General features: G+C 65.3%; 103 protein-coding genes, 2 tRNA genes and 3 pseudogenes (1 of these 108 running past the window's edge). 65 read left to right on the top strand and 43 right to left on the bottom strand.

The genetic code is table 11. From position 1 onward, the window contains the following. A protein-coding gene (locus N2605_RS35545) for an AraC family transcriptional regulator (protein WP_260345328.1) crosses the window boundary here: on the bottom strand, positions 1-185 show its start. It extends 709 nt beyond the left edge of the window; 185 of the gene's 894 nt are visible here — the first part of the coding sequence; its start codon is at positions 183-185; the stop codon falls past the left edge of the window. Between the two features lie 207 nt (positions 186-392). Here N2605_RS35545 and N2605_RS35540 point away from each other — a divergent pair, with 207 nt between their 5' ends. Beyond that, positions 393-1,148: an SDR family NAD(P)-dependent oxidoreductase gene (locus tag N2605_RS35540; protein WP_260345326.1), complete on the top strand. Its 756-nt coding sequence runs from the start codon at positions 393-395 to the stop codon at positions 1,146-1,148. 378 nt (positions 1,149-1,526) lie between these two features. Beyond that, a complete protein-coding gene (locus N2605_RS35535; protein ID WP_036024531.1) occupies positions 1,527-2,339 on the top strand; it encodes a Crp/Fnr family transcriptional regulator in 813 nt (270 codons plus the stop codon). Between the two features lie 41 nt (positions 2,340-2,380). Here N2605_RS35535 and N2605_RS35530 read toward each other — a convergent pair whose 3' ends face one another. Beyond that, positions 2,381-3,262: an HpcH/HpaI aldolase/citrate lyase family protein gene (locus tag N2605_RS35530; protein ID WP_036008938.1), complete on the bottom strand. Its 882-nt coding sequence runs from the start codon at positions 3,260-3,262 to the stop codon at positions 2,381-2,383. Between the two features lie 101 nt (positions 3,263-3,363). Here N2605_RS35530 and N2605_RS35525 point away from each other — a divergent pair, with 101 nt between their 5' ends. The 13 genes from N2605_RS35525 to trmB all read left to right on the top strand — a co-directional run bounded on the left by N2605_RS35525 (position 3,364) and on the right by trmB (position 15,380). Further along, positions 3,364-4,005, top strand: a complete 642-nt coding sequence (locus N2605_RS35525; RefSeq protein WP_036008941.1) for a carbonic anhydrase — start codon at positions 3,364-3,366, stop codon at positions 4,003-4,005. Positions 4,006-4,343: 338 nt separating this feature from the next. Next, complete coding sequence (gene tsaB, locus N2605_RS35520) at positions 4,344-5,039, top strand: tRNA (adenosine(37)-N6)-threonylcarbamoyltransferase complex dimerization subunit type 1 TsaB (RefSeq protein ID WP_260345320.1); 696 nt, start codon at positions 4,344-4,346, stop codon at positions 5,037-5,039. Then, positions 5,036-5,521, top strand: coding sequence for a ribosomal protein S18-alanine N-acetyltransferase (gene rimI, locus N2605_RS35515; protein WP_036008947.1), 486 nt, complete (start codon positions 5,036-5,038; stop codon positions 5,519-5,521). Before tsaB ends, rimI begins: the two co-directional genes overlap by 4 nt. A 39-nt stretch (positions 5,522-5,560) precedes the next feature. After that, positions 5,561-6,016: a Fur family transcriptional regulator gene (locus tag N2605_RS35510; RefSeq protein ID WP_225148322.1), complete on the top strand. Its 456-nt coding sequence runs from the start codon at positions 5,561-5,563 to the stop codon at positions 6,014-6,016. Between the two features lie 154 nt (positions 6,017-6,170). Next, complete coding sequence (locus N2605_RS35505) at positions 6,171-6,851, top strand: HAD family hydrolase (RefSeq protein ID WP_036024524.1); 681 nt, start codon at positions 6,171-6,173, stop codon at positions 6,849-6,851. Between the two features lie 189 nt (positions 6,852-7,040). Then, complete coding sequence (miaB, locus tag N2605_RS35500) at positions 7,041-8,435, top strand: tRNA (N6-isopentenyl adenosine(37)-C2)-methylthiotransferase MiaB (protein ID WP_260345316.1); 1,395 nt, start codon at positions 7,041-7,043, stop codon at positions 8,433-8,435. 64 nt (positions 8,436-8,499) lie between these two features. Beyond that, positions 8,500-9,495: a PhoH family protein gene (locus N2605_RS35495; protein ID WP_036008958.1), complete on the top strand. Its 996-nt coding sequence runs from the start codon at positions 8,500-8,502 to the stop codon at positions 9,493-9,495. 59 nt (positions 9,496-9,554) lie between these two features. Further along, a complete protein-coding gene (ybeY, locus tag N2605_RS35490) occupies positions 9,555-10,064 on the top strand; it encodes an rRNA maturation RNase YbeY (RefSeq protein WP_260345315.1) in 510 nt (169 codons plus the stop codon). 1 nt (position 10,065) lies between these two features. Then, positions 10,066-11,184 carry a hemolysin family protein gene (locus N2605_RS35485; RefSeq protein WP_036008986.1) on the top strand — a complete coding sequence of 373 codons (1,119 nt, stop codon included), beginning with the start codon at positions 10,066-10,068 and terminating at the stop codon, positions 11,182-11,184. Next, positions 11,181-12,794, top strand: coding sequence for an apolipoprotein N-acyltransferase (gene lnt, locus N2605_RS35480; RefSeq protein ID WP_225142386.1), 1,614 nt, complete (start codon positions 11,181-11,183; stop codon positions 12,792-12,794). Before N2605_RS35485 ends, lnt begins: the two co-directional genes overlap by 4 nt. A 219-nt stretch (positions 12,795-13,013) precedes the next feature. After that, positions 13,014-13,427 (top strand): helix-turn-helix domain-containing protein, encoded by a 414-nt coding sequence (locus N2605_RS35475; RefSeq protein ID WP_018319423.1) that lies wholly within the window; start codon positions 13,014-13,016, stop codon positions 13,425-13,427. 85 nt (positions 13,428-13,512) lie between these two features. After that, positions 13,513-14,670, top strand: coding sequence for a M20 family metallopeptidase (locus N2605_RS35470; protein ID WP_260345314.1), 1,158 nt, complete (start codon positions 13,513-13,515; stop codon positions 14,668-14,670). Then, entirely contained in the window at positions 14,667-15,380 is a 714-nt protein-coding gene (gene trmB / locus N2605_RS35465; protein WP_109141849.1) for a tRNA (guanosine(46)-N7)-methyltransferase TrmB, read from the top strand. The genes N2605_RS35470 and trmB overlap by 4 nt, the downstream gene beginning before the upstream one ends. A gap of 125 nt (positions 15,381-15,505) precedes the next feature. Here trmB and N2605_RS35460 read toward each other — a convergent pair whose 3' ends face one another. Further along, positions 15,506-16,588, bottom strand: a complete 1,083-nt coding sequence (locus tag N2605_RS35460) for a DUF2336 domain-containing protein (RefSeq protein WP_260345311.1) — start codon at positions 16,586-16,588, stop codon at positions 15,506-15,508. Positions 16,589-16,944: 356 nt separating this feature from the next. Here N2605_RS35460 and rimP point away from each other — a divergent pair, with 356 nt between their 5' ends. From rimP to N2605_RS35415, 9 genes and pseudogenes are all read left to right on the top strand, one after another. Beyond that, on the top strand, positions 16,945-17,700 hold the full coding sequence (gene rimP / locus N2605_RS35455) for a ribosome maturation factor RimP (RefSeq protein ID WP_225113789.1): 756 nt from the start codon (positions 16,945-16,947) through the stop codon (positions 17,698-17,700). Positions 17,701-17,702: 2 nt separating this feature from the next. Continuing rightward, positions 17,703-19,313, top strand: a complete 1,611-nt coding sequence (nusA, locus tag N2605_RS35450) for a transcription termination factor NusA (protein ID WP_036024506.1) — start codon at positions 17,703-17,705, stop codon at positions 19,311-19,313. A 23-nt stretch (positions 19,314-19,336) separates the two neighbouring features. Continuing rightward, the gene (locus N2605_RS35445) at positions 19,337-20,020 is read left to right on the top strand and encodes an RNA-binding protein (RefSeq protein ID WP_025032907.1); all 684 of its coding nucleotides are present in this window, start codon (positions 19,337-19,339) and stop codon (positions 20,018-20,020) included. Between the two features lie 70 nt (positions 20,021-20,090). After that, entirely contained in the window at positions 20,091-22,799 is a 2,709-nt protein-coding gene (gene infB / locus N2605_RS35440) for a translation initiation factor IF-2 (RefSeq protein WP_225148329.1), read from the top strand. A 157-nt stretch (positions 22,800-22,956) separates the two neighbouring features. Then, positions 22,957-23,388, top strand: coding sequence for a 30S ribosome-binding factor RbfA (gene rbfA / locus N2605_RS35435; RefSeq protein WP_036008998.1), 432 nt, complete (start codon positions 22,957-22,959; stop codon positions 23,386-23,388). Then, positions 23,385-24,503: a tRNA pseudouridine(55) synthase TruB gene (gene truB, locus N2605_RS35430; protein WP_260345310.1), complete on the top strand. Its 1,119-nt coding sequence runs from the start codon at positions 23,385-23,387 to the stop codon at positions 24,501-24,503. Before rbfA ends, truB begins: the two co-directional genes overlap by 4 nt. Positions 24,504-24,505: 2 nt before the next feature. Further along, positions 24,506-24,775, top strand: a complete 270-nt coding sequence (gene rpsO, locus N2605_RS35425) for a 30S ribosomal protein S15 (protein ID WP_008540131.1) — start codon at positions 24,506-24,508, stop codon at positions 24,773-24,775. Between the two features lie 376 nt (positions 24,776-25,151). After that, on the top strand, positions 25,152-27,314 hold the full coding sequence (pnp, locus tag N2605_RS35420; RefSeq protein ID WP_260345308.1) for a polyribonucleotide nucleotidyltransferase: 2,163 nt from the start codon (positions 25,152-25,154) through the stop codon (positions 27,312-27,314). A 205-nt stretch (positions 27,315-27,519) separates the two neighbouring features. Then, a pseudogene (locus N2605_RS35415) lies at positions 27,520-28,252 on the top strand (superoxide dismutase). A 64-nt stretch (positions 28,253-28,316) separates the two neighbouring features. Here the strand turns inward: N2605_RS35415 and katG are convergent. Next, complete coding sequence (gene katG, locus N2605_RS35410) at positions 28,317-30,491, bottom strand: catalase/peroxidase HPI (protein ID WP_036009010.1); 2,175 nt, start codon at positions 30,489-30,491, stop codon at positions 28,317-28,319. Between the two features lie 114 nt (positions 30,492-30,605). Here katG and N2605_RS35405 point away from each other — a divergent pair, with 114 nt between their 5' ends. From N2605_RS35405 to N2605_RS35390, 4 genes are read left to right on the top strand one after another with little or no spacing between them, the layout of a single operon-like run. Then, a complete protein-coding gene (locus N2605_RS35405; protein WP_036009013.1) occupies positions 30,606-31,532 on the top strand; it encodes a hydrogen peroxide-inducible genes activator in 927 nt (308 codons plus the stop codon). 7 nt (positions 31,533-31,539) lie between these two features. After that, positions 31,540-32,007 carry a GNAT family N-acetyltransferase gene (locus N2605_RS35400; protein ID WP_036009017.1) on the top strand — a complete coding sequence of 156 codons (468 nt, stop codon included), beginning with the start codon at positions 31,540-31,542 and terminating at the stop codon, positions 32,005-32,007. Positions 32,008-32,054: 47 nt separating this feature from the next. After that, positions 32,055-32,918, top strand: a complete 864-nt coding sequence (locus tag N2605_RS35395) for a hypothetical protein (RefSeq protein WP_146207651.1) — start codon at positions 32,055-32,057, stop codon at positions 32,916-32,918. 11 nt (positions 32,919-32,929) lie between these two features. After that, the gene (locus N2605_RS35390; protein WP_057027867.1) at positions 32,930-33,526 is read left to right on the top strand and encodes a glutathione S-transferase family protein; all 597 of its coding nucleotides are present in this window, start codon (positions 32,930-32,932) and stop codon (positions 33,524-33,526) included. Positions 33,527-33,656: 130 nt separating this feature from the next. Here the strand turns inward: N2605_RS35390 and fabI are convergent, their stop codons facing one another. From fabI to fabA, 3 genes are all read right to left on the bottom strand, one after another. Beyond that, a complete protein-coding gene (gene fabI, locus N2605_RS35385; RefSeq protein ID WP_260345306.1) occupies positions 33,657-34,457 on the bottom strand; it encodes an enoyl-ACP reductase FabI in 801 nt (266 codons plus the stop codon). A gap of 136 nt (positions 34,458-34,593) precedes the next feature. Beyond that, entirely contained in the window at positions 34,594-35,817 is a 1,224-nt protein-coding gene (gene fabB, locus N2605_RS35380; protein WP_260345305.1) for a beta-ketoacyl-ACP synthase I, read from the bottom strand. A 39-nt stretch (positions 35,818-35,856) separates the two neighbouring features. After that, complete coding sequence (gene fabA, locus N2605_RS35375; RefSeq protein WP_036009034.1) at positions 35,857-36,378, bottom strand: bifunctional 3-hydroxydecanoyl-ACP dehydratase/trans-2-decenoyl-ACP isomerase; 522 nt, start codon at positions 36,376-36,378, stop codon at positions 35,857-35,859. A gap of 348 nt (positions 36,379-36,726) precedes the next feature. On the opposite strand from fabA, the gene irrA reads away from it, so the two are divergent. Beyond that, positions 36,727-37,215 (top strand): iron response transcriptional regulator IrrA, encoded by a 489-nt coding sequence (gene irrA, locus N2605_RS35370; protein ID WP_036009037.1) that lies wholly within the window; start codon positions 36,727-36,729, stop codon positions 37,213-37,215. Positions 37,216-37,397: 182 nt separating this feature from the next. Here the strand turns inward: irrA and N2605_RS35365 are convergent, their stop codons facing one another. Further along, positions 37,398-37,928 carry an SH3 domain-containing protein gene (locus tag N2605_RS35365; RefSeq protein ID WP_036009040.1) on the bottom strand — a complete coding sequence of 177 codons (531 nt, stop codon included), beginning with the start codon at positions 37,926-37,928 and terminating at the stop codon, positions 37,398-37,400. Positions 37,929-38,250: 322 nt separating this feature from the next. Here N2605_RS35365 and N2605_RS35360 point away from each other — a divergent pair, with 322 nt between their 5' ends. Next, a complete protein-coding gene (locus N2605_RS35360; RefSeq protein ID WP_036009043.1) occupies positions 38,251-39,252 on the top strand; it encodes a 2-hydroxyacid dehydrogenase in 1,002 nt (333 codons plus the stop codon). 3 nt (positions 39,253-39,255) lie between these two features. Here N2605_RS35360 and N2605_RS35355 read toward each other — a convergent pair whose 3' ends face one another. Further along, positions 39,256-40,167 carry a LysR family transcriptional regulator gene (locus N2605_RS35355; RefSeq protein WP_036040912.1) on the bottom strand — a complete coding sequence of 304 codons (912 nt, stop codon included), beginning with the start codon at positions 40,165-40,167 and terminating at the stop codon, positions 39,256-39,258. Positions 40,168-40,279: 112 nt separating this feature from the next. Between N2605_RS35355 and N2605_RS35350 the strand changes: the two genes are divergently transcribed. After that, a complete protein-coding gene (locus tag N2605_RS35350; protein WP_260345303.1) occupies positions 40,280-41,287 on the top strand; it encodes an aldo/keto reductase in 1,008 nt (335 codons plus the stop codon). Between the two features lie 9 nt (positions 41,288-41,296). Here the strand turns inward: N2605_RS35350 and N2605_RS35345 are convergent, their stop codons facing one another. Then, positions 41,297-42,100: a HesA/MoeB/ThiF family protein gene (locus N2605_RS35345; RefSeq protein ID WP_225157647.1), complete on the bottom strand. Its 804-nt coding sequence runs from the start codon at positions 42,098-42,100 to the stop codon at positions 41,297-41,299. A gap of 106 nt (positions 42,101-42,206) precedes the next feature. On the opposite strand from N2605_RS35345, the gene N2605_RS35340 reads away from it, so the two are divergent. Both N2605_RS35340 and N2605_RS35335 read left to right on the top strand, forming a co-directional pair. Beyond that, positions 42,207-43,565 carry a serine protease gene (locus N2605_RS35340; protein WP_225128063.1) on the top strand — a complete coding sequence of 453 codons (1,359 nt, stop codon included), beginning with the start codon at positions 42,207-42,209 and terminating at the stop codon, positions 43,563-43,565. Between the two features lie 273 nt (positions 43,566-43,838). Beyond that, positions 43,839-44,582: a ParA family protein gene (locus N2605_RS35335; RefSeq protein ID WP_260345302.1), complete on the top strand. Its 744-nt coding sequence runs from the start codon at positions 43,839-43,841 to the stop codon at positions 44,580-44,582. Positions 44,583-44,816: 234 nt separating this feature from the next. Here N2605_RS35335 and mutM read toward each other — a convergent pair whose 3' ends face one another. Beyond that, entirely contained in the window at positions 44,817-45,698 is an 882-nt protein-coding gene (mutM, locus tag N2605_RS35330; protein WP_260345301.1) for a bifunctional DNA-formamidopyrimidine glycosylase/DNA-(apurinic or apyrimidinic site) lyase, read from the bottom strand. 81 nt (positions 45,699-45,779) lie between these two features. Between mutM and ubiE the strand changes: the two genes are divergently transcribed. The 12 genes from ubiE to N2605_RS35270 all read left to right on the top strand — a co-directional run bounded on the left by ubiE (position 45,780) and on the right by N2605_RS35270 (position 63,933). Further along, positions 45,780-46,541 (top strand): bifunctional demethylmenaquinone methyltransferase/2-methoxy-6-polyprenyl-1,4-benzoquinol methylase UbiE, encoded by a 762-nt coding sequence (gene ubiE, locus N2605_RS35325; RefSeq protein ID WP_036009053.1) that lies wholly within the window; start codon positions 45,780-45,782, stop codon positions 46,539-46,541. Then, positions 46,538-48,112, top strand: a complete 1,575-nt coding sequence (gene ubiB / locus N2605_RS35320; RefSeq protein WP_225142412.1) for a 2-polyprenylphenol 6-hydroxylase — start codon at positions 46,538-46,540, stop codon at positions 48,110-48,112. The genes ubiE and ubiB overlap by 4 nt, the downstream gene beginning before the upstream one ends. Positions 48,113-48,168: 56 nt before the next feature. Next, complete coding sequence (coaBC, locus tag N2605_RS35315) at positions 48,169-49,611, top strand: bifunctional phosphopantothenoylcysteine decarboxylase/phosphopantothenate--cysteine ligase CoaBC (protein WP_225157650.1); 1,443 nt, start codon at positions 48,169-48,171, stop codon at positions 49,609-49,611. Further along, complete coding sequence (dut, locus tag N2605_RS35310) at positions 49,608-50,066, top strand: dUTP diphosphatase (protein WP_225157651.1); 459 nt, start codon at positions 49,608-49,610, stop codon at positions 50,064-50,066. Before coaBC ends, dut begins: the two co-directional genes overlap by 4 nt. Positions 50,067-50,271: 205 nt before the next feature. Then, positions 50,272-52,776 carry a sensor histidine kinase gene (locus N2605_RS35305; RefSeq protein ID WP_225183841.1) on the top strand — a complete coding sequence of 835 codons (2,505 nt, stop codon included), beginning with the start codon at positions 50,272-50,274 and terminating at the stop codon, positions 52,774-52,776. Beyond that, complete coding sequence (tsaE, locus tag N2605_RS35300; protein WP_260345298.1) at positions 52,773-54,290, top strand: tRNA (adenosine(37)-N6)-threonylcarbamoyltransferase complex ATPase subunit type 1 TsaE; 1,518 nt, start codon at positions 52,773-52,775, stop codon at positions 54,288-54,290. Before N2605_RS35305 ends, tsaE begins: the two co-directional genes overlap by 4 nt. An 87-nt stretch (positions 54,291-54,377) precedes the next feature. Next, positions 54,378-54,692: a PilZ domain-containing protein gene (locus tag N2605_RS35295; RefSeq protein ID WP_260345297.1), complete on the top strand. Its 315-nt coding sequence runs from the start codon at positions 54,378-54,380 to the stop codon at positions 54,690-54,692. Between the two features lie 115 nt (positions 54,693-54,807). After that, on the top strand, positions 54,808-55,530 hold the full coding sequence (locus tag N2605_RS35290; protein WP_225151978.1) for a nucleotidyltransferase family protein: 723 nt from the start codon (positions 54,808-54,810) through the stop codon (positions 55,528-55,530). Positions 55,531-55,727: 197 nt separating this feature from the next. Then, a complete protein-coding gene (gene addB, locus N2605_RS35285; RefSeq protein WP_260345296.1) occupies positions 55,728-58,874 on the top strand; it encodes a double-strand break repair protein AddB in 3,147 nt (1,048 codons plus the stop codon). Continuing rightward, a complete protein-coding gene (gene addA, locus N2605_RS35280; protein WP_260345295.1) occupies positions 58,868-62,377 on the top strand; it encodes a double-strand break repair helicase AddA in 3,510 nt (1,169 codons plus the stop codon). Before addB ends, addA begins: the two co-directional genes overlap by 7 nt. A gap of 70 nt (positions 62,378-62,447) precedes the next feature. After that, positions 62,448-62,768 (top strand): thioredoxin, encoded by a 321-nt coding sequence (gene trxA, locus N2605_RS35275; protein WP_008540017.1) that lies wholly within the window; start codon positions 62,448-62,450, stop codon positions 62,766-62,768. A 157-nt stretch (positions 62,769-62,925) separates the two neighbouring features. Further along, positions 62,926-63,933, top strand: coding sequence for an ATP-dependent DNA ligase (locus tag N2605_RS35270; RefSeq protein WP_260347537.1), 1,008 nt, complete (start codon positions 62,926-62,928; stop codon positions 63,931-63,933). Positions 63,934-64,032: 99 nt separating this feature from the next. Here N2605_RS35270 and N2605_RS35265 read toward each other — a convergent pair whose 3' ends face one another. The 12 genes from N2605_RS35265 to aroA form a co-directional block, all read right to left on the bottom strand. After that, positions 64,033-64,773, bottom strand: a complete 741-nt coding sequence (locus tag N2605_RS35265) for a metallophosphoesterase family protein (RefSeq protein ID WP_260345293.1) — start codon at positions 64,771-64,773, stop codon at positions 64,033-64,035. A 104-nt stretch (positions 64,774-64,877) separates the two neighbouring features. Continuing rightward, positions 64,878-66,221 carry a bifunctional folylpolyglutamate synthase/dihydrofolate synthase gene (locus N2605_RS35260; protein WP_260345291.1) on the bottom strand — a complete coding sequence of 448 codons (1,344 nt, stop codon included), beginning with the start codon at positions 66,219-66,221 and terminating at the stop codon, positions 64,878-64,880. Beyond that, the gene (gene accD / locus N2605_RS35255) at positions 66,218-67,159 is read right to left on the bottom strand and encodes an acetyl-CoA carboxylase, carboxyltransferase subunit beta (protein WP_036009106.1); all 942 of its coding nucleotides are present in this window, start codon (positions 67,157-67,159) and stop codon (positions 66,218-66,220) included. The genes N2605_RS35260 and accD overlap by 4 nt, the downstream gene beginning before the upstream one ends. Positions 67,160-67,330: 171 nt before the next feature. After that, positions 67,331-68,167, bottom strand: coding sequence for a tryptophan synthase subunit alpha (trpA, locus tag N2605_RS35250; protein ID WP_036024448.1), 837 nt, complete (start codon positions 68,165-68,167; stop codon positions 67,331-67,333). Further along, positions 68,164-69,378: a tryptophan synthase subunit beta gene (gene trpB / locus N2605_RS35245; RefSeq protein WP_036009112.1), complete on the bottom strand. Its 1,215-nt coding sequence runs from the start codon at positions 69,376-69,378 to the stop codon at positions 68,164-68,166. The genes trpA and trpB overlap by 4 nt, the downstream gene beginning before the upstream one ends. Beyond that, a complete protein-coding gene (locus N2605_RS35240) occupies positions 69,375-70,034 on the bottom strand; it encodes a phosphoribosylanthranilate isomerase (RefSeq protein ID WP_260345289.1) in 660 nt (219 codons plus the stop codon). Before N2605_RS35240 ends, trpB begins: the two co-directional genes overlap by 4 nt. Positions 70,035-70,101: 67 nt before the next feature. Then, a complete protein-coding gene (locus N2605_RS35235) occupies positions 70,102-70,494 on the bottom strand; it encodes a lipopolysaccharide assembly protein LapA domain-containing protein (protein WP_260345288.1) in 393 nt (130 codons plus the stop codon). A gap of 82 nt (positions 70,495-70,576) precedes the next feature. After that, complete coding sequence (locus tag N2605_RS35230; RefSeq protein ID WP_025032949.1) at positions 70,577-70,882, bottom strand: integration host factor subunit beta; 306 nt, start codon at positions 70,880-70,882, stop codon at positions 70,577-70,579. 172 nt (positions 70,883-71,054) lie between these two features. Further along, entirely contained in the window at positions 71,055-72,035 is a 981-nt protein-coding gene (gene sppA, locus N2605_RS35225; protein ID WP_036024439.1) for a signal peptide peptidase SppA, read from the bottom strand. A gap of 377 nt (positions 72,036-72,412) precedes the next feature. Further along, positions 72,413-74,119, bottom strand: a complete 1,707-nt coding sequence (rpsA, locus tag N2605_RS35220) for a 30S ribosomal protein S1 (protein ID WP_036009120.1) — start codon at positions 74,117-74,119, stop codon at positions 72,413-72,415. 267 nt (positions 74,120-74,386) lie between these two features. Then, positions 74,387-75,025, bottom strand: coding sequence for a (d)CMP kinase (gene cmk, locus N2605_RS35215; RefSeq protein WP_225142423.1), 639 nt, complete (start codon positions 75,023-75,025; stop codon positions 74,387-74,389). Next, the gene (gene aroA / locus N2605_RS35210; protein WP_260345287.1) at positions 75,022-76,359 is read right to left on the bottom strand and encodes a 3-phosphoshikimate 1-carboxyvinyltransferase; all 1,338 of its coding nucleotides are present in this window, start codon (positions 76,357-76,359) and stop codon (positions 75,022-75,024) included. The genes cmk and aroA overlap by 4 nt, the downstream gene beginning before the upstream one ends. A 158-nt stretch (positions 76,360-76,517) precedes the next feature. Between aroA and N2605_RS35205 the strand changes: the two genes are divergently transcribed. The 3 genes and pseudogenes from N2605_RS35205 to N2605_RS36620 form a co-directional block, all read left to right on the top strand. Beyond that, complete coding sequence (locus N2605_RS35205; protein ID WP_036009126.1) at positions 76,518-76,925, top strand: TIGR02300 family protein; 408 nt, start codon at positions 76,518-76,520, stop codon at positions 76,923-76,925. Between the two features lie 97 nt (positions 76,926-77,022). Then, a tRNA-Ala gene (locus N2605_RS35200) sits at positions 77,023-77,098 on the top strand. Continuing rightward, positions 77,059-77,409: pseudogene (locus N2605_RS36620) on the top strand (GIY-YIG nuclease family protein); the annotation flags it as partial. The gene N2605_RS35200 and the pseudogene N2605_RS36620, both read left to right, overlap by 40 nt. Before the next feature lie 87 nt (positions 77,410-77,496). Here the strand turns inward: N2605_RS36620 and N2605_RS35195 are convergent. Next, positions 77,497-77,955: a MarR family winged helix-turn-helix transcriptional regulator gene (locus N2605_RS35195; RefSeq protein ID WP_074447577.1), complete on the bottom strand. Its 459-nt coding sequence runs from the start codon at positions 77,953-77,955 to the stop codon at positions 77,497-77,499. A gap of 155 nt (positions 77,956-78,110) precedes the next feature. Between N2605_RS35195 and N2605_RS35190 the strand changes: the two genes are divergently transcribed. From N2605_RS35190 to N2605_RS35140, 11 genes are all read left to right on the top strand, one after another. Beyond that, positions 78,111-78,536 carry an organic hydroperoxide resistance protein gene (locus N2605_RS35190; protein ID WP_036009140.1) on the top strand — a complete coding sequence of 142 codons (426 nt, stop codon included), beginning with the start codon at positions 78,111-78,113 and terminating at the stop codon, positions 78,534-78,536. A gap of 167 nt (positions 78,537-78,703) precedes the next feature. After that, positions 78,704-79,906 (top strand): CaiB/BaiF CoA transferase family protein, encoded by a 1,203-nt coding sequence (locus tag N2605_RS35185; RefSeq protein ID WP_260345284.1) that lies wholly within the window; start codon positions 78,704-78,706, stop codon positions 79,904-79,906. Between the two features lie 282 nt (positions 79,907-80,188). Further along, complete coding sequence (gene ugpB / locus N2605_RS35180) at positions 80,189-81,505, top strand: sn-glycerol-3-phosphate ABC transporter substrate-binding protein UgpB (protein ID WP_036009146.1); 1,317 nt, start codon at positions 80,189-80,191, stop codon at positions 81,503-81,505. A 46-nt stretch (positions 81,506-81,551) separates the two neighbouring features. Continuing rightward, entirely contained in the window at positions 81,552-82,433 is an 882-nt protein-coding gene (gene ugpA / locus N2605_RS35175; RefSeq protein WP_260345279.1) for a sn-glycerol-3-phosphate ABC transporter permease UgpA, read from the top strand. Next, a complete protein-coding gene (gene ugpE, locus N2605_RS35170) occupies positions 82,433-83,281 on the top strand; it encodes a sn-glycerol-3-phosphate ABC transporter permease UgpE (RefSeq protein WP_036024416.1) in 849 nt (282 codons plus the stop codon). The genes ugpA and ugpE overlap by 1 nt, the downstream gene beginning before the upstream one ends. A 108-nt stretch (positions 83,282-83,389) precedes the next feature. Continuing rightward, the gene (locus N2605_RS35165; RefSeq protein WP_036009161.1) at positions 83,390-84,478 is read left to right on the top strand and encodes a sn-glycerol-3-phosphate import ATP-binding protein UgpC; all 1,089 of its coding nucleotides are present in this window, start codon (positions 83,390-83,392) and stop codon (positions 84,476-84,478) included. Between the two features lie 269 nt (positions 84,479-84,747). Then, complete coding sequence (locus N2605_RS35160; protein ID WP_024338612.1) at positions 84,748-85,173, top strand: Hsp20 family protein; 426 nt, start codon at positions 84,748-84,750, stop codon at positions 85,171-85,173. A gap of 50 nt (positions 85,174-85,223) precedes the next feature. Beyond that, a complete protein-coding gene (locus tag N2605_RS35155) occupies positions 85,224-85,496 on the top strand; it encodes a BQ00720 family protein (protein WP_011083553.1) in 273 nt (90 codons plus the stop codon). 216 nt (positions 85,497-85,712) lie between these two features. Beyond that, on the top strand, positions 85,713-86,354 hold the full coding sequence (locus N2605_RS35150; protein ID WP_260345267.1) for a TetR/AcrR family transcriptional regulator: 642 nt from the start codon (positions 85,713-85,715) through the stop codon (positions 86,352-86,354). Continuing rightward, positions 86,351-89,038, top strand: coding sequence for a molybdopterin-dependent oxidoreductase (locus N2605_RS35145; RefSeq protein ID WP_260345265.1), 2,688 nt, complete (start codon positions 86,351-86,353; stop codon positions 89,036-89,038). Before N2605_RS35150 ends, N2605_RS35145 begins: the two co-directional genes overlap by 4 nt. Further along, positions 89,035-89,955 carry an FAD binding domain-containing protein gene (locus N2605_RS35140; RefSeq protein ID WP_260345262.1) on the top strand — a complete coding sequence of 307 codons (921 nt, stop codon included), beginning with the start codon at positions 89,035-89,037 and terminating at the stop codon, positions 89,953-89,955. The genes N2605_RS35145 and N2605_RS35140 overlap by 4 nt, the downstream gene beginning before the upstream one ends. Positions 89,956-90,056: 101 nt before the next feature. Here the strand turns inward: N2605_RS35140 and N2605_RS35135 are convergent, their stop codons facing one another. The 4 genes and pseudogenes from N2605_RS35135 to N2605_RS35120 form a co-directional block, all read right to left on the bottom strand. Continuing rightward, positions 90,057-90,917, bottom strand: a complete 861-nt coding sequence (locus tag N2605_RS35135) for an AMP-binding protein (protein WP_260345261.1) — start codon at positions 90,915-90,917, stop codon at positions 90,057-90,059. 169 nt (positions 90,918-91,086) lie between these two features. Further along, positions 91,087-91,599: pseudogene (locus N2605_RS35130) on the bottom strand (AMP-binding protein); the annotation flags it as partial. A gap of 120 nt (positions 91,600-91,719) precedes the next feature. Beyond that, positions 91,720-92,850 carry a DUF5938 domain-containing protein gene (locus tag N2605_RS35125; protein ID WP_036009171.1) on the bottom strand — a complete coding sequence of 377 codons (1,131 nt, stop codon included), beginning with the start codon at positions 92,848-92,850 and terminating at the stop codon, positions 91,720-91,722. A 37-nt stretch (positions 92,851-92,887) separates the two neighbouring features. Next, entirely contained in the window at positions 92,888-93,691 is an 804-nt protein-coding gene (locus N2605_RS35120) for an SDR family NAD(P)-dependent oxidoreductase (protein ID WP_260345260.1), read from the bottom strand. Positions 93,692-94,008: 317 nt separating this feature from the next. Between N2605_RS35120 and N2605_RS35115 the strand changes: the two genes are divergently transcribed. Next, positions 94,009-94,644, top strand: coding sequence for a TetR/AcrR family transcriptional regulator (locus tag N2605_RS35115; RefSeq protein WP_260345259.1), 636 nt, complete (start codon positions 94,009-94,011; stop codon positions 94,642-94,644). A gap of 96 nt (positions 94,645-94,740) precedes the next feature. Then, positions 94,741-95,367, top strand: a complete 627-nt coding sequence (locus N2605_RS35110; protein ID WP_036009173.1) for a GNAT family N-acetyltransferase — start codon at positions 94,741-94,743, stop codon at positions 95,365-95,367. Positions 95,368-95,403: 36 nt separating this feature from the next. On the opposite strand, the gene N2605_RS35105 is transcribed toward N2605_RS35110, so the two are convergent. From N2605_RS35105 to N2605_RS35055, 11 genes are all read right to left on the bottom strand, one after another. Further along, positions 95,404-96,243: an outer membrane protein gene (locus N2605_RS35105; protein ID WP_260345256.1), complete on the bottom strand. Its 840-nt coding sequence runs from the start codon at positions 96,241-96,243 to the stop codon at positions 95,404-95,406. 232 nt (positions 96,244-96,475) lie between these two features. Next, positions 96,476-97,495 carry a glycoside hydrolase family 5 protein gene (locus N2605_RS35100; protein ID WP_260345255.1) on the bottom strand — a complete coding sequence of 340 codons (1,020 nt, stop codon included), beginning with the start codon at positions 97,493-97,495 and terminating at the stop codon, positions 96,476-96,478. A gap of 13 nt (positions 97,496-97,508) precedes the next feature. After that, the gene (locus tag N2605_RS35095) at positions 97,509-98,792 is read right to left on the bottom strand and encodes an O-antigen ligase family protein (RefSeq protein WP_260345254.1); all 1,284 of its coding nucleotides are present in this window, start codon (positions 98,790-98,792) and stop codon (positions 97,509-97,511) included. Positions 98,793-99,138: 346 nt separating this feature from the next. Next, on the bottom strand, positions 99,139-99,600 hold the full coding sequence (gene ptsN / locus N2605_RS35090) for a PTS IIA-like nitrogen regulatory protein PtsN (protein WP_008141251.1): 462 nt from the start codon (positions 99,598-99,600) through the stop codon (positions 99,139-99,141). 219 nt (positions 99,601-99,819) lie between these two features. Further along, positions 99,820-100,425 carry a ribosome hibernation-promoting factor, HPF/YfiA family gene (gene hpf / locus N2605_RS35085; RefSeq protein WP_036009184.1) on the bottom strand — a complete coding sequence of 202 codons (606 nt, stop codon included), beginning with the start codon at positions 100,423-100,425 and terminating at the stop codon, positions 99,820-99,822. Positions 100,426-100,506: 81 nt separating this feature from the next. After that, positions 100,507-102,129, bottom strand: a complete 1,623-nt coding sequence (gene rpoN / locus N2605_RS35080; protein ID WP_260345247.1) for an RNA polymerase factor sigma-54 — start codon at positions 102,127-102,129, stop codon at positions 100,507-100,509. 90 nt (positions 102,130-102,219) lie between these two features. Beyond that, positions 102,220-103,233 carry an LPS export ABC transporter ATP-binding protein gene (gene lptB, locus N2605_RS35075; RefSeq protein WP_036024403.1) on the bottom strand — a complete coding sequence of 338 codons (1,014 nt, stop codon included), beginning with the start codon at positions 103,231-103,233 and terminating at the stop codon, positions 102,220-102,222. Positions 103,234-103,456: 223 nt separating this feature from the next. Beyond that, positions 103,457-104,173, bottom strand: coding sequence for an LptA/OstA family protein (locus N2605_RS35070; RefSeq protein WP_260345246.1), 717 nt, complete (start codon positions 104,171-104,173; stop codon positions 103,457-103,459). 5 nt (positions 104,174-104,178) lie between these two features. After that, on the bottom strand, positions 104,179-104,910 hold the full coding sequence (gene lptC, locus N2605_RS35065; RefSeq protein ID WP_260345245.1) for an LPS export ABC transporter periplasmic protein LptC: 732 nt from the start codon (positions 104,908-104,910) through the stop codon (positions 104,179-104,181). 163 nt (positions 104,911-105,073) lie between these two features. Then, entirely contained in the window at positions 105,074-105,688 is a 615-nt protein-coding gene (locus N2605_RS35060) for a ribonuclease D (protein WP_225113827.1), read from the bottom strand. A 208-nt stretch (positions 105,689-105,896) separates the two neighbouring features. After that, positions 105,897-107,207, bottom strand: coding sequence for a UbiA family prenyltransferase (locus N2605_RS35055; protein ID WP_260345243.1), 1,311 nt, complete (start codon positions 107,205-107,207; stop codon positions 105,897-105,899). Positions 107,208-107,481: 274 nt separating this feature from the next. Here N2605_RS35055 and N2605_RS35050 point away from each other — a divergent pair, with 274 nt between their 5' ends. The 3 genes from N2605_RS35050 to N2605_RS35040 all read left to right on the top strand — a co-directional run bounded on the left by N2605_RS35050 (position 107,482) and on the right by N2605_RS35040 (position 110,683). Next, positions 107,482-108,747, top strand: coding sequence for an MFS transporter (locus N2605_RS35050; RefSeq protein ID WP_260345241.1), 1,266 nt, complete (start codon positions 107,482-107,484; stop codon positions 108,745-108,747). Positions 108,748-108,936: 189 nt separating this feature from the next. After that, positions 108,937-109,890, top strand: a complete 954-nt coding sequence (locus N2605_RS35045) for a Bug family tripartite tricarboxylate transporter substrate binding protein (protein ID WP_050995914.1) — start codon at positions 108,937-108,939, stop codon at positions 109,888-109,890. Positions 109,891-110,185: 295 nt separating this feature from the next. Further along, entirely contained in the window at positions 110,186-110,683 is a 498-nt protein-coding gene (locus N2605_RS35040) for a lysozyme inhibitor LprI family protein (protein ID WP_057030568.1), read from the top strand. Positions 110,684-110,842: 159 nt separating this feature from the next. Here N2605_RS35040 and N2605_RS35035 read toward each other — a convergent pair. Beyond that, positions 110,843-110,929 (bottom strand) — tRNA-Leu (locus tag N2605_RS35035). 151 nt (positions 110,930-111,080) lie between these two features. On the opposite strand from N2605_RS35035, the gene N2605_RS35030 reads away from it, so the two are divergent. After that, positions 111,081-112,046, top strand: coding sequence for a complex I NDUFA9 subunit family protein (locus tag N2605_RS35030; RefSeq protein WP_260345239.1), 966 nt, complete (start codon positions 111,081-111,083; stop codon positions 112,044-112,046). A gap of 188 nt (positions 112,047-112,234) precedes the next feature. Here N2605_RS35030 and N2605_RS35025 read toward each other — a convergent pair whose 3' ends face one another. From N2605_RS35025 to N2605_RS35015, 3 genes are all read right to left on the bottom strand, one after another. Then, positions 112,235-112,975 (bottom strand): SDR family oxidoreductase, encoded by a 741-nt coding sequence (locus tag N2605_RS35025; protein ID WP_225114672.1) that lies wholly within the window; start codon positions 112,973-112,975, stop codon positions 112,235-112,237. Between the two features lie 3 nt (positions 112,976-112,978). Beyond that, on the bottom strand, positions 112,979-114,304 hold the full coding sequence (locus N2605_RS35020) for an FAD-binding oxidoreductase (RefSeq protein ID WP_260345238.1): 1,326 nt from the start codon (positions 114,302-114,304) through the stop codon (positions 112,979-112,981). Between the two features lie 174 nt (positions 114,305-114,478). Continuing rightward, positions 114,479-115,285: an undecaprenyl-diphosphate phosphatase gene (locus N2605_RS35015; protein ID WP_036003355.1), complete on the bottom strand. Its 807-nt coding sequence runs from the start codon at positions 115,283-115,285 to the stop codon at positions 114,479-114,481. Between the last annotated feature and the right edge of the window lie 58 nt (positions 115,286-115,343).

The following is a 115,343-nucleotide window of genomic DNA, read 5'->3' as shown; positions in this document are numbered from 1 at the left end:
ACCGCAACGCGCTTGGCCCCTTGCAGGACCAAAGCGATCAGGGGCTTGGAGATCGCAAATTGGAGCGCGCTCGGCGCGGTCTCACGAATGATCGAGATGCCGGCGAAAGGCGTGGACGCAACGCCTTTGTCGTCGGCACGAGCGGCGGCGTAATTGCTGGCAATCTGGAGCAATGTTTCGGTCACGCGCCCAATCTAGGCCGAGCCAGGCAGGCGGGCAATTGCCGACCGGCGATCAGGCAAGAAGACGGGAATTCCAGGCAAGTCTGTGACTGGCAGTCTGTGGCCGGCGCATTCCTGGAGGATTGGGCAAGATGATCACAGGATCCGGCAACATCGGATGCGCGATCACAGGCAGAAAGGGCCCACCGAAACTTCACGAGGGAGCCTCAAATGCCCACCATTTCGCTCGTCACCGGCGCCAGCCGGGGCCTGGGCCGCAATACCGCAATCGCGATCGCTCGCCACGGCGGCGACGTCATCGTGACCTATCGCAGCGGCGCCGGCGCCGCCCGCGAGGTCGTCACCGAGATCGAGGCGCTTGGCCGAAAAGCGGTCGCGCTCCAGCTCGACGTCACCTCCGTATCGACCTTTCCGGCGTTCGCCGCAAAAGTCGCGTCGGCGCTGGCGGAGCACTGGCACGCCGACAAGTTCGATCATCTCGTCAACAATGCCGGCCAGGGCGAAATGGCCGCCATAGCCGAGACGACGGAGCAGCAGTTCGACGCGCTCTTCGACACCCATGTCAAAGGGCCGTTCTTTCTGACGCAGGCCTTGCTGCCGCTGCTTGGCGACAATGGCCGGATCGTCAACTTCTCGAGCGGGCTGACGCGCGTGTCTTTCCCCGGCTTCTCGGCCTATGCCGCCGCCAAGGGCGCCATCGAGGTTCTGACCGTCTACATGGCAAAAGAATTCGGCGAACGCGGCATCACCGCCAACGTCGTAGCGCCGGGCGCGATCGAGACCGACTTCCTCGGCGGCGCCGTCCGCGACATGCCGGATTTGAACAGGCAGTTCGCGCAAATGACCGCGCTTGGCCGCGTCGGTGTGCCCGACGACATCGGGCCGATGGTCGCGAGCCTGCTCGGTCCGGAGAATCGCTGGGTTACGGCCCAGCGCATCGAGGTGTCCGGCGGCCAGACGATCTGAGTGCGGCGGCATTGGCGCACTCCGTCGCGAGGCGACGGAGTGTGCGAGCCCTCAGCCCTTCCGCATCACCGCGATCGCATCCGCGATTTCGTCACCGCTACCGTCACCGAGAAAGACCCGACCATCTGCCGGACCGCTGATGGCAGCGTACAGCAGAGCTTTCGCTTGTGCGCATCGTCGGATGGCAACGGGCGTAAATAGTATGACTGTTTGCGCGGCGAGGATGCGGGGAAAGCTCACCGCAAATATCCGTGCTTGATCTCGATTATTAGCTCTGTTTGGATCGCTACCGTTCCGCAATTCGCATTTCGGATAATCATGGCGAATGAAACAGATGATTCCCGTCGTTCGTTGGGTGCTCGTTCAACAGAGGACACCGTGACTGCCCACCGCAAGGGCATCGGGAATCGGCTATTGGCGGCGCTGCCGCCGGCGGATCTCGCTTTGCTGACGCCCCACTTCCAGAAGGTCTCGTTCGAACCCGATGCCGTCCTGGTGCGATCGGGCGACGAACTCGACCCCGTCTATTTTCCCCATAGCGGCGCGATCGCCTTCATGCTCGATATGCCGGACGGGCAAACGGTCGCGACCAGCTTGATGGGACGCGAAGGCGCTTTGGCCTCGTTCTCCGTGCTCGGCCCCTCGCCTTCATCCGTGACCGCGATTGCCCGCACAGCCGGCACTGCATCGGTAATTTCCGCCGCCAAATTTCGCGCTGCCCATGCGCAAAGCGCAGCGATCAGGAATGTCGTGCAGGTCCACGCCCGCGCCGTGTTGCTGCAGCTCCAGCATGTCGCCGCTTGCAACGCGCTGCACCGGGTGGATGGCCGCATGGCGCGGTGGCTCCTGCAGCTTCACGACCGCGTTCCCGAGGACCTGCTTCCGGTGACGCAGGAGGCGCTGGCGCAACTGGTTGGGGTCCGGCGGACGACGGTGACTTTGACGATGAGCAAGCTACGCGAGGCCGGCGCCATCCCGTCCGAGCGGCGCGGGTTTGTCGAGATCCATCGGTCGCGGCTCGAGAGGATCGCATGCGATTGCTATGCGCTCATGCAGCGCACGATCGATCGAATGTATTGCCAGGAATTGGCGGCGCCGCAGCCTGCCGATGCGCGGTTCCGGCAAAGCGCCATCGCCGCCTCCCACGGAGCAGGCGGTGAATTCAAAGCCGTTTCGCGGGCGGGACGATAGAGTGCAAAACCTGCGGCGCGTGGAGAAGTGGATCTCGCGCCTCAGCCCTTCCCCATCGCAGCGATCGCGTCCGCAATCGCGATCGTGCGCCGGGCCATGTCGGCGTGCAGGCGTTCCACCATCGCACCATCCAGGCGGATCGCGCCGCGCGAGGCGTTCTCCGGCAGTTCGAACGCCGCGATGATCTTTCGCGCGCGGGCGACTTCCTCCTCCGGCGGGGTGAAGATGGCGTTGCAAGCGTCGATCTGGGAGGGGTGGATCAGCGTCTTGCCGTCGAAGCCGAGGTCGCGGCCTTGCGCGCATTCGGTGGCGAAACCGTCGGAATTTGCGATGTCGCTGTAGGGGCCGTCGAGGATCTCGAGGCCGTGCGCGCGGCTCGCCAGGATGCAATGGGTGATCATCGGGATCATCGCGGCGCGGCCCGGCAGCATCCGGATCCGCGTCTCGCGCGAGATGTCGTTCGGGCCGAACACGAAGCCCGAGAGACGGCGCGAAGGATCGCGGCCGGCGGCGGCCAGTTCCTCGGCATGCAGCACGGCGCGCGCGGTCTCGATCATGGCCCAGACTTTGACGGTCGGCGCGGCGCCGAGCTCGGCCAGCTTGCGGCCGATGGCGTCGAGATCCTCGACGCTTGAAACTTTTGGAACCAGGATGCCGTCCGGCGAGGCCTTGGCGGCCATGGCGGCGTCATCTGGCCACCAGGGCGTATCGAGGCCGTTGGTCCGGATCAGGACCTCGCGCCTGCCAAAACCCTTGGCGGCGATCGCCGCCGCAATGCCGTCGCGCGCCGCCGCCTTGGCCTCCGGGGCGACGGAATCCTCGAGGTCGAGGATCAGGCCGTCGGCGGCGAGATTGCGCGCTTTTTCCAGCGCGCGCGGGTTGGAGCCGGGCATGAACAGATGGCTGCGGCGCGGGCGGGTCATGCTGGCGTTCCTTCCTGGTCTATCGTCCCCCAGGCGATAGCATTTGGCCTGCCCATTCGAAAGGCTTGTCGGTCTTGGCGGTATGTGATTAGGCATGGGCCATGACGACATTCCCGACGCACTTGCTGGAAGGCTACAAGGCCTTCGCCACCCAGCGGCTGCCGACCGAGCAGAACCGCTATCGTGAGCTCTCTGTCAAAGGGCAGTCGCCTGAGACCATGGTGATCGGCTGCTGTGACTCCCGGGTCTCCCCCGAGGTGATCTTCGACGCGGGGCCGGGCGAGCTCTTCGTCGTCCGCAACATCGCGAATCTGGTGCCGACTTATCAGCCTGACGAAGGCGCGCACGGCGTCTCGGCAGCGCTGGAGTTTGCGGTGACAGTGCTGAAGGTGAAGCACATCGTGGTGCTCGGCCACGCCCAATGCGGCGGCATCCGCGCCTTCATCGACAAGATCGAGCCGCTCACGCCCGGCGACTTCATCGGCCGCTGGATGCAGATGTTCATCAAGCCGGGCGAGGTGGTCGAGCAGCGCGAGCACGAGACCATGGCGCAGTTCGTCGAGCGCATCGAGAAGGCCGCCGTGTTCCGCAGCCTGGAAAACCTGATGACCTTCCCGTTCGTCCGCAAGGCCGTGGAGAGCGGCCGGATGCAGACCCACGGCGCCTATTTCGGCGTGGCGGAGGGATCGCTCTTCGTGCTGGACAAGGCGACCAAGGAATTCAGGAACGCACGCGAGGGATAATCCTGCTCACCCTGCGAAATGCGGGACTATCTCATATGATTTGTGGCAGCGGCCTGCGGGCACGCCTCGTCCTTCGAGACGGCGCTTACGCGCCTCCTCAGGATGAGGCTAATCAGCGTCAGTGCTCCTTGAAACTGTTGCCGCGCACTCCGCCCTCATCCTGAGGAGCCCGCCCAAGCGGCCGTCTCGAAGGATGGCCGCAGGGAAAAACTCTCAAATGCGATAGCCCTCCTTGCGCAATAGGGCATATCGGAAGTGCAAATCCTGCCTGACGAATGGCGGAGAGGCGCCTGGTTCGCTAGAGTGTTCTCCATTCGCCACTCGCCATTTGCTCCATCATGCTGATCCTTGCCATCGATACTGCGCTCGAAGCCTGCGCGGCCGCCGTTCTCGACACCGACGCCGGCGAGCTCCTCGCACGGGAATCGCAGCTGATGAAGCGCGGCCATGCCGAGGCGCTGATGCCGATGATCGCGCGCGTGATGCAATCGGCCGGCCTTTCCTTCACCTCGCTCGACCGCATCGCCGTCACCGTTGGGCCCGGCAGCTTCACCGGCCTGCGCGTCGGCATCTCGGCGGCGCGGGGCCTTGCGCTTGCGGCGAAACGGCCGGCGGTCGGGCTGACGACGCTGTCGGCCTATGCCGCTGGGGTCGTCGCCAAGAGCGGAACGGCGCCGGTGATCTCTGCGATCGATGCGCGGCACGATCACGTCTATTTCCAGATCGTCGCCGGCGACGGCAGCCAGCTGGTGCGGCCGGCTGTCGCCTCCATCGACGCGGCGATCGCGGCCTCGCAATTCGGTGCGCCGCATCTGGTCGGCAATGCCGCCGGGATCCTCGCAGGTCGCTGGCCGAAGGACGGACCGCAACCAATTGCGGTCGACGCGCAGCCCGCGCCCGACATCAGCTGGGTCGCCTGGCTCGGCGCGGCGGCCAATCCCGACACCAATCCGGCGCGGCCGTTCTATCTGAAAGCGCCCGACGCCAAGCCGGCGGCATCGACGCCGCTCGCAGCACAAGCCGCGACCTCATGATGGGATGGCTGTCGGAGTGGTGGCGCGGCGGCACCGCCGCCGTCGAGCCCGCGACCATGCGCGATGCCGCGCGCCTCGCGCAGCTGCACGGCGCCTCCTTCGCGCACGGCTGGGGCGAAGGCGAGTTCGAGAGCATGATGAGCGAGCGCAACACGCTGGTGCATCGCTTGCGGCTCGGCCGCAAGACGATCGGCTTTGCGGTGTCGCGGATCGGCGCGGACGAAGCGGAGATTCTCTCGATCGCGGTGGACGGGGCTTATCGCGGCCGCGGCCTCTCCCGCACGCTGCTGATGACCCATCTCGGCCACCTCGCCGGGCGCGGCGTACGCACCATATTTCTGGAAGTGGAGGAGAACAACCAGCCGGCGCGGCGGCTTTACGATCGAGCCGGATTCGTGGTGGTCGGACGCCGCGATCGCTACTATAAGCAGCCCAACGGGGAACAATTGAACGCCCTTCTGATGCGGCGTGACTTGTCGTAACATCGGTGGCAGAAAGCGCCCGCCCAGGCAGACAACGCTATGACCACACTGAAACATTCTTCTGTGTCCAAGACATCCGAGATCGAGGCGCGCTGCGCCGCAACGGGCATGCGCATGACCGAGCAGCGCCGCGTCATCGCCCGCGTGCTGGCCGAAGCGATTGATCATCCCGATGTCGAGGAACTCTACCGGCGCTGCGTTGCGGTCGACGACAAGATCTCGATCTCGACGGTCTATCGCACCGTGAAGCTGTTCGAGGACGCCGGCATCATCGAACGCCACGATTTCCGCGAGGGCCGCGCGCGTTACGAGCAGATGCGCGACAGCCATCACGACCACCTCATCAATCTGCGCGACGGCAAGGTGATCGAGTTCACCTCCGAGGAGATCGAGAAGCTGCAGGCCGAGATCGCCCGCAAGCTCGGCTATCGCCTGGTCGATCACCGGCTCGAGCTCTATTGCGTCCCGCTCGACGACGACAAGCCGACGTCTTGATTGGGCATGACCTGGTCGGAAAACCGCTTCACACTTTTCCGGGTCATGCCTTAAAGCGTGATGTGATTTGGATGAATGGTCATCGCGCTTTGGGTCTTTGTTTGAGCATGATCTTTTCGGAAAACCGCTTAACACTTTTCCGGATCATGCTCTGATGCCCATCGACCTCATCATCTTCGATTGCGACGGCGTGCTAGTGGACAGCGAGGTGATCTCCTGTCGCGCGCATGCAGACGTGCTGACGAAGCACGGCTATCCGATCACGTCGGAGCAGGTGCTGGTCCGATTTCTCGGCGTGTCCGAGAAAGACGCGCGGCGGATGGTCGAACAGGAGATCGGCCGCAGTCTTCCCGACGATCTGGAGCAGCAGATCAATGCGGCCACGCTGCAATCCTACGCCAGCGATCTGCAGCCGATCATCCATGTCGCGGCAGCAATCGCCGCGATCGACCTGCCCAAATGCGTTGCGTCGAGCGGCACGCCGGACAAGATCCACCACGGCTTGACCTGCGCCGGGCTCTACGACCTGCTCGCCCCGAACATCTTTTCCGCCAACCAAGTCGCGCGCGGCAAGCCCGCGCCCGATTTGTTCCTCTTCGCCGCGGCGCAGATGAAGGTCCCACCCGAGCGGTGTCTCGTGATCGAGGACAGCGTCCCCGGGGTCACAGGCGCGCACGCCGCCGGGATGACCGTGCTCGGCTTTCATGGCGGCGGCCACTGCCCGCCGGGCCACGCCGAACGGTTGCGCGCCGCAGGCGCCAACCTGACATTCGACGATATGCGGCAATTGCCGGAACTGGTCCGGCGGGTTGAGGCGGACGCTCTGGCGGGCTGATTTTCGCCCAGACCGTTATTCCGGGGCACGCGTGGGCGCGTGAACCCGGAATCTCGCAGCAAAACTCTGGATTCCGGGTTCGCAACTGCGTCGCGCCCCGGAATGACAAGCGGAAATGGCTCCATTCGCTGGATTTTCGGCCCTCCAGCCTATATCTGAGGGCCGTCCTCCAGCTCCATTTCGGGTTCCATGACGCCGCCGCGCAAGCTGCACATCAAATCATATGGCTGCCAGATGAACGTCTACGATGCCCAGCGCATGGTGGACACGCTGGCCCCGGAAGGATTCGTGGAGACGGCGAGCGCGGAGGATGCCGACCTCGTCATCCTCAACACCTGCCATATCCGCGAGAAGGCCTCGGAGAAGGTCTATTCCGAGCTCGGCCGGCTACGCGTCGCCAAGGACGAGGCCGCGCGTGCAGGCCGCGCGATGCAGATCGCGGTGGCGGGCTGCGTGGCGCAGGCCGAGGGCGAGGAGATCGTGCGGCGCGCGCCTGTCGTCGACGTCGTGGTGGGACCGCAGAGCTATCATCATCTGCCGGAGCTGTTGAAGCGCGCAGAGGGCGAAGGCCGCGCGATCGAGACCGAATTTCCCGCCGCCGACAAGTTCGGCTTCCTGGCCCAGCCCAAGCCGGACGCGATCCGCGCGCGCGGCATTTCCGCTTTCGTCACGGTACAGGAAGGCTGCGACAAGTTCTGCACCTTCTGCGTCGTGCCTTACACGCGCGGCGCCGAAGTCTCGCGCCCCGTGGCGAAGATCGTCGAGGACGTGAAGCGGCTCGCTGACAACGGCGTGCGCGAGCTCACGCTGATCGGGCAGAACGTCAACGCCTATCACGGCGAGGGGCCGGACGGACAAACCTGGCCGCTCGGCCGGCTGCTCGAACATCTGGCGGCGATTCCCGGCATCGCGCGGCTGCGCTATTCGACCAGCCACCCCCGCGACGTCGATGACAGCCTGATCGCGGCCCATCGCGATCTCGGTGCCCTGATGCCGTTCGTGCACCTGCCGGTGCAGTCGGGCTCGGACCGCATTTTGGCGGCCATGAACCGCAAACATACCGCCGATGATTACCGGCGGGTCATCGACCGTTTTCGTACCGCACGCCAAGACATTGCTTTTTCATCGGATTTCATCGTCGGCTTCCCCGGCGAGAGCGAGCAAGATTTTCTCGCCACCCTCGCGCTTGTCACGCAAATCGGCTACGCTGCGGCCTATTCGTTCAAATACTCCGCCCGGCCGGGAACGCCGGCCGCGGACATGCAGGAGACGGTGTCCCCCGCCGAGATGGACCAGCGATTGGAGCGGCTCCAGGAACTGATCGACAGCCAGCAATCGGCCTTCAACAAGGCCGCGATTGGCTCAACGGTCGACGTGCTGTTCGAGCGTCCGGCGCGCAAGGAGGGCCAGATCGTGGGCCGCACCGCCTACCTCCAGCCCGCCCACGTAATGGCCGCGCCCGACATCATTGGACAGATCCTGGCTGTCAGAATCGACAGCCTCGAGCGCTACAGTTTTCTCGGCGAGCTCGTGATGCCGCGCAAGGCGCGCGAGCCCGCTTTATCGCAAGCCAGTGGAGCCTGAACCCTTGCCCAAAAGCGCATCGGATTCGTCTTCGTTCGCTCCCAGCCGCAAATTTGACCGCGACATGCAAGTTCCGCCCGAGACCCAGGTCGTCATCGACTTCGACGACAACCGCGCCGCTTCCGCGCTGGTCGGCCCCTACGGCCAGCACCTGGCGCAGATCGAGCGGCGGCTCGGCGTCATCGTCGATTCCAAGGGCAACCACATCACCATCGGCGGCACCCGCGACGGCTGCGACGCTGCGCGCCGCGTGCTGGAGATGCTCTACGCGCAGGCCGCGAAGGGGCACGATCTCGACCAGGGCGAGGTCGAGGGCGCGATCCGCGCCGTGATCGCGCAGGGCTCGCTGTTCGAGTTCGACGCCAAATCGGCCAAATCGACCTTCGACAGCATCAACTTGCGCAAGCGTCCGGTGCGGGCACGCACGGCGGCGCAGGATTCCTACATCCGCGCGCTGAAACGGCACGAACTGGTGTTCGGCATCGGCCCCGCCGGCACCGGCAAGACCTGGCTCGCCGTCGCGCATGCCGCGCAGCTGTTCGAGCGCAAGGAGGTCGACAAGATCATCCTGTCTCGCCCGGCGGTGGAAGCCGGCGAGCGGCTCGGCTTTCTGCCCGGCGATCTCCGCGAGAAGGTCGATCCTTATCTGCGGCCGATCTACGATGCGCTCTACGACCTCATGGATGCGCGCATCGTCGAGCGCGCGCTGCAGACCGGCGAGATCGAGATCGCGCCGCTCGCCTTCATGCGCGGCCGCACGCTGACCAACGCCGCCATCATCCTGGACGAGGCCCAGAACACCACGTCGATGCAGATGAAGATGTTCCTGACGCGTCTCGGCGAGAACAGCCGCATGATCGTGACGGGCGATCCCTCGCAGATCGACCTGCCGAACGGCCAGACCTCGGGCCTGGCCGAGGCGACCCGCCTCCTGAGCGGCGTCGAGGGCATCGCCCAGGTTCATTTCAAGGCCGAGGACGTGATCCGCCACGAGCTCGTGGCGCGGATCGTCGCCGCCTATGAAGGGCCGCCGCAGCGGCCGGCCACCGGTCAATCCTGACGAGGCAGCACCGGACCAAACAGGGCGCGAGCACGGCACCCTTCGTCCGAGACAACACAATGTCCCATTCCAACCTTCCCATGACCGAGGTCCTCGTCGTCGCCGATTGCTGGCAGCGCGAGCCCGATTCTGAAGCCGTGATCCAGCGCGCACTGGCGGCGGCCGCCGAGAGCGTCGACGAGTACGTTGCCGACGCCGAAGTGGCCGTGATGCTGACCGATGATGCCGGCATCCGCACGCTCAACAGCAACTGGCGCGGCATCGACAAGCCGACCAACGTGCTGTCGTTCCCGGCGCTGCAGCCGGAGGGCGCGTGGAAGCCGGGCGATGCCCCGCGCATGCTCGGCGATATCGCGATCGCCTACGAGACCATGCGGCGCGAGGCGGACGAGGAGCACAAGCCGTTCGACCATCATCTGAGCCACCTCGCCGTGCACGGCTTCCTGCACCTGATCGGCTACGACCACGAGAACGAGGGCGACGCCGAGGAGATGGAAGCGCTCGAAACCGAAATCCTCGCCCATCTCGGCATCCCCGATCCCTATGCCGACCGCCCGGGGACGCACTGAGATGCCGGATTCCGAGCCTACCCACGACAATCCCCGCACCACGGCCAATTTGCCGGTTGTGGTGACGCCGGGCGAGGTGCTGCGCCCGAGCGCCGAAAGCTGGCTGCTGCGCGCCATCCGCACGCTGTTCGGCTGGAAGGCAGGGTCGGTGCGCGACGACCTCCAGGTCGTGCTCGACGCCTCGACGCCCGACGACACCGGCTTCTCCGCGGTCGAGCGCACCATGCTGCGCAACATCCTCAGCCTGCACGAGCGCCGCATCGCCGACGTCATGGTGCATCGCGCCGACATCGTCGCGGTCAAGCGCGACATCCCGCTCGGGGAACTGATGGACCGCTTCGAGAGCGCCGGCCATTCGCGCCTCGTCGTCTTCAACGAGACGCTCGACGATCCCGTCGGCATCGTCCACATCCGCGATTTGCTCGCCTTCATGACCGCGCGCGCCCGCGTGTCGGAAGCCACCAAGACCAAGCGCAAGAAGCCGCTGCCGGCCGGGCTCGATTTGCGCGCGGTCGATCTCGCGCTGCCGCTTCACGAGGCGCACATCATCCGCAAGCTGCTCTACGTACCGCCGTCGATGCGGGCGATCGACCTGCTCGCGCAGATGCAGGCCTCGCGCATCCATCTGGCGCTGGTGGTCGACGAATATGGCGGCAGCGACGGGCTGGTCTCGATCGAGGACATCGTCGAGCAGATCGTCGGCGAGATCGACGACGAGCACGACAGCGACGAGCCGCCCTCGATCGTGCGCCTGCCCGACAACGCCTTCATTGCCGACGCCCGCGCCAGCCTCGACGACGTCCGCTCTGTGATCGGCGAGGATTTCGTCACCGGCGAGGCCGGCGAGGAGGTGGAGACGCTGGGCGGCTATCTCGTCAGCTTCGTCGGGCGCCTGCCGGTGCGCGGCGAGGTGATCTCGGGCCCCGGCAATTACGAGGTCGAGGTGCTCGATGCCGATCCGCGCCGCGTCAAGCGGCTACGCATCGCGACGCGGAAGGAACGCCCGGCGCCCCGCACCCAGCGCGAGAGCCGGCGGCGTGAAGCCACGCCGGAGAGCGGACAAGCGCCGGCCAGCGACACGCCGACATCGCCGCCGCGCGACGGGGCCGCCTCGCAGTGAGCCCATCGCAGCGCCTTCGGCAAATTGCGCTCGCCATCATCCTCACCTGGGGATGGCAGCGCGCAGTCGTCGCCATGGCGGCCGGAGCGCTGTCGGTGCTGGCGCTGGCACCGTTCAACCTCTTTCCGGTGCTGTTCGTCACCTTCCCGGTGCTGATCTGGCTGATCGACGGCGCCGGGGCCGGCCGCTATGGCGGCGTGCCCGCCGCCGCCCTGACCGGCTACTGGTTCGGGCTCGGCTATTTCGTGCCCGGCCTCTACTGGATCGGCTACGCCTTCTTCGTCGAAGCCGACACATTCGCCTGGCTGACGCCGTTCGCGGTGCTGGGCCTGCCGGCCTATCTTTCGATCTTCACGGCGATCGGCTTTGCGCTGGCGCGCCTGCTCTGGAGCAAGAACGCCACGCGCGTGCTGGCGCTCGCAGCGAGCCTCACCATCAGCGAATGGCTGCGCGGCCATGCGCTGACCGGCTTTCCCTGGAACACGTTCGGCTATGCGTTGTCCGAGCCATTGCCGCTGGCGCAGACGGCCTCGCTGATCGGCCTGTGGGGCGTGACGTTCCTGACGATTGCGATCTTCGCGAGCCCGGCGACGCTGATCGACCGCACGCCGGATCGGCGCCTGCAATGGCGGGTGCCGGCCGCGGCCGTCGCGCTCCTGCTCGTCATGAGCATCTTTGGCGCAATCCGCCTGTCGCTGCATCCGACCACGATCGTATCCGGCGCCAAGCTGCGCCTGATGCAGCCCAACCTGCAGCAGGACGAGAAATTCAACTATGCCGCCAAGCCGGAGGTGATGAAGAAGTACCTTGCGCTGTCGGACCGCGCCTCCGGCCCGCAATCGACCGGCGTGCGCGATGCCACCATCCTGATCTGGCCGGAATCCGCCTTTCCGTTCTTCCTGACCCGCGAAGCCGACGCGATGGCGCAAATAGCCGATCTGTTGCCGAAGGGCACGGTGCTGATCACGGGATCGGTCCGCGCGCCCGATGTGCCGCGGGGCACGCCGATCACGCGCGCTTACAACTCGATCTACGTGATCGATCACGACGGCAGCGTGCTCGCCGTGTACGACAAGCTGCATCTGGTACCGTTCGGAGAATTTCTTCCGTACCAGTCGTTGATGGAGAAGCTCGGTTTCGAGCAACTGACGCGTGTGCGCGGCGGCTTCATTCCAGGCACCGTGCGGCATGCGCTCCCCGTTGCCGGCGCGCCGCCCGTGTTGCCGTTGATCTGCTACGAGGCGATCTTTCCCGACGAAGTGGCTGTACGCAACGAACGTCCGGGCTGGATCGTGAACCTGACCAATGACGGCTGGTTCGGCATCTCGACCGGTCCCTACCAGCACCTGGAACAGTCGCGGATGCGCGCGATCGAGCTCGGATTGCCGCTGGTCCGCTCGGCCAATACCGGCATCTCCGCAGTGATCGATCCGGTCGGCCGCACCGTCGCGAGCCTCGGTCTCGGCCTCGAAGGCATTTTGGACGCAAACCTGCCGGCCGCGATCCCACCGACGGTTTATGCACGGGTGGGTGATGTGCCCGCAATCATGCTCGTCGCGGTGGCCGTGCTGTTGGCGGTCCGCCGACGAATAGGCAAACGCCAGCCCTAATCGCACCGCCGCCGCAGCGGCCGGAATCCTTTGACAACCGTAGTCCCACGGTTGACAGACTGCACGCGGGCTCCCCATTCTGCACCGGCTGCGAAAGATGGCGGTGCATTGCTAAATTTCTCCGCAATGTTTCCCAATAACAGGGTTTGATTTTGACGGTGCTGCACCCGAGGCATGCTTGATCATTGCGCCGAAGGTGGTGTTTGGAGGGCTGAGGAAATGTCGAAAGCGCCCAACCCTGTTGACAAATATGTCGGCAGTCGCGTGCGCATGCGCCGCATCATGTTGGGCATGAGCCAGGAGAAGCTCGGTGAAGCTTTGGGCCTGACTTTCCAGCAGATTCAGAAGTACGAGAAGGGCACCAACCGGGTCGGCGCAAGCCGCATCCAGCAGATCGCGGAGATTCTGCAGGTGCCGGTGTCCTTCCTGTTCGAGGGCGGCCCGAGCGGCGTGCCGGGTCCGGATGGCTTCAGCGAAGGCGCCTCGCCCTCTTACGTCTCGGACTTTCTCGCCACCTCCGAAGGGCTCGCTTTGACCAAGGCGTTCACGCGAATCACTGATTCGAAGATGCGCCGCTCGATCGTCGATCTCGTCGAGCAGATTGCGGCCCGCGAAGGTCCGGACAAGCGTTGAAGCTCATGTCCCCCGCGATTTGAGACTGCATCAAATCTGGCCTATGTCGTCATTTACGACCGCGCTTTGATGCGCGTCCGCTTCGATGATGCGATTCAAAGGCACAGATGCGTCCATGACCGGCTCCAATTGGTTCGATTCACAAACTATTCTCGATGGCATCCGCCGCTGGGTGGAGATCGAGACGCCGACGGAAGCACCTGAACAGGTCAACAAGCTGGTCTCCGTGGTCGCGGAGCAATACGGCGACCTGCCCGTCACGCTCGAGCGCATCGCCGGCACGGACGGCTGCGGCGATCATCTCGTGGCGCGCACGAATTGGGGGCAGGATCAGCCGGGCATCCTGGTGCTGAGCCATCTCGATACCGTCCATCCCATCGGCTTCATCGAGCGCCTGCCGTTCAAGGTCGAAGGCGACGTCGCGTTCGGTCCGGGCATCTACGACATGAAAGGCGGCGCCTACATCGCCCACCACGCCTTCCGCGCGCTTTGCGCGACGGGCGATCGCTCGCCGCTCGGCATCACGCATCTGTTCACCTCCGACGAGGAGATCGGCAGCCCGACCTCGCGTGCGCTGATCGAGCAGGAAGGGCGCAACGCCAAATACGTGCTGGTGACCGAGCCGGCGCGCGACGGCGGCAAGATCGTCACCGGGCGCAAGGGCGTCGGACGCTTCCGGGTATTCATCAAGGGCGTGCCCGCGCATGCCGGCTCGCGGCCCGAAGACGGCCGCAGCGCCGTTCGCGAACTCGGCAACATCATCCTCGCGCTGGAAGGAATGAACGATGTTGCGCGCGGCGTGACCGTCAATGTCGGCGTGGTGCGCGGCGGCACGCGCCCCAACGTCACGCCCGAGGAGGCCTATGCCGAAGTCGATCTGCGCGTCGTGAGCCTCAAGGACGCGGACGAGTTCGTCGGCAAGATTCTCTCTTTGACCTCGAAGACCGATGGCGTCACCGTCACGGTCACGGGCGAGCTCAACCGGCCGCCTTACGAGAAGAGCAATGCGGGAGCTTCGCTGTACGAGCATGCCAAGACGCTCGCCGGCGAGATCGGCTTCGAGCTGATCGACACCCACACCGGCGGCGGCTCGGACGGCAATTTCACCGCTCCCTTCACCGCAACGCTCGACGGGCTCGGCGTCGACGGCAAGGGTGCACACACCCATTATGAGCAGCTCTATGTCTCCTCGCTGGCCCCACGCGCGCGGCTGCTCCATCGGCTTTATCAGACGCTGCGATGAGCGAACGTAAATCAAGCCCCGACCGCGACGACAGCGAGCGCGCCTTCTTCGGGCGCCGCAAGGGCCACAAGCTGAGGCAACACCAGGCCGGCTTGATCGAGCAGCTGCTGCCGCATCTTGCCCTCGATATCGACGGTGAGGCGCCGGCGGACGCCCGCGACATCTTCGATCCCGCAGCCGACGACGTCAGGCTCGAGATCGGCTTCGGCGGCGGCGAGCATCTCGCGGCCGAGGCACAGAACTTCCCCACCACCGGCTTCATCGGCTGTGAGCCCTATGTCAACGGCATGGCCAAGATCCTCGCGCAGATCGAGGCGGCCAACATCGGCAACATCCGCCTGTTCGCGGGCGATGCCGCCGAGCTCTTGGCTTGGCTTCCCAAGGAGTCGCTGTCGCGGATCGACCTGATCCATCCCGATCCCTGGCCGAAGCGGCGACACTGGAAGCGGCGCTTCGTCCAGGACCGCACCATTGCCGCGATGGCGCGCGTGCTCAAGCGAGGCGGCGAATTCCGCTTCGTCTGCGACATCGACGATTACTGCGCCTGGACACTGTCGCATCTTGCGCGCTCGCAGGACTTCGTCTGGCTGGCCGAACGCGCCGACGATTTCCGGCTTCCATGGCCGGGCTACACCATGACGCGCTACGGCCGAAAGGCCGCGCGCGAGGGACGCAAGGCGGCTTATCTGCGGTTCAGGCGGGTGGGTTAGCCGTCATTGCGAGGAGCCCGCGACAAATTGCAAGGCAATTTGCGCTGGCGACGAAGCAATCCAGAGCGTTTTCGCGGAACGAGTTCTGGATTGCTTCGCTTCGCTCGCAATGACGGAGTGGGACGCTAGATCGTCTGCCGGTTGCGCCAGAAATTCACGACGCGTTCGGCGGTCGTCGGCATCAGGCGCGTGAAGTTGATGCGGGCGGCCTCGATGTCGGCGTCGGCCGGCGTGCGGTTCGAGCCGTACCAGAGCAGGATAAGCGCGCGTACCGTGGGCCAGCCGAGGTTCAGCACCCGACCGAGGATCAGCAGCGGATCGTAGCGGTCGCCTGCGATCAGGCGGTCGAGGACCTGGAGGCGAACGCCCGACATCGCCGACAGCGCGGCGACCGATTCCTCGTATTTGTGCGCCTTGGCGAAACCGAGCAGCGCGCTCTCGCCGAGATGGCCCTCGCGATTCAAGGTCAGCACGGTGTGCTGTGCCGCGGAGTAGTCGCGGCGCGGACCCGGCGGCAATGCGGCCTCCTCGATCGCCGCCATCGCGCGCTTGATCTCGGCCTGGCGCGCGGGATTGACCACGGTGGAGAGGCGACGGCGGATGACGTCGAGCGTCCCGTCGAGCAGCTGCTTCAGGTGCTCCCCGGAAAGGTCGTTGCGCTGGCCGATCCTCAGCGTCAGCACCCCGTCCTGCGCCGCGCGCTTGATCAGCTCGGAATAGCTTCCGGGCGAGAACACTGCACCGGCATTGGCTGCGGCACGGCGCATCACGTCGCGATCGCCGCGCTCAACCAGCACGTCGGTGACGACGGGCGACAAAGCGGGACGCTCGGTCATCGCCAGCAGATGACCCTGGCCCTTCAAGCGCGCGATCTCGACCAGAGCCGCGTCGTCGAGCACTGGCGAGCGGCGCAGCACGGGGCCGGCGACCGCGATCTCGTTTTCGCGCGCGAGCTGATTGACGAGGTGCGGCGGCGCGTTGTTCAGGCGCGAGAAACGCTCGGCCAGATCGGCGCGCGAGGCCAGCTCGGCATGGGGCACGAGATCGATCAGGAGATTGTCGAACAGATCGATCAACTCGGGGCGGAGCTTGTCGGCATCCCGAAAGAACAATTGGGAGATGGCACGCGCGATCTCGCCGCGGCGGCGCGGATCGCCGCGCTTGACGATATCGTCCAGTCCAGAAATGAGCGACGTGGCAACGGTCATGAAAACGCAACTCGAACGGGGCACGCCGCGGGTGCGCCCTAGGTCCAAGCCGCCCCACAATCGGGAAATCTAGGCCTGCTTGATGAAGGAAGCGTTGCAGGGCCCGCAGACGGGCGCAAAAAGGCCCCGTTCCCGCTGCAATGGGCCTTGTCCGGAGAAGCGGAAAGGGCTATATCAGCGCCAATTCATCTTCTCATACGATCCGCGTAGTGAGAGTGGGCCCGCAAGGACCCGCTCTTTTTTATTACCTGAACGCGGCTCGGCGGGAGATGCGCCCGACGTGTGGTCGGGAAAGTTCCGAAGCGGGCTTTGAAATCGTAACCAAGCCTTAACCAACGAGCGCTCTGACCCTGGACATGACCGAACCGAACCCTGGTTCCACGGATGCCGAATTGCTGGCCGAGCCGCGGCTCGTGGTCGAGCCCGGCGTCGCGGCACGGGTGTCCGCGGTGGCAGGTCCCGTGCTGCAGGGCATGGGCTACCGCCTGGTCCGGATCCGCATTTCCGGCGAAGCCGGCTGCACCGTGCAGATCATGGCCGAGCGGCCGGACGGCTCGATGCAGATCGAGGATTGCGAGGCGATCTCGCGGGCCCTGTCGCCCGTGCTTGACGTCGCCGATCCCATCGACCGCGCCTATCGGCTCGAGATCTCCTCGCCGGGAATCGACCGCCCGCTGGTGCGCCGCTCCGATTTCGAGCGCTATTCCGGGCACCTGGTGAAGATCGAGATGGCGGTCGCGCATGAGGGGCGCAAGCGCTTCCGCGGCACGCTCGGCGCGGTCGAAGGCGACCGCGTGCATCTGCATCGCGACGATGCCAAGGCTGGCGACGATGCCGACGTTCTCCTGACCATGGAGGATATCGGCGAGGCCCGGCTGGTGCTGACCGACGAGCTGATCGCCGAATCCATGCGCCGCGGCAAGGCCGAGGAGCGCAAGATGCGCAGGGATCTCGGACTGGAGCCGCCGGCTGCACCGCACGCGGAGATCAGTGCGAAGATCACCAAGAACACCAAGCCGAAGAAGAAGCCGGCCCCAACCAACACGAAGAAACATCGCCTTGCCGCCGAACGCGCGCGGCGCGGCGAGATCGAGCCTGACCAAGGAGACTAGCCATGGCAGTCAGCGCCAACCGACTCGAATTGCTTCAGATCGCCGACGCCGTCGCACGCGAAAAGTCGATCGACCGCGGCATCGTCATCGCGGCGATGGAGGACGCCATCGCCAAGGCGGCGCGCGCACGTTACGGCAGCGAGACTGACGTTCATGCCGAGATCGACCCGAAGAAGGGCGAGCTGCGGCTGTCGCGCCACATGCTGGTGGTCGACAAGGTCGAGAATCACTCCAACCAGATCTCGCTGGTGGACGCGCAGCGCGCCAATCCCGGCGCCCAGGTCGGCGACACCATCGCCGACACCCTGCCGCCGCTGGAATATGGCCGCATCGCCGCGCAATCGGCCAAGCAGGTCATCGTGCAGAAGGTGCGCGAGGCCGAGCGCGACCGGCAGTACCAGGAATTCAAGGACCGCATCGGCGACATCGTCAATGGCGTCGTCAAGCGCGTCGAATATGGCAGCGTGATCGTCGATCTCGGCCGCGGCGAAGCCATCATCCGCCGCGACGAGATGCTGCCGCGCGAAGTATTCCGCAACGGCGACCGCGTTCGCGCCTACATCTTCGACGTCCGCCGCGAGACGAGAGGCCCGCAGATCTTCCTCTCCCGCACCCATCCGCAGTTCATGGCGAAGCTGTTCGCGCAGGAAGTGCCGGAGATCTATGACGGCATCGTCGAGATCAAGGCGGTGGCCCGCGATCCGGGCTCGCGTGCGAAAATCGGCGTGATTTCCCGCGATTCCTCGGTCGATCCGGTCGGCGCCTGCGTCGGCATGCGCGGCTCGCGCGTGCAGGCCGTCGTCAACGAGCTGCAGGGCGAGAAGATCGATATCATTCCATGGTCGCCCGACATCGCGACCTTCGTGGTCAACGCGCTGGCGCCGGCGGAAGTCTCCAAGGTCGTGATCGACGAGGACCGCGAGCGCATCGAGGTCGTGGTGCCCGACACCAACAACCAGCTCTCGCTCGCGATCGGCCGCCGCGGCCAGAACGTGCGCTTGGCCTCGCAGCTCACCGGCTGGGATATCGACATCCTGACCGAGCAGGAGGAATCGGAGCGCCGCCAGGCCGACTTCGAGAACTCGACCCGCGTCTTCATGGAATCGCTCAACGTCGACGAAGTGGTCGGCCAGCTGCTGGCGTCCGAGGGCTTCACCTCGGTCGAGGAGCTCGCGATGGTGGACGTCAAGGAGCTCGCCGGCATCGAGGGCTTCGACGAGGAGACCGCGCAGGAGCTGCAGAATCGCGCCCGCGAATATCTGGAGCAGCAGGAAGCCGAGCTCGAGGCGAGGCGCAAGGAGCTCGGCGTCGAGGACGCGCTCAAGGACGTGCCCGGCGTGACCTCGAAGATGCTGGTGAAGTTCGGCGAGAACGACATCAAGAGCGTCGAGGACCTCGCCGGCTGCGCCACCGACGATCTGGTCGGCTGGACCGAGCGCAAGGAAGGCAGCGAGCCGACCAAGCACGCCGGCGCGCTCGACGGCATCGACATCTCCCGTGACGACGCCGAAGCGATGATCATGCAGGCCCGCGTCAAGGCCGGCTGGATCACCGAGGCCGATCTCGCCAAGCCCACCGAGGAGGCCGAGGCGACCGAAGATCAACCGGCTTAAGGGCAAAGGAGAATGTCGCCCGGATGCTTGCAGATTCCGACCTCGAACTTGACCATGGGCCGCGGACCGAAAGGTCCGCGACCATGCGCATGTGCGCGGTCAGCCGCGAGGTCCGGCCGATCGACGAGCTGATCCGCTTCGTTGCATCGCCTGACGGACAAATAGTTCCCGATCTCAAGCGCAAGCTGCCCGGACGCGGGATGTGGCTCACCGCCTCCCGCAAGACGGTTGCGGAAGCGGTGCGGCGTCACCAATTTAGCAAGGCCTTCAAGCGCGAGCTGCGCATCCCTCAGACGCTTCCCACCGACATCGAGGCGCTCCTGGTCCGGAGCGTGACCGAAGCCCTTGGGATCGCCGCCAAGGCGGGCCAGGTCGTGGCCGGTTTCGGCAAGGTCGAGAGCGCCCTTCGGGAAGGAACGGTCGAGGTCCTGATCCATGCCAGCGACGGGGCCGCGGACGGAATCCGCAAATTGGACATGCTGGCGCGTCAGAATGCCGGGAATCGCGGTGCTAAGGCGCAGATTCCCGTCGTCACCGCTCTGAAATCGGTAGAATTGGATTTGGCACTGACCCGGTCAAATGTGATACATGCTGCCCTGCTCGCGGGCCCGGCGAGCAAGTCATTCCTGTCACGTAGCCAGATCCTGGTCCGATACCGGATGGCGGACGACGACAAGACTGCCGAAAAACCCGGCCAGGATTTCTGAGAGACAACGACGACCCGATTGGATGGTGCGGCAACGCACAACACTGATAAATCAGGATTAGGACTGCTGAATGGTTGATACCAAGACCCCTGGCGACAAGAAGCTGAGCGTTCCGAGCAAGACGCTATCGCTCAAGCCGCGCGTCGAAACGGGCACCGTGCGCCAGAGCTTCAGCCATGGCCGCAGCAAGCAGGTCGTGGTCGAGAAGCGCGGCAAGCGCCGCATTGGCGATGGACCGGAGCCGCACGCGCCCGAGGTGACGGCAAAGCCGGCGCCGGCCGCACCCGCCGCGCCGCCGCGTCCGGCTCCGCCCCCGCCGCGCAACGCCGGTTCCGGCGTGGTGCTTCGCACCCTCACCGAGGATGAGCGTTCGGCCCGTGCCAGTGCGCTGGCCGATGCCAAGCTGCGCGAGGTCGAGGAACGCCGCCAGGCCGAGGAAGAGGCCCAGCGCCGCGCCGCCCGTGAGGCTGCCGAGCGCGCCGAGCGCGAAGCCGCCGAATCCCGCCGCAAGGCCGAGGAAGAGCGGCATCGCCACGAGGACGAAGCCAAGCGCAAGGCCGAGACCGAGGCCAAGAAGCGTTTCGGCGAGGGTGAGCAGCCGGCATCCGCCGCGCGCCCCGCGACCGCAACACCCGCCGCTTCCGCACCGCGCCCCGGTGCGCCTGCGTCCCGGCCTGGAACCACCACCACAGCGCGTCCGGGAACCACGACGGCGCGTCCTGCAACCACGACCGCGCAGCGTCCGGGTGGACCGGCTGGCCGCGGCCCCGCCGTTGCGGCCGAAGCTGACGACGACGAGGCGCCGCGCCAGATCCGCCGCGGTCCCGGCGGCGCCGCGCGTCCCGTGGTAGCCCCCAAGCCCACCCACAAGCCCGGCCCGCAGAAGGAGCGCGGCCGCCTGACCGTCGTCACCGCGCTCAATGCCGATGAGGTGCGCGAGCGCTCGATCGCCTCGTTCCGCCGCCGCACCCAGCGCCTGAAGGGCCACGCCTCGAACGAGCCCAAGGAAAAGCTCATCCGCGAAGTGGTCATTCCGGAAGCGATCACCATCCAGGAACTCGCCAACCGCATGTCCGAGCGCGCGGTCGACGTCATCCGCATGCTGATGAAGCAGGGCGCGATGCACAAGATCACCGACGTGATCGACGCCGACACCGCGCAGCTGATTGCCGAAGAGCTCGGCCACACCGTCAAGCGCGTTGCCGCCTCCGACGTTGAAGAAGGTCTGTTCGACGCGACCGACGATTCGACCGACACCGAGACCCGTTCGCCCGTGGTGACCGTCATGGGTCACGTCGACCACGGCAAGACCTCGCTGCTCGACGCGCTCCGTCACGCCAACGTGGTCTCCGGCGAAGCCGGCGGCATCACCCAGCACATCGGCGCCTATCAGGTGACATCGCCTGAAACCGGCAAGAAGATCACCTTCATCGACACGCCCGGCCACGCAGCGTTCACCGCGATGCGCGCCCGCGGCGCCAAGGTCACCGACATCGTCGTGCTGGTGGTCGCGGCCGACGACGGCGTGATGCCGCAGACAGTCGAAGCCATTAACCACGCCAAGGCGGCAGGCGTGCCGATCATCGTTGCCATCAACAAGATCGACAAGCCCGATGCCAAGCCCGAGCGCGTGCGCACCGAGCTGCTCCAGCACGAGGTGCAGGTGGAATCTTTCGGCGGCGAAGTCGTCGACGTCGAGGTGTCCGCCAAGAACAAGACCAATCTCGACAAGCTGCTCGAGATGATCGCGCTGCAGGCTGAAATCCTCGACCTGAAGACCAATTCGGAGCGTCCCGCCGAAGGCACCGTGATCGAGGCCAAGCTCGATCGCGGCCGCGGTCCGGTCGCGACCGTGCTGGTGCAGCGCGGCACGCTTCGCGTCGGCGACATCATCGTCGCCGGTGCCGAAATGGGCCGCGTCCGCGCGCTGATCTCCGATCAGGGCGAGACCGTGCAGGAGGCCGGCCCCTCGGTGCCAGTCGAGGTGCTCGGCTTCAACGGCCCGCCCGAGGCCGGCGATCGTCTCGCGGTGGTCGAGAACGAAGCCCGCGCCCGCCAGGTCACCAGCTACCGCGCGCACCAGAAGCGCGAGAACGCGGCAGCCTCGATCTCCGGCATGCGCGGCTCGCTCGAGCAGATGATGTCGCAATTGAAGACGGCGGGCCGCAAGGAATTCCCGCTGATCGTCAAGGCCGACGTGCAGGGCTCGCTGGAAGCCATCCTCGGCTCGCTGGAGAAGCTCGGCACCGACGAGGTCGCCGCCCGCATCCTGCATGCCGGCGTCGGCGGCATCTCGGAATCCGACGTGACGCTGGCCGAAGGCTTCAACGCCGCGATCATCGGCTTCTCGGTTCGCGCCAACAAGGAGGCCGCTGCGGCCGCCAAGCGCAACGGCATCGAGATCCGCTACTACAACATCATCTACGACCTCGTGGACGACGTGAAGAAGGCGATGAGCGGTCTGCTCGCGCCGACCTTGCGCGAAACCATGCTGGGCAATGCCGAGATCCTGGAGATCTTCAACATCTCCAAGGTCGGCAAGGTAGCCGGCTGCCGCGTCACCGACGGCACCGTGGAACGCGGCGCCAATGTGCGCCTCATCCGCGACAACGTCGTCGTGCACGAAGGCAAGCTGTCGACGCTGAAGCGCTTCAAGGACGAAGTGAAGGAAGTCCAATCCGGCCAGGAATGCGGCATGGCCTTCGAGAACTATCACGACATGCGTGCCGGTGACGTGATCGAGTGTTATCGCGTGGAGACGATCCAGCGCTCCCTGTAAGTCCAAATCTTACCGAAGCGTTCGGATCTTTTTGAACTGAGATTGCGGGAGTGCGATGGCCGGTTTTTTCCGGCCATCCACCCCCTCTTCGTTTCAACAGGACAAATGACAATGCCCGTGTCCCAGATGCGGGCATGACGAGGTGATTTTCGAAAAAATGCCACGGCATCATCAGAAGAAGAGTTCCGCGCCCGGCGGCTCGCAGCGTCAGCTGCGCGTCGGCGAGCAGGTTCGCCACGCGATGGCCGATATTCTGGCGCAAGGCAATGTGCATGATGCCGACCTCGAAGGTCACATCATCACCGTGCCGGAGGTGCGGATGTCGCCCGACCTGAAGCTCGCGACGGTCTACGTGATGCCGCTCGGTGGCCGCGACACCGAGATCGTCATCGCTGCGCTCGAGCGCAACAAGAAGTTCTTGCGCGGCGAGGTCGCGCGGCGCGTTAACCTGAAATTTGCACCTGACATTCGCTTCCGCGTCGACGAACGATTCGACGAAGCGGAACGGATCGAGAAGCTTTTGCGAACGCCTGCGGTGCAGAAGGATTTGGAACAGGATCCGCATTCGGATCGGGAAGAAGAGCAATGACCATGGACCCCGCTCACGGCACGATCGGCGGCAACGACACCGATCAGCGCGACGCGCAGACCAACGATTTCGCGGAGATGGGCGGCAATTCGCAGCCGCATCAGGAGCCGCGCCGCGTCAACAACGATCCGCGCGCCAAGCAGCAGAAGGGCAACCAGGTCCGCCGCGACCGCCGCGACGTCCATGGCTGGGTCGTGCTCGACAAGCCGATCGGCATGACCTCGACGCAGGCGGTCGCCGTGCTCAAGCGCCTGTTCAACGCCAAGCGCGCCGGACACGCCGGCACGCTCGATCCGCTCGCCTCGGGGGGCTTGCCGATCGCGCTCGGGGAAGCCACCAAGACCGTCCCCTTCGTGATGGACGGCCGCAAGCGCTACCGCTTCACGGTCTGCTGGGGCGAGGAGCGCGATACCGACGACATCGAGGGCCGGGTGACCGCGACCTCGGACCAGCGCCCGAGCCGGGAGGCCATCCTGGCCCTGCTGCCCCGCTTCACCGGGGTGATCGAGCAGATCCCGCCGCGCTATTCGGCGATCAAGATCCAGGGCGAGCGCGCCTATGACCTCGCCCGCGACGGCGAGGTTGTGGAACTGGCGCCCCGCCCGGTCGAGATTCACCATTTAACCCTTGTCGATCAACCAGATAACGACCGGGCCGTGTTCGAGGCCGAGTGCGGCAAGGGCACCTATGTGCGGGCGCTCGCCCGCGATATGGGCCGGATTCTCGGCACTTACGGCCATATCTGCGCGCTGAGGCGGACCCTGGTCGGCCCATTTGGCGAAAACGACATGATTCCGCTGGATCAGTTGGAGGCTTTGTGCGATAGAGCCGCGTCCGGCGAGGGCAGCCTCGCCGACGCGCTTTTGCCCGTTGAGACCGCGCTGGACGACATCCCGGCACTGGCCGTCACTCGGGCTGATGCGGCAAGGCTCCATCGGGGCCAGGCCGTTTTGTTGCGCGGACGGGATGCGCCCACTTGTAGCGGCACAGTCTATGTCACGGTGGCAGGCCGTCTTTTGGCGCTTGCCGAAGTTGGCAATGGCGAAATCATCCCCAAGCGTGTGTTCAACCTGACCGGCCTGACTGCCAGCCCCGGTCGCAACGAGAGAAATTGACGATGTCGATTGCCGCAGAACGCAAAGCGGAAGTCATCAAGACGAATGCCACCAAGGCCGGCGACACCGGCTCGCCCGAGGTTCAGGTCGCGATCCTGTCGGAACGCATCAACAACCTCACCAACCATTTCAAGACCCACGTGAAGGACAACCATTCGCGTCGCGGCCTCTTGAAGCTGGTCTCGACCCGCCGCTCGCTCCTCGACTATCTCAAGAAGAAGGACGAGGCGCGGTACAAGGCGCTGCTCGAGAAGCACAATATTCGTCGTTAAGAGTTCTTTGCGCGCGCCACCGGCGCGCGTTTTCGCGCGTGGTTTCGAACGAAAGCGCTTATTTTAAGCTTTTTGATCGAGGTTGCGCGCACGTCGGATGCGGATTGTTGATTCGCCTCCGGGCATGATGAGCGAAGACCGCGGTTCGGTGTTCGCAGTCGTGCCGACTGACAGTCCAGCAGCAATCCGGCGGCTGGGCACAACGGGCAAGGCGCCCGTATGACCCGAAAGGATGGACGCCATCCGACATCCAAAAACCATGGCAGGATCGCAGGACGCTGATCATCCGCTCCGATCAGCGTCCCGCAATCTTGCGCATGGTTTTTGTTTTTCGAGAGCCGTCCCTTCTTTCGAGAACCCATGAAAGAAGACCTCTATGTTCAATAAGCATTCAGTCGAAATCGACTGGGGCGGACGCCCACTCAAGCTCGAAACCGGCAAGATCGCCCGCCAGGCCGACGGCGCCGTCGTCGCCACCTATGGCGAGACCGTGGTGCTCGCCACCGTCGTCGCGGCGAAGGCGCCGCGCGAAGGCGTCGACTTCCTGCCGCTGACCGTCGATTACCAGGAAAAGGCCTACGCTGCGGGCCGCATTCCCGGCGGCTATTTCAAGCGCGAGGGCCGTCCGACCGAGAAGGAGACGCTGGTCTCCCGCCTGATCGACCGACCGATCCGCCCGCTGTTCGTCGACGGCTGGCGCAACGAGACCCAAGTGATCGTCACCGTGCTGTCGCACGATATGGAGAATGATCCCGACATCGTGGCGATGGTCGCGGCCTCCGCGGCGCTGACCCTGTCCGGCGTGCCCTTCAAGGGCCCGATCGGCGCGGCGCGCGTCGGCTTTGCCAATGACGAGTTCATCCTCAATCCGACGCTTGACGAGATGGTCGACACCCAGCTCGACCTCGTGGTCGCCGGCACTGCCGACGCCGTTCTGATGGTGGAATCGGAAGCCAAGGAACTGAACGAAGACATCATGCTCGGTGCGGTGATGTTCGGTCACCGCCACTTCCAGCCGGTCATCAACGCGATCATCGACCTCGCCGAGAAGGCTGCGAAGGAGCCGCGCGAAGTCACTGTCATCGACAATGCGGCGCTCGAGAAGGAAATGCTCGGCCTGGTCGAGCAGGAACTGCGCGCCGCCTACGCCATTCCGATCAAGCAGGATCGCTACGCCGCGGTCGGCAAGGTCAAGGAAAAGGTGATGGCCCATTACTTCCCCGAAGGCCAGGAGCCGCAATACGACAAGCTGCGCATCGCCGGCGTGTTCAAGGAGCTGGAAGCCAAGATCGTTCGCTGGAACATCCTCGACACCGGCAAGCGCATCGACGGCCGCGACAGCAAGACGGTGCGCAACATCGTCGCCGAAGTCGGCGTGCTGCCCCGCGCCCACGGCTCGGCGCTGTTCACCCGCGGCGAGACCCAGGCGATGGTCGTGACCACGCTCGGCACCGGCGAGGACGAGCAGTACATCGACGCGCTGTCCGGGACGTACAAGGAAACGTTCCTGCTGCATTACAACTTCCCGCCCTATTCGGTCGGCGAGACCGGCCGCCTCGGCGGCACCAAGCGCCGCGAAATCGGCCACGGCAAGCTGGCCTGGCGCGCGATCCGTCCGGTGCTGCCGCCGCACCATGAATTCCCCTACACCACGCGCGTGGTGTCGGAGATCACCGAGTCGAACGGCTCCTCGTCGATGGCTTCGGTCTGCGGCGCCTCGCTGGCGCTGATGGATGCGGGCGTGCCGCTGAAGCGGCCGACCGCGGGCATCGCGATGGGCCTGATCCTCGAGGACAAGCGCTTTGCGGTTCTCTCCGACATTCTCGGCGACGAGGACCATCTCGGCGACATGGACTTCAAGGTCGCCGGCACGGAAGCGGGCATCACCTCGCTCCAGATGGACATCAAGATCGAGGGCATCACCGAAGAGATCATGAAGGTCGCGTTGGCTCAGGCCAAGGACGGCCGCATCCATATCCTCGGCGAGATGGCCAAGGCCCTCACCGCGGCCCGCGCCGAGCTGGGCGAATATGCGCCGCGCATCGAGACCTTCAAGATCGCCACCGACAAGATCCGCGAGGTGATCGGCACCGGCGGCAAGGTGATCCGCGAGATCGTCGAGAAGACCGGCGCCAAGGTCAACATCGAGGATGACGGCACCGTGAAGGTCGCCTCCAGCGACGGCGAGGCGATGAAGGCGGCGATCAAGTGGATCAAGTCGATCGCGTCCGATCCGGAAGTCGGCCAGATCTATGACGGCACTGTCGTCAAGGTGATGGAGTTCGGCGCCTTCGTGAACTTCTTCGGTTCCAAGGATGGTCTCGTCCACATCAGCCAGCTCGCGGCCAACCGCGTGCAGAAGACCTCCGACGTCGTCAAGGAAGGCGACAAGGTCAAGGTCAAGCTGCTCGGCTTCGACGATCGCGGCAAGACCCGCCTGTCGATGAAGGTGGTCGACCAGACCACCGGTGAGGATCTCGAGGGCAAGGAGAAGGCCGCCGAGGGCGAAAAGGCCCCGCGCGAAGCCGCCGGCGAGTAACCTCTCGGAACATCTGAACACCAAGGGCGGCCGAAAGGCCGCCCTTCTTTTTTTGGCCGTTTGCTACCTGCTTCGTCGAACGCCATGCGCGATTCCGTCGCACCATCACAGCCACTTCGTTCGAAACCCGCAGTGGCTGCAACCGCGTATCTACGTCTACCGCCATACGCTTCACTCAGCGGATCGTCCCAGACAGGAGAACCAGATGTCATCCATATCCCGGCGCCGTCTCATGTTCGCAGCCACCGGCCTCGTTGCGGCCGCCGCTGCCCCGCGCTTGGCGTTTGCGCAGGCGGCCATGGCGCCCACAGGGCCGTTCAAACTCGATCCGCTGGCCTATCCGCCGAACGCGTTGGAACCGCATATCGATGCCAAGACGATGGAGATTCATCACGGCCGCCATCACCAGGCGTTCATTACCAACCTGAACAATTTCGCGAAGGACAATCCGCAGATCGCTGGAAAGCCGGTCGGCGAGGTGCTCGGCAATCTCGGCGCCGTACCCGACGCGATCCGCACCGGCGTCCGCAACAACATGGGAGGCCACGCCAACCACACGATGTTCTGGCAGATCATGGGACCGAACGGCGGCAAGCCGGAAGGCGCCCTGCTCGCCGCGATCGACAGCGATCTCGGTGGCATGGAGAAATTGCAAGCCGACTTCAACGCTGCCGGCGGACGGGTCTTCGGCTCGGGCTGGGTGTTCGTGACTGTCAGCAAGGATGGCAAGCTCGCCATCGAAACGCGACCCAACCAGGACAATCCGATGATGGACGGCAAGCGGGCGCTGCTCGGCAATGACGTCTTGGGAGCACGCCTACTATCTGAACTACCAGAACCGGCGCGCCGATTATCTCAAGGCATGGTGGAATACGGTGAACTGGAAGGCGGTGGGCGAGCGCTACGCTGCCGCGAAGGCCGGCACACTCGACGTGTAACGCCGATCCGGGATGATGAAAAAAGGGCGGCCTCTCGGCCGCCCTTTTGTTTGCGGGCCCCCGATCAGGATCGCGCCGCGATGTCGTAGCGGTCGAGGTTCATCACCTTGGTCCAGGCTTTCGCAAAGTCCTTCACGAACTTCTCCTTGGAGTCCGAGGTGGCATAGACCTCGGCGAAGGCGCGAAGCTGCGAGTGCGAGCCGAAGATCAGATCGACGCGCGTTGCGGTCCACTTGACGGTGTTGGTCTTGCGGTCGCGGCCTTCGTAGACGCCGTCCGCACCGGGCGGTGCCCACTGCGTGCTCATGTCGAGCAGGTTGACGAAATAGTCGTTGCTTAGCGTTCCCACCTTCGAGGTGAAGACGCCGTGCTTCAACCCGCCGGCATTGGCGCCGAGCACACGCAAGCCACCGACCAGCACCGTCATCTCCGGACCGGTCAGCCGCAGCAGCTGGGCGCGGTCGACGAGGGCCTCTTCGGGCTGCATGAACTGATGCCGCTTGCCGATGTAGTTGCGGAAGCCATCGGCTCGCGGCTCCAGCGGGGCGAAGGAGGCCGCATCGGTCTGCTCCTGCGAAGCATCCATGCGGCCCGGCGTGAAGCCGACCTTGACGTCGACGCCGGCATCCTTGGCAGCCTTCTCGACGGCGGCGGTGCCGCCGAGCACGATCAGGTCGGCGAGCGAGACCTTCTTGGCGCCGGATGAGGCGTTGAAGTCCTTCTGGATCGCTTCGAGCTTGCCGAGCACCTTGGCGAGCTGAGCCGGCTCGTTGACCTCCCAGTCCTTCTGCGGAGCAAGGCGGATGCGCGCACCGTTGGCGCCGCCGCGCTTGTCCGAGCCGCGGAACGTCGAGGCCGAGGCCCAGGCCGTCGAGACCAACTCCGGCACCGTCAGGCCCGAGGCCAGGATCTTCGACTTGAGGGCCGCGATGTCCTGCTCACTGACCAGCTCGTGGTTCACGGCGGGGATCGGATCCTGCCAGATCAGCGTCTCCTTCGGCACCAGCGGGCCGAGATAGCGCTGGATCGGACCCATGTCGCGATGGGTGAGCTTGAACCAGGCACGGGCGAAGGCGTCCGCGAACTGATCCGGGTTCTCCAGGAAGCGACGCGAGATCTTCTCATATGCGGGATCGAAGCGCAGCGAGAGGTCGGTCGTCAGCATGGTCGGCCGATGCTTCTTCGACGGATCGAACGCGTCCGGAATGATCGCTTCGGCGTTCTTGGCGGTCCATTGCTGAGCGCCGGCCGGGCTCTTCGTCAGCTCCCATTCGAAGTTGAAGAGATTTTCGAAGAAGTTGTTGCTCCACTTCGTCGGCGTCTTCGTCCAGGTCACTTCCAGACCGCTGGTGATGGAGTCGGCGGAGTGGCCCGCCCCATGCTTGCTCTTCCAGCCGAGGCCCTGGTCTTCAAGCGCACCGGCTTCCGGTTCTGGACCGACCAGCGAGGGATCGCCGGCGCCATGGGTCTTGCCGAAGCTGTGGCCGCCAGCGATCAGCGCGACGGTCTCCTCGTCGTTCATCGCCATGCGGGCGAAGGTCTCGCGGATGTCCTTGGCCGCGGCGACCGGATCCGGCTTGCCGTTCGGGCCTTCCGGATTGACGTAGATGAGGCCCATCTGCACCGCGCCGAGCGGCTCGGCGAGCTGGCGCTCGCCGCTGTAGCGCTCATCACCGAGCCAGGTGCCTTCCGGCCCCCAATAGAGCTCTTCCGGCTCCCAGACGTCGACGCGACCGCCGGCGAAACCAAAGGTCTTGAAGCCCATCGATTCGAGCGCGACGTTGCCGGCGAGCACCATCAGGTCGGCCCAGGAAATCTTCTGGCCGTATTTCTGCTTGATCGGCCAGAGCAGACGGCGCGCCTTGTCGAGATTGGCGTTGTCGGGCCAGGAGTTGAGCGGGGCGAAACGCTGCTGACCGGCGCCGGCGCCGCCGCGGCCGTCGGTGGTGCGATAGGTGCCGGCGCTGTGCCAGGCCATGCGGATCATGAGGCCGCCATAGTGGCCGAAGTCGGCCGGCCACCATTCCTGAGAATCCGTCATCAACGCGGTCAGGTCCTTGATGACCGCGTTCAGGTCGAGCGACTTGAACTCCTTGGCGTAATCGAAGTCCTTGTCCATCGGATCGGACTTGTCGGAATTCTTGTGCAGCACCTCGATGTTGAGCTGCGTCGGCCACCAATCGCGGTTTGAGCGCGTGGGTTTTCCGCCCGAAAACGGGCACTTCGAAGTGTCGTCCATGAATACCTCCTCTGGCGGCGTCGAACTCGCGCCCTTGGCCAGGTAGAACCACTCTAAGCGTCGCGTCCTATCAGGGGAAGTTGACTTTAGTGATCGCTGCGATAGGATTTTCTGATGATCAATCTGACGCTGCGCCAGCTCCGGTATTTCGATGCGCTGGCGCGCCACGGCCATTTCGGCCGTGCCGCCGAGGCCTGCTCGATCTCGCAGCCGGCGCTGTCGATGCAGATCAAGGAACTGGAGGAGACGCTCGGCGGCCTGTTGCTGGAGCGCAGCGCGCGCCAGGTCGCGCTGACCCGGTTCGGCGAGGAGCTGGCGCAACGGGTCCGCGACATCCTGCGCTCGGTCGACGAGCTCGGCGATTTCGCGCGCGCTTCGCAGGACCGCTTCGCCGGCCGCCTGCGCATCGGCATGATCCCGACCATCGCGCCCTATTTGCTGCCCAAGATCACCAAGAACCTCACGCGCATGCACCCGGAGCTCGACATCCGCGTGCGCGAGACCATGACGCCGCGGCTGATCCAGGAGCTGGTGGAGGGCCGGCTCGACACCGCCATCGTGGCGCTGCCGGTGTCGGAGCCCTCGCTCACCGAGGTCGCGCTGTTCGAGGAGAAGTTTCTGCTGGTGCGGCCGGGCGCCGATGAAGGCACGCCGGTGCCGTCGCGCGAGATGATGCGCGAGATGCGGCTTCTGCTGCTCGAGGAAGGGCACTGTTTCCGCGACCAGGCGCTCTCCTTCTGCAACATGCAGGCCGCGCCGCCGCGCGAGATGCTCGATGCGAACTCGCTATCGACGCTGGTGCAGATGGTCAGCGCCGGCATCGGCGTCACGTTGATCCCGGAGATGGCGGTGCCGGTGGAGACGCGCTCCGCCTCGGTCTCGCTGGCGCGCTTCCGCGACCCCGAGCCGTCGCGAACAATCGGCATGGTCTGGCGCAAGACCAGCCCGCTGTCGCGGCAGCTGCTGCAGATCTCCGAGGTGGTGTGCCTGTCCGCGGGCAAGGTGCGCGCGCGGCAATCCCTGCGCGGCCAGAAGGCTTGACTGGCTCATGTCGCATCCGGTCATCCGCCTCGCCCGCTCCGACGAATACGATGAGATCGGCCGCGTCTGGATGGAGAGCTGGGTCTCGACCGGGCTCGGCGAAGCCAGCGACTTCCTGCTGGCCAATTTGCGTGCGCGCATCAAGCGCGAGATCGAGAACGGCTGGAGCCTGTTCGTCGCCGACGATCGCGGCACGATCGGAGCGATGCTCGCGCTGCACCTGCCGAAGCTCTATCTCGACATGCTGTTCGTCGCGCCTGCCCATCAGGGCCGATCGCTCGGCCGGCAATTGCTCGCTTTCACGCGCACGCAAATGCCCGACGAGATCTATCTGCGCTGCGTCCGCGAGAACGAGAAGGCCTGGCGCTGGTACGAGCGCGAAGGTTTTGTGTTCGAGAAGGAAGAGATCGAGCCGTCGAACGGGTTCGTGATGAAGTGTTACCGGTGGAAGCGGCAACGGCCAGGCGGCGGGTAGGACGAGCGGGTCTTCACCTTGCGGTTGTCATCGGCGCGCACTAGTAGATGTCTCTCGTCGATGAGAATATCCTGGAAACCGCAACCTGCATCAGCCGTCCCATGTTTCGCATCTGCTTGACTACGATCTTTCTGTTAGGGCTCATCGCAGGCGCGGCGGCCCAATCCGCTCCATCGCCGGCTCGGCCAGCCAAGAGCACCACGCCGAAAGCCGCCCCGAGCTCCAAACAGGCTGTCGCTGCGGATGCAGGACCGTGCGGGATTGGTCTCATTTCCGTCGTCGGCAACCGGTTCGGTGTTCAGCAGGTTGGCTTCACCATGTTTGGCAACGAGTACGTGCCCGTCGCGATCGATGGCTGGGGACTTGATGACATCGTCATGTCGCGGGTTCGCGCGGCCGCAGCCGGCAAATCTGTCAAGCGCCTCGCTTATTCACCGAGCGCCTGGGCGCAGGCTGGCGGATCCGGATCGCCGATGCTGAGACGAAACCAGGAGCGGCAGGAATTCGTTCAGCAGAGCGCGGCAGGCACCAAATGTCAGCTCTATGTCCTGGTCGAGAGATTTCAGAACGGCTTCAGCAACACGAATCAATCCGTCGAAGGATTTGGCATCGTGAAGTGGGGCAATCCCATCAAGCGACGCACGTTCCTGTTCGCGCTGACCTATATCACCGTGTACGACGGACAGTCGTTCGAGGTCGTCAAGAAGGGCGCGGCGTCAACGGATGCCGAACCCATGATGTCACGCTTGATCGGGATCAACCCGATCAGCGGCCCCAACAAGGAATTGGATGAGACGGCCTTTCCGGCGTCTGCCAACGAGGTGGCGGGCAACCAAGCGCTGCGCGATGGTGTCCGCACGCTGCTGACGACGAGTCTCGACAAAACGCTACCTCAGCTGCTCCAGCAATAAAGGTTCCCGCCATGATCAAGCTCTATTGGTCGCCCCGCTCGCGCTCGTTCACGACGCTCTGGCTGATGGAGGAGAGCGGCCTGCCCTATGAGCGCGTGCTGACCGACATCTCGACCGGCGCGCAGAAGGCGCCGGACTATCTGAAGATCAACCCGATGGGCAAGGTGCCGGCGCTGATCGACGGCGATGCGGCGCTTGGCGAAGCCGCCGCGATCTGCGCTTACATCGCCGATCGTTATCCCGAGACCAGGCTCGCGCCCGCCGTGACCGACCCGCGCCGCGCGCGCTATCTGCAATGGCTGTTCTTTTCGCCGGGCTGCATCGAGCCGGCCATCATCCAGATCTTCACCAAGATCGAGATCCCGACCTCGACGGCGGCCTGGGGCAGCGCCACGCAGGTGTTCGACGTGCTGGAAGCCGCGCTCGAAAAAGGTCCGTGGATTCTCGGCGAGGAATTTTCCGCCGCCGACGTCGTGATCGGCTCGGGCCTGAACTTCGCGGTGCGCCTGTTCAAGATGGTGCCGTCGCGCCCCGCGTTCGATGCCTATCTCGCGCGCTGCACGGCGCGGCCGGCCTTCCAGCGCGCGGAGAAGATCGCGGCGGGTTAAGCAAGCTCTCGTAGGGTAGGCAAAGCGAAGTAGCTGCAGTAGCCCGGATGGAGCGCAGCGCAATCCGGGGCAATCGCATCCGCGGATGAGCCTGTCCCGGATTTCGCTGCGCTCCATCCAGGCTACGAAGCTATTCCGATGACTTCAGATCATCCGGCCGCGGCATCAGGATGACGTTGTAGCCGGAATCCACATAATGGACTTCGCCGGTCACCCCGCCGGAGAGATCCGACAACAGATATAGCGCCGAGCCGCCGAGCTCGTCGAGCGTGACGCCGCGGCGGAGCGGCGCGTGCTTCTGCATGAAGCCGAACATGGCCCGCGCCTCGCCGATGCCGGAGCCGGCGAGGGTGCGGATGGGGCCGGCGGAAATCGCGTTGACGCGGATGCCGCGCGGTCCGAAATCGGCGGCGAGATAGCGCACGGAGGCCTCCAGCGCCGCCTTGGCCACGCCCATGACGTTGTAGTTCGGCATCGCGCGCTCCGAGGCGCCGAAGGTCAGCGTGATCATGCTGCCGCCTTCCGTCATCAGCTCGGCGGCGCGCTTTGCGACTTCCGTAAACGAGAAGCAGGAGATCACCATGGTGCGCGAGAAATTCTCGCGGCTGGTGTCGGCATAGCGGCCCTTCAGCTCGTTCTTGTCGGCAAAGCCGATCGCGTGGATCACGAAGTCGAGCTTGCCCCACTTTTCGCGGAGCACCGCGAAGGTGGCATCGACGCTTGCGATGTCCTCGACGTCGCAAGGCAGCACCAGATCGACGCCGAGCTGCTCCGCCAGCGGCTTGACGCGCTTGCCGAGCGCCTCGCCCTGGAAGGTGAAGGCGAGCTCGGCGCCATGGGCATGCAGCGTCCGCGCCATGCCCCAGGCGATGGAATGATCATTGGCGATGCCCATGATCAGACCGCGCTTGCCTTCCATCAAACCTTCCATTGCCGCCATCGCTCCTATTTTCGACGTCATCGCCCGCGTAGGCGGGCGATCCAGTATTCCAGAGACCGTCGTGATAAATAGAGAAGCCGCGGCGTACTGGATGCCCCGCCTTCGCGGGGCATGACAAGGTCAGAGATCACGCATCCAGCCGGCTGAACACCAGCGTGGCGTTGGTGCCGCCGAAGCCGAAGGAGTTCGACAGCACGGTGCCGATCCTGGCGTTGTCGATGCGCTTGCGCACGATCGGCATGTCGGCGAACACGGGGTCGAGCTCCTGGATGTGCGCGCTCTCGCAGATGAAGCCGTTGTTCATCATCAGCAGCGAATAGATCGCTTCCTGCACGCCGGTGGCGCCGAGCGAGTGGCCCGTCAGCGCCTTGGTCGCCGAGATCGGCGGGCACTTCTCGCCGACGCCGAACACTTTGCGGATCGCCTCGATCTCCGGCGGGTCGCCGGCCGGCGTCGAGGTCGCGTGCGGGTTGATGTAGTCGACCTTGGTCTTCACCGTCGACATCGCCATGCGCATGCAGCGCTCGGCGCCTTCGCCCGACGGCGCCACCATGTCGTGGCCATCAGAGGTCGCGCCATAGCCGACCACCTCGCCATAGATGCGCGCGCCGCGCGCCTTGGCATGCTCGAGCTCTTCCAGCACCAAGACGCCGGCGCCGCCAGCGATGACGAAGCCGTCGCGATTGAGATCGTAGGGACGCGAGGCCGTGGCCGGCGTGTCGTTGTACTTCGAGGACATCGCGCCCATGGCGTCGAACAGCACCGACAGTGACCAGTCCAGCTCCTCGCAGCCGCCGGCGAAGATGACGTCCTGCTTGCCGATCTGGATGGTCTCATAGGCATTGCCGACGCAATGGTTGGAGGTCGCGCAGGCCGATGAGATCGAATAGTTCACGCCCTTGATCTTGAACCAGGTCGCGAGCGTCGCGGACGCCGTGGAGGACATCGCCTTCGGCACCGCAAACGGGCCGACGCGCTTCGGTCCCTTGGAGCGGGTGATGTCGGCGGCTTCGACGATGGTGCGCGCCGAGGGGCCGCCGGAGCCCATGATGATGCCGGTACGGATGTTGGAGACCTCGTCGGGCGACAGGCCGGAATCCTGGATCGCCTGCTCCATCGCGATGTGATTCCACGCCGCGCCCTGGCCGAGGAAGCGCATCGCGCGGCGGTCGACCACCGTCGACGGATCGAGCGACGGCTCGCCTTGCACCTGCGAACGGAAGCCGAGCTCGGCATATTTCTCAGCCCGCGAAATGCCCGACTTCGCCTCGTGAAGGCTCGCAAGCACTTCCTGGGTGTTGTTTCCGATCGACGAGACGATGCCCATCCCGGTGACCACAACCCGCCTCATGACAGCCTCGCCTCAATCGTTGTCTTCTTAGTGATGCGCTCAGCCCAGGCTCGTGCCCTGCTTGAACAGGCCGACCTTCAGATCCTTGGCGCGATAGATAATCTGGTCATCGACCGAAAGCCACCCGTCGGCGATGCCGAGCACGAGCTTCGAACGCATCACGCGCTTGATATCGACGTTGTACACAACCTTGCGGGCGTCGGTCAGCACCTGGCCGCCGAACTTCAGTTCGCTCAGGCCAAGCGCCCGGCCGCGCCCTTCACCCCCGCTCCAGCCGAGGTAGAAGCCGACCATCTGCCACAGCGCATCGAGGCCCAGGCAGCCGGGCATGACCGGATCGTTCTTGAAATGGCAGCCGAAGAACCAGAGGTCGGGCTTCACGTCGAGCTCGGCGCGCACCAGACCCTTGCCGAACTCACCGCCATTGTCGTTGATGTCGGTGATGCGGTCGAACATCAGCATCGGCGGCAGCGGCAGCTGGGCGTTGCCTGGGCCGAACATCTCGCCGCGGGCACAGGCCAGCAGATCTTCATAGTCGTAACCGTTGCGCCTGTTCAGCATTCACGAGCCTCTGTTCAAATCCCGATTGAGCGGCGTTCCTGGCGAAAATGGGCCCGTCTCGATCGGACCGCCAATCGCCACCGCCGGCCGCGACTTGCGCAAGCTTCGCATGGATTGCCAACCGGGCCTCCATGCCCGGCTGCGCCAAAATCGGCTAAGCGGAACCGCGCGCTCTCTAACACAGGCCATTTCGGGTAGCAAAGCGCAGAGATGAAGGTAAAATGACGGGCTCCCCCAACCGGTTCCGAGCCTAATTAGAACGTCTCTAGTTGCGAGAAACTTGCATCTGCATCTTTCTCTTCTTATGTTACAGGGAGATATTGTTCACGCGTGCCCGAAATCTTGGAAATGAACGAGAATACCGCGTCCCAACACGACGACGACCATGCCGCGGCCCTCCTGTCCGGCCGCCAGCCGGCCCTGACCGGGTGTCCCTGGCACGACGTCAACGAAATGCTGCAGTCCGCGGGGTTGCGGCCGACGCGCCAGCGCATGGCGCTGGGCTGGCTGCTGTTCGGCAAGGGCGCACGCCACCTCACGGCTGAAATGCTCTACGAGGAAGCCACCCTCGCCAAGGTCCCGGTGTCGCTGGCGACCGTCTACAACACGCTGAACCAGCTCACCGATGCCGGCCTGTTGCGCCAGGTCAGCGTCGACGGCACGAAAACCTATTTCGACACCAACGTCACCACCCACCACCACTACTATCTCGAGAATAGCCACGAGCTGGTCGACATCGAGGATCCGCATCTGGCACTGTCCAAGATGCCGGAGGTGCCCGAGGGCTACGAGATCTCCCGCATCGACATGGTCGTGCGCCTGCGCAAGAAGCGCTGAGCTAATCCTGCATCACTGATTTGGTCGTCATGGCCGGGCATAGCCGTCCAAAGGGACGGCGTCGCTTCCGCTCGCCTATGTCCCGGCCATCCACGTTTTGGGACTAGTCAGAAGAGCGTGGATGCCCGGGACAAGCCCGGGCATGACGTTGGGGCGGCAGATTGCTCCGCCGCCCGACGGCGTCAGTTGACCTGCTCGTCCGAATAGACGCCCCAGAGGCGCTCCTGCTGGATCCAGCCGTCGAATCCATTACCGATGACGCGGCACCAGCCTGCGGCGCATTTCTTGACCTGGGTGACGACGCCGGCCTGGAGCTTGGCCGCAACCGCGCTGTCGGGATCGGGCCGGTCATAGATCGGAGCCAGATCGTCCTTGTGCTTCATGGTGACGACCGCGGTGCGGCGGCCCGACAGCAGCGAATGATAGACCCAGCCCTCGGCGCCTTCGGAATCGCGCACCCGGCGCCAGTTCTCGAACTCGGCGGTAATTTCGACCGGCAGGCCGGCGCGGGTGTAGACCCAGGCGACGTCATTGTCCTTGGTCGGGCCGGCGCGGACGTTCACGTGATCCGATTTGAGGCTGACATAGCGCGGCACCGGCAAGCCGCTGGTGGTCTGCGGGGTATTGTCCTTCGCCGCATGCGAGGGCCCGACCGAGGCGCTCAACCAAGTGCAAACGAGCGCCATCACCCAACAAAAACGCCCCAACGCCATCAACCCGTCTCCTTCGAAGACCCGGCACACCGGGCCCTCACCCCAAATTCCAAAACCCTGCCGCGCCTGCCCCTTCTCCCCGCCCCACGCGGGTTCCAAGCCTTGAGCCGTGGTTCTTGTCTTGGCCCGGCCTTCTGCTAGAGAGAACGGGCACTTGAGCAACCAATTGGCCCCGATTTTCCGGCCGGGAATGTCGGGTGAGCTTGGAGGAAACGCCGGGGACGGACACGGCAAGGGCAGTGTCGAACAACCGGGTTAATGAGGCCTCAACGACCGGCCTTTGGCGACAGAGGCGGCGTGCGATGTCTCATGAGAGCAGGACATGTCGGTGAAGAAAAAGCCCCTCGTCGTGGTGACGCGCAAGCTGCCGGATTCGATCGAGACGCGGATGCGCGAGCTGTTCGACGCGCGGATCAATCTCGACGACACGCCGATGTCGCCCGAGCAGATCGCGGAAGCCGCCCGCACCGCCGACGTGCTGGTTCCGACCGTGACCGATCACATCAGCGCCGAGGTCGTGAACCAGCCCGACTGCAAGCTCCGCCTGATCGCCAATTTCGGCAATGGCGTCGACAATATCGACGTCGCAGCCGCCCATGCCCGCGGCATCACCGTCACCAACACGCCGAAGGTGCTGACCGAAGACACCGCCGACATGACCATGGCGCTGATCCTCGCGGTGCCCAGGCGAATGATCGAAGGCGCCTCGATCCTGACCGAAGGCAAGCCCTGGGCCGGCTGGTCGCCGACCTGGATGCTCGGCCACCGCATCGGGGGCAAACGCCTCGGCATCATCGGCATGGGCCGCATCGGCCAGGCGGTGGCACGCCGCGCCCGCGCCTTCGGCCTGCAGATCCATTATCACAACCGCCGTCCCGTCGCCCCCGTGATCGCCGAGGAGCTGGGGGCGACCTATTGGGAAAGCCTCGACCAGATGCTGGCGCGGATGGACATCATCTCGGTGAACTGTCCGCACACGCCGGCGACCTATCACCTGCTCTCGGCGCGGCGGCTGAAGCTGATCCGAAAAGACGCCTATATCGTCAACACCGCGCGCGGCGAGGTCACCGACGAGGACACGCTGATCAAGCTGATCGAAGGCGGCGAGATCGGCGGCGCCGGCCTCGACGTCTACGAGCACGAGCCCGCGGTCAATCCGAAGCTGGTGCGGCTCGCCAGAGCCGGCAAGGTGACGCTGCTGCCGCATATGGGCTCGGCCACGATCGAGGGCCGGGTCGAGATGGGCGAGAAGGTGATCATCAACATCCGCACCTTCCTCGATGCCCACAAGCCGCCGGACCGCGTGCTGCCGAGCATGCTTTGAGGTTTACTTCCCACGCCCTTCGCGCTTGCGCCAATCCGCAACGAAATCGATGAACGCGCGCAGCGCTGGCGGCGTCTGGCGCCGGCTCGGATAATACAGGAACGGGCCTGGAAACGGCTCGCACCATTCTTCCATCAGGCTGATCAGATCGCCCGACTTCACGGCATCGCCAACATAGCCGTCGAGCGTGGCCCAGATGCCGACGCCGTCGAGCGCGGCGCGCATTGCAAGATTCATATTGGTCGAGATCAGCTTCGCCGGCGGATCGACCTTCACCACCTGCCCGGCTCTCTCGAATTCCAGATCGTGCATGACGCCGCTCGAATAGCGTGCGCGGATGCAATCATGGTCGAGCAGGTCCTTCGGATGCTTCGGCCTGCCGCGCCGCGCGATGTAACCGGGCGAAGCGACCACGACGTAGCTCTGTGGGCCGCTCAGCGGGATCGCCACCATGTCCTGCGCGAGATGCTCGCCATAGCGCACGCCGGCGTCATAGCCCCCGCTCACGATGTCGACGAAGCCGCTTTCGCTGACGATGTCGAGATCGACCTGCGGATGGGCACTCAGGAACGGCCCGGCCAGCGGCGCCAGCACCAGATCGACCGCGGGCGGCGGCGCATTGATGCGCAGGCGGCCCGAGGCGACCCCGCGCAGGCCCCGGACCTGCTCCAAGGCATCGCCGACATCGCGTAGCGCCGGTGCGACGCGCGACAACAGCAGCTCGCCCGCCTCGGTCAGCGCGACGCTGCGGGTCGTGCGGTTCATCAGGCGGACGCCGAGACGTTCCTCCAGGTCCCGCAACCGTTGGCTAAGGCTCGATACGGACACGCGAATTTCGACCGCCGCGCGCCGGAAATTGCGGGTGCGGGCAACCGCCACGAAGACATCGAGATCGCGCAAATCGGGCTCGGCCATTGTTCGTCAATGTGAACAAGGCGTTCTGGATTGTCCAGCTTATCAGCGCAATCGCTCTGGCTCATATCTGGCCTCGTGACGCGGCGCAGCCGCCTTTTCGAGGATGATCATCATGGAACAGCGCAAACTCGGTTCAACCGGCCCGACCGTCTCCACATTCGGCCTCGGCTGCATGGGCATGTCGGAGGTCTACGGCGCCGCCGATCGCGGCGAGGCCATCGCCACGGTGCACGCGGCGCTCGACGGCGGCATCACCCTGCTCGACACCGGCGATTTCTACGCCATGGGGCACAACGAGATGCTGTTGCGGGACGCGCTGAAGGACGTGCCGCGCGACAAAGTGCAGCTCAGCGTCAAGTACGGCGCGCTGCGCGGCCCCGCCGGTGAATTCGCGGGAATGGACACGAGGCCGGCGGCGACAAAGAACTTCCTCGCCTATTCGCTGCAGCGCCTCGGCACCGACTATGTCGACATCTACCGTCCCGCGCGTCTCGATCCCAATGTGCCGATCGAGGAGACCATCGGCGGTCTCGCCGATCTCGTGAAGGCCGGTTATGTCAGGCATATCGGCCTGTCCGAGGTCGGCTCCGACACCATCCGCCGCGCGCATGCGGTGCATCCGATCGCCGATCTCCAGATCGAATATTCGCTGATCGAGCGCGGCATCGAACGCGATATCCTGAAGACCTGCCGCGAGCTCGGCATTGGCATCACCGCTTACGGCGTGCTCGCGCGCGGCCTGATCAGCGGTCACTGGTCGAAGGACTCAGGCAGGGCCGGCCGTGACTACCGGCTGATGACGCCGCGCTTCCAGGGTGCGAACCTCGATACCAATCTCGCGCTGGTGGAGCAGCTGCGCGCAATCGCGAACGAGATCGGCGCAACGCCGGCACAGGTTGCGATCGCCTGGGTCGCTGCACAGAACAACGCGATCGTGCCGCTGGTTGGCGCCCGCACCCGCAACCGCCTCAGCGAAGCGCTTGGCGCAACGAAGGTGACGCTGACGCCGGTGCATTTCGCGGCGCTGGCCAAGGCGTTCCCACCCAATATCGCGGCCGGCACGCGCTACCCGGCCGAGCATATGGCGCATCTCGACAGCGAGAAGCCGGCGACGGCGTAACCGCGGCGATCAGGTGCGATGGACGCTGAGATCCTCGAACACGGGCCCGTCGCCGTTGAGCGGATTGGCGGGATCGCGTGAATAGCGCAGCGTCTCGAAGCGCATCGCGCGCGCATCGATCATCAGGAGGCGGCCGACAAGGCCGTCGCCGAAGCCGACGATCTCGCGGATCGCCTCCAGCGCCATCATCGAGCCGAGCACGCCCGCCAATGCGCCCATGACGCCGGCTTCCGCACAGGCCGGCACGGTGCCTGGCGGCGGCGCTTCCGGAAACAGGCAGCGGTAGGTCGGGTTGAACTCGCCCTGCTCGCCCGTCTCATGCGCGCGGATGGTGGTCAGCGAGCCGTCGAAGGTGCCGAGCGCCGCTGATATCAGCGGCCGCTTGGCGAAGAAGCAGGCGTCGGAAACGAGATAGCGCGTCGAGAAATTGTCGGAGCCGTCGAGCACGAGGTCGTAATCGCCGATCAGGCTGAGCGCGTTATCCGCGTTGAGCCAGGTGGCGTGACCGATGAAGCGGACATGTGGGTTGAGCGCCGCGATCCGCTCGGCGGCACTCTCGACCTTGTGCCGGCCGATATCGGGCGTCGTATGGATCACCTGGCGCTGCAGGTTGGACAGCGACACCACGTCGTCGTCGACCACGCCGAGCGTGCCAACGCCGGCGGCGGCCAGATACATCAGCGCGGGCGCGCCGAGCCCGCCGGCGCCGATCACCAGCACCGAGGCGCGTTTCAGCGCCGCCTGGCCGGGGCCGCCGACGTCGCGCAACACGATGTGGCGGGCATAGCGTTCGAGTTCGTCCGGGCTAAGCACCTTCTCTTACTCCTGAACCGCACCGTCATTGTTCGCGACCAACGAGATGTGCTTCAATCGCATGCTTTTCAATGTTTTGGCGTTCAACGGGCTGGCTGGATTTGTCATGAGATCGATGCTTGCGGCAACACTGATGTTGGCGGCTGCCACGGGCGCGCACGCCCAGATGACGACGCCCCAAGTGCCAGGCGCCACCCCGAAGACGGTCCAGACCGTTCCGGTCAAGCCCCCTGCGATGCAGACGCCGTCCGCGACGGCCGATGCCATGGCCAAAGCCGAGCGGCTGGCCCTGCAGTCCGACCTCGCCTGGGTCGGACAATATAACGGCGCCATCACCGGCGACGTCAGCGAGCGCATGGTCAACGCCATCAAGGAGTACCAGAAGGCCAAGGGCGGCAAGCCGACCGGTGTGCTCAATCCGCAGGAGCGCACCGCGCTCACTGAGGCGGCACGCAAGAAGCAGGAGAGCGTCGGCTGGAAGATCGTGACGGAGCCGACCAGCGGCGCCCGGCTCGGCATTCCCGGCAAGCTGGTGCCGCAGCAGGCAAGCGACGCCAACGGCTCGAAATGGACCTCGCCGACAGGGACGGTGCAGGTGGTTCTCAGCCGCCGCAAGGAAGTGAGCCCGACCTCGGCCAAGCTCGCCGATCTCGAGAAGGAGCCGTCCGGCCGCAAGGTCGATTACACCGTGGTGAAGCCGGATTTCTTCGTGCTGTCGGGCTTGCAGGGCCAGAAGAAGTTCTACGTCCGCGGCACCTTCAAGGGTGACGAGGTCCGCACCATGACGATCCTCTACGACCAGGCGACAGAGAATACGGTCGAGCCGGTCGTGATCGCGATGTCGAGCGCGTTCAACGCGTTTCCGTCGGGACCGCTGGCCGGGCCGCCGCCGCGCAAGACCGTTGAATACGGCACCGGCATCGTCGTCAGCGAGGACGGCGCGATCGTCACCGACCGCCTCGTCACCGACGGCTGCCTTGCGATCACGATCGCCGGCCATGGCAGCGCCGACCGCCTCGCCGAGGACAAGGAGCACGATCTCGCGCTGCTGCGCATCTACGGCGCGCGCGGGCTGAAACCGCTCGGCCTCGCCAGCGGGGCCGCGAAGACCAATGTCGATGTCGTCGGCATCGCCGATCCGCAAAGCCAGGGCGGCGCGGCCGCGGTGTCGAACCTCAAGGCCGCGTTGACGCCGGCGATGAGCAGCAATTCCGCGCTCTCGCCGCCGCCGGCGGTCGGCTTCTCCGGCAGCCCAGCCGTCGACGGCGACGGCAAGTTCGCTGGCATCGCGCTGCTGAAGCCGGCGGTGGTCGCGGGACCCGCGACGTCGGTGCCGGCATCGCAGGCGATGATGGTCTCTGCCGAGGCGGTGCGCGGGTTTCTCAAGGCGAAGGGCGTCAGCCCGAATGGCACGTCGACGGACGCCAAAGCCGCCGTCGTGCGCGTGATCTGCGTGCGCAAGTAGGTCTCGTGCCCCTGGACGCGTTGCAGCGCTTGCGCTGCCGCGCAGAGCCGGGGCACGGCCGTGCGGGCCACCTTACGTACGACTACGGAGCCGGTAATGGTACGGATTCGCTGGCATTCGCGATTCCGCCATCATCGTTACCGTTGATTCGGACCTCCGCGATCCCCTTTGGATCGGGCCGGCACGTCCTGAGCGAGAAGCGCTCAGCATCCAGAAGCGATGCACGTTCGCGTGGCGTATCCCTGACCCAGCACTCCAAAGGATTGACCTTCAATGCACACGATCGTACTGGCCACCCAAAAGGGCGGCAGCGGCAAGAGCACGCTCGCCATCGGCCTCGCCTTGGCCGCCAAGCAGGCCGGCTTCACCGTCCGCCTGATCGAGACCGACCCGCAGGGCACCCTCTCCAACTGGCAGCGCCGCCGCTCTACCGACGATCTCGTCGTCGAGCCGATCTATCACGCCGCCGATATCGCGCCGCGTCTCAAGATGCTCGCCGACAGCGGCCTCCAGCTCGCGATCGTCGACACCGCCGCCGGCCTCAGCGCCGCCACCACCGCCGCGATCCGCCATTCCGACCTCTGCCTGATCCCGGCCCGTCCCAGCGTCGCCGACATCGAGGCGACCGTCTCGACGCTCAGCGTCGCCCGCGCCTGGAAGCGGCCTTACAGCTTCGTGCTCAACCAGACGCCGATCCGCGGACAGCGCATCGACAACGCCGCGACCGCGCTCGCCGAGGAAGCCGCGCTCGATCTTGCCGAGGTGCTCGCGCGTCCGCTGATCGTGATGCGCAACGATCACCAGGACGCGCTTGCGAGCGGCCTTGCCGTGAGTGAATTCGCGCCGAACGGCAAATCGGCGGACGAGATCCGCGGCCTCTGGCGCTGGATCGAGACCCGGCTCGAGCTCGAAGCCACCACCAATGTCCTGATCGACCAGGTCATCTCGGCTGCGCACGGCATGCTGCAGATCGCTGCGGAACAGGCGGCGGACGGGACCACGGCACTGGCGTCCTGAGGGGGGCGATCGCTCGGACGACAGTCGGGCTCTTCGCCATCCGGTGAACGGGCCCAAGCGACGAAGCAGTTCGGCCACCAGCCCGGCCGGATTGCTTCGCCTCGTGCGTTGTAGCGAGGGCTCCCGTAGCCTGGATGAAGCGAAGCGCAATCCAGGAAGGTCTCTCCGCGGAGAGGCCGGCCCCGGATTACGCTGCGCTCCATCCGGGCTACGACGCTGCGGCAATCCCGACGGTCACTTTTGACATTTCGCGCACCAGAACGTCGAACGACCGTTCTGCACGAACCGCTTGATCGTGCCGCCGCAGCGCGGCGTCGTGCATTTTTCGCCTTCGCGGTCATAGACCCTGAACGAATGCTGGAAATAGCCGAGCTCGCCGGAGGTCTGGCGATGGTCGCGCAAGCTGGAGCCGCCGGCCTTGATCGCATCGTTCAGCACGGTGTGGATCGCGCCGACCAAGCGCTGCGCATGATCCGTCGGCTCGCCCTTCCTGGTGGATAGCGTCGCAGCAATGCGCCGCGGCGACAGATGCGAGCGGTGCAGCGCCTCGCAGACATAGATGTTGCCGAGCCCGGCCACCACGCGCTGGTCGAGCAGCGCGGCCTTCAGGCTCGTGGTCTTGCCTTGGCAGGAGCGCGCCAGCATCGCGGCGTCGAATTCGTTGCCGAGCGGCTCGGGGCCGAGCCCGCGCAGCAGCGGCTCGTCTTCGAGCGCGCCACGCGCAATCACTTTCATGTATCCGAAGCGGCGCGGATCGTTGAAGACGATGTCGGCGCCCGAGGACATCCGAAACAACACGTGGTCGTGGGCGGAATCCTTGGCCTTCGGATAGTGAAACTCGCCGGGCTGAACCTCGTTGTCCGGCTTGATGACGCGGAACGAGCCAGACATGCCCAGATGCATCAGGAGCACGTCGCCGGAGGTGAGATCGGCCATGAGATATTTTGCGCGGCGCCCGAGCCCGGTGACGACCTGCCCCTTGAGCCGGGCCACGAAGTCGGGCTGGAACGGAAAGCGCAAATCTGGCCGGCGGGCCTCCGCGTCGAGGATTTTCGCGCCCTCCATCACGGGCTGAAGACCGCGGCGGACGGTCTCGACTTCGGGCAATTCAGGCATGGTCGGGCATTCACCTTATGAAGGCGGTGTGATAGCGCCATTGCGGCGGGCGGGCTATGGTCCGCCGAGTGGAGTAGAGTAATGGATCGGCCGGGCGAAACCACGCATTTTGGCTTCAGGGACGTTCCCCTCGGGGACAAGCAGACGCTGGTGAACGATGTGTTTCGCAGCGTGGCGTCGCGCTATGACCTGATGAACGATTTGATGTCCGGTGGCCTGCACCGGGTCTGGAAGGACATCATGATCACCGCGCTGGATCCGCCGAGGGGCGACCGGCCGTTCGCGCTGCTTGACGTCGCCGGCGGCACCGGCGACATCTCGTTCCGCGCCGCCAAGGCCGCCGGCCCCGGCTTCCACGCCACGGTGTGCGACATCAATGCGGACATGCTGGCCGTGGGGCGCGAACGCGCCGCCAAGCGTCATCTGGACACCCAGGTCGATTTCGTCGAAGGCAATGCCGAATCGCTCGGCTTCGCCGACCGCAGCTTCGATGCCTATACGATCGCTTTCGGCATCCGCAACGTGCCCCGGATCGACCTTGCGCTGCGCGAGGCCTATCGCGTGCTGAGACCCGGCAGCCGCTTCCTGTGCCTGGAATTCTCCACTGTCGAGATGCCCGGCCTCGACAAGCTCTATGATCTGTTCTCGTTCAAGGTGATCCCCCCGCTCGGGCGCATGGTCACGGGCGACGCCGAATCGTACCAGTATCTCGTCGAGTCCATCCGCAAATTTCCGAAGCCCGCCGCCTTCGCCGACATGATCCGCGAGGCCGGCTTTGCCCGCGTCAGCTGGCAGACACTCTCCGGCGGCATCGTCGCATTGCATTCGGGCTGGCGTTTGTGATCTCTGCCGTCACCCACATTGCGCGCCTGATCCGCGCCGCGTTCGTGTTTGCGCACGAAGGCGTGTTCGGCGCGGTCGATCCGAGCCTGGTGCCGCCGCCGGGACAGCTCGCGCTGAAGCTGGCGCGCATCATCGAGCGCCGTGGCGCCAAGCAGGGACCGCGGATCTCGCGCGCGCTGACGCGGATGGGCCCGGCCTATCTCAAGCTCGGCCAGTTCCTGGCCACGCGCCCCGACGTGGTCGGCGTCATCATGGCGCGCGACCTCGAAAGCCTGCAGGACCGCCTGCCGCCGTTTCCGCAGCAGGAAGCCGAGGCCACGATCGCGACCTCGCTGGAACGGCCGCTGACGGACATCTTCGTGAGCTTCGGCCCGCCGGTCGCGGCGGCCTCGATCGCGCAAGTGCATCGCGGCGAGGTGGTGCGCGACGGCATCCGCAAGTCCGTCGCGATCAAGGTTCTGAGACCCAACGTCGCCGCGCGCTTCCGCCGCGATCTCTCCGATTTCTTCTACGTCGCGCACAAGGCTGAGGCTTATTCGGCCGAGGCGCGGCGCCTGCGCCTGATCGAGGTCATCAACACCATGTCGCGCTCGGTCGCGATGGAGATGGACCTACGGTTAGAGGCTGCCGCCTTGTCGGAGATGGCGGAGAACACGCGCGACGATCCCGATTTTCGCGTGCCCGCCGTCGACTGGGACCGCACCACGCACAACGTGCTGACGATGGAATGGATCGACGGCATCGCGCTGAACGATCACAAGCGCCTCGCCGAGGCGCGGGTCGACCTGCCCGATCTCGGCCGCAAGGTGATCCAGAGCTTCCTGCGCCACGCGCTGCGCGACGGCTTCTTCCACGCCGACATGCATCCGGGCAATCTGTTCCTGGATGACGCCGGCCGCCTCGTCGCGGTCGATTTCGGCATCATGGGCCGGCTCGGCATGAAGGAGCGGCGCTTCCTCGCCGAGATCCTGCTCGGCTTCATCACCCGCGATTATCGCCGCGTGGCCGAGGTGCATTTCGAGGCCGGCTATGTGCCCGCGCATCATTCGGTCGAGAATTTTGCCCAAGCCATCCGCGCCATCGGCGAGCCGATCCACAACCGCACGGCGGAAGAGATCTCGATGGCGCGGCTGCTCACGCTGCTGCTCGAGGTCACCGGCCTGTTCGATATGACGACGCGGCCCGAGCTGATCCTGCTGCAGAAGACCATGGTGGTGGTCGAGGGCGTGGCGCGCGGCTTCGATCCCAAGCTCGACATCTGGCGAATCGCCGACCCCGTGGTGCGCGAATGGATCGAGCGCAACCTCGGACCGATCGGCCGCATCGAGGGCGCCCTCACAGGGACCGGGGACATCGCGCGGGTCTTGATGCGCCTGCCTGAGATCGCCGAGCGGTCGGTGAAGGTGCTCGAGCAGCTCGAGACCATGACGCGGGAGGGCATCAGGCTTTCGCCGGAGAGCATCGCGGCGATGGGACGCAGCGAGGGCCGCAAGAACCGCTGGCGCACCGTGGCGCTCTGGATCATCGCCGCGACCTTCATCGGGATTCTGATCGCCGTCCGAAATCTGTGATTGCACTGCAATCACTGGAGTGATAGCATCGCTATCATTCCGTGCCGGAGGGCGTCATGGCAAGCCTGACCATCCGCAAGCTCGACGACGCCGTCAAAACCTATTTGCGGCTGCGCTCGGCCAAGAACCACAGGTCGGTCGAAGAGGAGGTCCGGGTCATCCTGCGGGAGCTGATCGAGGGCCGCGAGGAGCCGCTGACGCCGTTTGCGGTGCCCTCCGCCGCCCCGACGCCGCAGCGCAGCGGCGCCGTTCCCGAGGTCAGCGTCACCCTGATCATCGGCGGCGGGATCGCGGCCTATAAGTCGCTCGACCTGATCCGCAGGCTGAAGGAGCGCCGCATCGAGGTCCGCTGCGTGCTGACCAAGGCGGCGCAGCAATTCGTGACGCCGCTGGCCGCGAGCGCCCTGTCGCATGAGCGCGTCTATACCGACCTGTTCGACCCGCAGAGCGAGTTCGATGCCGGCCATATACGCCTCGCGCGCGACTGCGACCTGATCGTGGTGGCGCCGGCCACGGCCGACCTGATGGCGAAGATGGCGAACGGCCATGCCGACGACCTCGCCAGCGCCATCCTGCTCGCGACCAACCGCAAGGTGCTGCTGGCGCCGGCGATGAATCCGCTGATGTGGAGCAACGCGGCGACGCGCCGCAACGTCGCCCAGCTCCAGCGCGACGGCGTTGTGCTGATTGGCCCGAATGCGGGCGAGATGGCCGAGGCCGGCGAAGCCGGAACGGGCCGCATGTCGGAAGCCATCGAGATCGCCAATGCCGCCGAGCGCCTGCTGCGGCCGCCGACGCCGAAGCCGCTCGCGGGCACGCGCGTGCTGATCACCGCCGGTCCCACCCATGAGGCGATCGACCCGGTGCGCTATATCGCTAACCGTTCCTCCGGCAAGCAGGGCTTTGCCATTGCCGCCGCTGCACAGGCCGCGGGCGCCGAGGTTACTCTGGTGAGCGGTCCGGTCGACCTCGACGATCCCCCGGGCGTGACGGTGAAGCATGTCGAATCGGCGCGGCAGATGCTGGAGCAGGTCAAGGCCGCGCTTCCCACCGACGTCGCGATCTTCGCCGCCGCAGTCGCCGACTGGCGCGTCGCCAATGAAGGCGAGCAGAAGCTGAAGAAAACCGCGGGCGGCATGCCGCCGCTGCAATTGGTCGAGAACCCCGACATTCTCGCCACCATCTCCAAGCTCGCCGACAAGCGCCCGAGGCTCGTGATCGGCTTTGCCGCCGAGACCGAGCACCTCATCGACAACGCCAAAGCAAAATTCGCCCGCAAGGGCTGCGACTGGATCGTCGCCAACGACGTCTCGCCCGCCACCGGCGTGATGGGCGGCGACCGCAACACGGTCCACCTGCTCAGCCGCAAGACCGGTGCGCCGGACGGCGAGATTGCAGTTGATTCCTGGCCGGCGATGACCAAGGAACAGGTCGCGATCGAACTGGTCGCGCAGATCGCGAAGAGCGTGACCGGCAAATCCCTGGAGTCCGCATCTTGAGCACGAAGGTGACCGTCGAGCTGCAACGCCTCGCCCACGCTGAGGGCCTGCCGCTGCCGGCCTATCAGACCAGCGAGGCCGCCGGCCTCGATCTGATGGCCGCGGTGCCGGACAACGAGCCCATGACGCTCGCACCAGGCCAATACGCGCTGGTGCCGACGGGCCTTGCCATCGCCTTGCCGCCGGGACACGAGGCGCAGGTGCGGCCGCGTTCGGGGCTGGCGGCCAAGCACGGCGTCACCGTGCTGAATTCGCCAGGCACGATCGATGCGGACTACCGCGGCGAGATCAAGGTGATCCTGATCAATCACGGCACCGCGCCCTTCGTGATCAAGCGCGGCGAGCGCATCGCCCAGATGGTGATCGCGCCGGTGCTGCAGGCCGCGCTGGTTCCCGTCGCCACATTGTCGTCGACCGACCGCGGCGCCGGCGGTTTTGGTTCGACCGGGCGCTAACCCAAGACAACTCCAGCCGAATCATCCTCAGAATCACGCGCCTTGGAACCGCGCGGCCCGCATTTTTTTGGGGCCGCCTTTGCGTTCACGATCTGGACTCTTACCGGCGGAGTCGCGGTGAGGGTATTGTCTTTTGATTCGCGCGCGACGGGGGTCGCCGCGCGCAGATTCGTGCGGTCTTGAATTTCCGCGTCTTGGGGCAACTATGTCAGGCGTGATCGTGTCGATGCGTCGGACGCTGTTGTCGTGCACATCGCTGGCGCGCAACGGCTTGGTGGGAGGCGCTCTCGCAGCGCTGCTGCCGGCTGCGCCGGCCAAGGCCGCCGACCTCATCGACACCCTCGCCCTCGTGATGGATCTCAACCGGCAGGAACTCGCGGTGCTCGCCACCGCGCTGGCCCTGCTCGGCTTTTCGGTGATGGCCGCGATCCTGTTGATGCGGACGCGGGTGCGCACGGCGAAGAACGAGGCGCGGCTGCGCGCGCGGATCGGGGAACTTCAGCTCCAGGCCGACCGCTTCGGCGCACTGTTGTTCGCCGAGCCGCAGATCCTGATCTCATGGCCGGCGGGCGACAACCGCGCGCAGATTTCCGGCGATATCGCGCTGGTGCTGCCGCGCGATTCCTCGCCGCAGCGCGTGCTGGCGTTCGGAACCTGGCTGCCGCCGGAACCGGCGCTGCTGATGGACCACGCGGTCGATGCGCTGCGCGAGCGCGGCGACGGGTTCCAGCTGACGCTGACCACCGCGCACGGCCATATGCTGGAAGCGATCGGGCGCGCCATCGGCGGCCAGGCCATCGTCCGCATTCGCGAGCTCTCGGGCCTGCGCCGTGATCTGGCCGAAACCAATCTGCGCTACAAGGCGCTCTCCGACGAGACCGAGATGCTTCGCGGCTTTGCCGCGGCCGCACCTTGGCCGATATGGGCGAAGGGGGAGAACGGCGCCCTGACCTACGCCAACCCGGCCTATGTGCGCGCCACCGAGGCGACCAGCGCCATCGATGCCCAGGAGCGCAAGCTCGAGCTGCTCGACAGCGACGACCGCAATGCGATGGAGCGGGGACTGAAGGACGCCGCCAACTTCACCTCGCGGCTGCCGATCGTGGTCGGCGGCGAGCGGCGCATCTACGACGTGCGCGCCGTCAATGTCGGCAGCGGCAGCGTCGGCGTCGCCATCGATGCCAGCGAGGCGGATGCGCTGAGCTCGGCGCTGGTGCGCATGGCGGAGGCGCACCGCCGGACGCTCGACCAGCTCTCCTCCGGCGTTGCCGTGTTCGACGGCCAGCGGCGCCTTGCCTTCTACAACGATTCCTATCGCCGGCTGTGGGATCTCGATCGCAACTTCCTCGACGCCCATCCGGACGATTCCAGCGTGCTCGACCAGCTCCGCGCCGCGCGCAAATTACCGGAGCAGCCGGATTTCCGCGCCTGGAAGGCCAAGCTGCACGAGGCGTATCGCGCGGTCGAGACTGCCAAGGACACCTGGTTCCTGCCTGACGGCCGCGCGCTCTCGGTCGTCACCACGCCGAATCCCGAGGGCGGCGTCACCTATCTGTTCGACGACGTCACCGAAAGCCTCGACCTCGCCCGCCGCTTCGACGGCCTGATCCGCGTCCAGCGCGAGACGCTGGACAGCCTCGCCGAGGGGGTCGCGGTGTTCGGCAGCAACGGCAAGGCGCAGCTGTTCAATCCGGCCTTCGTGCGGATGTGGAAGCTGTCGAGCGATGCCATGCGCGACGAGCCGCATATCCAGACCGTCGAAGGCTGGTGCCATCAGCTGTTCGACGATCCGCAAGTCTGGCGCCAGATCCGCGAGGCCATCACCGCGATCGAGAACCGCGCCGACCTGCCGCTGAAGCTGGAGCGCAAGGACGGCAGCGTGCTCGACGGCATGATCCGGCCGCTGCCGGACGGCGCCACCATGCTGACCTTCCAGGACATCACCGACACCGAGAATGTCGAGCGCGCGCTGCGCGAGCGCAACGAGGCGCTGGAGGCGGCCGACCAGATGAAGGTGGATTTCGTCCACCACGTCTCTTACGAGCTGCGCTCGCCGCTCACCACTATCATCGGCTTTGCGCATTTCCTCAGCGATCCCTCGACCGGACCGCTGACGCCGAAGCAGGCCGAATATCTCGACTACGTCACCAAATCGACCAACGCTCTGCTCGCGCTCACCAACAACATCCTGGATCTCGCCACCATCGACGCCGGCGCGATGAAGCTGGAACTCGGGCAGGTCGACGTCAGCAAGGCCATCGAGCTTGCCGCCGAGGGCATCCAGGACCGGCTCGCCACCGACCGCATCCGCCTCAAGGTCGAGATCGCGCCCGACGTCGGCAGCTTCGTCGGCGACGAGAAGCGCGTCGTGCAGGTGCTCTATAACCTCCTCGCCAACGCGGTCGGGTTTTCTCCACAGGATTCCACCGTCGGCATCAGCGCGCGGCGCACGGACCGCAGCGTGGTCTTCACCGTGACAGATTCGGGCCCTGGAATACCTGCCGACATGAAGGACAAGGTGTTCAACTGGTTCGAAAGCCGCTCGCAGGGCTCGCGTCACCGCGGCGCCGGGCTCGGCCTGTCGCTGGTGCGCTCCTTCGTCGAGCTGCATGGCGGCAAGGTGCGGGTGGATTCGATCGTCGGCCGCGGCACGGTCGTGATCTGCGATTTCCCGACCGACCAGGCGGCGCACCGCGACGCCGCCGAATGACTGATGCAACCACATTCTCCGTCGCGCTTCACAACGAGACGGCCACGGCGCAATTGATGGCCGACCTCGCGCTGCTGGTCGGCCCCGGTGACGTCATTACGCTGACCGGCGATCTCGGCGCCGGCAAGACCGCGGCGGCGCGCAGCCTGATCCGCTATCTCGCCGGCGACGATGCGCTGGAAGTGCCGAGCCCGACCTTCACGCTGGTGCAGGGCTACGAGCTGCCGCCCTTCCCGGTGTTGCATGCCGATCTCTACCGTGTCGAAGACGAGAGCGAGCTCGAGGAGATCGGGCTGTCGCCGCTGCCCGATGCCACGCTGGTGCTGATCGAATGGCCGGAGCGCGCACCGTCCGCAATGCCCGAGGACCGCATCGACATCGCGCTGACGCACCGGCCGGCGCTGGGCTCCAATGCGCGTGCCGCCGACATCACAGGCCATGGCAAGGCCGCCGCCATCGTTGCGCGGCTGCAGGCGCTGCGCGAATTCCTCGACGCATCCGGCTATATCGATGCGACGCGCAAGCGCATGCCGGGCGACGCCTCGACGCGCTCTTATGCGCGGCTCGTGCGCGATGAGGACATCGTCATCCTCATGAATTTCCCGCAGCGGCCCGATGGCGCGGCGCTCTACGACGGAAAATCCTACAGCGCCGCGGTGCATCTGGCCGAGGACATCAAGCCTTTCGTTGCCATGGATGTCGGCTTGCGCGTGGTCGGAATCTCGGCGCCCGCGATCCACCATTACGATCTCGACCACGGCTTCCTGATCTCCGAGGATTTCGGCAGTGAAGGCGTGATCGAAGGTGATCCGCCACGCCCGATCGCCGAACGTTACGAAGCTGCGACCGACGTGCTGGCCGTGCTGCACTGGAGGACATTGCCTGAGACGTTGGAGCTGGCGGACCAGACCTACGCGATCCCCGTCTTCGACGTCGAAGCGCTGCTGATCGAGATCGGGTTGATGCCGGAATGGTATCTGCCCGATCGCAACGCGCCGCTGAGCGATGAGAAGCGCGCAGAGTTCTTCGCGATGTGGCGCGAGTTGCTGAAAAAGCCGCTGGCCGGGCCGAAGACGTGGGTCATCCGCGATTATCACTCGCCTAACTTGATCTGGCTCGCTGACCGCGACGCCATCAAACGCGTCGGCGTGATCGACTTCCAGGACGCCGTGCTCGGGCCGCACTCCTATGACGTGGTGTCGCTGCTGCAGGATGCGCGTGTCGACGTCCCTGAAACCCTCGAGCTGGCGCTGCTGTCGAGCTACATCAAGACGCGCCGCGCGAGCGATGCGAGCTTCGATGCGGCCGGTTTCGCCGAGAGCTACGCGATCATGTCGGCGCAGCGGAACACGCGCCTGCTCGGCACCTTCGCCCGGCTCAACCGCCGCGACGGCAAGCCGCATTATCTGCGCCATCAGCCGCGGATCTGGACCTATCTCCAGCGCTCGCTGGCACATCCCGCGCTCGCCCATCTGCGCGACTGGTATCTCGCCAACGTCCCGCCGCCGGGCTGATTCAGGACCGATTTACCGGCCGTTAGCCAAGATGTCGCTATTCTGGCGCCGAGGGAGCCGGAACATTGCGGGGCTGGAGCGGGGCAGATGGCAGCGAAAGCGGATCAGCGCGGAAATAGCCGGGTCATTTTCGAGCGCGGGTTTTCGGCCCAGATGATGGGAATCGACGGCACCTGGCGGCGCGACTGCACCATGGAGGACGTCTCCGAGACCGGCGCCAAGCTGACCATCGACGGCTCGGTCGAAGGTCTGCATCTGAAGGAATTCTTTCTCCTGCTGTCCTCCACGGGGCTCGCCTACCGGCGTTGCGAGCTGGCCTGGGTCAATGGCGACCAGATCGGCGTCAATTTCCTCAAGATCGGCGACAAGAAGAAGGTACGTTCCACAGCCGTTGGGGCGTGACGGCAACACCCGTCGTACAACCGTCACGGCGGGTGGTTAAGGCGGTCGAGATGCGGTGCGGCAGATCGAGCCTCGTGTTAGGATTGCGACGCGAAAAGGTCTGAGAAGGGGAAGGATGTCCGTCAAGCCGACCAAAGCCATGGTGCTCGCCGCAGGGTTTGGCCTGCGCATGCGCCCCCTGACGGACAAGATGCCGAAGCCGATGGTGCCGGTCGCAGGCCAGCCGTTGCTCGACCACGTGCTCGACAAGCTCGGCCAGGCCGGCGTGACCGAGGCGGTGGTCAACGTGCACTACCTGCCGGACCAGATCATCGACCACGTCGCATCACGCCAGCTTCCGCGCGTGACGATCTCCGACGAGCGCAACCAGGTGCTCGGCACTGGTGGCGGCGTCGTCAAGGCGCTGCCGCTGCTCGGCGATGCGCCGTTCTTCCATGTCAATTCCGACACGCTGTGGATCGACGGTGTGCGCTCGAACCTGACGCGGCTCGCGGAAAATTTCGACCCTGATCGCATGGACATCCTGCTCCTGATGGCGCCGACTGCGACCAGCATCGGCTATGGCGGCCGCGGCGATTACGGCATGCTGCCCGACGGCGCCTTGCGCAAGCGCAAGGAGAAGGAGGTCGTTCCGTTCGTCTATGCCGGCGCGGCGATCATGTCGCCCGCGATCTTCGTGGACGCACCCAAGGGCGAATTCTCGCTGACGAAGATGTTCGATCGCGCGGGCGAGCAGGAACGGCTGTTCGGCCTGCGCCTCGATGGCGTCTGGATGCATGTCGGCACGCCCGACGCCGTGCACGCCGCGGAAGAGGCGTTTTTGGAGAGCGTGGCGTAGGGGCTGCCTCGAAGAGGCCGTAGCCCGGATGGAGCGTAGCGTAATCCGGGGCCTCTCGCCGCGGAGCAGCATCCCGGATTGCGCTGCGCTCCATCCGGGCTACGAACCTCGGCGAACAGCGGGGACGACTCCTCCTCCACCCATGACCATTTGACCCCGCCTCCCTATATTGCCTGATCCTTCGAATCAGGCAGCTCATGCGCGTCTTCAGCGTTCCCATCTCAGTTCCGTTCCTGCGCACGGTCGTCACCGCCCTGCTCGATGGGCGGCTGGTGGAGGGATTCGAGGCGCGCAAGGAACCGGCGCGGCTGGCGGACGCGACGCTGTATCTGCCGACGCGGCGCGCCATGCGGATCGTGCGCGAGATTTTCCTCGATGAAATGAAGGCGGATGCCGTCGTGCTGCCGCGCATCGTCGCGCTCGGCGACATCGACGAGGACGAGCTCGCTTTCGCGGGCGAGAGCGAACAGTTTTCCGGGACCGCGCCGCTCGACATTCCGCCGCGCCTGGGCGAGCTCGAACGGCGCCTGACGCTGGCGCAGCTCGTCGCCGCCTGGGCCAAGGGCCCGGTGCTGGCGCCGCTGGTGGTGGGCGGCCCCGCCTCGACGCTGGCGCTGGCGTCCGATCTCGCGCGCCTGATCGACGACATGGTGACGCGCGGCGTCGACTGGAGCGCCCTTGATGGGCTCGTGCCTGATAACCTCGACCGCTACTGGCAGCACTCGCTCGAATTCCTGCGCATCGCCCGCATCGCCTGGCCCAATCATCTCACCGAGATCAACCGGATCGAGCCAGCTGCGCGACGCGACCAACTGATCGAAGCGGAAGCCAAACGGCTGATCGCGGATCCGCATGGCCCCGTCATCGCGGCCGGCTCGACCGGCTCGATGCCGGCCACCGCAAAGTTCCTGCATGCGGTCGCCTCGCTGCCGCATGGCGCCGTGGTGCTGCCCGGTCTGGACACCGATCTCGACGACGATTCCTGGCGCAGCATCGGCGGCGTGCGCGATGCGCTCGGCAAGTTCGCGGAGCATCCGGCGTCGAACCATCCGCAATACGCCATGAATGCGCTGCTGCAACGCTTCGGCATCAAGCGCAGCGACGTCGAAATTTTGCAGCCGCCGGCGGAAGACGGCCGCGACCTGCTCGCGTCGGAATCGATGCGGCCGTCCGCCAAGACCGAGGTCTGGCACGACCGGCTGAAGCAGCCCGATGTCGCCGCGAAGATCGCGGGCGGCATGAAGAACCTCTCGGTGGTCGAAGCGCCCAATCCTGAAATGGAAGCGCTCGCCATCGCCATCGCCATGCGCGAGGCCAGACACCTGGACAAATCCGCGGCGCTGGTCACGCCCGACCGCGCCCTGGCGCGGCGGGTGATGGCGGCGCTGACCCGATGGGATCTCGCCTTCGACGATTCCGGCGGCGACGTCTTGATGGAAACCTCCGCCGGCACGTTTGCGCGCCTCGCGGCGGAGGCGGCGACCAAGGGCCTGGAGCCGCCGACGCTGCTGGCGATGCTGAAGCATCCGCTGTGCCGGCTCGGCCGCGCGCCGGGCGCGTGGAAGATGGCAATCGAGAGCCTGGAGCTTGCGCTGCTGCGCGGCACGCGCCCGCCGGCAGGCACGGCCGGCCTCCTGCGCGAGTTCAACCGCTTCCGCGAGGAGCTGGCAAAGCTGTGGCGCAGCGAGGTCTCCGCACTGCATCGCGCCGAGCCGCGGGCGCGTCTCAAGGCCGAGGATCTCGATCGCATCCAGGCTCTGATCGACGCCCTGCAAAAGGCATTGGCGTCGATCGAGAGCCTGCCGCCGGCGAAGCCGTTTGATTTCGCGGAGCTTGCGCATCGGCATCGCGAGATCATGATCGAGCTGTCGCGCGACGATCAGGGCATTCCGCTCGCCTTCGAGGATCGCGATGGACTCGCGCTCGCCGGCGCCTTCGACGATCTCTTGCGCGGCGGCACGACCAGCGGATTGCTGGTGCAGCTAGCGGATTACCCGGACGTCTTCCAGACCGCGTTCAGCGATCGCGCGGTGCGGCGGCGCGACAGGCCGGGCGCGCGGCTGCAAATCTACGGCCCGCTGGAATCGCGCCTGATGCAGGCCGACCGCATCATCATTGGCGGCCTGATCGAAGGCGTCTGGCCACCGGCGCCGCGCATCGATCCCTGGCTCAGCCGGCCGATGCGGCACGAGCTCGGGCTCGATCTGCCGGAGCGCCGTATCGGCCTGTCCGCCCATGACTTCGCGCAATTGCTCGGCGGCGACGAGGTCATTCTCACTCACTCGGCCAAGGCCGGCGGCGCGCCGGCGGTGGCCTCGCGCTTCCTGCATCGGCTGGAGGCGGTGGCCGGCGATGAGCTCTGGCAGGCGGCGGTTCGCGCCGGCGAGACATATGTGCAGTTCGCTTCGGCGCTCGACCAGCCCGACGAGGTCAAGCCGATCAAGCAGCCGGAACCACGGCCGCCGCGCGCGACACGCCCGCTCAAAATGTCCGTCACCGAGATCGAAGACTGGCTGCGCGACCCCTACACGATCTACGCCAAACGCATCTTGCGGCTCGATGCGCTCGATCCCGTCGACATGCCGCTCTCGGCCGCCGACCGCGGATCGGCGATTCACGATGCCATCGGCGAATTCACGGAAAGCTATGCGGCGCGTCTGCCCGACGATCCCGCGCGGGTGCTGCGCGCGATCGGCGAGAAGCACTTTGCACCGCTGATGGAGCGGCCCGAAGCACGGGCGCTGTGGTGGCCGCGCTTCCAGCGCATCGCGCGCTGGTTCGGCGAATGGGAGACGGCGCGGCGCGAGGCGATCGCGGCGATCGTCGCGGAGACCCGTGGCGAGATCTCGTTCATGCTCGATCCTCAGCGCAGCTTCCGCCTTTCCGCGCGCGCCGACCGCATCGAACGCCGCCAGGGCGGCGGCTACGCCATCCTCGACTACAAGACCGGCCAGCCGCCGACCGGCAAGCAGGTCCGCATGGGCCTGTCGCCGCAGCTGACGTTGGAAGCCGCGATCCTGCGCGAGGGCGGCTTTCCCGACATCGACGCCGGCGCCTCCGTGAGCCAGCTCGTCTATGTCCGCCTCAGCGGCAACAATCCACCCGGCGAGGAGCGCATCCTCGAGCTCAAGTACAAGCCCGGCGACGAGCCGCAGCCGCCGGACACCGCGGCCGCCGAGGCGAGGGCAAAGCTGGAAGCGCTGATCCGCGCCTTCGAGGACGAGAACCAGGCCTATACATCGCTGAACCTGCCGATGTGGGCGAATCGCTACGGCACCTATGACGACCTTGCCCGGATCAAGGAATGGTCCGCGGCCGGCGGGTTGGGGATCGAGGAATGGTGAAGGCGCCGCGTCCCATCCCTGACGAGGTGCGAGCGCGGCAGGCGCGCGCCTCCGATCCGACTGCATCGGCCTTCGTCTCGGCCAATGCCGGCTCGGGCAAGACGCATGTGCTGGTGCAGCGCGTGATCCGCCTGCTGCTCTCGGGCGTGCCACCAGAGAAGATCCTCTGCATCACCTTCACAAAAGCTGCCGCCGCCAATATGGCCGAGCGCGTGTTCACCACGCTCGGTCATTGGGTGACGCTGGACGATGACGCGCTCGACGCGGCGATCCGCGCGGTCGGCATCCCGCATCCCGGCGCAAAGCTGCGCCGCGACGCGAGAAAACTGTTCGCCTGCGCGCTGGAGACGCCGGGCGGGCTGAAGGTGCAGACCATCCACGCACTGTGTACCCGCCTGCTCCAGCAATTTCCGTTCGAGGCCAACGTTCCCGCACGCTTCGCCGTGATCGACGAGCGCGACCAGACCGACATGATGGAACGCGCCAATTTGAAGGTGCTGCTGGAAGCCGCACGCGATCCGGAGAGCGTCACCGGCCGCGCGCTGCTGACGGCGATGGCGAGCGCCGCGGATGTCACCTTCAAGGAGGTTGTGCGCGAGGCGTGCCTCAGCCGCGATCATTTCATGGCCTGGACCGACCAGGCCGGCAATGCGGAAGCCGCAGCGGCGCAGATGGCTGCGGTGCTGGGCGTTGACATCGGCGACCGTATCGAAGCCGTCGAGACGGAAATTCTCGACGGCCCGTTCCTGCCGCGCGCGCGCTGGGACGACATTGCCTTCGCGCTGGAGGACGGCAGCAAATCCGACAATGACCAGGCAGGGCGGCTGCGCGCGGCAAAGGTGTTTTCCGGCAGCGATCAGGTCGACGCCTATCTGTCCGTCTTCCTCACCGACGACAAGCTGCCGCGCAAGGCGGTGCTGACCAAGAAGTTCTGCGATCACAATCCCTCCGTGGCCCGCCTGTTCGAATCCGAGGCGCAGCGCCTTGCAGGGCTGATCGAAAAGCGCCGCGCCGTGACGGTTCGGGACCGCACCGCGGCCCTGCTGCATATCGCGACAGCGGCCGCCGCGAATTACCGCCGCGAGAAGCAGGAGCGCGGCCTGCTCGACTACGACGACCTCATCGACAAGACGCTGGCGATGCTGGACCGCATCGCCTCGGGCTGGGTGCATTACAAGCTCGACCGCGGCGTCGATCACGTGTTGATCGACGAGGCGCAGGATACCAGCCCGCGGCAGTGGGACATCATCGCGCACATCATCTCCGAGTTCACCGCCGGCGAAGGTGCGCGCGAGGGGCTGAACCGCACCATCTTCGCTGTCGGCGACGAGAAGCAGTCGATCTTCTCGTTCCAGGGCGCAGCTCCCCACGAGTTCGACGCGCGCAGGCGCGAGCTGCATCGCAAGTTCACCGCCGCCGGCCTGAAATTCGATCCGGTCGCCTTCACCTATTCGTTCCGCTCGGGCGCGACGATCCTGCATTCGGTCGACCACGTCTTCCGCGATCCCGCGATCTACAAGAGCATCCATTCGGTCGAGATCGGCCATCCCCTGCACAATTCGCTGAGCGATGCCGGCCCGAGCGTGATCGAGCTGTGGGATCTCGCCGAGGCCGACGATCGGCAGGACATCGAGGGCTGGCGTGCGCCATTCGACGGCGTCGCCGTCACCAGCCCCGAGGTCAAGCTTTCCCGACGCATCCAGGCCGAGATCAAGCGGCTGGTCGAGAGCGGCACGCTGACCGGGCACGAGGGCGAGCGTCGTCCTCTTCGCTATGGCGACATGCTGATCCTGGTGCGCCGGCGCGGCAACGCATTCGACGCCGTGATCCAGGCGCTGAAGCACGCTGGTATCCCGGTCGCCGGCGCCGACCGCCTCAAGCTGACCGAGCACATCGCCATCATCGACCTGATGAACCTGGCCGACGCGCTGCTGCTACCGCAGGACGATCTCGCGCTCGCGGTGGCGCTGAAGTGCCCGCTGTTCGGGCTCGATGACGACGATTTGTTCCAGCTTGCGTGGGACCGCAAGGGATCGCTGCGCCGCGCGCTGGGCGACCATGCGGCCACAAGCGAGAAATTCACCACGGCGTTGCGACGCCTAGAAGCCTGCGAGATCCGCGCCCGCGAGGAGACGCCGTTCGCGTTCTACGCCTGGCTGCTGGGCGGCGATGGCGGGCGTGCGCGCATCCTGCGCCGGCTCGGCCACGAGGCCAATGACGCGCTCGACGAATTCCTGGAGCTCGCGCTGAACTACGAGCGCAAGGCGCCGGCTTCGCTGCAGGGCTTCATGGCCTGGCTCCGCTCGGCCGACACCGAAGTGAAGCGCGACATGGAGATCTCGCGCGACGAGGTGCGGGTCATGACCGTACACGGCGCCAAGGGCCTGGAGGCCTCGGTCGTGTTCATGGTCGACACCACGTCTTCGCCCGCGGACTCGCAGCGGCTGCGGCTGATCCAGGTACCGCGCGGCAATGGCGGCGAGGTCGTGGTCTGGGCCGGCCGCAAGGCCGACGATCCCAGGCCTGTCGCCGAGGCACGCAAGGCGATGCTGGAGGAGACCGAGGACGAATATCGCCGCCTGCTCTACGTCGCGATGACGCGCGCGGCCGATCGGCTGATCGTCGGCGGCTGCATGCCCGGCAACATGAAGACGGTGCGCAAGCTGAGCTGGTACGACCTCGTCGACACCGGGCTCAAAGGCTCGGGCCTCGACAAGCAGGTGATCGAGACGCCGCTCGGCAAGGTCACCCGGTTCGCCCGTCCTGAGGACGTCGCGGCGCTGGGCGCGCCGGCGGCCTCCGTGCACCAGACCATCGCGCTGCCGGAGTGGCTGCGGACACCGGCCCCGCGCGAGACCATCGACGAGGATCCCGTGCGCCCCTCGGGCCAGCCTGCCGAGGAGGGCCGCAGCGTCCGATCGGGCGAATCGGTGCAGTCGCGCGCGCTGGCGTTGCAACGCGGCACGCTGGTGCATCGCCTGTTGCAATCGCTGCCCGAGATCGCCGGCGAGCGCCGGCGCGAGGCCGCGCTCGGCTTCATGGCGCGCAACGCCGCGGACTGGCCGGAGGCCGATCGCATCGCACTGGCCGACAAGGTGCTCGCCCTGATCACGGAGCCGCGTTTCGCGCCCGTCTTTGCCGCCGGCAGCCGGGCGGAGGTCGCGATCGCCGGGCGGCTGGAGCGGCCGGGCCGCACGCCGGCCCTGGTATCGGGACAGATCGACCGGCTGGTCGTGCGCCCAGAGGAAGTCCTGATCGTCGACTTCAAGACCAACCAGGCAGCGCCCAAGAGCGCGGCCGAGGCGCCGGCGGCCTATGTCCTCCAACTTGCGCTGTACCGGGCGGTGCTGTCGCGGCTTTATCCCCAAAAGTCCGTCAGGGCCGTCCTGCTCTGGACCGAGGCCCTTGAATATATGGAGATTTCGCCCCCCGCGCTGGACGCGGCGCTGGCATCCCTTCATCTCGGTGTGAGCGTCCTTGACCCGGCAAGGGGCCGTTCATAGGTTGACCGCATGATCCCGGGCGCGATTCCAGGTCGCGCCGATTGTCTTTCAACCGAGTGAGGTACTCCCAATGGCCGTTAGCAAGGTTTCCGACGCCGATTTCGAAGCCGAAGTGCTCAAGGCGAACGGCCCCGTGGTCGTCGATTTCTGGGCCGAATGGTGCGGCCCCTGCCGCATGATCGCACCCGCACTCGACGAGATCGCCGGCGCGATGGGCGACAAGGTCAAGATCGTGAAGCTCAATGTCGACGAGAGCCCGAAGACCGCCTCGAAGTACGGCGTGATGTCGATCCCGACCCTGATGATCTTCAAGGGCGGCGAGATGGCCTCGCGCCAGGTCGGCGCCGCGCCGAAGGCGAAGCTGCAGCAGTGGATCACCTCCGCGGTCTGATCCACTGGCGCAGGATTATTGGCGCAAGATTATTTTCGACAACGGCCGGCGAAAGCCGGCCGTTTGGCGTTGATGGGGCGTGTTCAGCGTATGACGAGTCCCGCCCTTGCCTGCTCCTCCCCGAAAGCGCGACCGCAAGCCCACCGCTCTCGCCGCAATGGAGGCGCGCTCGGTCGACGCGATCCCGCGCGGCGGTGAATGGCAATATGAACCCAAGTGGGACGGCTTCCGCTGCCTGTTGGCGCGCAACGGCAGCAACGTCGACCTGCGCTCCAAATCCGGCGAAGACCTCGCGCGCTACTTCCCGGAAGTCGTCACTGCTGCCTTGGAGCTGAAGGCCGACCGTTTCACGCTCGACGGCGAAATCGTCGTGCCGCACGGCAAGAGCTTTTCCTTCGACGCGCTGCTGCAACGCATTCATCCGGCGGCAAGCCGCGTGAAGAAGCTCTCGGTGGAGACACCGGCGCTCTACCTCGTCTTCGATCTGCTCGCGACATCCGGACAGAAGGGCCTGGCTGAGAAGACGCTGCGCGAACGGCGGCCGGCGCTGGAAGCCTTCGCGAAAGCCAACCTCAAGGGCAGCCTGTTCCGCCTCTCACCGGCGACCACGAGCTACGCCACGGCCAAGAAATGGCTGGCGCGATCCGGCGGCGGCTCGGACGGCGTCATCGCCAAGCGGATCGATCTGCCCTACCAGGCGGGCAATCGCGACGGCATGCAGAAGATCAAGAAATTCCGCAGCGCCGATTGCGTGGTCGGCGGCTTCCGCTACGCCATCAACAAGATCGCCGGCCGGAACGTCGTCGGCTCGCTGCTGCTCGGGCTCTACGACGATGACGGCCTGCTGCACCATGTCGGCTTCACCTCGGCGATCAAGGCGGAGGCGAAGCCTGATCTGACCGATCGGCTCGAAGCACTGATCGGCGAGCCCGGCTTCACCGGCAACGCGCCGGGCGGGCCGAGCCGCTGGTCGACGGAGCGTTCCGCAAAGTGGTGTCCGCTGAAGCCGAAGCTGGTGATCGAGGTCTGCTACGACCATTTCAGCGGCGAACGCTTCCGTCACGGCACCTCAATCCTGCGCTGGCGCCCGGACAAGGCGCCGCGGCAATGCACGTTCGAGCAGCTGAAGCAGAAGGCGGCCGATCCGATGAAGCTGTTGAAGTAGCCCGTAGCCCGGATGGAGCGGAGCGTAATCCGGGAATCATGCCCCAAGCAACGATGGCCCCGGATTGCGCTCCGCTCCCTCCGGGCTACGCAGCAACACCTACTTGATCCACCCCGTCGCCAGCGCGTTCGCAAGCTCCGGCTGACCATTGCGGCGCGCCAGCGCGGCCATGGCCTCGTGATCGTAGGCGACGTGGCGGAACGTCACCTGCCAGGCAGCATCGGCACGTTCGAGGATCGCATAGCGCGCGTGCGGCGTGCCGGCCTCGACGACATGCGGGTACGGATGCTTGTCGCGAAAACCAGGGCTGCCGACACTGCCGGGATTGACGATCAGCCGGCCGTCGCGCAGGCGCACGGCGCGGGCGAGGTGGGTGTGGGCGCACAGGATCAGGGATTGCGTGATGCCTTGGGCGAGTTGCTCGATGTGGTCGAGCGCGGACAGCGCCACCGTGCCGTCGGGATGCACGCTGTCGAGCCAGTACACCTCGTCATTGTCTGGCGTCGCGTGGCAGAGAAACACCTGGTCACGGAACACCCGGGTCATCGGCTGTGCGCGCAGCCAGTCGAGTTGCCCGGCATCGAGGGCTGCATAGGCGGGACGATCCCACGACCCCATCTTCTCCGGCGGACGGTCGAGCAAATAGCGGTCGTGATTGCCGAGGACGTGCACGGCGTCGAGCGGCATCAGGATCTCAATGGTGCGGCGCGCATTGAGCGGGCCACTCAGCATGTCGCCGAGATTGACGATGTCGGCAATACCGAGCGCGCGGCTGTCGGCGAGCACGGCCTCCAGCGCGAGATTGTTTCCGTGGACATCGGCAATCGCGGCGAAGCGCATTGGCATTTCCTGTAGCCCGGATGGAGCGCAGCGTAATCCGGGACCTTCCTTGCTTGTGGCACGATCCCGGATTGCGCTTCGCTCCATCCGGGCTACGGCAACCTCTATGCAGGCGGCGTGCCGTTGATGGCCAGCACGTGGCCGGCGAGATACAGCGAGCCGGTGATCAGGATCCGCGGCGGCAGCTCGTAGGCGAGCTGCGCCAGCGCGCGCAGGGCGGCCTCGACGCCGGGGGCAGGCTCGACGCGCATGCCGAGGCTGCGCGCGGCATCGGCGAGACGGTCGACCGGCATCGCATTCTCCGTGTCGGGAATCGGCACTGCGATGATGTGGCGGGTGAGGCCGGCGAAATTGGCGAGGAAGGCGTGCGCATCCTTGTTGGCCATCATGCCGGCGATGATCACCAGCGGCCGGGACACCCGCTCCTCGAGGTCGCCGAGCGCGGCCGCCGCAACGCGCCCGCCCTCGGCATTGTGGCCGCCGTCGAGCCAGATCTCCGAGCCCTGCGGACCCCAGGACAGCAACTCGCCCGAGGTGAGGCGCTGCATCCGCGCCGGCCAGTCGGCACCGACGATGCCGGCCTCGAACGCGGCGTGATTGACCTTGATGGTCGGCAGCGCGCGCAACGTCGCGATCGCGAGCCCGGCATTGGCGAATTGGTGGCGGCCGAACAGACGCGGCGCCGGCAGATCCATCAAGCCGCGGTCGTCGGAATAGACCAGACGCCCGCGCTCGACATTGACGTGCCAGCTCTCGTTTGCGGCGAACAGCGGCGCACGCATGCGCCTCGCCTGCGCTTCGATCACGGCCATCGCCTCCGGCATCTGCTCGGCGCAAATCACGGGCACGCCGCGCTTGATGATCGCGGCCTTCTCGCCGGCAATCGACGCCAACGTATCGCCGAGGAAATCCATGTGATCCATGCTGACGGGCGTAATCACAGAGGCCGCCGGCTGATCGACCACGTTGGTCGAATCCAGCCGGCCGCCGAGGCCGACTTCGAGCAGCACGATGTCGGCCGGGTTCTGCGCGAACAGCAGGAAAGCGGCCGCCGTCTTCAGCTCGAACAATGTCGCGGCCTCGCCGGCATTGACGCGCTCGACCTCTTCCAACGCCGCGCGCAGCTCGTCGTCGCCGACGAGCACACCGCCACTGAGGCGGCCGAGCCGGAAGCATTCGTTGATGCGGACGAGATAAGGGGACGTATAGGCGTGGACGCGCAGACCTGAAGCCTCCAGCGTCGCGCGCAGGTAAGCGAGCGTCGAGCCCTTGCCGTTGGTGCCGGCGATGTGGATCACCGGCGGCAGCTTGCGCTCGGGGTGGCCGAGCCGAGCGAGCAGGCGGTGCATCCGCTCCAGCCCGAGATCGATTCGCTTCTGATGCAGGGCCGACAGCCGCCCGATCACTTCGTCGAGCGGTGTCTTTGCACTGTCAGGGGAGACGTTCACGCGTGCGGCGCTGCCGGCGCCGTCTCGGCGGCGGATACGATCTGTGCCGGGCTCGCGACCGGCTGCACGGACTTCGATGCACCTTCCTGCGCCGGCGCCTTGGTCAAGAGGCGGCAGAGCCGCGCCAGCGTCGGCCGCAGTTCGTGGCGATGCACGACCATGTCGACCATGCCGTGCTCCTTGAGGTACTCGGCGCGCTGAAAGCCTTCAGGCAGCTTCTCGCGGATGGTTTGCTCGATCACGCGCGCGCCGGCGAAGCCGATCAGCGCGCCGGGCTCGGCGATCTGCACGTCGCCGAGCATCGCATACGACGCGGTGACGCCGCCGGTGGTCGGATTGGTCAGCACGACGATGTAGGGCAGCTTTGCCTCGCGCAGCATCTGCACCGCAACGGTGGTGCGCGGCATCTGCATCAGGGACAAAATGCCTTCCTGCATGCGTGCGCCGCCGCTCGCGGCGAACACGATGAACGGCGACTTCTTCTCGACCGCAAGCTCCATCCCGCGCACGATGGCCTCGCCCGCAGCCATGCCGAGCGAGCCGCCCATGAAGTCGAAATCCTGCACGGCGACGACGACCGCGGAGCCTTCGAGCTTGCCGTAGCCGACCTTGACCGCATCGTTCAGATTGGTCCGCGCCCGCGCATCCTTGACGCGGTCGACATATTTCTTCTCGTCGCGGAACTTGAGCGGGTCAGGGGTGACTTCGGGCAGCGCCACGTCGAACCAGGTCTCGTTGTCGAAGATCGACTTGAGCCGCGCGACCGCGCCCATGCGCATGTGATAGTTCGAGCCGGGAATGACGAACTGGTTGGCCTCGACGTCCTTGTAGAACACGAGCTGTCCGGAATCCGGGCACTTGATCCACAGGTTCTCCGGCGTCTCCCGCCGCAGCATGTTGCGGATCTTCGGCCGGACCACGTTGGTAAGCCAGTTCATGGTTTGCTCCGATGTGCGATCCCGCCGGGAATCGCCTGAAGGATATATGGCGGCCGGACATCTGCCCGGCAAGCCGCCGTGTCGCCCGCGTTAGAGCATGATCCGGAAAAGTGTGAAGCGGTTTTCCGACCAGATCATGCTCAAACTAAAGAGCTACAGCGGAATTATGGCCTATTCCGCCGCCTGCTGCGCGCCCTTGACGCCCTGGGCCAGAGCGGCCGTCAATTCGGCGACGGCGTTAACGGTCTTGGCGGTCGCCCGTCCCTCGGCATCGAGGCTATTCTTGAGGGCGTCCACCAGCGCGGTGCCGACCACCGACCCATCGGCCTTCTCGGCAATGGCGCGCGCCGCCTCCGGCGTGCGGATGCCGAAACCGACGCAGATCGGCAGCCTGGTATGCCGCTTGATGCGCGCGACAGCTTCGCCGACGGCATTGGCGTCCGCCGCCGCCGCACCAGTGATGCCGGCGATCGAGACGTAATAGACAAAGCCTGATGTGTTCGCGAGCACCGCAGGCAGGCGCTTGTCGTCGGTGGTCGGCGTCGCCAGGCGAATGAAGTTGAGCCCCGCCTTCAGGGCGGGAATGCAGAGCTCGTCGTCTTCCTCCGGCGGCAAATCGACGATGATCAGGCCGTCGACGCCGGCCGTCTTGGCATCAGCCAAGAACTTGTCGACGCCGTAGATGTAGATCGGATTGTAATAGCCCATCAGCACCAGCGGCGTGACATTGTCGTCCTTGCGGAAGTCGCGCACCAGCTCCAGCGTCCTCTTCAAGGTCATGCCGATCTTGAGCGCACGCAGGCCTGCAGCCTGGATCGAAGGACCGTCCGCCATCGGATCGGTAAAGGGAATGCCGAGTTCGATGACGTCGGCGCCGGACTTCGGCAGCGCCTTGACGATCTCGAGCGAGGTCGCGGGATCGGGATCGCCGGCCATCACATAGGTGACAAAGGCCGCGCGGCCTTGGCTTTTCAGCTCGGCAAAACGGGTATCGATACGCGTGGTCACTTCTTGCCCCTCAGGATGTCGCCGACCTGCGGGACGTCCTTGTCGCCGCGGCCGGAGAGATTGACGACCATCAGGTGGTCCCGCGGCCGCTTCGGCGCGAGCTCCATCACCTTGGCGATGGCATGCGCGGGCTCGAGCGCGGGGATGATGCCTTCGAGCTTTGACAGCAGCTGGAACGCGGCGAGCGCCTCGTCATCGGTCGCGGAGAGATAATTGACGCGGCCGACCTCGTGCAGCCAGGAATGCTCAGGGCCGATGCCGGGATAATCGAGACCGGCCGAGATCGAATGCGCGTCCTGGATCTGGCCGTCGGCATCCATCAAGAGATAGGTGCGGTTGCCGTGAAGCACGCCGGGGCGGCCGCCCGCGATCGAGGCCGCATGCAGCTGCGTCAGGCCATGGCCGGCGGCTTCGACGCCGAAGATCTCCACGGAGGAATCATCGAGGAACGGATGGAACAAGCCCATCGCGTTGGAGCCGCCGCCGATGCAGGCCACCAGCGAATCCGGCAGGCGCCCCTCGATCTCCTGCATCTGCGCCTTGGTCTCGTCGCCGATGACCGACTGGAAATCGCGCACCAAGGTCGGATAGGGATGCGGACCGGCCACCGTGCCGATGCAATAGAACGTGTTGTGCACGTTGGTGACCCAGTCGCGTAGCGCCTCGTTCATGGCGTCCTTCAGCGTGCGCGTGCCCGACTGCACCGGCATCACCTTGGCGCCCAGCATCTCCATGCGGATGACGTTGGGCTGCTGCCGCTCGACGTCGACGGCGCCCATATAGACCACGCATTCGAGGCCAAAGCGCGCGCACAGCGTCGCGGTGGCAACGCCGTGCTGGCCCGCGCCGGTCTCGGCGATGATGCGCTTCTTGCCCATGCGCCGTGCCAGCATGATCTGGCCGAGCACGTTGTTCACCTTGTGCGAGCCGGTGTGGTTGAGCTCTTCACGCTTGAGATAGATCTTGGCGCCGCGGAGATGCTCGGTCAGGCGCTCGGCGAAATAGAGCGGCGAGGGCCGGCCGACATAGTTCTTGAGGTAGCCGTTCATCTCGGCCTGAAACGCCGGATCGGCCTTGGCCTCGGTGTAGGCCTTCTCCAGGTCGAGGATCAGCGGCATCAAAGTTTCGGCGACGAAGCGTCCGCCGAAAATGCCGAAATGGCCGCGATCGTCGGGGCCGCTGCGGTAGGAGTTTGGCTTGGCAATGTTCATCGGACGCTTAACTCTTGGGTGGCGCGCGCGGCGCGGATGAAGGCCTTGATCATCTCTGGGTCTTTCACGCCGGGAGCGCTCTCGACGCCCGAGGACACGTCGACGCCGCTGGCGCGGGTGACACGAAGGGCCTCGGCGAGATTCTCGGCGTGCAGCCCCCCCGAAACCATATAGGGCAGTTTCAGATCGAGCTTTTCGAGCAGGTGCCAGTCGAAGGGCTCCCCGAGGCCGCCGGGCCGCGTCGCGTCCTTCGGCGCGCGCGCATCGAACAGGATGCGATCGGCGACCGCGGCGTAGCCGGGCAGCACCCCGAGATCGGCCGCTGTCGCGACCGGGACCGCCTTCATCACCGGGCGGCCGAAGCGTTGCTTGAGGTCGCGCAGCCGCGCCACGCTCTCCCCGCCGTGGAGCTGGAAGATGTCCGGCGACAGCGCGTCCATGATGCTGTCGAGCGTTGCGTCATCGGCATCGACCGTGAGCGCCACCTTGAGCGCGCGCCGCTTGACCTGACGGCCGAGGTCACGGCCGAGTTCCAGGGACAGGTGCCGGGGCGACGGCGGAAAGAACACGAACCCGACCATGTCGGCGCCCGCCTCGAGCGCCGTTTCGAGCGTCTCGGGCGTGGACAGGCCGCAGATCTTGACGAGCAGGGACATGGTCTCAAAGCGGGTAGAGGCCGCGGGTCCGCGGCCGGAAAATGGGGCTTTTCGGTCGGGGCCGCTTCTACAACGCCGCGCGCTGCTTGTCTCGCCCGACGGGCCCGTACAGGCCCATCCCGGAGGGAACGGGAAGGCGCTGGGACTCCGCCTTCGCTGCCGTCGCCTGGGCCCGCAGATCGGCCAGTTCGGCCCTGACGGCCCGGGCCTCCGCGTCATTCCGGCGCGCCGCGCGCCGCCAGCGCCGCTGGCCGAGCCAGACGGCGGAGCCGCCCGCGACAACGCCCAGGGCCGCCGCCAGGATCAGCAACAGGAACAGCGGCAGGGTGATCGACAGCGAGGGGTCGTCGGCAATGAAGGGGTCGAAGGAGACCGTGACGAAATGCCTGTTGGCGACGGCGAACGCCACCAGGATCAGGCCCAGCGGAAGTACGATCAGCGCGGTCAGGAACTTTCGCATCTGGCTTCGCTCGCCTTGAATCAAGCTTGCGGCAGCATCCTGTGCGACCGCGAAAAACCCCAAAGCGCGCTCACATCGCGCTCTAGTCTACGCCGCCGGGATCCGGATGGTCGCGGTTCAGCCGCTCGCGCATTTCCTTGCCGGTCTTGAAGAACGGAACGCTCTTCTGATCGACGGGCACATGGGCGCCGGTGCGTGGATTGCGCCCTGCGCGCGCAGGGCGATGCTTGACCGAGAAGGCACCGAAGCCGCGCAGCTCGACGCGGTCACCGCGTGCAAGCGCCGCTACGATCTCTTCGAGAATCGCATTCACAATGTTCTCGACATCCCGCTGGTACAGATGCGGGTTGTGCTCGGCGATACGCTGAACAAGTTCGGATTTGATCATCGAGAGATAGGACCCGGGAGCGTGCGGATGACCATTTCCGTGAAAATACCGTGATCTGTCAAGACGCTAAATCAAGGATGGGCGTCGTGAAAATGCGTGACAAATGCCGAAAAAGCAGGCTGCGCCAGCACGCGTCAGACGCGAAAAAGCTCTGAAACTCGCCTGCCGACGGTCAGTTGGACGCAGCCGGCTGCCACAAGGCCAGCATTCCATCCATTCCGAGCCGATCCACCGCCTGCGCGACGCCGGTTTGCCCGATCTGGTGCGCGATCGAGCCCAAACCGAGCGCTTCCAGCGTCAATGCGGCCGCCGTCTTCAGGAACGGCAGGTCGCCGAAGCGCGGCTGGAGCTTGTAGTCGCGCACCGGTAGCCCCTTCTTGACGCCCTTCTGCTCGACCAGCCAGGTCACGGCCGTCTTCTCGTCGCCGATCTGGTCGATCAGCTTGAGATCGATGGCCTGGCGCCCGGTGAAGACGCGGCCGTCGGCGACTTTTTCGAGCTGCGTGTCATCCATGCCACGCCGCTCCTTCACCATCCCCTTGAACCAGGCATAGGAATCCTTCACCAGCGCATCGAGCGCGGCGCGCGCCTCGGGACTGGTCGGCTCAAAACCGTTGGGCGCCGCCTTCAGCGGCGAGGACTTCACCTCCTCGACCTTGACGCCGATCGTCTTCATGAGCTCGGAGAGGTTGGGGTACTGGAACAGCACGCCGATGGAGCCGACCAGGGAGCTTTGCTGGGCGACGATGTGGTCGCTCGCAATCGCGGTGATGTAGCCCCCGGAGGCGGCCAGCCCCTCCACCACCACCACCAGCGGCTTTTTCGCCTTGAGACGGACCAGCGAGTCATAGAGCTGCTCGGAGCCGGCGGTGGTGCCGCCGGGCGAGTTGATGTGAACGATGACGGCGGCGGCCTGCGAATTCTCGAGCCGCTCCAGCGCCTGCGTGCGGTCGGAATCGCTGCGGATCAATCCCTCGATCTGGACGCGCGCGATCGAGCCGGCGGATGCTAGGGTGCCGCGTGCACCGGGCGTCGCAATCAGCGCGAAGCTTGCAATCGCCGCGATCGCGATCAGCGCCGCCATCACCCGCCAGAACGTCAGCTTGCGGCGGATCCTGCGGCGATCGACGATGATGTCCGAATCGAGCGACATCGGAATATCTCCAAATGAAAGATCAGGCGCGTTGTGCCGTCACGGCGTGACCATTGGCCTATCTCGATACATCAATTGCGGCGCAATTTGAAGAAAACAAGGCCTCGTGTGGGGCAAGCAAGTCGTCGCAGACTCGGTCGTCATCCCCGCCTAGTGCGCAATTGCGCACGGGGGCGGGGACCCACAACCCCAAGGAGGAGTCGTCGAGCGAGCTGGCAACTCCGAGTCTTCGTCAAACTTCTCCCTGGGGTTATGGGTCCAGGATCGGCGCTCCGCTTCGCGTCGCTTGTCCGGGACGACAGCGGAGTTCGTGGAGACAGCAACAAAAAAGCCCCGGCTTGCGCCGGGGCCTTGATGTCGCAAAACGGACGTTTCGCTTACTTGCTGTCGCGGTTCTTCAGCGCGGTGCCGAGGATGTCGCCCAGCGTCGCACCCGAATCCGAAGAGCCGTACTGCGCGATGGCTTCCTTCTCTTCGGCGACTTCGAGCGCCTTGATCGACACCTGGACCTTGCGGGCTTTCTTGTCGAACTGGATGACGCGGGCATCGACCTTCTCGCCGACGGCGAAGCGTTCGGCGCGCTGGTCGTTGCGGTCACGGGCGAGCTCGGAGCGCTTGATGAAGGTGGTGAAGTCGGTACCGGCGATCTTCACCTCGATACCGCTTTCCTTCACTTCGAGCACTTCGCAGGTCACGACCGCACCCTTCTTGACATCGCCCGGCTCGGCGAAGGGATCGCCTTCGAGCTGCTTGATACCGAGCGAGATGCGCTCCTTCTCGACGTCCACATCGAGCACCACGGCCTTCACCATGTCGCCCTTCTTGTAGTTGTCGATCACCTGCTCGCCCGGAAGCTTCCAGTCGAGATCGGAGAGGTGGACCATGCCATCGACGTCGCCCTCGAGGCCCAGGAACAGACCGAACTCGGTCTTGTTCTTGACCTCGCCCTCGACCACCGAACCGGTCGGGTGCTTCTCGACGAAGACCTCCCAGGGGTTGCGCATGGTCTGCTTGAGGCCGAGCGAGATGCGGCGCTTGACGGAATCCACTTCCAGCACCTGCACGTCGACTTCCTGCGAGGTCGACACGATCTTGCCAGGGTGCATGTTCTTCTTGGTCCACGACATCTCGGAGACGTGGATCAGGCCTTCGATGCCCGGCTCGAGCTCGACGAACGCACCGTAGTCGGTGATGTTGGTGACGCGGCCGGTGAAGCGGGCACCCAGCGGGTACTTGGCTTCGATGCCCTGCCACGGATCGTCCAGCAGCTGCTTCATGCCCAGCGAGATGCGGTGCGTCTCGTGGTTGATCTTGATGATCTTGACCTTCACGGTCTGGCCGATCGAGAGCACCTCGGTCGGGTGGTTGACGCGGCGCCAGGCGATGTCGGTGACGTGCAGGAGGCCGTCGATGCCGCCGAGGTCGACGAACGCACCGTAATCGGTGATGTTCTTGACCACGCCGTCGATGACCTGACCCTCTTCGAGGTTCTGCACCAGCTCCTGGCGCTGCTCGGCCCGGGTCTCTTCGAGCACCGTGCGGCGGGACACGACGATGTTGCCGCGGCGGCGGTCCATCTTCAGGATCTGGAACGGCTGCGAGTTGTTCATCAGCGGCGCAACGTCGCGGATCGGCCGGATGTCGACCTGCGAGCGCGGCAGGAAGGCCACGGCACCGTCGAGGTCGACGGTGAAGCCGCCCTTGACCTGGTTGAAGATGACGCCGTTGACCTTCTCGTTGTTCTGAAACGCCTTCTCCAGCTTGCCCCAGCTCTCTTCGCGGCGCGCCTTGTCGCGCGACAGCACGGCTTCGCCGAGGGCGTTTTCAATGCGATCGAGGAACACTTCCACCTCGTCGCCGACCTTGAGGTCGCTCTCACGGCCGGGGCCGGAAAATTCGCGCAGCGCGACGCGGCCCTCGGTCTTCAGGCCGACGTCGATGACGGCCATGTCCTTTTCAATTGCAACCACCTTGCCCTTGACGACGGAGCTTTCCTGCAGGTTGCCACCTGCGAAGGACTCGTCGAGCATCGCGGCGAAATCGTCGCGCGACGGGCTATAGGTATCAGCAGAAGTCGAAGCCATTTGTTCTCCAGTTGCGGATGTCTTGCCGGCCGTTGGGTTCATGGGCGCATCGCGCGCGCAGTGTCGGAAGGTCCGCAAGACCTTCGAGCGACCGCTCGTTGCCCCGATCTAGCGACCAGAACAGCGGAAGCGGGCCGGCTGAGGCCCGCGCGTTCGATACGTTGAAAGCTTTGTCCGGAACCTGGATCGCGCCGGTCCCGAAACCGGGACGAAGCGTATCGACCTCAAAGAGCGGGAGCGGGCACTTCCTCCAATGACGGCGGCGGCTTAACCCCGCGACCGGCCCGCTCGGACAGCCTCGATAATGTCGATGGCGGCCCGGACGCCGCCTTCTATATCCAGTTGGGAGTTATCTAGCAAGTAAGCATCCGGGGCCGGTTTCAAAGGCGCAATCGGCCGATTCTTGTCACGTTCGTCACGCTGGAGGATGTCGGCGAGCACGGCCGCCTCGTCCGCCTCCTCGCCCCGCGCTTTGGCCTCCATGGTGCGGCGCCGGGCGCGGACCTTGGGGTCGGCGACCACGAAGATCTTCACGTCGGCATGGGGGCAGATCACGGTTCCAATATCGCGGCCGTCGAGCACGGCGCCGGGCGGATCGGCGGCGAACTGGCGCTGGAAATTGACCAGGACCTCGCGAACCCGAGGGATTGCCGACACGATCGAGGCTCCCTCGCCGGCCTTCTGGGTCTTCAGCGCAGGATTGCCGAACTTTTCGGGATCGAGCTCCAACGCGGCCTGCACCGCGGCCGCCTCATCGTTGAGATCGTGCCCTGATTGCATCAAGGAGTAGGCGACCGCGCGATAGATCACGCCGGTATCGAGATGACGATAGCCGTAATGGTGGGCGAGACGCTTGCCGAGCGTGCCCTTGCCCGAAGCCGCGGGCCCGTCGATGGCGATGATCATGAAAACTCGGCCCCTAGCGAACGCATCATCGGAATGAAATCCGGAAAGCTGGTGGCGATGAAGGCGGTGTCGTCGACGGTCACGGGCTGATCGGAGGCGCAGCCCATCACCAGCGCGGACATCGCGATGCGATGGTCCATATGGGTGGCGACAGTGCCGCCGCCCGGGACGTGGCCGCGACCCTCCACGATCAGATCGTCGCCGGAGACCACGACCTTGACGCCGTTGACGCGCAGCATGGCGGCGGCGGCTTCAAGCCGGTCGGATTCCTTGACGCGCAGCTCCTGCAGGCCGCGCATGATCGTAGTGCCTTCGGCGAACGACGCCGCCACCGCCAGCACCAGATATTCGTCGATCATCGACGGCGCGCGCTCCGGCGGCACCTCGACGCCGCGCAGCTTCGACGCCCGCACGCGCAAGCGCGCCATCGGCTCGCCGGCATCGCCGCGCACTTCGCTCTCCTCGATGGAGGCGCCCATTTCGCGCAGCGTGGTGAACAGCCCGGTGCGCAGCGGATTGGTCATGACGTCGGACAGCACGACATCGGAGCCCTCCACGATCAGCGCCGCGACGATCGGGAAGGCGGCCGAAGAGGGATCGGCGGGCACCACGACATTGGCGCCATGCAGCTCGGGCTGGCCCACCAGCGTGATGCGGCGGCCGTGCCGGCCTTCCTGGACCGAGGTGATGTCGGCGCCGAAATGCTTCAGCATCAGCTCGGTGTGGTCGCGGCTGGCCTCGGTCTCGAGGACCGTGGTGGTGCCGGGAGCAGCGAGGCCCGCCAGCAGCACGGCCGATTTGATCTGGGCCGACGCGACCGGGGTCTTGTAGACGATCGGCAGGGGGTCGCGCGCGCCCTGGAGGGTCAGCGGCAGGCGCCCGCCCTCGCCGCCGGCGGTGACTCTGGCACCCATCTTTTCCAGGGGATCGAGGATCCGGCGCATCGGACGGCTGCGCAGCGAGGCGTCGCCGTCGAACACCGCCGAAATCGGGCAGCCGGCGACGGCGCCCATGACCAGCCGGCAGCCGGTGCCGGAATTGCCGAAATCCAGTGCTGCCTTGGGCTGGGCGAAGCCTCCGACCCCGACGCCGTTGACGGTCCAGGCGAAATCGCCGGTGCGCTCGACGCTGGCGCCCAGCGCCTGCATCGATTTGGCGGTGTTGAGGACGTCCTCGCCCTCGAGCAGGCCCGAAATCCTGGTCTCGCCGACCGCGAGCGCGCCCAGGATGAGGGCGCGGTGGGAGATCGACTTGTCGCCGGGCACCCGTACTTTCCCGGTCAGGGGACCGCTGGCGCGAGACTGGAGCGGCCTCGGTTGATCGGAATGGGTCAAGATTGTGTCCTTGAATAGGCCCGGTGGGCTGGCGCGCAGGTACCACATGGTCCGCGCCCCGTCACGGGCATGTCGTTCTCCCGTAATGCGCTATTGACAGCGGGCCGCCAACTAGCCAAGTGAAGCACCGCTTTTCAGACATTCCCAGGATTCCTGCCGTGGCCAAGTCCGAACTCGGAACCAAACGTATTTGCCCGACCACGGGCAAGAAGTTCTATGACCTCAACAAGAATCCGGTGATCTCGCCCTATACCGGCGAAGTGGTGCCGATCGCCCCGGTCGCTCCTGCCCGCGGCCCCCGTGCGGCCGAGGCCCGCAACATGGCCCAGGACAACGCGCCGGAGCCGGCGGAGACCGAGGAGTTGGTCTCGCTCGAGGAGGCCGATGCCGAGGAGAACACCGGCAAGGTCAAGGCGGTCGTGCCCGAATCGGAGGACGATATCGAGGTCGACGAGACCCTCGACGACGATGATGACGACGATTCGACCTTCATTGCCGACGAGGAAGAGGGCGATGAGGACGTGACCGACATCATTGGTGATGTCGGCGGTGATGAAGAGACTTGAGATCAGCCCTGATCTGTGAAAAAGGGTGCACCGCGCGAGTCGCCTAGAGCGCTCGCCGGCCGGGACGGGTCCCCCAGGATCCTCCCATTTGGACTAAGGGGCCATAGCTCAGCTGGGAGAGCGCTTGCATGGCATGCAAGAGGTCGGCGGTTCGATCCCGCCTGGCTCCACCAGCCTTCGCTGGCTTCGCCAGCTACGGCTCGGCAAGCCAGCTCCGCTCCCTCGTGGCGAAGCTAGCGAAGGCTGCCGCGGCGAAGCCCGAAGGGCGAAGCCGGGCTTCAGCAAAACAAGAGCGGGTGTAAGCTCTCCTCGCCTACCGAGGAGTGTGCCCGTGAAGTACGTCTACATCCTTGAGAGCCTTGATTCTCTCCATTTCTATGTCGGGATCACCGACGACCTCCGCGCCCGACTGGCAAAGCACAATGCTGGCGAGGTGCCCCACACTTCGAAATACGGACCTTGGCGGCTCAAGACTTACGTCGCATTCAGCGATGAGAAGCAGGCCGTCGCATTCGAAAAGTACTTGAAGTCAGCATCAGGCCGCGCCTTCGCCAAGAAGCGCTTTAGTCCCCTACTCCCCGATCACCGCATTCAGCCGATCCCTCAGCGCGACGATCTCGTCTTTCATCGCGACCAGCTCCGACACCGAGCAGTCCGATGCCGCCAGGATCGATTGCGGCACGCTGCGGGCCTTCTCCTTCAGTGCATGGCCCTGCGGCGTCAGGGCGATCAGAACCTGGCGCTCGTCCTCACGCGAGCGGGTGCGCCTGACGAGATGGGCGGCCTCGAGGCGCTTCAGCAGCGGCGTCAGCGTGCCCGAATCCAGGAACAGCTTCTCGCCGATCTCCTTGACCGGCACGTCGTCGCGCTCCCACAGCACCAGCATGACCAGATATTGCGGATAGGTCAGGCCGAGCCGATCGAGCAGCGGCTTGTAGACGCGGTTAAAGGCGTGCGTAGCGGAATAGACCGCGAAGCAGATCTGGTTGTCGAGACGAAGCGGGTCTACCGCCGTTGATTTCCGGGCCATGAAGAATCCTGCGCGTTTCTCCCATTCTGGGCCCGGCCGGCGCCAGATTCAATTGCGAACAATTAAATGTGAGGCGCGACGAATTAGATTGCGCGCAATCTAATTGTCTGCGATAAAGCTTACACCCCAACCCGGAAAGACCCGAGGAGACGACAATGTCCGTGAACGTCCTCTACAAGACCAGCGCCAAGGCCACCGGCGGCCGCGACGGCCATGCTGCGACCCTCGACGGCGCGCTCGACGTCAAGCTCACCACGCCGAAGGAGCTCGGCGGTGGCGGCGGCGCTGGCAACAATCCCGAGCAGCTGTTTGCGGCCGGCTATGCCGCCTGCTTCATCGGCGCGATGAAGTTCGTGGCCTCGCAGGGCGGCCCGAAGGTGCCTGCCGACGCCTCGGTCACCTCGACCGTCGGCATCGGCCCGCGCTCCGAGGGCGGCTTCGGCCTCGATATCGACCTCGCGGTCTCGCTGCCGGGCCTTGCCCGCGCAGACGCCGAGGCGCTGGTGGCGAAGGCGCACCAGGTGTGCCCGTACTCCAATGCCACGCGCGGCAATGTCGACGTTCGCCTGACGGTGGTCTGATCGGCAGCGCGGATCGGCTGGCCCGGGGCCCCCTCGGGCCGGCCGCTTACGCCACCCCGCGGCATGGCTGCTCGGCGGCGCATACGGCTCCACGCTCGGCGCCATTGCTGGCGCAAACAAACCTCGCTAGGCCTGTGATCCAATGATCGACACAGGGAAGCGAAGGCATGACTGAAGCAGCAACGGGCGCCATGAGCGGATTGCGCGTCATCGATCTCACGCGCGTGCTCGGCGGTCCCTACTGCACCCAGATCCTCGCCGACCACGGCGCCGACGTGATCAAGGTCGAGCCGCCCGCGGGCGACGAGGTGCGCGAATGGGGCCCTCCGTTCCACGAGGAGGATGCGGCCTATTTCGTCGGCATCAACCGCAACAAGCGCTCGATCGGCCTCGACCTCGCCTCCGAAGGCGGCCGAATCGTGCTGCTCAAGATGCTGGAGACCGCCGACGTCCTGATCGAGAATTTCAAGCCGGGCACGCTGGAGAAATGGGGCATCGGCAACGACGTCCTCAGCAAGAAATATCCCCGCCTCGTGCATTGCCGGATCTGCGGCTTCGGCGCCGACGGCCCGCGCGGCGGCAACCCCGGCTACGATGCCATCATCCAGGCCATGACCGGCATGATCGCAGCCACCGGCTCGCCCGAGAGCGGGCCGATGCGGATCGGCGTGCCCCTGGTCGACATCACCACCGGGCTCTATGCGGCAATCGGCATATTGATGGCGCTGTCGGAGCGGCAGCGCTCCGGCAAGGGGCAGTTCCTGGAGACGACGCTGTACGAGACCGGCCTTGCCATCATGCATCCGCACACCGCGAATTATTTCATGCATGGCAAGGCGCCTGGTCTCACCGGCAACGAGCATCCGAACCTCGTGCCTTACGCGATCTTCCCGACCAAGACCGACAACATCTTCATCGGCGTCGGCAATGACGGCACCTTCCGCAAGCTGGCGAAGGAGATCGGCAAGCCCGAGCTCGGCACCGATCCGCGCTTTGCCCGCAACAAGGACCGCATCGCCAATCGCGAGGCACTGCGCGCCGAGCTTGCCGCCGTGTTCAGCCAGCACGAGGCCGAGCCGCTGTGCAACCGCCTGCTCGCGGCCGGCCTGCCCGCAGGGCCGGTGCAGAAGATCGACCAGGCGTTGACCAACCCGCACACGATCGCGCGTGGCGATATTATCGAGAAGGACTGGTACAAGGGCGTGGCCTCGCCGATCCGGCTCGACCGCAGCAAGCCGAGCCTGCGCCGCGTGCCGCCGAAATTCAGCCAGCATGCGGCCGAGGTGCTGGGCGAGTTCGGCTACTCCAAGGCCGAGATCGACGCGATGGTCGAAAAAGGCACGGTCTGCGGTCCCGAGCGGAAACGCTGAGCTAAGGCGAGCGTCAACGGTGGTGCGCTCCCTCTCCCGCTTGCAAGTGGGAGAGGTTCGGAGCCCGCGGCGCGATAGTGCCTCATCTCAATGCCGCACTGCGGCGCGCGCACGCATGTGCAGCGCGAACGAGTTGGCTGACGGCTCCGTCTTGGCCTATTTGACAACTTCCCATTTGGCCGCGCTTGCTGCTTTCGTTTCTCCCGCTTACACAGTCATGTGAACGTCATATGGCGCTGCTAGCGCAAGCGCTTCTTTAGTGACGGGCAAGGGAGGTTCTTGATGGCTCTTCGACATTTTGGCACGGCGGCGGCCGTCGCACTCACAATTGGTCTCGGCGCGTCGCCGGCGCTTGCCGTGACCGAAATCCAGTGGTGGCACGCGATGACCGGCGCCAACAACGACGTCATCGTCAGGCTCGCCAACGATTTCAACACCACGCAGAGCGACTACAAGGTGATCCCGACCTACAAGGGCAACTACGCCGACACGATGAACGCCGGCATCGCCGCGTTCCGCGCCGGCAACGCGCCGCACATCATGCAGGTGTTCGAGGTCGGCACCGCCACCATGATGGCCGCGACCGGCGCCGTGAAGCCGGTCTACAAGCTGATGGCCGAGACCGGCGAGAAGTTCGATCCGAAGGCCTATCTGCCTGCGATCACCGGCTATTACTCGACCTCGAAGGGCGAGATGCTGTCCTTCCCGTTCAACTCGTCCTCGACCGTGATGTGGGTCAACCTCGACGCACTGAAGAAAGCGAATGTCGAGGTGCCGAAGACCTGGCCCGAAGTGTTCGACGCCGCCAAGAAGCTGAAGGCGGCCGGCCACGCCACCTGCGGCTTCTCCAACTCCTGGGTCACCTGGGTCAATCTCGAGCAGCTCTCCGCCTGGCACAACGTGCCGCTCGCCAGCAAGGCCAACGGCCTCGACGGTTTCGACACCGTGCTGTCCTTCAACGGTCCGCTCCAGGTCAAGCATCTCGAAAATCTGGTCGAGCTCCAGAAGGACAAGACCTACGACTATGCCGGCCGCACCAACACCGGCGAAGGCCGCTTCACGTCGGGCGAATGTCCGCTCTACCTGACCTCGTCCGCGTTCTTCGGCAACGTCAAGGCGCAGGCCAAGTTTGCCTTCACCGCGGTGCCGATGCCCTATTACCCGGACGCTAAGGGCGCGCCGCAGAACTCGATCATCGGCGGTGCCTCGCTCTGGGTAATGGGCGGCAAACCGGCGGACGATTACAAGGGCGTCGCCAAATTCTTCTCCTTCCTCTCGGACACCGATCGCCAAGTCTACATCCACAAGGCCTCGGGCTATCTGCCGATCACCAAGGCAGCCTATGAGAAGGCCAAGGCGGATGGCTTCTACAAGGATCAGCCCTATCTGGAGACGCCGCTGCTCGAGCTGACCAACAAGGAGCCGACCGAGAATTCGCGCGGCCTGCGCCTCGGCAACATGGTGCAGCTCCGTGACGTCTGGGCGGAGGAGATCGAGCAGGCGCTGGCCGGCAAGAAGACCGCCAAGCAGGCGCTGGACGCGGCCGTCGAGCGCGGCAACACCATGCTGCGCCAGTTCGAAAAGACCGCCGTGAAGTAAGGCGACAAGCGGCAGGCCGGTCCCCCGGCCTGCCGCGCTGGGCATCATGCAAAAGCAAGCCATTTTCCAATCGAAGCTGTTGCCCTATGCGCTGGTTGCGCCGCAACTCGCGATCGTTCTGATTTTCTTCTACTGGCCGGCCTTGCAGGCGATGATCCAGTCGTTCCTGCTGCAGGACGCCTTCGGCCTGTCGACCAGCTTCGTCTGGTTCGAGAACTACATCGAGCTGTTCAAGGAGCCCGCCTATTTCGAGGCGATCCTGCGCACCTTCTTCTTCTCGTTCGCGATCGCGGTGTCGTCGCTGTCGTTCGCGCTGCTGCTGGCCGTGATGGCAGACAAGCCGCTGCGCGGCTCGATGCTCTACCGCACGCTGCTGATCTGGCCCTATGCGGTGGCGCCGCCGGTCGTCGGCGTGCTCTGGATCTTCATGCTGCATCCCTCGCTCGGCGTGCTCTCGCGCTACCTGCGGGCGCTGGGCATCGACTGGAATCCACTGCTCGACGGCGACCAGGCCGCAGCGCTGATCATCCTGGCCGCCGCCTGGAAGCAGATCTCCTACAACTTCCTGTTCTTCCTCGCCGGCCTGCAGAGCGTCCCCAGAAGCGTGATCGAGGCGGCTGCGATCGACGGCGCCCGCCCGATGCGCAGGTTCTGGACCGTGATCTTCCCGCTGCTGTCGCCGACCATCTTCTTCCTCCTGGTCGTCAACATCGTCTACGCCTTCTTCGACACGTTCGGCATCATCGACACGATGACCCGCGGCGGTCCGGGCAAGTCGACGGAGACGCTGGTCTACAAGGTCTATACCGACGGCCTGCTCGGCGGAAACCTCGGCAGCTCCGCGGCGCAATCGGTGATCCTGATGATCATGGTGATCGTGCTGACGGGCATCCAGTTCCGCTTCGTCGAACGCAAGGTGACCTACTGATGGTCGAGGAAGAAGGCTTTCGGCGCTACATTGCCCATATTATCCTCTGGATCGGGATCGCGATCGTCGCCTTCCCGGTCTATCTCGCCTTCGTGGCGTCCACCCAGGACAACGCGGTGATCGCCAACGGGCAGATGTCGTTGCTGCCCGGGGGTCATTTCTTCCAGACCTACTACCAGACCATCTTCGTCGGCACGAGCGGCTCGACCCGCGAGCCGGTCGGCAACATGATGCTGAACTCGCTGGTGATGGCGCTCCTGATCGCGCTGGGCAAGATCGCGGTCTCGATCATCTCGGCCTATGCGATCGTGTATTTCCGCTTCCCGTTCCGGATGGCGCTGTTCTGGCTGATCTTCATCACGCTGATGCTGCCGGTCGAAGTCCGCATCTATCCGACCTACAAGATCGTCGCCGACCTGCACATGCTCGACAGCTATGCCGGCCTGTCGCTGCCGCTGATCGCATCGGCCACCGCGACGCTGCTGTTCCGCCAGTTCTTCATGACCGTGCCGGACGAGCTGCTGGAGGCCTCGCGCATTGACGGCGCCGGCCCCTTCCGCTTCTTCTGGGATACGCTCTTGCCGCTGTCGCGCACCAACATGGCGGCGCTGTTCGTGATCCTGTTCATCCTCGGTTGGAATCAATATCTCTGGCCGCTCTTGATCACCACGCGCGACGACATGCAGACCATCCAGATCGGCATCCGCAAGATGATCACCACCACCGACGCGCTGACCGAATGGCCGATCGTGATGGCAACCGCCGTGCTGGCCATGCTGCCGCCGGTGTTCGTCGTCGTCGCCATGCAGAAATTGTTCGTGCGCGGCCTGGTCGAGACGGAAAAGTGAAGATGGCGAATAGTGAATGGCGAGTGGCGAATGGGGTCGCTGCGTCCGCCTTGCGTGCTAACAAGTCCCCATTCGCCATTCCCTACTCGCTACTCGCCGGTGCAACCCATGGCTAACGTCACCCTGCGCAGCGTCCGCAAGACCTATCCCGGCGGCTTCGAGGCCATCAAGGGCGTCGACGTCGATGTCGGCGACGGACAGTTCTGCGTGCTGGTCGGCCCCTCCGGCTGCGGCAAGTCCACGCTGCTGCGCATGGTCGCGGGGCTGGAGACGGTCACCGGCGGCGAGATCGACATCGGCGGCCGCGTCGTCAACGGAGTAGAGCCCGCCGATCGCGACATCGCGATGGTGTTCCAGAACTACGCGCTCTATCCGCATATGAGCGTCTACAACAACATGGCCTATGGCCTGCGCAACCGCGGCATGGCCGAGGCCGAGATCAAGACCCGCGTCGAGGAAGCCGCGCGCGTGCTCGAGCTCTCCGCCATGCTAGAGCGCAAGCCGCGCCAGCTCTCCGGCGGCCAGCGCCAGCGCGTCGCCATGGGCCGCGCCATCGTGCGCCAGCCGAAGGTGTTTTTGTTCGACGAGCCGCTGTCCAACCTCGACGCCAAGCTGCGCATCGCGATGCGGGTCGAGATCCGCAAATTGCAGCGCCGGCTCAACACGACGTCGATCTACGTCACCCATGACCAGCTCGAGGCGATGACGCTGGCCGACATCCTCGTGGTGATGAATGGCGGCCAGGTCGAGCAGGTCGGCAATCCGCTTGATATCTACGAGAAGCCGGCCACGACCTTCGTCGCCTCCTTCATCGGCGCGCCGCCGATGAACTTGATGTCGACGCGGCCCGAGGAGATCCGGTCGCAGCTCGCCGGCAGCGCCGCGGCCGATGCCGGCATCGTCGGAATCCGCCCGGAGGATTTCGTCATCACCGACGAGACGCCGGCCGGCGGCCTCGTCCTGCCGCTCACCGTCGAAGCCATCGAGCGCGTCGGCGCCGAGACCTTCGTCTACGGCTCCCGCGAGCAGGAGGACCAGCGCGTCGCCGCCACGCCCGGCGAGCTGCCGCCCGGCGAGGTCATCGTCCGCATTCCCGGAACCCAAGCGCCCGCCATCGGCGCGAGAATCCGCGTCGCGGCGGTGCGGGCCAAGCTGCATCTGTTCAGCGACGACGGGCGGACGCGGCTCAAGGGCTGAGCGGCTCCGGGGCGTGACGACAAAAGTGCGAAAACAACCCCATGCACAGTAGAAGGGGGTTTGTTTTTGTTGGGATAAATCGCCTCGCGCGACGCGTCATGCCAACCACGACGAACCAGGCATTCGGGCGATGGCGGAAAGTGGCCCGTCCACAGCTCCCCCGCTACCTGCTTGAACCCACAGGGGAACATGCCCATATTGCTGATCAAGGGGCGCCGCTCGCGGGCCCTGATGCACCAAAGTCGCTTTCTGCGAGGACTTTGTAAACTATGTCTCGTGTTCCAACGCTCTCCAGTCCCTTCCTGCTGGGCTTTGACGAGATCGAGCGCGTGCTCGATCGGGTCGTCAAAGGCGCCGACGGTTATCCTCCCTACAATATCGAGAGGTGCGACCGCACGGACGGCCAGCCCGAGCGTTTGCGCATCACGCTGGCGGTCGCCGGATTTACGCGCGACCAACTCGATGTAACCATTGAGGAAAACCAGCTCGTGATCCGCGGGCGGCAGCAGGACGACAAGACCCGGCAATACATCCATCGCGGCATCGCCGCGCGCCACTTCCAGCGCACCTTCGTGCTGGCGGAGGGGATGCTGGTGCTGGGTGCGGATCTGAAGAACGGGTTGTTGTCGATCGATCTGGCCCGGCCTGAACCGGAGCGGATCGTTAAGACAATCGCTATCAATGAGCACGAATAATGGAACGAGTAGCGGACTCGACCGCTTAGTGTTCCAGAGGAGTCGAGACCATGAGTGAAGGTCACGTTGCGTTCGAATACGAAGCCAAGAACGTCTCTCCGGAGACACTGGCAACCCTGGGCGAAGGCCATATCGCCTATGTGAAGCAGATCCGCTCCGAGGACGTGCCGGGCCTGTTCCCCGAGGCGCCCAAGATCGCGCCGGGCCTCAAGCTTTTCGCGCTCCACGCCGCCGACGGCACGCCGATCATGCTGACCGACAGCCGCGAAGCCGCGGTCGCCAACGCCTGGAGCAACGAGCTGCAAGCGGTGAGCGTGCACTAAGCACGCGCGTCGCACGAATAGGGTTTCAAACGGGCATGCCTTCGCAAGAAGGCGTGCCCGTTTTCATTTGAGCGTGATGTTTTCGCATCGCCATCGCCAGCCAACGGGAATTCGGCGATGTTCCCGCCCGCGCGGGGCGGCCTTGGCTCTTGCGCGCACGAGACCGTCATCAATCCGTGATTTGACATTTCGTTCGCGTTTGTCAAATCTGACAAAATGCAGGCCAAGGCCCCTCCCCAGGACCGGATCCTCGACGCTGCCTTGCGCGTGTTCCGGCGCCACGGCTTCCGCCGCTCCTCGATCGAGCTGGCGGCGGAGGAAGCCGGACTGACGCGGCAGGCGCTCTATCATCACTTCGCCTCCAAGGAGGCGCTGTTTCGCGCCGTGCTCGAGCGGATCTACGCGCAGGGGCTCGCTGCGGAAATCGCGGCCGCGAAGGCGGCGGAAGAAGCGGGCCTCGATCTTGCCGACATCCTGGTCGCCGAGATCGGCGCGCGAATGCAGTCGCTGCTCGCTTCGCTCAAGGACTCGCCCCATACCGAGGAGCTGTTTTCCGAGCACCTCGCGCAGGCGCGCGACCTCTACCAGAGCTATTCCAGCCGTTTCGCCGACGAGATCGCAACCACGATCGCGCGGGTATGCCGCAAGCGAAAGCTCAAGCTCGAAAGCGGCGTCAGCGTGCGCGAGCTCGCGCGCTGCGTCGAGATGGCGATCCACGGCACCAAATCCGCTTTCCCTGCCATGCAGCCGGTTGACGCGTTCCTGAAACAGCTCGAGACCATGCTGCGCATGCTGATCGCCGGCGCGATGGCGCCGTCCGCAAAGAAGTCCCAACGCAAAACGGGAGTTCGAAAATGACCAGCACGACCATTAATGGACGGCCTCTGGCGCTGCCCGACGATCCGGATGCGCTCTTGATCGACGTGATCCGCGATGGCGGCCTCACCGGCACCAAACTCGTCTGCGGCTCCGGCGTCTGCGGCGCCTGCACCGTGCTGCTCGACGGCACGCCGGTCGTGAGCTGCCTGTTGCCGGCGCAGGCGGCCGCGGGCAAATCGCTGACGACCATCGAGGGCGTCGGGGCGGCCGGATTGCATCCGGTGCAGAAGGCGTTCATGGCGCACGACGCCCTGCAATGCGGCTTCTGCACACCCGGCTTCGTCGTCGAAGCCGCCGCCTTCCATGACGGCTGGCGCGCGACCAAGGGCGCGGCGACACCCTCGCGCGAGGAGATCGCCGCCGCGCTATCTGGACATCTCTGCCGCTGCGGCGCCTATGAAGGCATCTATCGCGCCGTCGCCGAAGCATGCTCGGGCCGCTTCGACGGCAACGAGCCCATCGCGCCGCGGCTGGAAGCCCGCGACAAGGTGACGGGACTGGCCCGCTACACGGTCGACATCCACCATGACGGCCAGCTCGAAGGCGTCATCCTGCGCGCGCACGTCGCGCATGCGAGGATCACCGGGCTTGATCTGGCGCCGGCGCGCGCCGTTGCCGGTGTTGCCGCGGTCGTTCCGCTGCTAGACGATGACAACATGGTCCGCTTCGTCGGCGCGCCGATTGCAGCCGTCGCGGCCACGGATCGCCGCACCGCACTGAAAGCAATTGCCGCGATCAGCTTCAAGCCCGAGCCTTTGCCCGCCGTGATCGGGCTCGATGCAGCGCGACGCGACGATGCGCCCGTCGTATTCGAAAAGAAGGACCGCAAGCGTGCCGGCAACGTGTCCGAGGGCGCAGGTGGCGCTCCGGTGTCGTGGAAGGGCAATGTGCGCGGGCCTTCTGCGCCGTTCTCGCAGAAAGCCAAGCGCGCCAAGAGCTGGCTTGACGAGGCGCGCCAGCAACGCAATCCGCTGCTGGTCGAGGAGACCTTTCGCGTCTCGACGCAACAGCACGCAAGCCTCGAACCACATGCCGCCGTGGCCAGGTTCGATGGCGATCAGCTCATTGTGCACATCTCGACCCAGGCCATCCACGAGAGCATGGAGAAGATCGCCAAGCGTTATGGCCTTCCGCACGACAAGGTGCGTGTGATCGCCGATCATGTCGGCGGCGGGTTCGGCTCCAAGGGCAGCGTTGGGCTGGAGACCATCGCCGCGATCGAGCTTGCGCGCGCCGCGAAAGCGCCGGTGCGCGTCGCCTTCGATCGTGAAGAGGAGCTTTCCGTCACCGGCTATCGTCCGGCCGCCGAGCTGAAGCTGTCCTTGCTGCCTTCTGCGGAAGGCCGCCTCAAGGCGCTGTCGCTCACTGCCCATGCAGACACCGGCGCCGCCGTGAACTCGCTGATCGCGGGCCTGGCGCGGCTGATCTATCCGGCCGAAGCAAAGGAGCTCGTCGACTTCGACGTGCTCAGCAATTTGCCGCCCGGCGCGCCGTTCCGCGGCCCCGGCGGTCCGCCGATGTCGTTTGCGCTGGAGCAGGCGGTCGACGAAGCCGCACTGCGCATGAAGGTCGATCCGATTCAGCTGCGCAAGCTCTGGGACCCCGATCCCAACCGCCAGCGACTGTACGACTGGGCTGCCGGCCTCGACGTCTGGAAGAGCCGCAAGCCAGCCGCATCGCAGACCGGCCGCTACCGGCGCGGCGTCGGCGTCGCCACCGGTTACTGGCTCTATCTCTGGCAGACCGGCTCCTCGGTCGAACTCGCGATCAAGGGCGGCCGCATCGTCGCAAGCTGCGCGGTACAGGATATCGGCACGGGCACACGCAGCGTGATCGCCAACACCGTCGCGAAGGCGTTCGATCTCGAGCCGCATGATGTGGACGTTCGGATCGGCCGCTCCAGCCTGCCGCGCGGACCGGGCTCCGGCGGCAGCCGCGTCACCGCCTCGGTGGTGCCGCCGACCTTGCTCGCCATCGACAAGCTGAAAGCGGAAATCAGGCGCACCGCCTCTCGCACACCTGCTCCGGGCTCGAACGCGCCGTGGCGCGAGATGATCGCGGCTTCTCCTGATATCGCCGTGTCGGCCAAGCGCCAGGAGGACGGCAAGCCGCCGCCCGGCGTCAGGCCCGCGCTGCACGAGGCGGGCATCATGGGCCGGGTGTTCGGTTGGGTGCTGCGTCTGATGAATCACATGGTGGTGGGCGCCGGCGTGCCGAGCTCGGTGCAGGTGATGGAAGTCGAGGTCGATACCTGGCTCGGCCATGTGCGCGTGCTCAACGCCTATACGGGCCTCGCGGTCGGCAAGCTCGCCGCGCCGGCGCTGGCGCGAAGCCAGGCCGCGGGCGCGGTGATCCAGGGCATCGGCTACGCACTCTATGAGACGCGGGAGACCGATCCTTCGAGTGGCCACATCCTGAGCGGCAGCATGGAGGATTACCGCATTCCGGGCATTGCCGACATGCCGAAACTGGACGTGCATTTCGACGAGGCCGGTTTCGAGCATGTACCGGGCGGCAGCGTCGGCATCGGCGAAGTTGCCACCGTGCCGACCTCGCCCGCGATCGCCAACGCCATCCGCGATGCGATCGGCGTGAGACTGACTGAAATTCCGTTCCGGCCCGATCGTCTTGTGGCCGCGCTGAAAGGGAGGGATGCAGCATGAGTGTCGCCGTCATCACCACCAATCCCACGCCTGAATTCCGCGCCGGAGGCACCGACTTCAGCGAACGCCGCCGCAGCGGGGTGTCGCAGGGAATGCTGATCGATATCTCGACCAGCGGCGACAAGACGATCAGCTGGGGAGCCGATGGAGCGGCCCGGATCGGCGCGCTCGCCACCATCGCCACGATCGCGACCGACGCTCGCATCCTCGCCGCTTATCCCGGCATTGCGGCGAGCGCGCAGGGACTCGCCACGCCACAGGTGCGCAACGTTGCCACGCTCGGCGGCAATCTCGCGCAGCGTTCACGCTGCTGGTATTTCCGCCGGGCCGACATCGATTGCCTGAAGAAAGGCGGCAGCACCTGCCCTGCCCGTTCCGGCAATCATCTCTATGGCGTTGCCTTCGATCTCGGACCGTGCATCGCGCCGCATCCCTCGACCATGGCGGCGGCTCTGCTCGCCTATGATGCGACCATCACCACGGACCGGCGCAGCGGATTGACGATTAGCGGTCTCCTCGGCGACGGCTCGGTCGCGCACGCCGATCATACACTCGCAGCAGGCGAGATGATCAAGAACATTGCGCTTCCTGCTCCGCTCGAGGGCGAGCGCGCTTCCTACAAGCGGGCGATCAGCCGGACCTATGCGGAATGGCCGCTGGTGGAACTCTGCGCCCGCGTCGTGATCGCCGGCGGCAAGTTCCAGCTGGTGCGTCTCGCTGCCGGCGGCGTCGCGCCCGTGCCGCTTCGCCTCACCGCCGTGGAAGTCCAGCTCAGCGGCAAGCTTGCCAATGCGGCATCGATCGCAGAGGCGGCGAAAGCGGCGAGCTCAGGTGCCAAGCCATTGCCGATAACGGCCTACAAGCTCGATCTCCTGCAAGGGCTGGTGCGCGACGTGCTGGAGCGGCTTTCGGACTAAAGCGCGATGAGAATGGGATGAATCATCATCGCGCTTTAGGTTGTTGTTCACGCATGATCTCTCCGGAAAAGCGCTTCGCACTTTTCCGGATCATGCTTTAGCTAGCCGCCTGAGCGACCTGCCAGCCGCCCACGGATATCCGGCTTCAGCACCTTGCCGACCTTGGAGCGCGGCAGATCGTCCCAGACTTCGATCTGCTTCGGTGTCTTGACGCTGCCGATCCGCTGCTTGACGAAGGCCGCCAGCGCCGTCGCATCGACGCTCTGGCCGGCACGGGGCTGCACCACGGCAACGATACGCTCACCCCATTTCTCGTCCGGAAGGCCGATCACGGCGCAATCCTGTACCGCCTCATGCGCCCGCAGCGCGTTCTCGACCTCGATCGAATAGACGTTGAACCCGCCGGTGATGATCATGTCCTTGGCGCGATCGACGATGTAGAGGTAGCCATCGTCGTCGATGTAGCCGATGTCGCCGGTGTGGTGCCAGCCATGCGCGGAGGCCTCCGCCGTGGCTTCGGGATTTTTGTAGTAGCCTTCCATCACCAGCGAGCCGCGAACCACGATCTCGCCGCGTGAGCCGGTCGGCAGCAAATTGCCGTCGCCATCCATGATGCCGGCCTGCACCAACGGGCTGATCCGCCCCGCCGAGGCGAGGCGCTCCATCGCGATCGTGCCATCGGCATTGTAATGCTCATCCGGTGCCATCATCGAGATCATCATCGGCGCTTCAGTCTGACCGAACAACTGCGCCATGGGCCCGATGCGCCGGAGCGCCTCCGCAAGCCGTGCGGCCGAGATCGGTGCCGCGCCGTACCAGAAGCATTGCAGAGACCCGAGCTTCGCCGAGTCGAGCTTGGGATGATCGAGCAGCATGTAGATCAATGTCGGCGGCAGGAAGGTGTGCGTGACATGGTAGCGCTCGATCAATTCGAGGAATTCGGCGATGTCGGGGTGATGCATGATCACGATGCGGCCGCCGAGCGCCATGATCGGGAAACACAGCACACCGGCCGCCGGGGTGATGCATGATCACGATGCGGCCGCCGAGCGCCATGATCGGGAAACACAGCACACCGGCCGCATGGGTCAACGGCGCGAGCGCGAGATAGACCGGACGACCCTTGAAGGGATAGCCCATCAGCGTCAGTGCCGTCATGGCCTCGATGTTGCGACCCGACAGCATGACTCCCTTCGGCTTTCCGGTGGTGCCGCCGGTGCCGGGAAGCATCGCGAGATCGTCGACCGTCTCGCGTTGATATCGGTCGGCGGACAGGCCCGCGAGCCAGCTGTCGAACGAGGGCGCGAAGGGCAATTCGGCATCGAGGCAGACGAGGACACGCAGCTTCGGCAGCTCTGCACGCACCGCCTCGACCATCGGCGCGAAGCTCGAGTGAAACAGCAGCAGGCTGCAGTCGAATTGGTCGAGGATGAGCCGGTTTTCGGCAGCCTCGTTGCGCGGATTGATCGGGCACCAAACCGAGCCCGCGCGGGAAATGCCGAACACGCATGCAAACGCGACCGGATCGTTGCCGGAAAGGATTGCGACCTTCTCGCCGGCAGCAATACCCGACCGCGCGAGCCCGCGCGCGACGCGATAGCTCAGCAACTGCACCTCGCGGTAGCTGAGATCGCGCCCGTCCATGGTCAGGCACGGCGCATCGGGGCCGAGCGAGGCACCTTTGTCGAGGTAATCGATGAAGCGCATGATCAATCCCGGAAGCAGCTGGCGGGTGGCGCGCGGCCGCGCCACCCGTGATCTTGCTCAGTCGTGCACGGTGAGGATCGGTCTGCTGACCAGCCCGAAGCTGCGCAGCTGGCCGAGCAGCTCGTGATGACCGAACGCCTGGCAACCGGAGGCGAAGCCCACGCGCTTGGGCGGCTGCTGCAGCAGGTGAGCTGCGGCATAGGCCTGCAGCAGGCCGGTCTGCTTGTAATTGCTGTTGCCGTTGATGACGCAGTGCGCGCGCCCCAATGGGCCGGAGGCATGCACCGAATCCAGCGACTTGTTGACGCGCGGGTTCTCGCGCGGCGGCATGGTGTTCATCACGCCGGCGGCGGTCTGCGCCAACGCGGCGTAGCGGTCATCGGGGTTCATGTCCTTGGTCGCGTCCAGCGCAGCGGCGACGATCTGCGGCACGCCCAGCATCAGCGCGCGGTTGAACACACCGCCCAGCACCTTCACGTTGGCCACGCGCGGATCGCGCTTGAACCACACCGGGTGCGAGGTGCCGCCCCAGGGCAGCGCCAGTGCGAGCTCATGCTGGCCGGGGATGGCGAGGTTGTAGAGACCGGCATCCACCTGATGCTCGACATACTTGTTCTGCTCCAGATAGTAGGCCTTTGCCATCGCGGCGTTGACCAGGATGGTCTGCGTCGAGGCGATGGTCGGGCTACCGCCCCAGAACACGGCGATATCGAGCGTATCGAGGCCGGGCGTCTCCAGGCACAGCTGCGCGGCGATCTCGCCGGTGGTGTACATCTGCGCGATTCCAGGCGCGAGCAGCAGGCCGGCATTGGCGAACTTCGTACCCCATTCCTGCTCGAGCGTGATCAGCCAGTCCTGCTCGCCTGTCGTGTCGGTGTAGTGGCATCGGGACGCCCAGCAGGCCTGCACCACCTCGGCGCCGAACCTGGCGAAGGGACCCACGGTGTTGAGCACCACCGAGGCACCGTTGAACAACTCCGTCAGTGCGCTCACGGTATGCGGCACTTCCACCACCTCGTAGTCGGCGGTCTCGATGCCGGCCACGTTCGCCTTCATGGCGGCGTTGAGCTTCTCCGCGCTGCGCCCGGCGGCGATGAAGGGGATGTTGTACTCGCGCAAGTATTCGCAGACCAGCCGGCCGGTGTAGCCGGACGCGCCATAGACGATGACGGGCTTCTTCGCGCTCATTGTCGTTCCTCCGAAATGTCGTTGTCGGGTTTGCAGCTCACATTCCCATGCCGCCATCGACCGGCAGTCCGATGCCGGTGATGAAGCGGGCTTCGTTCGAGCACAGGAACACCGCAGCATTGGCGATGTCGCCGACCTCCGCGAGCTTGCCGAGAGGCGTCTGCTCCACCACCGAGCCGACCGCGGCGTTGACGTCGGGCGCGAGACCGATCTTGACGATGTCGTTGGCGAGCTGCAGGCCCATGTCGGTCGGGATCAAGCCAGGATAGATGCAGTTGACGCGCACGCCATAACCGAGCTTGCCGGCCTCCATCGCCGCGACCCGCGTCATGCGATCGACCGCGGATTTCGTGCCGGAATAGACCGCGATGCTCGGGAAGGCGATCGTCGCCGCGACAGACGCGATGTTGACGACCGCGCCGCCTTTGCCCGCCGGTCCACCCGGCCGCATCGCGCGGAAGGCGTGCTTCATGCCGAGCACGGTGCCGACGATGTTGACGTCGCACATCCGCCGCGCATCCTCGGCCCTGATCTCGCTGACCAGCGACGTGATCTCGATGCCGGCATTGTTGATGAGGATGTCGTAGCCGCCGAGGGTGGCGACCGTCGCAGCAGTCGCTTTCTCCCACTGCGCATCGTCGGCGACATCGAGATGCACGAAGCCGGTCTTCGCACCGAGCCTGGCGATCTTGCCGGCGCTATCCTTGCCGGCGTCATCGAGAATGTCGCCGATCATGACCGCCGCACCGGAGCGCGCCAGTGCTTCTGCAATAGCCGCTCCTATCCCGCGGGCTCCGCCGGTGACCAGGGCTTTGCGGCCATCAAGACTCTTCTCACTCATCGCACGTCCTCCCTTTGCTTGGACTGATCTGTTGGACTGATCTGTTCGCTGATGATCGGTGCGCGCTGCGATTGGCAGCACGGTGCTGGCGCGGTTGCGCAACGGCATGCGAGTCCGTTCCGGCGGCGCGGCGCCGGCGGGTGCATTTCCTCCGTTTGCTGACGTCTTGACGACTGTCCAAATTTCTTGACGCGCACACTCCTCCCGGAACTTGACAGTTGTCAAGGAAAAAATTTGACAGTTGTCAAAGAGGATGGTCTGTAGACGATGACCGACGACGTGATCGTGGTGACCAAGAGACGGGAGACAGCGCGACGATGGCCCGGCAAGCGACAGGAGCGGCGAAGCGAGAGGCCGTGGCGGAGATCGTGCGGGACGACAAGTTCAACGCGCGACGCATCGAGCTTGCCGAGGCCGCGCTCGAAACGCTTGGAGAGCTCGGCTTCGCCCGGACCAGCCTGCGGGAGATCGCGCAGAACTCGGCGTTCACGCACGGCGTGTTCCACTATTATTTCAGCGACAAGCTCGACCTGATCTGCTGCTGCGTTCGCCACTACAAGGCCAAGTGCGTGACGCGCTATGACGAGGTCGTCGCGACAGCGATGAGCCGCGACGAATTGACGGAGGGCTTCCTCGCCAAGCTCGCAGCAACGCTGCAGAACGAAGCCCGCATGCACCGGCTTTGGTACGATTTGCGCTCGCAGGCGATGTTCGAGGCGGCGTTTCGCAAGGATGTCCTCGAGATCGACAAGAGCCTGGAAGCGATGATCTGGCGCATTGCCTCTCGCTATGCCGAGCTCGGCGGCAAGCGGCCGGCGTCGTCGCCAGGCGCGCTCTACGCGCTGTTCGACGGTCTGTTCCAGAGTGCGCTGCTCAAGCACCTCGCGGGTGACAAGAGGGCGGTCCCCGAACTGCTCGACGAAGTCCGGCGCCTGCTGCCGACGGTCTGCTGACGTGCGGAAGCGGCGCCCACGAAGGCGTCGCCGCTCGAGGCCTGCACGTTGCGCCATCCAAATTGATCGTCCGACTCGAAACTGCTTAGATGCGGCATGCCGCCGAAAGTCGAACGTCTGCCCAAGCAGCAATTGTGGTTTCCGGCCGGGCGCTATTTTCTGCGCACCATCAAGCGCGATGACGCCTCGCAGCGCTGGGCGGACTGGTTGTCCGATCCCTGGACCGTGCATGTCCTCAACACGTCACCGCGCGCGATGACCAAGGCGGAGATCGCCGACTACATCAAATCCTTCGATCAGCGCGAACGGCTCCTGCTCGGGATATTCGAGCGCGGCAGCCGCATCCATGTCGGCTTCATCCGCCTCGACATCAACGCGGCGGCGAGCGAGGCGCTCGTCAGCGCCGTGATCGGAGAAAAGGAGCACCGCAATGCCGGAGCGACGGTGAACACCTTCATTCCGCTGCTCAGGTTCGTGTTCGACGATCTCAAGCTGAGCCGCATCCGCGCGTTCGTGCTGGAGCGCAATCAGACGACCATTCAATATCTGTCCAAGCTCGGATGGACGCTCGAGCCCGAACCCGAAAAACCGGTGCGATCGCATACGGATGGATCGCTTCTGGTATTGCGTCGGATGATCTGGGACCGGCCCGGTTTCCAGGCCTGGTTGAAGAGCCCGATCGGGCAGCGGATCGTGAATCGCATGGAAGCGGCGCGAGGTTGAGCCCCGGCCGCTCCCTTTGTCTGCTTAAGCGATCAATCAGTACTTCGCGACGACGGGTGACCCGCCGAACCGATAGTTGATACCTACCTTCACGATATCGATGTCCTGACGAATATCGATCAACGCGGTGGTGGCGGCGGCTGGATTGGCGAATCCCACGCGCTTGCTGTCGAAGCCGTAGTGAGTGTACTCGACCAAGGCCGACCAGTTCGGGGCGAAGGCCCACTCGACACCGGCACCTGCCACCCAGCCGACACGATCGGTGCTGGCGCTTGAATTGCAGGGCTCAAAAACGAGGAATCCCACACCGGGACAAAAGAAGCCGCCAATCGACGAGAAATTGTTCAGATTGTATCGGTCATGCGCAAACCCGACGCCGCCCTTGCCATAAACGAGCAAGCGATCCCATGTGTAGCCGACCCGACCCGTGACGCTGGCGATCCAGTCGGTGCGGCTCGATAGAGTGGCGGGCGCGCCGGTCTTTCCGGCGAAGAAGGGATCGTTGGCGGTGCCGTGAAGATCGGTGGCCGTGAAATCGCCGGCGATCCCGAGCACCCAATTGCTGGCAAATTGGTAGTCGCAACCTACCTGAACGCCTCCTACAATTCCGACGTCTCCGTTCACCCCAATGCGATCACCAGGCACACTGCCTATAGTCATTGCAGGCGAGATGACCGCCCCCGTTCCGATGCCGGGATCCGTGAAGCCCGTTCGGCTCGCACCGCCGCCGACATGACCCCCGACATAGCAGCCGGTCCAACTGAAAGGCACGGCCGCCGCAACCGGCGCTTTCGTGTAGGGACGAGCTCCCAGATCGGCACCTTGAGCGGAGCCTGCGACAATCAGAGCCGACGTCGCCAGCAGCAGTCGTTTCATTCGTCACCCCCGAAGCAATCAGCGATAGAAATCTCCGGTAAGGTACATCGGCCGGCCTCCGCGCGCTGTATTCGAGGAGCAACACTCCGATACATTTGGTACTTCGATACTGTTTGATCACAACGCGCCGCAACACGGCGCCTTAAGCTTGATGACGGCGCTCCAGGCTGAACTGTCCGATCGTCGGATGGCTTCACGCCGGCGCGGCTGAGTTCAGGTCACGCCCGCCGCCTCAGCGCCCCGGCGGAATCAGCGCCCGCATGATCTCGGGCTTCCAGCTTTGACGCGCGCTGTCGAAGGCTGCGAAATCATGATCGAATTGCCAATAGGCCCAGGCCCAGCCGAGCCGCTCCGCGCTTCGCGCCACGAACGACAGATATCTCGTCCGTGCTTCGGCTGGCGCGGCCTCGTATACGCCGAACTCACCGAGATAGATCGGACGCTTCTCCCGTTCGGACCAGGACCGGATCTTGTCGAAATCGGCGCGCGCCTTCCGTTCGTCCTCCGGCGTGCCCCAATCAAGCGGGCCTATTTGCGAGAACGTCGGCGACCACGGTGCGCCCTGATGGGTGAAACGGATCGGCGCGTAATAGTGGAACGTGACGATGATGTTTCGGTCATCTGACGGCAGGACCAGGTCCTCGACGGGCATCTCGTCGACGTTGAGAACCGCGGCGATCACGGGCCGCCGGGGGTTGGTGGCGCGGATGATGCCGAGACATTCGTTCAGAAGGGCGTTCCAGGCGGCGGACGTCATCTGCCCGCCCGGCTCATTGAGCACCTCGAAGACGAGCCTCGGATATTTTCCGGCATAGCGCGCGGCGATTTGCGTCCAGAACGCTTTCAGCTTCCCGGCGCACGCGGAGACGTCGCGCTGACAGATATGGGTATCGTGCTCGTCCAGGATGGGGATGAGATTTCGGGCGAGCACCTCCTCGATCACGGCATCGAGCCGCCTCAAGACGATCTCATCCAGCGCATTCTCCGGGTCCATGAACTTGAAGCCGAAGAAATTGATCCGGACGTGCGAGAACCCGGCGCGCCTGATCGCGGTGAGGTTGTCCAGACGAAATGGCGCGTTCCGGCCTCCCTCCCAAATGCCGTCATAGCCGAGGATGTTGATGCCGCGCCCCAGTTTTGGGGGCGCGGACGCGGCCTGTCCGGCTGCTTCTGCCGGGGAGCAGATTGCAAGCACGGATAGCGTCATTGCGAGACCGAAAGTTACAGCCCAGCGGACGCAGATGGCATTCATCCCGCCTGCCCCATCATTGCTGCAGGCCCTGCTGCGGCACCGGCCGGCACACTGCGAAGAAGAATGCGACGAGCAGCACCGAGGTGAACATGGTCGAGCGAAGGAACATCGTCTCCGTGAAATTCGATTGAAAGCTGAGGACGACGAATCCGATGATGAGAGCGCAGTGGCGACGATCGATCGACCGCGTGTCGATCAGGTACAGGACCTTTTCCGAGAACAGATAGACGCTCGCCACGAACAGCACGTATCCCAGGAATCCGGTTTCCATTGCCACCGCAATGTAGCCGCTATGATAATTGTCCAGCACCCAGCCGTGGTTCTGGTTGAAATAGTCGTAAATCGCAGGGCGCGTCCAGAACCCGTTGATGCCGAAGCCCAGCAGCGGCGCATCGTCGAAATGGCCGATGGCGTACTGCCAGATGAAGGTTCGCTCGGTCAAATTGATGGTCGATTCGCCGAGATGGATGGAATCGTAGCCCGTGACGTAGAAATACAGGATCAGGAGCGCAGCCAGGATGCACATGACGACCGGCAGCACCGCGTAAATCCTCATGCAGCGGATCGACCATAGGGAGGTCATGAGCAGTGCACCGGCGGCAATTGCAACGGCACCGGCACCACGCGATTCCGAGGCGATGACGCATGTCGATGCCAGGAGAAACGTAAGCAGAAAAACTGTCCAGCCCTGGCCCGTCATCTTCTGATAGCAGGCAAAGAACATCAGATAGGCGCTGATGAAGCCGAGGGTCTGCTTCGATTCGTAGATTCCCTGCCACTGGCCGTTGTGCATCCAGCTCTGATCGACGCCGATCTCGGGCACGAAAACCGCACACAGGGCCGAGGCGGCGACCAAGATGAAGAGCCCCAGCGCCGTCGCTCCGACGATCTCGTCAATGTCGATCCGCGTGATCAGGCAGTACGCACCGAAGGTCGTCATCACGAGGGCCGCGCTCTTCATGATCGCCGCGGTGGCGAGGCCGGTCCAGAGCACGGAGACAGCGGCGAGAGCATAGAATGCGACCAGCGCGATGAAATCGGGATTTGGCTGCACGCGCAGGCAGGGTCGCACGAAGGCACTGGCGTAGATCAGGATGACCCACATCAGAAGCGCAACGGCCTGTTGCACGAAGCTCCATTCTGCGGGAAGCAGCGCGGGGTTGAAGACACCCATCGACGCGATCACGTTGACGGTGATCGAGCCACGCATCACGATTCTGGCGAGCTTCTCCACGCCGACGCGGGGCGCTGTCCAGATCGCGCTGGCGTCCTCCTCGGAATCGTGCAGGCTGGTCATGAGCGGACCGCCTGAAGCGCGGCGGATCTTCCCACACCGTGCACTACGAGCGCCTTCGCACGCGCGCCTACCGCGGGCATCGGCCGGTCGAGGCCTGATTCCCAGAGCCGCTCTCCCGCCGCGGCGGCGAGGCGCAACGGCGTCATTCCATTCCCAGTCACGTCCGCTCGGTCCACGGCTTCGAACGGCTCTCAGCGGATTTTGGCGCCGCCCACTGTGCCGTGCGTCTCAGGCGGGAAGATTGTCCTACCTTCTACCTTTGAGATCAAGGTGGCATGACGGGACGCCGCCCTCACAATCAGGTGCGAGACACGATTGGGCCCTTGCCGGGCGGAAAAAAGAAAGGTTACGCCGCCGTTGCCGGCGGCAGCGCCAGCACGGAATAAATCGCCTGCGCATCGCGCGAGGCGCGGAGCTTCTTGGCGATGTCCTGGTCGCGCAGCAGACGGGCGATGCGGGCGAGCGCCTTGAGGTGATCGGCGCCGGCGCCTTCGGGGGCCAGCAGCAGGAAGACGAGATCGACCGGCTGGCCGTCCATCGCCTCGAAGTCGATCGGACGATCGAGCCGCGCGAACAGGCCGAAGATCTTCTCCAGCTTGGGCAGCTTGCCGTGCGGAATGGCGACGCCATAGCCGACCGCGGTGGTGCCGAGCTTCTCCCGCTGCAGCAGCACCTCGAACACCGAGCGCTCGTTCTGCCCGGTCAGCTCGGCGGCCTTGGCCGCCAGCTCCTGCAGCGCCTGCTTCTTGCTGTTGACTTTCAATGCCGGGAGAATCGCCTCGGGTGCGACCAGATCGGTAATCGGCATGGAAGCTTTCCGAGGTGAATTAAACCGTCAGGTTCCGATTTGGCCAGCTTGATAGACCAAGCTCGGCCGGCGTCAATAACATGAAGCAGGAGGCGGACTTAGCCCCGATCCAGATGTGGGGGGCTTCTACTCCAACGCAATCCCGGTGCCAACTCCCGCGTGCGGCTTTGCCCCCGTCATTGTTAAGGGCCGGGATGGTACGGGCGCCGGCTGGCGGGCCTAGCCACCGCCTTGGCCGTCCACCTTGGCTCCCGGCGGGTCGATCCAACCCACATTGCCGTCCGCCCTGCGGTAAATGATGTTCACCCGACCGGACGAGCCATGCTGGAATACCAGGCAGGGTGCCCCGCTGAGATCGAGTTCCATGACGGCTTCGCTGACCGAGAGCCGCTTCAGCGACGTGGTTTGCTCCGCGATGATGACGGGGCTGTAGCCGGCGACTTCCTCTTCGCCCTCTCCGGGCGCTTCCAGCACATAGCTGGTGGCGTCGAGCGCAGCCATCGCCTCGGAGGCGGCATGGGCCTTGCGCGCGGAGCGGTCCTTGAGCCGGTTCTTGTAGCGCCGCAGCCGCTTCTCGATCATCACCAGCGCCTGATCGGCACTGGCATAGGCATCCGGTGCGTTCGAATCGGCTTCCAGCGTGATTCCCGAATCGAGATGCAGGGCGCAATCGGTGCGAAAGCCGAAGCCGTCCTTGCTCAGCGTGATGTGGCCGGAATAATTGCCGTCGAAATATTTGCGCAGCACCTCGTCGGTGCGGTCGGCAACGCGGCCGCGCAGCGCCTCGCCGACGCTGATGCTCTTTCCCGAGATTCTGAGAGTCATGTGATGCCTCGCTTGGTTGGTGCCCAGCTTGGATCGGTCTCGATGGGGCATCGAGAGTAGCGCGATTTGGCGCCAGCGCAATCAGGCCGGTTCGGGATTGCGGGAGCGATCGGACAAGGCGGTAGAGAGGACGTTACCAAGAGCGCTCTGCTTGTCGCGGCGGCGTTGCACCGAGGAAGGTATGCGCATGGCTTCGCGGTACTTCGCGACCGTGCGGCGGGCAATATCAATGCCCGAGGCGCGCAAGCGTTCCACGATGGTGTCGTCCGACAGGATCGCGGAGGGCTCCTCCGAATCGATCAGCTGCTTGATGTGGTGACGCACCGCTTCCGCCGAATGCGCTTCGCCCCCGTCGGCCGAGGCGATCGAGGCCGTGAAGAAATATTTCAGCTCGAACGTGCCGCGGTTGGTCGCCATGTATTTGTTGGCGGTGACACGCGACACCGTGGATTCGTGCATCTGGATAGCGTCGGCGACGGCCTTCAAATTGAGCGGGCGCAAATGGGCGACACCGTGGGTGAAGAACCCGTCCTGCTGGCGCACGATCTCGGTCGCCACTTTCAGGATGGTGCGGGCGCGCTGGTCGAGCGCGCGCACGAGCCAGGTCGCGTTCTGCAACGCATCCGTGAAATAGGACTTGTCGCCGTCCTTGCCGATCTTCTTCGAAAGCTCGGAATAATAGGTCTGGTTGACCAGCACGCGCGGCAAGGTGTCGCTGTTGAGCTCGACATGCCAGCCGCCGTCGGGACCCGGGCGGACATAGACGTCGGGCACCATGGTCTGCAGGCGCGCCGAGCCGAACTTCATGCCGGGCTTGGGATTGAGGCGGCGGATCTCGCCGATCATGTCGGCGATGTCCTCGTCGTCGACGCCGCAGATCTTGCGAAGAGCCGCGATGTCGCGCTTGGCGAGCAGATCGAGATGCTCGACCAGCGCCTGCATCGCGGGGTCGTAGCGGTCGAGCTCGCGCAGCTGGATCGCCAGGCATTCGCTTAAGGAACGCGCGCAGACCCCGGGCGGATCGAATTTTTGCAGCACGGCGAGGACGCTTTCGACCTCGGCTTGCGACGCGCCGAGACGCTCGGCGGCTTGGCCGAGATCGGGCGGCAGATAGCCGGCCTCGTCGACGAGGTCGATCAGGTACTGGCCGATCATGCGTTGCGCGGGCGCGGTGAAGGCGACCGAGAGCTGCTCGGCGAGATGGCCCGACAACGTCGTCTCGGCCGCGACAAAAGCTTCGAGATTGTAGTCTTCGTCACCGGAGGCGCCGCCGCCCCATTCGGTATAGGTGGTCGGCGCGGCATCCTGAGCGTTGCGCGCGGCCGCCTCGGCCGGCTCCTCGGAGAAGACGTTGTCGAGGCCGGTGTCCAGGGTCTGCTCGATCTCGGCGCGGGTGCCGAGATCCTTGCTCATCCATTCTTCCTGGCCCGGCTCGAAGCCTTCCGCGCTGCCGCCGAAGCCGTCCTCGCCCGGACCGTCGTTCTGGCCGTCGGAATCGCCGTAATTGGCCGCCTCGGCCGAAGCTTCGCCCGCGGGGGCCTCGTCACTGGCGCGTTCCAGCAGCGGGTTTCGCTCGAGCTCCTCCTCCACGAAGGTCGTGAGATCGAGATTAGACAATTGCAGCAGCTTGATCGCCTGCATCAGCTGCGGCGTCATGACCAGCGACTGCGATTGCCGGAACTCTAATCTCTGCGTAAGCGCCATGAAGCAAGAACCGATCCCAAAAGTTGGTCCGATTTTTGCTTATCCTAGTCTCAGCCCGATGTACACGTCTTGACGAATTGGAAAAAAGGGCTAGAGGCGGAATTCCTCGCCAAGGTAAAGGCGGCGCACGTCCGGATCGGCAACGATCTCATCCGGGGTTCCCTCGGTCAAGATTTCCCCGGCATAGACGATATAGGCACGGTCGGTGAGGCCGAGCGTCTCGCGGACATTGTGGTCGGTAATCAGCACGCCGATGCCGCGATTGGTGAGATGGCGGACGAGGTCCTGGATGTCGCCGACCGCGATCGGGTCGATGCCGGCGAAGGGCTCGTCGAGCAGCATGTAGTTCGGCCGCGTCGCCAGCGCGCGCGCGATTTCGACGCGGCGACGCTCGCCGCCGGACAGCGCGATCGACGGTGATTTCCGCAAGCGCGTGATGTTGAACTCGTCGAGCAGCGAGTCGAGCTGCTGCTCGCGCTTCTTGCGCGAGGGCTCGACCACTTCGAGCACGGCGCGGATGTTCTGCTCGACGGTGAGGCCGCGGAAGATCGAGGCTTCCTGCGGCAGATAGCCGATGCCGAGCCGCGCGCGCTGATACATCGGCAGCTTGGTGACGTCGTGGCCGTCGAGCTCGATCGCGCCGCGATCGGCCTTGATCAGGCCGGTGATCATGTAGAACACGGTGGTCTTGCCGGCGCCGTTCGGGCCGAGCAGGCCGACGGCCTCGCCGCGACGCACATAGATGCTGACGCCGCGCACCACCTGGCGGCTGCCGAAGGCCTTTTCCACACTATGCACAGCCAGGAAGCCGGGCCGCTTCAACAGCTGCGGCGCGCCGGCACCGTTGGACCTGGCGGCCGTTCGGACGGGATGAACCGCCTGCGGACGCGGCTCGGCCTGATAGTCGGCCTCGTAGTCGCCCGTGTAGTCACCTTGGAACTGGTCGGGCCCGCGGGGCTGGTCGCGGGCAATCGGCGTGTCCCTGACGGGACTGGGCACGAGGCCGCCGACGCTGTCCCCGAGCGCAGTGATGTCCTGACGCGCAAATCCTGGCCGGCCGCGCTTGGCGGGGCGCCGACGGAACATGCTGAAGAGATCGACCATCCCCGCCTTCTAGCCTTTGGCGTCGTCTTGCGCGAAATCCGCGCGATCTGTCGCGCCAGCCTGAGCGATTGGCCGACGCAGCATGGGTGAAGGAATGTCTCATGCCCAGTGAAACACGCCCGAAAAGCGGCGGACCCGCTTCGAAAGCCCTGCGCGCTAGATACAGGCTCGCCGGGCAGGCTTCAACCCTCGGTTCGGCCGCATCAGAACCAAGCCGTTGAATTCATTTTGGTTTACTTGCACCGGGTAACTGCAAAGGCGGCGCGCCGCCGGGCTTGCCCGAACCGCAATCATTGCTGGAGCCCTGCGGCAGCAGGACCTGAACCCGGCCGCTGTCGGATTCCACACGTGACACGCCGGTCGTCATATCGACAGTCAGCCGATCGCCCCGCATGACGTTCTTGCACTGGGTCATGACGACTTGGCCCGAGCCCCCGCCGAACATGGTGATCAGGTTGGTCTTGGTGTCGAACACGGCGGTCTCCCCCGTCACCACCTGGTCCTTCTGGGTGACCACGACATTGCCGCGCGCCTCGAGCCGCTTGATCGAGGAGCTGCCGCCCGGACCCGGCTGCGCCGACTGCATCGGCCCGCTCTTGGTCGCTTTCGCCGCAGGCTGCGGCGCGGCCGGCTTGTCGCCGCCGCCCGAATCGTAAAACACCACCAGCGTCTTCGAGGTCATGGTGGTGTCGCCCTGCACGACCTTCACATTACCGGAGAAGGTCGCCTCCTTCTTCTTGTCGCGCATCTCGAGCGAGGCCGCTTCGATCTGAATTGGCTGATCGCGGTTTTGCGTAAAGCCCTGCAGCGCGTTGTTGGGCGCAGTCGCCGAACTCTGCGTGCGGCCTTCACCGGATGCGATCAAGACACCAAAGGCAAGCGCGGCTGCGCTGACGATCGCGCTGCGCCTGTTGTCGTTGCGCGAGAAGAACTTCATCATGAAAATCACTTCGAATTGGCAGACTTGTTCTGAGGCGTGCGCGTCTTCGTCGGCGCAGGCTCGGTAGGTCCAGGCTGAGCAGCGGCGGGTTCATCCAGCTTGTCCAGATGCATCACCACATTGCCCTCGAAGCGGATGACGTCACCGCCTTCGGTAATCCGCAGGCGATCCGCACTCAGCGTGCCATTGGTCAGCTTGACGTCGACGCGCTCGTCCGAGGAGACCGTGCCCTTGCCCATGTCGACGAAGGCCGAGTTCAGCCGGGCCTCGTAGCCGGTCGAGGTGCGCAGCAAGATATCCTTGCGCAGATCGAGCTGCTGCTGCTTGTTGTCGAAGCGGCCGGTGCGGGCATCGAGGAACAGGGTCGACTTATCCTCCATCAGCACTTTCGCACGCAGGTCATTGAGATCGACATGATCGGGATCGGTGATGTCCTGCGTCGCGGTCTTGGCCCAGAGCTCGTAGGGCCGCTGGTCCGGCGTGTAGCCGGCGAGGTGCGGCGATTCCATCGTGATCTTGGTGCCCGACACCACCAGATTTCCGGAGTCGAGCGGCAGCTTCGGCATCAGCATGCGGAACGGATTGAAGATCGAGACGCCGACGATGGCGGCCATGGACAGCAGCACCGCACCCGGGACTGCGATGCGCAGAATCCGCACCAGGCGGCTGTGGCGCGCCGCGCTGGCGAACTTCGCCGCAAGCGCGGCGTCGTAGGCGGGGTTCTGGGCCGAGTTCACCTGGGTTCCTGCTTACCTGGCTCCTGACATATCGCTCGCCATGTCCGGTCGAGGCGGCACCCCATTCTATCCGGCGCCGCCCAAATATGCAGCCGGCGACAGGCCGTTACGAAAGTGTCCGAAACGGGGCGGCAACCCCGGGGCCAACCGCCGCGCGGGGCCTTCAGGAGTGCGCGAAAATGTCCTCTTCCGCCCAGCCCTGGAGGTCCAGTAGGGCGCGGGTCGGCAGGAAGTCGAAACAGGCCTGCGCCAGCTGGCTGCGGCCTTCCCGCACCAGCATGGCGTCCAGCCGCTCGCGCAAGGCATGCAGATGCAGCACGTCGGAGGCGGCGTAGGCGAGCTGCGGCTCGCTCAGGCTGTCGGAACCCCAGTCGCTGGACTGCTGCTGCTTGGAGAGGTCAATGTTGAGCACCTCGCGGACGAGGTCCTTGAGACCGTGGCGGTCGGTGTAGGTGCGGGTCAGGCGGGAGGCAATCTTGGTGCAATAAATCGGCCCGGTCATGACGCCGAAGGTCTGGTACAGCACCGCGACATCGAACCGCGCGAAGTGGAAGATCTTCGTGACCGCCGGATTGGCGAGCAGCGCCTTCAGGTTCGGCGCGTCGGTGTGGCCCTTGGGGATCTGCACCACGTCGGCGCTGCCGTCGCCGGGCGAGAGCTGCACCACACAGAGCCGGTCGCGGTGCGGGTTCAGCCCCATGGTCTCGGTGTCGATCGCCACCGCTCCGGTGTAGCGGGACAGGTCGGGCAGGTCGCCGCGGTGCAGGCGTACGGTCATGAAAACCTCGGGTCGAATCGGTGCGTCGATATCATAGGCTAGAGCATGATCCGGAAAAGTGTGCAGCGGTTTTCCGAAAAGATCATGCTCAACCAATAACCTAAAGCGCGATGACGATTCATCTTAATCGCATCGCGCTTTAGTCGAATGGATGGCGATGTAGCCAGTCGCAGCAGGTCACGCAAGCGGCCGTGATCTTACGGGTCGGTCAGATCGCGGCGAGCATGATGCAGATCATCGCCGCGACAGCGGTGCGGCTGGGGCCGTCCCGGAACGCGTATAGGATCGGATCGTCCGGCATCTCGCGGCGATGCGCCATCATCAGCGCACGTCCGAACCAGTACAGCAGCAGCGGCGTGAGCAGCCACAGCATCCAGGGCCGGCTGTAGAGCGGCGTCACCGCCGAGGACGAGACGTAGAGCGAGAACACGGTCACGGCGTTCATGGCGCTTGCCGCCGCCATCGCGGCGATGACGTTAAGGTCGGTGACGCGATAGTCGCGGTTGGAGGGATCGGCGAGGCCCACGCTCTCGCGCAGGCTGAGCTCGCTGAAGCGCTTGATCAGAGCGAGCGAGGTGAACACGAACAGCGAGAAGATCAACAGCCATTCCGACAGCACCACGCCGACGCCGACTGCGCCGGCGACGATGCGAAGCGTGTAGAGGCCGGCGAGCGTGACGATGTCGACCAGCATCTTGCGCTTGAGCACGAGCGAATAGGCGATCGTGGTGGCGAGATAGAGGCCGAGCACGCCGAGAAACAGCGGCGAGATACAGAGGCTGGCGGCAAGCGCGAACAACCACAATGCAGGAATGGCCGACAGCGCCGACGAGATCGGCAAATCGCCGGCCGCGAGCGCGCGGTGGCGCTTGCTCGGATGCTGCCGGTCGGCGGCGAGATCGAGCAGATCGTTCATCAGATAGGCGCCCGAGGCGCAGGCCGAGAACGCCAGGAATGCGAGCAGCGCGTAGCCGAGGGTCGAAAGGTTCAGCTGATGCGCCGTGAGCGCAGGCACGAACACCAGCGTGTTCTTGGCGTATTGATGAACCCGCAGCGCTTTCACCCAGGTGGCGAGGCCGGCTCTGCGGACCTCGCGATTTTCGATGCGCGTGATGGAGGCACAATCGAACGGCACGCGCCCCGCCGCGAGATCGGCGTGCGTGACGACGCCATCGAAGCCGAGATGCGCTGCGATCGCCGCGGCATGAGCGGCGAGCCGATCCGCGACGAGATAGATCTTCTCGCCGCGCGCCCGTGCCGCCAGCGCCCGGTTCATCACATCGGAATCATAGGGCAGATGGGCGTAGTCGATTTCGGCTCGCGCCAGGATCGCCGTGAGCGCCGCCATCCCCGCCCGTCCGCCCGCACCGAAGCGCGCCAGCATGCGGCCGGGGCTGGAGAACAGCGCCTCCATCAGCAGCTCGGAACGCAGCAGCGCGCCTTCGAGGTCGATGACGAGGGTCCGGGCCGCCGACGGCTCGGACAGGCCAGGATCATACTGGGAGGCACGCTGCTCCATCCGAAAACGCTCTGACTTGCCGTGACATGACCGGCATTCGGCCGGGGGAGCAGGAAATTGGACGGCCAACCCTATGGGAACATTCACTAAAGGCGACTTAATTTGCCTGGGAAGGTGGGACGGCTTTCGCCTCAGGCGCTGTTGCTCGGATCCCACAATCCGGCGCGAGCTTCCTATCCCGGCAGAACTTTTGCTTCGCGTGCCGTGGACATCGTCCCGACCCACCCTATCTGCCAGTTTCCCTCGCCGGGGGGCCCACCCTGAATCAGGTGCCATGACCGAACCAACGCTCGCTGCGCCGATCGACGACCAGCGTCCGCGCGGATTTTCGCGCTACCAGGCGCTCCTCATCGCGCAGCTGGCGCTGACGCAGTTCACGATCATCCTCGATTTCATCATCATGTCGCCGCTCGGCGCTATCCTGATGCCCGCGCTCGGCATCACGGCGGGGCAGTTCGGCGTTGCCGTATCGGCCTACGCGTTCAGTGCGGGACTATCGGGCATCCTCGCCGCCGGCTTTGCCGATCGTTTCGATCGCAAGCGCCTCCTGCTGTTCTTCTATGTCGGCTTCACGCTCGGCACGCTGCTGTGCGCGGTGGCGCCGAACTACCATGTGCTGCTGATCGGCCGGATCGTGACCGGATTGTTCGGCGGCGTGATCGGCGCGGTCGTGCTCGCCATCATCACCGACCTGTTCTCGTTGCAGATGCGCGGCCGCGTGATGGGAATCATCCAGACCGCGTTCGCCGCCAGCCAGGTGCTCGGCATTCCCGCCGGCCTGTTTCTCGCCAATTATTGGAGCTGGCATGTCTGCTTCATCGCCATCGTCGTGCTGTCGATCGTGACGATCGCCATCATCGCCTTTGCCATGGAGCCGATCGACGCGCATCTGAAGCTGAAACAGGACAGAAACCCGTTCCGCCATCTGGTCGCGACGGTCGGTGAGCCGCGCTACACGCTCGCCTTCGCCGTCACGACGCTGCTGGCGACCGGCGGCTACATGCTGATGCCGTTCTCCAGCGCCTACACCGTGCACAATCTCGGCATCGACATCACGCATCTGCCGACGATCTATCTCGTCTCCGGCCTGTTCAGCATCGTCACGGGACCGCTGGTCGGCCGCGCCAGCGACGCGTTCGGCAAATATCCGACCTTCGTGTTCGGCTGCGCCATGACCGTCCTCATGGTGCTGATCTACACCCATCTCGGCCACGTCTCGCTCGCGACCGCAATCATCGTCAACGTGCTGATGTTCGTCGGCATCTTCTCGCGCATGATCCCCTCGCAGGCGCTGATGTCGGCGATCCCGGAGCCCGGCCAGCGCGGCTCGTTCAGCGCGGTCAGCGCCTCGCTCCAGCAACTGTCCGGCGGGCTCGGCTCGGTGCTCGCCAGCGCGATCATCGCCCAAGGCGCGGACGGCGCGCTACTCCATTTCGACCGGATCGGCTACGTCGTCGTGACCACGACGATCGTCACGCTGGTGATGATGTACTTCGTGCAGAAGGCGGTGGCGGAGCGGACGGGGAAGCGGGTGGTGTGAGGGGGAGAGGAGCCGCCGTCCGAATGCGTTTTCCGCGTGGTGGAAGTCACCTGCTTTGTTGCGGACACAGTGCCGCACGTCACGCAGCCACGTTCTTCGCTAGTTTCATCCGATCGGTCCTCGCGACTCGACAAGAAACAACACGACCAAGGGCGGGAAATGAGAAAGCTGACACGACGAACATTCGTGATGGGTTCGGCCGTCGCGTTGTGCGCGCCGGCTGTAAGGACCGAGGCGCAATCCGCGTGGCCGTCCAAATCGATCAGGATCATCGTGCCCTATCCACCGGGCGGCCAGACCGACGGCATCGCGCGCGCGTTCGGCGACTTCCTGGCGCGGCAGGTGGGCAAGCCGGTCATCGTCGAGAACAAGGGCGGCGCCGGCGGCGTCATCGGCGTGGCAGAAGCGAAACGCGCCGATCCGGACGGCACCACCATCCTGTGCACGATCTCGTCGTCGCTGATCCAGAACCGCGTCACGGTAAGAGACCTGCCCTACGATCCCGAAAATGATTTTACCTATCTGACGATGGTCATCGGCGCTGGCGGTCCGGTCGTGGCGGCGAAGAAGACCGGTGCGACCAACCTGCGCGAGTTCATCGAATACTGCAAGAAAGTCGGCAGCGTGAACTGGGGATCCTACGGCGTGGGCTCGACGCCGCACGTCCTGATCGAGACGATCGCCAAGCAATACGGCATCAAGGTTCAGGTCATCCAGTATCGCGGCGAGGCGCCGATGTGGAATGACGTCGCCGGACAGACGCTTGATGGCGCCGCCGGGAGCTATGCCGCAGCCGCGCCCGTCATCCAGGCCGGCACCGGCAACCTGATCGGCGTGGTCGGCACCCGCCTGCCGCCCCATCCGGATACGCCGACCATGACCGAGCAAGGCGCCGTCGGCGACTTCTACAATCTGCGTCCCTTCACCACGTTTGCGGTGCCGTCCGGCACGCCGCGGGATATCGTCGATCGCCTCTCGCCGCTGCTGATCCAAGCCGGAACCGATCCGAAAGTTCAGCAGATGCTGAACAACTTCATCCTGTCATCGCCGGCCGATTTCGAAACGACGAATCGGATCTTCAAGCGCGACAGCGACGTGATGCTCCGCATCCTGGGCGATCTCGGCGTCAAGCCGTCGGATTAGCCGCGTCGCGGCCTAGCAGCCCAGCCCGCTTTGCTCGTCGTGGCTTTCCGTATTCGGCGCCCAGCCGACATCGAGCGGATCATGGCGACACTCCGGGCGTCTGCCGGCGTGTCAAATGCACGGTCGTCGTTGCGGAGCCGCCCAGATGGTTTCCAGATATGACGTGCAGAAGGCGGTGGCGGAGCGGACCGGGAAGAAGGTGGTGTGAGGAACGGCTCCTGCTCCACATTCGGGTGAACCCACGCCGGGCCTCAGGTGACCAAGGTTGCATCGATGCGCCGAACGGAGATCTCCCGTGAAATTCAAGCTTGCCGCCGCGATTCTCGCCGCAGGCCTCCCGCTGGCATCGATGGCTTTCGCCCAAGACACCGCCCAGAGCACCGCGCCAGCCGACCTTGCCGTGATCGATGCCTGCCTGAAGAAGGTGGAGAAAACCGGCGGTTTCGGCAGTGCCTGCGTCGGGCTCGTCGCCGACCCCTGCATCAAGGCGGCAGAGGGCGCGAATGACGATGTCGCCAGATGGAAGGCCTGCGCGGCGCGCGAACTCGCCGTCTGGACGCAGAAAACCAGTGAGGCGCTGAAGAAGGTTCAGGCCGGCGGGTTCGCCGACGCGATCAAGGCCGTCAATGACTCGCAGAAAGTTTTCGCCGCCTCGCGTGATCGCCTCTGCGCGGTCTTCGACAACGTCGACCCCGGCATGTACCGGGGCGGCGCGAGCTACTGCCGCCTGCGCGAGACGGCAAACCGCTCGCTGAGCCTGATCAAGCTCGGCGCTGCGGTCAACGAGCACTGAGGCCTCTTAGGCGGGTTCGGGGTCACCGGCCTTGCCGGCATCTTCCGATGTGGCGACGACGGCCATTCGGCGCGCCATGAGCGCTGTGCTTCGGTGTCGTGGACCGGTCAGCAGCTCAATGTCCTGCGGATGAGCGATTTCAATCGCTTGAGCAGGGGATGGTGCCCAGGAAAGGACTCGAACCTTCACGGCCGTTAAGCCACTGGCACCTGAAGCCAGCGCGTCTACCAATTCCACCACCTGGGCATGCCGTTTGGGGCACGGAGGCGGTTACTACGGTTCGGTGACGCCGTTGTCAATTCATGCGTGAGGCCGGGGTCGGGATGCCGATTGCGCATCGCAAACCGGCCCGATACAAGCCTGACAAGACGCACTCTTTTCCGCAGGAACGGCTCCCATGGCATCGAATCTGGACACGCTCGTCACGGTTTTCGGCGGATCGGGGTTTTTGGGCCGCAGCGTCGTCCGCGCCCTGTGCAAGCGGGATTACCGGGTCCGGGTTGCGGTGCGGCGGCCGGAACTCGCCGGATACCTCCAGCCGCTCGGCCGGGTCGGGCAGGTCCACACCGTGCAGGCGAATCTGCGCTATCCGGCCTCGGTGGAGGCGGCGCTGCGTGATTCGCATGTCGTGATCAACCTGGTCGGCGTGCTCACCGAGAGCGGCGGGCAGACGTTTGACGCCGTCCAGGCCAAGGGCGCCGAGACCGTCGCCAAGGCGGCGGCCGCCGCAGGTAGCGCGCTGGTGCATGTCTCGGCGATCGGGGCCGATGCGCAGTCGCCCTCACGCTATGCCAAGGCCAAGGCGGCCGGCGAAGCCGCGGTTCTGGCCGCGGTTCCCTCCGCCACGATCTTCCGCCCGTCCGTGATGTTCGGCCCCGAGGACCAGTTCACCAACCGCTTTGCCGCGCTGGCACGGATGTCGCCCGTGCTGCCCCTGATCGGCGGCGAGACCAAGATGCAGCCGGTCTATGTCGGCGACGTCGCCAGCGCGATCGCGGATGCTGCCGACGGCAAAGCCAAGGCGGGCGCCACTTACGAGCTCGGCGGGCCGGAAGTGCTGACCATGCGCGAGATCATCGAGGCGATCCTCGAAATCACCGACCGCAAGCGCATGCTGGTGCCGCTGACGTTCGGCCTCGCCCGCTTCCAGGCCAACTTCCTGCAATTCGCGCCGGGCGCGTTCAAGCTGACGCCGGACCAGGTCACGCTGCTCGAGCGCGACAATATCGTGTCGGATGCGGCGAAGGCGGCCGGGCTGACGCTGGAAGGCCTCGGCATCCAGGCCGACTCGCTGGAAGCGATCGCCCCGCAATATCTCTGGCGCTTCCGCCCGCAGGGCCAGTTCCAGCGCATGAGCGTGTGAGGGATCTTCTTTACCTCGCCCCGCTTTGCGGGGAGAGGTCGGATTGCGCAGCAATCCGGGTGAGGGGGTACAGGTCTCTCGAAGACCGCTCGTGCGGAGAGAGGCCCCTCACCGCAACCCTCTCCCCGTAAGAACGGGGCGAGGGGGTGCACTGTCGCTGGAGCGAAGACTGGCCTGTTACACGACTTTCAAAACTTCAGCTTCTTGAACACCGCTTCCGGCAGCGTCTTGATGATCAGCATCACGAGGCGCCATCTGCCGCTGACATAGACGATGTCGGTCTTGCTCTCGACGGCGCGAAGGATCGCAGCGCCGACGACGGGGGCTTCGACGGTGAGCGGGCCGATCAGCTTCATGCCTTCGGTCATCCTGGTGCGGACGAAGCCGGGCTTGACCGTGACGACGTGCACGCCGCCACGGCTGGCGCGGGCGCGCAGGCCGGACAGGAAGGCGGAGAAGCCGGCCTTGGCCGAGCCATAGACATAGTTGGAGGCGCGGCCGCGATCGCCGGCGACCGAGGACACGCCGACCAGCGTGCCGCTGCCGCGGCCCAAGAACTTCTCCGCGAACAGGCCGAGGATCAGCGCCGGACCTTCGTAGTTGGAGCGCATGATCGCGGTGGCCTGGGCGAGATCGCTCTGCGCGCTCTCTTGCACACCAAGCAGGCCGACGATCGAGATGACGACATCGGGCAGCGCGGGCAGGCCGCCGACGAAGCCCTCGAATGAGGCGGTGTCGAGCACGTCGAATGTGTGAACACCGACCTCGACATCGTAGCGCGCGCGAAGATCGGCGGCGTCAGGCTCCAGCGCGCCGACGCCGCGGCCGGCGAGCCCCACATCGTATCCCGCTTTGGCAAAGGCGCGCGCCGTGGCGCGGCCGATGTCGGATGAGCCGCCCAGCACCAGTACAGACTTGCGCGACGTCACGGCCTAGACCTCATCGAACAGACGTTGTGAAAGCTTGGAGCGGATGTTGCCGGCGGGGTCGAGCGCTTTGCGGATCGCGTTGAAGCGCGGCAGGGCGGGATAGCCGGCTTCGAGCGTCTCGCGCGACTGGCGCGCATCCTTGGCAAGATAGAGCCGGCCACCGGCCGCGACAACGAGACGGTCGATCTCGTCGAGAAAATTCAGGATGTCGCCGCGCACAGGGAAATCCAGCCCCAGCGTGTAGCCGGGCAGCGGAAACGACAGGATGCCCTCGCCCTCGCCGAGCTTCTTCAGCACCGCGAGGAAGGAGGCATCGCCGCGCCGCGCGACGCGACCCAGAATCTCGCCGACCACGTCGCGCGCGCCGTTCTCGGGTATCACGCATTGATGCTGCAGAAAGCCGCGCTTGCCGTAGATGCGATTCCAGTCGGCAAGGCTGTCGAGCGGGAAGAAATAGGGATAGAGCGAGACCACATGGCTGCCGCCGGCCCGGCGCGCGCCCATGCGGTAGTACAGCTCGTTGAAGGCGCGGATGCTGAAGCGGTTCAGCGTCATCGAGGGCAAATCGATGGGCACGCCAAGACCGGGATGCTTGCCGGCGGGAAACGCCGCGGCGCCGGCAGGAAGCTCGTCCTTGCCGGCGTGCTCGCCGAGATAGATCAGCGAGCGGCCGAGATCCTTGCCGCGGGCAGCGCAATCGATCCAGGCCACCGAATAAGTTGCGGCATCGCCTGCATCGAGCGCGCGCATCGCGGCATCGAGATCGGATGCCGAGATCACGCGCTCGCGGATCCACCCAGTTTCGACCTTGCGCAGCCGCAAGGTCGCTTCGAGGATGACCCCGGTCAGGCCCATGCCGCCGATTGTCGCAAAGAATGCGTCGGAGTTCTGCTCGCGCGAGGCTTCGATCAATTCGCCCTCGCCCGTGCGCAGCAGGATGCTGTCGACATAGCGGCCGAAGCCGCCTTCACAATGGTGATTCTTGCCGTGCACGTCGGCGGCGATGGCGCCGCCGATCGACACGAAACGCGTGCCGGGCAGTACGAAGGGCAGGAAGCCGCGCGGGCCGAAGGTCTCGATCAGGTCCGAGAGCAGCACGCCGGCCTCGAGGCGGATTCGGCCGGTCGCCGGATCGAACCACCTGATGCGGTCGAAGCCCGTCATCGTCACGGTCCTGACGGTCCCGATCGCGGCATCGCCATAGGCACGGCCATTGCCGCGCGCCACGGTGCCGGACACGATGGCGTCGGCTACCGACGCGAACGCGCGCGGACGCAGCATCTCGGTATCGACGACCGGGAAGCGCCCCCAGCCGTTGACGAGGGTCATGGCTCAGCTCCTGCGCCGGGCGCGCCGCCCGGCATTGCGAAACTGAGTACCGATCAAAAGCTTATATTGCGTTGAAGGCGTAGCCCGGATGGAGCGCAGCGTATACCGGGATCGTGCCCCAAGTGATGACGGACCGGGATGCGCTGCGCTCCATCCGGGCTACGGACCAAGGGCCTACCGTCCCAGCGCCAGCGCGATCAGGCCGAGGGTGCCGACGATCACGCGCCACCAGGCGAACAGCAGGAAACCGTGCCGGGTGACATAGGTCAAAAACGTCTTCACCACGATGATCGCGGTGATGAACGACACCACGAAGCCGATCGCGACGATGTTGATGTGGTCCATCGTCATCTCGGCGCGGCTCTTGTAGAAGTCGTAGGCGAACGCGCCGATCATGGTGGGGATCGCCAGAAAGAACGAGAATTCCGCCGCCGCGCGCTTGTCGGCTCCGAGCAACATCGCGGCGACGATGCTGGCGCCGGAGCGCGACACGCCCGGGATCATGGCCACGCACTGCGCGATGCCGATATAGAGATACATCAAGAGCGGAAATCTGGTGGCATCATACTCGCGCGGCTTGAGCTCGAGCTTGTCGACCCAGAGCAGGACGGCGCCGCCGACGATCAGTGTGAAGCAGATGACCCACGGATTGAACAGCAGGAGCTTGATGTACTTACCGGCGACGAGGCCGACGATGACAGCGGGCAGGAATGCGACCAGCACGCCGATCACGAAGCGGCGAGCATAGGCATCGCCCGTGAACAGGCCGATCACGACGTCCCACAGCTTGCGGAAGTACAGCCCCACGATCGCGAGAATCGCGCCCAGCTGGATCAGAACCGTAAACGAATCCCAGAACGCGCCTTCGCCGAGATGAAAGAAGCGCTCGGCGATCAGGAGGTGGCCGGTCGAGGATACGGGAAGGAACTCGGTCACGCCCTCGATGATGCCGAGGATCACTGCCCGTATAGCGTCTGACATATTTACGGTCCATTTCGGCTGGAAAAGCGGGGCTCTTCTCGCCTATTCGACCCCATGC

Source organism: Bradyrhizobium yuanmingense, from assembly GCF_025200905.1.
In the GTDB taxonomy this organism is placed as follows: Bacteria; Pseudomonadota; Alphaproteobacteria; order Rhizobiales; family Xanthobacteraceae; genus Bradyrhizobium; species Bradyrhizobium yuanmingense.
This window is presented reverse-complemented; position numbering and strand designations above follow the sequence as displayed.

Bases quoted from the DNA above. Each gene is read 5' to 3' on its own strand.
- N2605_RS35540 (WP_260345326.1), top strand. From the start codon at position 393: ATGCCCACCATTTCGCTCGTCACCGGCGCCAGCCGGGGCCTGGGCCGC.
- N2605_RS35530 (WP_036008938.1), bottom strand. From the start codon at position 3,262: ATGACCCGCCCGCGCCGCAGCCATCTGTTCATGCCCGGCTCCAACCCG.
- N2605_RS35525 (WP_036008941.1), top strand. From the start codon at position 3,364: ATGACGACATTCCCGACGCACTTGCTGGAAGGCTACAAGGCCTTCGCC.
- tsaB (WP_260345320.1), top strand. From the start codon at position 4,344: ATGCTGATCCTTGCCATCGATACTGCGCTCGAAGCCTGCGCGGCCGCC.
- rimI (WP_036008947.1), top strand. From the start codon at position 5,036: ATGATGGGATGGCTGTCGGAGTGGTGGCGCGGCGGCACCGCCGCCGTC.
- N2605_RS35510 (WP_225148322.1), top strand. From the start codon at position 5,561: ATGACCACACTGAAACATTCTTCTGTGTCCAAGACATCCGAGATCGAG.
- N2605_RS35505 (WP_036024524.1), top strand. From the start codon at position 6,171: ATGCCCATCGACCTCATCATCTTCGATTGCGACGGCGTGCTAGTGGAC.
- miaB (WP_260345316.1), top strand. From the start codon at position 7,041: ATGACGCCGCCGCGCAAGCTGCACATCAAATCATATGGCTGCCAGATG.
- N2605_RS35495 (WP_036008958.1), top strand. From the start codon at position 8,500: ATGCAAGTTCCGCCCGAGACCCAGGTCGTCATCGACTTCGACGACAAC.
- ybeY (WP_260345315.1), top strand. From the start codon at position 9,555: ATGTCCCATTCCAACCTTCCCATGACCGAGGTCCTCGTCGTCGCCGAT.
- N2605_RS35485 (WP_036008986.1), top strand. From the start codon at position 10,066: ATGCCGGATTCCGAGCCTACCCACGACAATCCCCGCACCACGGCCAAT.
- N2605_RS35475 (WP_018319423.1), top strand. From the start codon at position 13,014: ATGTCGAAAGCGCCCAACCCTGTTGACAAATATGTCGGCAGTCGCGTG.
- N2605_RS35470 (WP_260345314.1), top strand. From the start codon at position 13,513: ATGATGCGATTCAAAGGCACAGATGCGTCCATGACCGGCTCCAATTGG.
- trmB (WP_109141849.1), top strand. From the start codon at position 14,667: ATGAGCGAACGTAAATCAAGCCCCGACCGCGACGACAGCGAGCGCGCC.
- N2605_RS35460 (WP_260345311.1), bottom strand. From the start codon at position 16,588: ATGACCGTTGCCACGTCGCTCATTTCTGGACTGGACGATATCGTCAAG.
- rimP (WP_225113789.1), top strand. From the start codon at position 16,945: ATGACCGAACCGAACCCTGGTTCCACGGATGCCGAATTGCTGGCCGAG.
- nusA (WP_036024506.1), top strand. From the start codon at position 17,703: ATGGCAGTCAGCGCCAACCGACTCGAATTGCTTCAGATCGCCGACGCC.
- N2605_RS35445 (WP_025032907.1), top strand. From the start codon at position 19,337: ATGCTTGCAGATTCCGACCTCGAACTTGACCATGGGCCGCGGACCGAA.
- infB (WP_225148329.1), top strand. From the start codon at position 20,091: ATGGTTGATACCAAGACCCCTGGCGACAAGAAGCTGAGCGTTCCGAGC.
- rbfA (WP_036008998.1), top strand. From the start codon at position 22,957: ATGCCACGGCATCATCAGAAGAAGAGTTCCGCGCCCGGCGGCTCGCAG.
- truB (WP_260345310.1), top strand. From the start codon at position 23,385: ATGACCATGGACCCCGCTCACGGCACGATCGGCGGCAACGACACCGAT.
- rpsO (WP_008540131.1), top strand. From the start codon at position 24,506: ATGTCGATTGCCGCAGAACGCAAAGCGGAAGTCATCAAGACGAATGCC.
- pnp (WP_260345308.1), top strand. From the start codon at position 25,152: ATGTTCAATAAGCATTCAGTCGAAATCGACTGGGGCGGACGCCCACTC.
- katG (WP_036009010.1), bottom strand. From the start codon at position 30,491: ATGGACGACACTTCGAAGTGCCCGTTTTCGGGCGGAAAACCCACGCGC.
- N2605_RS35405 (WP_036009013.1), top strand. From the start codon at position 30,606: ATGATCAATCTGACGCTGCGCCAGCTCCGGTATTTCGATGCGCTGGCG.
- N2605_RS35400 (WP_036009017.1), top strand. From the start codon at position 31,540: ATGTCGCATCCGGTCATCCGCCTCGCCCGCTCCGACGAATACGATGAG.
- N2605_RS35395 (WP_146207651.1), top strand. From the start codon at position 32,055: ATGTCTCTCGTCGATGAGAATATCCTGGAAACCGCAACCTGCATCAGC.
- N2605_RS35390 (WP_057027867.1), top strand. From the start codon at position 32,930: ATGATCAAGCTCTATTGGTCGCCCCGCTCGCGCTCGTTCACGACGCTC.
- fabI (WP_260345306.1), bottom strand. From the start codon at position 34,457: ATGGAAGGTTTGATGGAAGGCAAGCGCGGTCTGATCATGGGCATCGCC.
- fabB (WP_260345305.1), bottom strand. From the start codon at position 35,817: ATGAGGCGGGTTGTGGTCACCGGGATGGGCATCGTCTCGTCGATCGGA.
- fabA (WP_036009034.1), bottom strand. From the start codon at position 36,378: ATGCTGAACAGGCGCAACGGTTACGACTATGAAGATCTGCTGGCCTGT.
- irrA (WP_036009037.1), top strand. From the start codon at position 36,727: ATGAACGAGAATACCGCGTCCCAACACGACGACGACCATGCCGCGGCC.
- N2605_RS35365 (WP_036009040.1), bottom strand. From the start codon at position 37,928: ATGGCGTTGGGGCGTTTTTGTTGGGTGATGGCGCTCGTTTGCACTTGG.
- N2605_RS35360 (WP_036009043.1), top strand. From the start codon at position 38,251: ATGTCGGTGAAGAAAAAGCCCCTCGTCGTGGTGACGCGCAAGCTGCCG.
- N2605_RS35355 (WP_036040912.1), bottom strand. From the start codon at position 40,167: ATGGCCGAGCCCGATTTGCGCGATCTCGATGTCTTCGTGGCGGTTGCC.
- N2605_RS35350 (WP_260345303.1), top strand. From the start codon at position 40,280: ATGGAACAGCGCAAACTCGGTTCAACCGGCCCGACCGTCTCCACATTC.
- N2605_RS35340 (WP_225128063.1), top strand. From the start codon at position 42,207: ATGAGATCGATGCTTGCGGCAACACTGATGTTGGCGGCTGCCACGGGC.
- N2605_RS35335 (WP_260345302.1), top strand. From the start codon at position 43,839: ATGCACACGATCGTACTGGCCACCCAAAAGGGCGGCAGCGGCAAGAGC.
- mutM (WP_260345301.1), bottom strand. From the start codon at position 45,698: ATGCCTGAATTGCCCGAAGTCGAGACCGTCCGCCGCGGTCTTCAGCCC.
- ubiE (WP_036009053.1), top strand. From the start codon at position 45,780: ATGGATCGGCCGGGCGAAACCACGCATTTTGGCTTCAGGGACGTTCCC.
- coaBC (WP_225157650.1), top strand. From the start codon at position 48,169: ATGGCAAGCCTGACCATCCGCAAGCTCGACGACGCCGTCAAAACCTAT.
- N2605_RS35305 (WP_225183841.1), top strand. From the start codon at position 50,272: ATGTCAGGCGTGATCGTGTCGATGCGTCGGACGCTGTTGTCGTGCACA.
- tsaE (WP_260345298.1), top strand. From the start codon at position 52,773: ATGACTGATGCAACCACATTCTCCGTCGCGCTTCACAACGAGACGGCC.
- N2605_RS35295 (WP_260345297.1), top strand. From the start codon at position 54,378: ATGGCAGCGAAAGCGGATCAGCGCGGAAATAGCCGGGTCATTTTCGAG.
- N2605_RS35290 (WP_225151978.1), top strand. From the start codon at position 54,808: ATGTCCGTCAAGCCGACCAAAGCCATGGTGCTCGCCGCAGGGTTTGGC.
- addB (WP_260345296.1), top strand. From the start codon at position 55,728: ATGCGCGTCTTCAGCGTTCCCATCTCAGTTCCGTTCCTGCGCACGGTC.
- addA (WP_260345295.1), top strand. From the start codon at position 58,868: ATGGTGAAGGCGCCGCGTCCCATCCCTGACGAGGTGCGAGCGCGGCAG.
- trxA (WP_008540017.1), top strand. From the start codon at position 62,448: ATGGCCGTTAGCAAGGTTTCCGACGCCGATTTCGAAGCCGAAGTGCTC.
- N2605_RS35270 (WP_260347537.1), top strand. From the start codon at position 62,926: ATGGAGGCGCGCTCGGTCGACGCGATCCCGCGCGGCGGTGAATGGCAA.
- N2605_RS35265 (WP_260345293.1), bottom strand. From the start codon at position 64,773: ATGCGCTTCGCCGCGATTGCCGATGTCCACGGAAACAATCTCGCGCTG.
- accD (WP_036009106.1), bottom strand. From the start codon at position 67,159: ATGAACTGGCTTACCAACGTGGTCCGGCCGAAGATCCGCAACATGCTG.
- trpB (WP_036009112.1), bottom strand. From the start codon at position 69,378: ATGAACATTGCCAAGCCAAACTCCTACCGCAGCGGCCCCGACGATCGC.
- N2605_RS35240 (WP_260345289.1), bottom strand. From the start codon at position 70,034: ATGTCCCTGCTCGTCAAGATCTGCGGCCTGTCCACGCCCGAGACGCTC.
- N2605_RS35235 (WP_260345288.1), bottom strand. From the start codon at position 70,494: ATGCGAAAGTTCCTGACCGCGCTGATCGTACTTCCGCTGGGCCTGATC.
- N2605_RS35230 (WP_025032949.1), bottom strand. From the start codon at position 70,882: ATGATCAAATCCGAACTTGTTCAGCGTATCGCCGAGCACAACCCGCAT.
- sppA (WP_036024439.1), bottom strand. From the start codon at position 72,035: ATGTCGCTCGATTCGGACATCATCGTCGATCGCCGCAGGATCCGCCGC.
- rpsA (WP_036009120.1), bottom strand. From the start codon at position 74,119: ATGGCTTCGACTTCTGCTGATACCTATAGCCCGTCGCGCGACGATTTC.
- cmk (WP_225142423.1), bottom strand. From the start codon at position 75,025: ATGATCATCGCCATCGACGGGCCCGCGGCTTCGGGCAAGGGCACGCTC.
- N2605_RS35195 (WP_074447577.1), bottom strand. From the start codon at position 77,955: ATGGCCCGGAAATCAACGGCGGTAGACCCGCTTCGTCTCGACAACCAG.
- N2605_RS35190 (WP_036009140.1), top strand. From the start codon at position 78,111: ATGTCCGTGAACGTCCTCTACAAGACCAGCGCCAAGGCCACCGGCGGC.
- N2605_RS35185 (WP_260345284.1), top strand. From the start codon at position 78,704: ATGACTGAAGCAGCAACGGGCGCCATGAGCGGATTGCGCGTCATCGAT.
- ugpB (WP_036009146.1), top strand. From the start codon at position 80,189: ATGGCTCTTCGACATTTTGGCACGGCGGCGGCCGTCGCACTCACAATT.
- ugpA (WP_260345279.1), top strand. From the start codon at position 81,552: ATGCAAAAGCAAGCCATTTTCCAATCGAAGCTGTTGCCCTATGCGCTG.
- ugpE (WP_036024416.1), top strand. From the start codon at position 82,433: ATGGTCGAGGAAGAAGGCTTTCGGCGCTACATTGCCCATATTATCCTC.
- N2605_RS35165 (WP_036009161.1), top strand. From the start codon at position 83,390: ATGGCTAACGTCACCCTGCGCAGCGTCCGCAAGACCTATCCCGGCGGC.
- N2605_RS35160 (WP_024338612.1), top strand. From the start codon at position 84,748: ATGTCTCGTGTTCCAACGCTCTCCAGTCCCTTCCTGCTGGGCTTTGAC.
- N2605_RS35155 (WP_011083553.1), top strand. From the start codon at position 85,224: ATGAGTGAAGGTCACGTTGCGTTCGAATACGAAGCCAAGAACGTCTCT.
- N2605_RS35150 (WP_260345267.1), top strand. From the start codon at position 85,713: ATGCAGGCCAAGGCCCCTCCCCAGGACCGGATCCTCGACGCTGCCTTG.
- N2605_RS35145 (WP_260345265.1), top strand. From the start codon at position 86,351: ATGACCAGCACGACCATTAATGGACGGCCTCTGGCGCTGCCCGACGAT.
- N2605_RS35140 (WP_260345262.1), top strand. From the start codon at position 89,035: ATGAGTGTCGCCGTCATCACCACCAATCCCACGCCTGAATTCCGCGCC.
- N2605_RS35135 (WP_260345261.1), bottom strand. From the start codon at position 90,917: ATGCATCACCCCGACATCGCCGAATTCCTCGAATTGATCGAGCGCTAC.
- N2605_RS35125 (WP_036009171.1), bottom strand. From the start codon at position 92,850: ATGAGCGCGAAGAAGCCCGTCATCGTCTATGGCGCGTCCGGCTACACC.
- N2605_RS35120 (WP_260345260.1), bottom strand. From the start codon at position 93,691: ATGAGTGAGAAGAGTCTTGATGGCCGCAAAGCCCTGGTCACCGGCGGA.
- N2605_RS35115 (WP_260345259.1), top strand. From the start codon at position 94,009: ATGGCCCGGCAAGCGACAGGAGCGGCGAAGCGAGAGGCCGTGGCGGAG.
- N2605_RS35110 (WP_036009173.1), top strand. From the start codon at position 94,741: ATGCCGCCGAAAGTCGAACGTCTGCCCAAGCAGCAATTGTGGTTTCCG.
- N2605_RS35105 (WP_260345256.1), bottom strand. From the start codon at position 96,243: ATGAAACGACTGCTGCTGGCGACGTCGGCTCTGATTGTCGCAGGCTCC.
- N2605_RS35100 (WP_260345255.1), bottom strand. From the start codon at position 97,495: ATGAATGCCATCTGCGTCCGCTGGGCTGTAACTTTCGGTCTCGCAATG.
- N2605_RS35095 (WP_260345254.1), bottom strand. From the start codon at position 98,792: ATGACCAGCCTGCACGATTCCGAGGAGGACGCCAGCGCGATCTGGACA.
- ptsN (WP_008141251.1), bottom strand. From the start codon at position 99,600: ATGCCGATTACCGATCTGGTCGCACCCGAGGCGATTCTCCCGGCATTG.
- hpf (WP_036009184.1), bottom strand. From the start codon at position 100,425: ATGACTCTCAGAATCTCGGGAAAGAGCATCAGCGTCGGCGAGGCGCTG.
- rpoN (WP_260345247.1), bottom strand. From the start codon at position 102,129: ATGGCGCTTACGCAGAGATTAGAGTTCCGGCAATCGCAGTCGCTGGTC.
- lptB (WP_036024403.1), bottom strand. From the start codon at position 103,233: ATGGTCGATCTCTTCAGCATGTTCCGTCGGCGCCCCGCCAAGCGCGGC.
- N2605_RS35070 (WP_260345246.1), bottom strand. From the start codon at position 104,173: ATGATGAAGTTCTTCTCGCGCAACGACAACAGGCGCAGCGCGATCGTC.
- N2605_RS35060 (WP_225113827.1), bottom strand. From the start codon at position 105,688: ATGACCGTACGCCTGCACCGCGGCGACCTGCCCGACCTGTCCCGCTAC.
- N2605_RS35055 (WP_260345243.1), bottom strand. From the start codon at position 107,207: ATGGAGCAGCGTGCCTCCCAGTATGATCCTGGCCTGTCCGAGCCGTCG.
- N2605_RS35050 (WP_260345241.1), top strand. From the start codon at position 107,482: ATGACCGAACCAACGCTCGCTGCGCCGATCGACGACCAGCGTCCGCGC.
- N2605_RS35045 (WP_050995914.1), top strand. From the start codon at position 108,937: ATGGGTTCGGCCGTCGCGTTGTGCGCGCCGGCTGTAAGGACCGAGGCG.
- N2605_RS35030 (WP_260345239.1), top strand. From the start codon at position 111,081: ATGGCATCGAATCTGGACACGCTCGTCACGGTTTTCGGCGGATCGGGG.
- N2605_RS35020 (WP_260345238.1), bottom strand. From the start codon at position 114,304: ATGACCCTCGTCAACGGCTGGGGGCGCTTCCCGGTCGTCGATACCGAG.
- N2605_RS35015 (WP_036003355.1), bottom strand. From the start codon at position 115,285: ATGTCAGACGCTATACGGGCAGTGATCCTCGGCATCATCGAGGGCGTG.